The organism is Bacillus sp. Marseille-P3661 (genome assembly GCF_900240995.1).
Taxonomy (GTDB): domain Bacteria; phylum Bacillota; class Bacilli; order Bacillales; family Bacillaceae_J; genus OESV01.
Genome location: NZ_LT965955.1, coordinates 346,030 through 461,372, shown reverse-complemented (window position 1 = coordinate 461,372; position 115,343 = coordinate 346,030). Strand labels below are relative to the sequence as shown.

The 115,343-nt window shown below is 38.2% G+C and carries 72 protein-coding genes (2 of these 72 only partly in view); 8 read left to right on the top strand and 64 right to left on the bottom strand.

The genetic code is table 11. The features are described from left to right. From C1724_RS18885 to spoIIID, 28 genes are all read right to left on the bottom strand, one after another. Positions 1-6,875, bottom strand: partial view of a DUF4347 domain-containing protein gene (locus C1724_RS18885; protein WP_102348305.1) — the 5' portion only. It extends 100 nt beyond the left edge of the window; the window shows 6,875 of its 6,975 coding nt (coding positions 1-6,875); its start codon is at positions 6,873-6,875; its stop codon lies off the left edge, out of view. Positions 6,876-7,579: 704 nt separating this feature from the next. Next, on the bottom strand, positions 7,580-8,389 hold the full coding sequence (locus C1724_RS18880) for a hypothetical protein (protein ID WP_102348304.1): 810 nt from the start codon (positions 8,387-8,389) through the stop codon (positions 7,580-7,582). A gap of 69 nt (positions 8,390-8,458) precedes the next feature. Then, positions 8,459-15,613: an S-layer homology domain-containing protein gene (locus tag C1724_RS18875; RefSeq protein WP_102348303.1), complete on the bottom strand. Its 7,155-nt coding sequence runs from the start codon at positions 15,611-15,613 to the stop codon at positions 8,459-8,461. A gap of 605 nt (positions 15,614-16,218) precedes the next feature. Beyond that, positions 16,219-20,481 (bottom strand): hypothetical protein, encoded by a 4,263-nt coding sequence (locus C1724_RS18870; protein ID WP_102348302.1) that lies wholly within the window; start codon positions 20,479-20,481, stop codon positions 16,219-16,221. A 524-nt stretch (positions 20,482-21,005) separates the two neighbouring features. Continuing rightward, positions 21,006-22,946, bottom strand: coding sequence for an asparagine synthase (glutamine-hydrolyzing) (gene asnB / locus C1724_RS18860; protein ID WP_102348300.1), 1,941 nt, complete (start codon positions 22,944-22,946; stop codon positions 21,006-21,008). A gap of 11 nt (positions 22,947-22,957) precedes the next feature. Then, positions 22,958-24,100: a glycosyltransferase family 4 protein gene (locus C1724_RS18855; protein WP_102348299.1), complete on the bottom strand. Its 1,143-nt coding sequence runs from the start codon at positions 24,098-24,100 to the stop codon at positions 22,958-22,960. A gap of 13 nt (positions 24,101-24,113) precedes the next feature. Continuing rightward, on the bottom strand, positions 24,114-25,190 hold the full coding sequence (locus C1724_RS18850; protein ID WP_102348298.1) for a glycosyltransferase: 1,077 nt from the start codon (positions 25,188-25,190) through the stop codon (positions 24,114-24,116). Between the two features lie 81 nt (positions 25,191-25,271). Continuing rightward, a complete protein-coding gene (locus C1724_RS18845) occupies positions 25,272-26,372 on the bottom strand; it encodes a glycosyltransferase family 4 protein (protein ID WP_102348297.1) in 1,101 nt (366 codons plus the stop codon). 132 nt (positions 26,373-26,504) lie between these two features. Beyond that, complete coding sequence (locus C1724_RS18840) at positions 26,505-27,191, bottom strand: class I SAM-dependent methyltransferase (protein ID WP_102348296.1); 687 nt, start codon at positions 27,189-27,191, stop codon at positions 26,505-26,507. A gap of 127 nt (positions 27,192-27,318) precedes the next feature. Then, positions 27,319-28,701 carry a murein biosynthesis integral membrane protein MurJ gene (murJ, locus tag C1724_RS18835; protein WP_102348295.1) on the bottom strand — a complete coding sequence of 461 codons (1,383 nt, stop codon included), beginning with the start codon at positions 28,699-28,701 and terminating at the stop codon, positions 27,319-27,321. 102 nt (positions 28,702-28,803) lie between these two features. Continuing rightward, positions 28,804-29,781, bottom strand: a complete 978-nt coding sequence (locus C1724_RS18830) for an SDR family oxidoreductase (protein WP_102348294.1) — start codon at positions 29,779-29,781, stop codon at positions 28,804-28,806. Between the two features lies 1 nt (position 29,782). Beyond that, positions 29,783-31,162, bottom strand: a complete 1,380-nt coding sequence (locus tag C1724_RS18825) for a nucleotide sugar dehydrogenase (protein ID WP_102348293.1) — start codon at positions 31,160-31,162, stop codon at positions 29,783-29,785. Positions 31,163-31,250: 88 nt separating this feature from the next. Next, a complete protein-coding gene (locus C1724_RS18820; RefSeq protein WP_102348292.1) occupies positions 31,251-31,811 on the bottom strand; it encodes a transcriptional regulator in 561 nt (186 codons plus the stop codon). 218 nt (positions 31,812-32,029) lie between these two features. Next, the gene (locus C1724_RS18815) at positions 32,030-33,433 is read right to left on the bottom strand and encodes a sugar transferase (RefSeq protein ID WP_102348291.1); all 1,404 of its coding nucleotides are present in this window, start codon (positions 33,431-33,433) and stop codon (positions 32,030-32,032) included. Between the two features lie 137 nt (positions 33,434-33,570). After that, positions 33,571-34,578 carry a UDP-glucose 4-epimerase GalE gene (gene galE, locus C1724_RS18810; protein ID WP_102348290.1) on the bottom strand — a complete coding sequence of 336 codons (1,008 nt, stop codon included), beginning with the start codon at positions 34,576-34,578 and terminating at the stop codon, positions 33,571-33,573. A gap of 60 nt (positions 34,579-34,638) precedes the next feature. Then, entirely contained in the window at positions 34,639-35,760 is a 1,122-nt protein-coding gene (locus C1724_RS18805) for a glycosyltransferase family 4 protein (protein WP_258000458.1), read from the bottom strand. A 151-nt stretch (positions 35,761-35,911) separates the two neighbouring features. After that, positions 35,912-37,513: an O-antigen ligase family protein gene (locus C1724_RS18800; RefSeq protein ID WP_102348289.1), complete on the bottom strand. Its 1,602-nt coding sequence runs from the start codon at positions 37,511-37,513 to the stop codon at positions 35,912-35,914. A gap of 19 nt (positions 37,514-37,532) precedes the next feature. Next, positions 37,533-38,009 (bottom strand): tetratricopeptide repeat protein, encoded by a 477-nt coding sequence (locus C1724_RS18795; protein WP_102348288.1) that lies wholly within the window; start codon positions 38,007-38,009, stop codon positions 37,533-37,535. Positions 38,010-38,196: 187 nt separating this feature from the next. Beyond that, a complete protein-coding gene (locus C1724_RS18790) occupies positions 38,197-40,404 on the bottom strand; it encodes a copper amine oxidase N-terminal domain-containing protein (RefSeq protein WP_102348287.1) in 2,208 nt (735 codons plus the stop codon). 1,007 nt (positions 40,405-41,411) lie between these two features. Then, a complete protein-coding gene (locus tag C1724_RS18785) occupies positions 41,412-42,803 on the bottom strand; it encodes a CFI-box-CTERM domain-containing protein (protein ID WP_102348286.1) in 1,392 nt (463 codons plus the stop codon). Between the two features lie 60 nt (positions 42,804-42,863). Next, positions 42,864-48,317 (bottom strand): Ig-like domain-containing protein, encoded by a 5,454-nt coding sequence (locus tag C1724_RS18780; protein ID WP_102348285.1) that lies wholly within the window; start codon positions 48,315-48,317, stop codon positions 42,864-42,866. An 88-nt stretch (positions 48,318-48,405) separates the two neighbouring features. Beyond that, complete coding sequence (locus C1724_RS18775; RefSeq protein ID WP_180994332.1) at positions 48,406-50,061, bottom strand: S8 family peptidase; 1,656 nt, start codon at positions 50,059-50,061, stop codon at positions 48,406-48,408. A 434-nt stretch (positions 50,062-50,495) separates the two neighbouring features. Beyond that, positions 50,496-50,930, bottom strand: a complete 435-nt coding sequence (fabZ, locus tag C1724_RS18770; RefSeq protein WP_102348283.1) for a 3-hydroxyacyl-ACP dehydratase FabZ — start codon at positions 50,928-50,930, stop codon at positions 50,496-50,498. A 212-nt stretch (positions 50,931-51,142) separates the two neighbouring features. Continuing rightward, the gene (locus C1724_RS18765) at positions 51,143-51,466 is read right to left on the bottom strand and encodes a DNA-directed RNA polymerase subunit beta (RefSeq protein WP_102348282.1); all 324 of its coding nucleotides are present in this window, start codon (positions 51,464-51,466) and stop codon (positions 51,143-51,145) included. A gap of 45 nt (positions 51,467-51,511) precedes the next feature. Further along, complete coding sequence (locus C1724_RS18760; RefSeq protein WP_102348281.1) at positions 51,512-52,348, bottom strand: flagellar hook-basal body protein; 837 nt, start codon at positions 52,346-52,348, stop codon at positions 51,512-51,514. Positions 52,349-52,365: 17 nt separating this feature from the next. Next, positions 52,366-53,211, bottom strand: coding sequence for a flagellar hook-basal body protein (locus C1724_RS18755; protein WP_102348280.1), 846 nt, complete (start codon positions 53,209-53,211; stop codon positions 52,366-52,368). Between the two features lie 426 nt (positions 53,212-53,637). Then, positions 53,638-54,639, bottom strand: a complete 1,002-nt coding sequence (locus C1724_RS18750; protein WP_102348374.1) for a rod shape-determining protein — start codon at positions 54,637-54,639, stop codon at positions 53,638-53,640. Positions 54,640-54,813: 174 nt separating this feature from the next. Then, on the bottom strand, positions 54,814-55,098 hold the full coding sequence (spoIIID, locus tag C1724_RS18745) for a sporulation transcriptional regulator SpoIIID (RefSeq protein WP_102348279.1): 285 nt from the start codon (positions 55,096-55,098) through the stop codon (positions 54,814-54,816). 362 nt (positions 55,099-55,460) lie between these two features. On the opposite strand from spoIIID, the gene C1724_RS18740 reads away from it, so the two are divergent. Beyond that, a complete protein-coding gene (locus C1724_RS18740) occupies positions 55,461-56,057 on the top strand; it encodes a Uma2 family endonuclease (RefSeq protein ID WP_102348278.1) in 597 nt (198 codons plus the stop codon). Positions 56,058-56,155: 98 nt separating this feature from the next. On the opposite strand, the gene C1724_RS18735 is transcribed toward C1724_RS18740, so the two are convergent. After that, positions 56,156-56,707 carry a hypothetical protein gene (locus tag C1724_RS18735; protein ID WP_102348277.1) on the bottom strand — a complete coding sequence of 184 codons (552 nt, stop codon included), beginning with the start codon at positions 56,705-56,707 and terminating at the stop codon, positions 56,156-56,158. Between the two features lie 170 nt (positions 56,708-56,877). On the opposite strand from C1724_RS18735, the gene C1724_RS18730 reads away from it, so the two are divergent. The 4 genes from C1724_RS18730 to C1724_RS18720 all read left to right on the top strand — a co-directional run bounded on the left by C1724_RS18730 (position 56,878) and on the right by C1724_RS18720 (position 58,454). Continuing rightward, complete coding sequence (locus C1724_RS18730; protein ID WP_102348276.1) at positions 56,878-57,060, top strand: hypothetical protein; 183 nt, start codon at positions 56,878-56,880, stop codon at positions 57,058-57,060. Beyond that, positions 57,048-57,341 (top strand): type II toxin-antitoxin system RelE/ParE family toxin, encoded by a 294-nt coding sequence (locus C1724_RS18725; RefSeq protein WP_102348275.1) that lies wholly within the window; start codon positions 57,048-57,050, stop codon positions 57,339-57,341. Before C1724_RS18730 ends, C1724_RS18725 begins: the two co-directional genes overlap by 13 nt. A gap of 237 nt (positions 57,342-57,578) precedes the next feature. Then, positions 57,579-57,737, top strand: a complete 159-nt coding sequence (locus C1724_RS25745; RefSeq protein ID WP_180994331.1) for a hypothetical protein — start codon at positions 57,579-57,581, stop codon at positions 57,735-57,737. Between the two features lie 27 nt (positions 57,738-57,764). Continuing rightward, complete coding sequence (locus C1724_RS18720; protein WP_102348274.1) at positions 57,765-58,454, top strand: lecithin retinol acyltransferase family protein; 690 nt, start codon at positions 57,765-57,767, stop codon at positions 58,452-58,454. Between the two features lie 156 nt (positions 58,455-58,610). Here C1724_RS18720 and C1724_RS18715 read toward each other — a convergent pair whose 3' ends face one another. Then, positions 58,611-73,379, bottom strand: a complete 14,769-nt coding sequence (locus C1724_RS18715) for an immunoglobulin-like domain-containing protein (protein ID WP_102348273.1) — start codon at positions 73,377-73,379, stop codon at positions 58,611-58,613. Between the two features lie 943 nt (positions 73,380-74,322). On the opposite strand from C1724_RS18715, the gene C1724_RS18710 reads away from it, so the two are divergent. Then, complete coding sequence (locus C1724_RS18710) at positions 74,323-74,808, top strand: hypothetical protein (protein WP_102348373.1); 486 nt, start codon at positions 74,323-74,325, stop codon at positions 74,806-74,808. A gap of 371 nt (positions 74,809-75,179) precedes the next feature. Here C1724_RS18710 and C1724_RS18705 read toward each other — a convergent pair whose 3' ends face one another. Further along, a complete protein-coding gene (locus C1724_RS18705) occupies positions 75,180-75,845 on the bottom strand; it encodes a 3'-5' exonuclease (protein ID WP_102348272.1) in 666 nt (221 codons plus the stop codon). Positions 75,846-76,837: 992 nt separating this feature from the next. Between C1724_RS18705 and C1724_RS18700 the strand changes: the two genes are divergently transcribed. Continuing rightward, on the top strand, positions 76,838-78,004 hold the full coding sequence (locus C1724_RS18700) for an IS256 family transposase (protein WP_102348271.1): 1,167 nt from the start codon (positions 76,838-76,840) through the stop codon (positions 78,002-78,004). Positions 78,005-78,546: 542 nt separating this feature from the next. Here C1724_RS18700 and C1724_RS18690 read toward each other — a convergent pair. The 6 genes from C1724_RS18690 to C1724_RS18665 form a co-directional block, all read right to left on the bottom strand. Beyond that, entirely contained in the window at positions 78,547-80,463 is a 1,917-nt protein-coding gene (locus C1724_RS18690; RefSeq protein ID WP_258000457.1) for a DUF294 nucleotidyltransferase-like domain-containing protein, read from the bottom strand. Further along, entirely contained in the window at positions 80,456-82,132 is a 1,677-nt protein-coding gene (locus C1724_RS18685; RefSeq protein ID WP_102348268.1) for a sodium:solute symporter family protein, read from the bottom strand. The genes C1724_RS18690 and C1724_RS18685 overlap by 8 nt, the downstream gene beginning before the upstream one ends. A gap of 66 nt (positions 82,133-82,198) precedes the next feature. Next, a complete protein-coding gene (locus tag C1724_RS18680) occupies positions 82,199-82,501 on the bottom strand; it encodes a DUF4212 domain-containing protein (RefSeq protein WP_102348267.1) in 303 nt (100 codons plus the stop codon). 384 nt (positions 82,502-82,885) lie between these two features. After that, positions 82,886-83,068: a hypothetical protein gene (locus tag C1724_RS18675; RefSeq protein ID WP_102348266.1), complete on the bottom strand. Its 183-nt coding sequence runs from the start codon at positions 83,066-83,068 to the stop codon at positions 82,886-82,888. Between the two features lie 388 nt (positions 83,069-83,456). Then, positions 83,457-83,750, bottom strand: a complete 294-nt coding sequence (locus tag C1724_RS18670) for a hypothetical protein (RefSeq protein WP_102348265.1) — start codon at positions 83,748-83,750, stop codon at positions 83,457-83,459. Between the two features lie 354 nt (positions 83,751-84,104). Then, on the bottom strand, positions 84,105-85,052 hold the full coding sequence (locus C1724_RS18665) for a M23 family metallopeptidase (protein ID WP_102348264.1): 948 nt from the start codon (positions 85,050-85,052) through the stop codon (positions 84,105-84,107). Between the two features lie 559 nt (positions 85,053-85,611). Here C1724_RS18665 and C1724_RS18660 point away from each other — a divergent pair. After that, entirely contained in the window at positions 85,612-86,592 is a 981-nt protein-coding gene (locus C1724_RS18660) for an endonuclease/exonuclease/phosphatase family protein (RefSeq protein WP_258000456.1), read from the top strand. Between the two features lie 452 nt (positions 86,593-87,044). Here C1724_RS18660 and C1724_RS18655 read toward each other — a convergent pair whose 3' ends face one another. From C1724_RS18655 to C1724_RS18525, 27 genes are all read right to left on the bottom strand, one after another. After that, positions 87,045-88,034 carry an NERD domain-containing protein gene (locus C1724_RS18655; RefSeq protein ID WP_102348263.1) on the bottom strand — a complete coding sequence of 330 codons (990 nt, stop codon included), beginning with the start codon at positions 88,032-88,034 and terminating at the stop codon, positions 87,045-87,047. Between the two features lie 1,567 nt (positions 88,035-89,601). After that, positions 89,602-90,639, bottom strand: coding sequence for a stage II sporulation protein D (spoIID, locus tag C1724_RS18650; RefSeq protein ID WP_102348262.1), 1,038 nt, complete (start codon positions 90,637-90,639; stop codon positions 89,602-89,604). Between the two features lie 334 nt (positions 90,640-90,973). Then, positions 90,974-92,284 carry a UDP-N-acetylglucosamine 1-carboxyvinyltransferase gene (murA, locus tag C1724_RS18645; RefSeq protein ID WP_102348261.1) on the bottom strand — a complete coding sequence of 437 codons (1,311 nt, stop codon included), beginning with the start codon at positions 92,282-92,284 and terminating at the stop codon, positions 90,974-90,976. A 31-nt stretch (positions 92,285-92,315) separates the two neighbouring features. Continuing rightward, positions 92,316-93,059 (bottom strand): YwmB family TATA-box binding protein, encoded by a 744-nt coding sequence (locus tag C1724_RS18640; RefSeq protein ID WP_102348260.1) that lies wholly within the window; start codon positions 93,057-93,059, stop codon positions 92,316-92,318. Between the two features lie 913 nt (positions 93,060-93,972). Then, positions 93,973-94,206: a DUF1146 family protein gene (locus C1724_RS18635; RefSeq protein WP_102348259.1), complete on the bottom strand. Its 234-nt coding sequence runs from the start codon at positions 94,204-94,206 to the stop codon at positions 93,973-93,975. A gap of 459 nt (positions 94,207-94,665) precedes the next feature. Continuing rightward, positions 94,666-96,201 carry an NADH-quinone oxidoreductase subunit NuoN gene (nuoN, locus tag C1724_RS18630; RefSeq protein ID WP_102348258.1) on the bottom strand — a complete coding sequence of 512 codons (1,536 nt, stop codon included), beginning with the start codon at positions 96,199-96,201 and terminating at the stop codon, positions 94,666-94,668. 6 nt (positions 96,202-96,207) lie between these two features. Continuing rightward, positions 96,208-97,719, bottom strand: coding sequence for an NADH-quinone oxidoreductase subunit M (locus C1724_RS18625; RefSeq protein ID WP_102348257.1), 1,512 nt, complete (start codon positions 97,717-97,719; stop codon positions 96,208-96,210). Beyond that, the gene (nuoL, locus tag C1724_RS18620) at positions 97,716-99,587 is read right to left on the bottom strand and encodes an NADH-quinone oxidoreductase subunit L (protein ID WP_102348256.1); all 1,872 of its coding nucleotides are present in this window, start codon (positions 99,585-99,587) and stop codon (positions 97,716-97,718) included. The genes C1724_RS18625 and nuoL overlap by 4 nt, the downstream gene beginning before the upstream one ends. A gap of 42 nt (positions 99,588-99,629) precedes the next feature. Beyond that, on the bottom strand, positions 99,630-99,944 hold the full coding sequence (nuoK, locus tag C1724_RS18615; RefSeq protein WP_102348255.1) for an NADH-quinone oxidoreductase subunit NuoK: 315 nt from the start codon (positions 99,942-99,944) through the stop codon (positions 99,630-99,632). Beyond that, positions 99,937-100,452 carry an NADH-quinone oxidoreductase subunit J gene (locus C1724_RS18610; RefSeq protein WP_102348254.1) on the bottom strand — a complete coding sequence of 172 codons (516 nt, stop codon included), beginning with the start codon at positions 100,450-100,452 and terminating at the stop codon, positions 99,937-99,939. The genes nuoK and C1724_RS18610 overlap by 8 nt, the downstream gene beginning before the upstream one ends. Further along, complete coding sequence (gene nuoI / locus C1724_RS18605; protein WP_102348253.1) at positions 100,449-100,868, bottom strand: NADH-quinone oxidoreductase subunit NuoI; 420 nt, start codon at positions 100,866-100,868, stop codon at positions 100,449-100,451. Before nuoI ends, C1724_RS18610 begins: the two co-directional genes overlap by 4 nt. A 91-nt stretch (positions 100,869-100,959) precedes the next feature. Then, positions 100,960-101,964 carry an NADH-quinone oxidoreductase subunit NuoH gene (gene nuoH / locus C1724_RS18600; RefSeq protein ID WP_102348252.1) on the bottom strand — a complete coding sequence of 335 codons (1,005 nt, stop codon included), beginning with the start codon at positions 101,962-101,964 and terminating at the stop codon, positions 100,960-100,962. Then, complete coding sequence (locus C1724_RS18595) at positions 101,964-103,067, bottom strand: NADH-quinone oxidoreductase subunit D (protein WP_102348251.1); 1,104 nt, start codon at positions 103,065-103,067, stop codon at positions 101,964-101,966. Before C1724_RS18595 ends, nuoH begins: the two co-directional genes overlap by 1 nt. A gap of 3 nt (positions 103,068-103,070) precedes the next feature. Further along, positions 103,071-104,375, bottom strand: a complete 1,305-nt coding sequence (locus C1724_RS18590; RefSeq protein WP_102348250.1) for an NADH-quinone oxidoreductase subunit C — start codon at positions 104,373-104,375, stop codon at positions 103,071-103,073. 3 nt (positions 104,376-104,378) lie between these two features. Then, a complete protein-coding gene (locus C1724_RS18585) occupies positions 104,379-104,894 on the bottom strand; it encodes a NuoB/complex I 20 kDa subunit family protein (protein ID WP_102348249.1) in 516 nt (171 codons plus the stop codon). Beyond that, positions 104,885-105,259, bottom strand: a complete 375-nt coding sequence (locus C1724_RS18580) for an NADH-quinone oxidoreductase subunit A (protein WP_102348248.1) — start codon at positions 105,257-105,259, stop codon at positions 104,885-104,887. The genes C1724_RS18585 and C1724_RS18580 overlap by 10 nt, the downstream gene beginning before the upstream one ends. A 781-nt stretch (positions 105,260-106,040) precedes the next feature. Next, positions 106,041-106,445 carry a F0F1 ATP synthase subunit epsilon gene (locus tag C1724_RS18575; protein WP_102348247.1) on the bottom strand — a complete coding sequence of 135 codons (405 nt, stop codon included), beginning with the start codon at positions 106,443-106,445 and terminating at the stop codon, positions 106,041-106,043. Between the two features lie 117 nt (positions 106,446-106,562). Continuing rightward, positions 106,563-107,978 carry a F0F1 ATP synthase subunit beta gene (gene atpD, locus C1724_RS18570; RefSeq protein WP_102348246.1) on the bottom strand — a complete coding sequence of 472 codons (1,416 nt, stop codon included), beginning with the start codon at positions 107,976-107,978 and terminating at the stop codon, positions 106,563-106,565. 43 nt (positions 107,979-108,021) lie between these two features. Next, positions 108,022-108,882, bottom strand: a complete 861-nt coding sequence (locus tag C1724_RS18565; RefSeq protein WP_102348245.1) for a F0F1 ATP synthase subunit gamma — start codon at positions 108,880-108,882, stop codon at positions 108,022-108,024. A 75-nt stretch (positions 108,883-108,957) separates the two neighbouring features. After that, positions 108,958-110,466 (bottom strand): F0F1 ATP synthase subunit alpha, encoded by a 1,509-nt coding sequence (gene atpA / locus C1724_RS18560; protein WP_102348244.1) that lies wholly within the window; start codon positions 110,464-110,466, stop codon positions 108,958-108,960. Positions 110,467-110,484: 18 nt separating this feature from the next. Beyond that, the gene (locus tag C1724_RS18555) at positions 110,485-111,030 is read right to left on the bottom strand and encodes a F0F1 ATP synthase subunit delta (RefSeq protein WP_102348243.1); all 546 of its coding nucleotides are present in this window, start codon (positions 111,028-111,030) and stop codon (positions 110,485-110,487) included. Continuing rightward, positions 111,027-111,557: a F0F1 ATP synthase subunit B gene (gene atpF / locus C1724_RS18550; RefSeq protein ID WP_258000455.1), complete on the bottom strand. Its 531-nt coding sequence runs from the start codon at positions 111,555-111,557 to the stop codon at positions 111,027-111,029. The genes C1724_RS18555 and atpF overlap by 4 nt, the downstream gene beginning before the upstream one ends. A gap of 238 nt (positions 111,558-111,795) precedes the next feature. Continuing rightward, positions 111,796-112,008 (bottom strand): F0F1 ATP synthase subunit C, encoded by a 213-nt coding sequence (atpE, locus tag C1724_RS18545; RefSeq protein ID WP_102348241.1) that lies wholly within the window; start codon positions 112,006-112,008, stop codon positions 111,796-111,798. 50 nt (positions 112,009-112,058) lie between these two features. Further along, complete coding sequence (atpB, locus tag C1724_RS18540) at positions 112,059-112,775, bottom strand: F0F1 ATP synthase subunit A (protein ID WP_102348240.1); 717 nt, start codon at positions 112,773-112,775, stop codon at positions 112,059-112,061. A 1-nt stretch (position 112,776) separates the two neighbouring features. Further along, positions 112,777-113,166, bottom strand: coding sequence for an ATP synthase subunit I (locus C1724_RS18535; RefSeq protein WP_102348239.1), 390 nt, complete (start codon positions 113,164-113,166; stop codon positions 112,777-112,779). Position 113,167: 1 nt separating this feature from the next. Continuing rightward, entirely contained in the window at positions 113,168-113,359 is a 192-nt protein-coding gene (locus tag C1724_RS18530) for an AtpZ/AtpI family protein (RefSeq protein WP_102348371.1), read from the bottom strand. Positions 113,360-113,584: 225 nt separating this feature from the next. Further along, positions 113,585-115,343 carry the 3' portion of a S8 family serine peptidase gene (locus tag C1724_RS18525; RefSeq protein WP_308410512.1) on the bottom strand. It continues 509 nt past the right edge of the window, so the window shows 1,759 of its 2,268 coding nt (coding positions 510-2,268); its start codon lies off the right edge, out of view; the stop codon is at positions 113,585-113,587.

Here is a 115,343-nt window from a genome sequence, read left to right as displayed (position 1 = left end):
TAATATGCTGCAGTATTAACAGAGCCTTCAGCCCAACTTCCAATTTCATTATAATCTTTGAAACTTGCTTTATTTTCTATCATCTCCATTTTTCCTGCATTGACAATAATAGCTGCCATTTGTTCGCGCGTAATCGTTTCATCAGGCCCAAAGCGCGTTTCACTTAATCCATTAACCACTTCGTTTGCTGCCGCAATTTCAATACTATTTTTTGCCCAATGCTTTTGAATATCATCAAACGTCTTAGCATTTCCATTATTCTTTATTTGCAATGCATTCACAACCATCGTAGTAAATTCAGCTCGTGTGACTGAAGTGTTTGGTTTGAATGTCCCATCTGGATAGCCGTTGACTGCTTTCATAGAAACTAATTCACGAATTGGCTTTTCTGCCCAGTGTCCTTCCACATCTGTTAAGGTTATTTCATCCTTAGGTTGAACACTAATAATGGTAAACGTACTAAATTTGTTAATCTCAATTTCAAGTCCTACAGGATTTCCGTTATCATCAAACATAACTTTTCCCTTTTGTACCTTCTTCTCGCCATCACTATGTTCAATATAAATAGCTAGGCTATCCACTAACGCTTTTCTTTCCTTCGGATCACTTGGCAACTTAAGGCCCGTTAGTGGAAAAACAACCTTTGTTGGGTAGTTTTTATAATTCGTTTCAATGATCATAGGCTTTCCATGGACCACGACATTGCTATTTCCAGCAATCTTTTGTACTTCAGCTGCACTTAGAGTTCGTTCTTCTACTTGCTTTTTCTCATTCTCATCTTTAATCGGCACGATGTTAAAATAAAGATCCATCCCCAATTGTTGCAATGATTTTAGGGTTTCTTGTAAAATAGCAACTCTCACATCATTTGTTTGAATTTCAAGAGAAATATTACCCTCCACTAATTGATTAACCGATCCTTTTGGTATGGTCACTTCTACTTCATCAGCAGGATTATTTGGTAGATCATCAATAACAATTCGCGCAAATTCTCGATCTTCTTGTAAAGACTTCTCTACAATGGATTTGGCTTTATCCTCTTGAAAAACAACGACATCAACTTGTTTTCCATCCACTGTTGTACTTCTTGATATCTCAATCTGTTCATTTTGTGAATTCCCATTACCCAAATCAACCGTGGCATTTCTATGATTTCCTCCATTAGTGCCTCCAGAAGGAGTTGATGTAGAATTTCCATCGTCACCATCACTATTTGGAGGTGCTGCACGATTGACTATGATTGTATAAACCTTAGTACCACCATCTTGTGCGGTTACAGTAACCGGGATAGGATTAGAACCCACTTTTAAATCGAATGCTTCCGTCATGGATACTTGGATTGAATCTCCTGTTGTTACATTCGAAATCAAATCTGACGTTATAGTAGGTATACTTTCGCTGGTTGGCGAAACTGTTTTCCCATTTAATGTTAAGGATGCATAAGCATCTTCGACTTGCGCAGATACGGAAATTTGTGTTATTTCATAGGGAACGGCTACCTGGTAAGCATCCACACTAGGTGAAAAAGTCGGTGTTAGGGTGCCTCTGTTAACAGATAATGAGTCTAGATCTGCATTCCCTGATTTCAATCGATTAATGGTTACCATATAATGTTTTGTTGTCATTCCATCTTGTGCGGTAACGACGACCGGTACTGAATTTGACCCAAAGTTTAAAGCAATCGTATCTGATGTTGTTGCATTCCCATTAATCACAACTGTTGCATCACTTTGGTCTGGTAAAGCTGTTAGAGTTACTTCCGATACAGTAGGGTCAACATTTGTTGAATAATTTGTAATGTCCAAATTAAAATCTGGACTTAGCGTGCCTTCACTTAAAATCAAAGTACTTAAATCTGCATTATTCGATAACAATCTTGTAACTGTGATGGTATAGGTTTTTGTCGTTCCATCTTGAGCGGTTACTTCTACAGTGATTGTGTTTGGTCCAAGAGCTAACGGAACATTGGCTGCTGCTCCACTTGCTATCGGCATATCATTGAGCTTCACTGTAGACGTTGCGTCTGACGCAACTGGTGTTACATCTAAGGTTGTTACCTCATAACTAACGGTCGCATTATAGCTTGTTTCATTTGGTGAATAATCTGGATCAACTATTCCATTGCTTAATGTCAAGCTGCTTAAGTTCGCGTTATTGGATAAAGCCATAACCGAACTATCGTCTGTTGTCTCGGTTATTTGCGTTCCACGATTACCTGCTATATCTTCAATATCAATGGTAAATTCAACTGGACCTGGTGAATCACCATTTTGCATCGTGTATTGTGCTAGCCAAGAGACCGGACTACCGTTATTTATAACAGTTATTGGCTTGCCGAACATTGTAATAGTTGGTGCTTTTACATTTTCATTCGCAAATATAGATAGCCTGATGTTGTCTCCAACTTTAGCTTTTGTTGGATCAGCATTGGTAGAGCTAATCGTCACTATTATAGCTGTTGGAATCGTATTATCATAAAAAACGTTTCTCCCAGACGTTACATATGTTACTAACATCCCTGGATTTTGAACGATGTCTTGGAAGTCTAGTGTGAATTCGATTGCTCCTTCTACATCATCACCTTCCATCATATAGCTTGCAGTCCATGTTTTGGCATCACTATCGCCATTATCGCTAATGGTTGCATTCTTGCCTGCAATGGTTACAGTTGGTGATTGAATATCTTCACTTGCCACAATTGTAAGGTTGATTGTATCACCAACTTTAGCGATTGTTGGATCATGTGCATTATTTGAAGTCATCGTAACTGATTGAATAGTAGGGATCGTTTTGTCAAAAATAACCGAACTTCCTGAAGTTACTGTTGTCACCTGTGTTCCTACATTCCCTACCAAATCAATTAAATCCATTGTAAAAGGTATTGGTCCTTCTGGATCACCAGATTGTAACGTATAAGTGGCTTGCCATGTTTTTGCATCCCCACCGTTTGTAACAGTTGCTCCTTTTCCTGCGATTGTTATATTCGGAGTTTGGACCGCCTCACTTGCTACCACCTGCAATGTAATCGTATCGCCCACTTTGGCAATTTCAGGGTTACCATTACTAGAACTCATAGATACCATGATCGGTGTTGGAATCGTTCCATCGAATATAACTGAACTTGCATCCGTTGTTGATGTTACTTCTGTTGATGTATTTCCAGCTAAATCTTTAAAATTCAGACTGAGACCTACATTTCCATCCTGATCTCCATCTAACATGGTATAAGTGGCTTGCCATGTTTTTGCATCACTATCACCAGCATTGGTTACAGTTGCACCTTTTCCTGCTATTGTTACTGCTAGCTGTTGAATATCCTCATCTGTTGTAATATCTAGCGTAATCGTATCACCTATTTTTGCTTTCGTTGCGTCTGTATTATTTGAACGAATTGTAATCATTGCTGCTGTAGGTGCTGTTTTATCAATGGTCACTATTCCACCAGATGCCACGTCCGACACTTGTGTGGCTGCATTTCCATTGATGTCTTGGAAGTCGAGCGTGAACCCAATCAGTCCTTCTGCATCCCCAGCTGTTACCTCATAGGTGGCTGCCCATGTTTTCGCATCAGCATCGCCATTATCACTCACCGTTGCGGGATTACCATTTACCGTAACGATTGGTGTAGCAATCTCTTCATTCGCAACAATATTTAATGTGATGGAATCACCAACTTTTGCTTTTAAAGGATCATGTTCATTATTTGAAGTCATGATTACGTCTGCTGTTGGTGGCGTTTTATCTAACACTTTAATTATAAAATCTTTATCGTAAAACGCTCCATGCTGATCCGTCACACGAATGGTCATGTTATAGAGATTATTCGTGTTGTAATCCAATGCGGTTTTTGTGATTAATCGGTTCTGATCAATTTCAAACGCATCTGTATTTCCTGATTGGATTCCGTAAGAAAGTACTGCATTAGTATCTAGGTCCGTTCCACTTAATGTACCAACCACTGTCCCCGCTGCTACTTTCTCATCAACTAGGTTATTGGATAATGAAATATCGATCGGTGCTCTATTAACCATTACAACCCAGTTTTTTGTTGTTCCATCTTCAGCCGTCACAACATACGTCACCGGACTACTAAAATCATTATTCGTTACTCCACTTGTTTGAACCGTACTTCCAACCTTTATAGATTGAACGAAATCAGATGTAGTAAAGATCGGAACCAAGCTCCTTACATCCTGTGTACCTGCAACTTCTACATAGATCGCTCCATCACTAATCGTCGCAGGCTTAAGCGCTTGAGGCATACTAAAACTTAAAATATTTGCTGCATTACTTTTTTGTATTTCTATAGATGCTGTTTGTGTATGGATTGAATACGGCGTATTTCCACCATTCGTCGTAGTATCCACTTTTGTTCCAGGTGTACCTGATGATTGATCCCATCCACGGAAAGTAAAGCTTGCTGTTTCTGATAAATTGCTAGATTGATAACGTACTTGATCGGTAGCTCGAAGTAATAGTGAGCTGCCTTCTGATACCGGTCCAAACGCTTGCCAAGAGATACCGTTATAATATTCCCATGTTCCATTTCCTAAAGTGCTATAAACCGCTATTCCTACGGCTGCATCATGATCAACATCTGACAAACTAACCATTTCAGCAATGCTAACTCCATTACTTACCAAGTTTTTAGCTGCTGGATTAAAGGTATAAGCCCCCGAGGTTAGGTTGGGTGCATCATTTACACCTGACACCACCAAGCTTGCAGTACCCTCAACAGAAGAGAATGCTGTTGTACCTCCATTGATCGAAACATCTGCTGATCCAAATGAACTTCCAACGGTTTGATCCCATGCACGGAATGAAAGTGTTGCTGTTTCTCCATTCATTGCATCCGGTACATACCGAATTTTATCCGTTTCCGATAATAAAAACGCAATACTGTTACTTACTGTAGGAATTGCTTTCCATGTACTGTTAAAATATTGCCATACACCATTCCCCGTCTTACCTGTGATTGCAATTCCTTTTAAGGCACCGCTATCATGCTCTGTTAGATCTAGGAAACTTGATATTGTAATTTCTGAAGTTGTTGTGTCTTCATTTGTTCCAGTTAGATTTACGCTATTTTGATTTAGTACAGGTGCTTCGTTGACATTTGAAACTACTATTGTAAAATTTTCATCAAAAGTAAGCCCTCCTGAATCCGTTACTCTAACAGTAACGGAATAACTATTCGTCGATTCAAAATCCAACACACCATTTGTTCTCAATTCATTTCCACTAATCGAGAAATTTTCTGTATCACCTGATATAAGAGAGTATGTAAACGTATCGCCAGCGTCCGGATCTGTCGTATTTAAAATACCGATTGTTGTCCCTACAGGTGAATTTTCAGCAACTGAACTTTTTGAAAGTGTAATACCTGTTGGTGCTTCGTTTGGACTTGTAATCGTCACAACATAGTATTGGTCACCTAAAACAAACGTATCTGTTCCCGGGGAGCTTGGTGCAGTATATTTTACCGTATCACCATCATATACTCCCTCTGATAAAGGGTATTCTGCCCCATCAAAAATTATAATAATGGTTCCCTTCTCCGGCGCAACTGTCTCTGCTCCAGTTAAATCATTACCCGTATAAGTAAAACTATAAGATTCACCCGGGGCTAAACTGATATTTGTTGTATTTAGCTCTGTGCAGGTAATTGTAAATGTCTTTTCAAAATACTGATTGGCGCCATCTGTTACTCTGACTACTACTTGAGCACTCTGACCCGCTGGAATTGATTTCCCTTCCTTAAAACGCAATTCCCCTTTTTTTGTATCAACAGTCGTTACTTCAAACAATCCATCCGGATCACTAACGATACTAAAAGTATTACTATCACCGCTGTTGTCATTACTAGTTAGAGTACCAACCCACTCAGCAAAAAAGCCCTCCACTACACTTGTTTTATCAAGAGTAATATTAGTAGGTTGCGGATTTTGCACTGATATCGTAATGGTGAATGCATCCGTATAAGGAGCTACCTTTTGCCCTTGTAAACCCTGACCTGATTCCCATCTTACTTGAAAGGTATATACCCCCGGTGTAGAAGCCCTAAATTTTATATCTCCTCCATCCACAGTACTCTTAGAAAAACTAAAACCTGATTGAATAGAATTACCTACAGATCCTAGTCCAAGTTGGCTTCCATTACCCGGAACCGATTCAAAATAAATATATGGATAATCCTGATATCCTAAATCATTCGCATTTAACGAAACCACTTGTTCGGCATCAACGGTCTTTGAAACATTTGGTAAAACACCATTCCAACCATTGATATTAATAGATTGTGTTTGAATGCTACCTATCTGACTTTCAAGAACAGCATTTCCTTTCTCAGGATTACCGGATGTTAGATCCTCACTTCCCGCTACATCTCTTCCTATCGACTCCGCAAGTTGTTGGATAAATTGTTGTCCAAATTCTCCTTTTGCTACGTCACAACCATAGAAGAGTACATCACCATCAGGATGCAGCGCAGCTCCAATATTGCTTAATTGTTTTTTATAGTTTTCAATATTCTCCTTTGATATCTCTTGTCCGCCTAACACAATCTTTCCAGGAGAACCGTGTGTGACGATATGAATGGCACTTAAGTTCTCGCGATCTGATAAAACCCTTTCAACCTGATCCAACCCATCATTTTCGTTTAAAAATACAACTTCCATTCTATTCCTGACATTATTTACAATAATATGAGCGTCTTGAATTTCTGAATCGATAAATAAAATTTCTTTGGAATTTGCGGATACAGCATCAACTGTTTTCAATGGCAAATTAAAGAATACAAATCCAATAGTTATAAATAATACTAGTATCGGTATAGATTTTCCATTCATCTTTTGAAATAATTTAAAACTTTCCATATATCATCCACCTTTAATTGTAATTACCGATAGTAAATCATTATGTCTGACATTGAGTGTTTTCTTAGTAGTCTTGGAGATTAATTATTTTTTATACGCAGTATCTGTCTTAAAATCTCTATCTCCTTTCCATAAAATGAGTTTTATACATTTCTTACATCTACACTTCCCTTTGTTTGGTCTTAGAATAAATAAATCATTTATCATACTGCCCTTTCATCAACTAGTTACTACCATTTTCCTAATACCTAACTGATTAAATCATACTATTTTTCGACTTATTTTTAAATTAATATCTTCCAAAATTTTCAACATTTTCTAAACTATTGTACTATCAAACAAAAATAGACACATTTCTTACATTCAGAAAACAGTGTAGGCGATTTACATCTCCCTATATTTATTAATAACGCATAGGTTAGTTGCAGAAGTATTTTTGTTTTAGGTATATGTAATGGGGATAAAGGTAAGTTTTTGTTGGGTAAGTGAAAAGCGCACCTCCTTAAATTGATAGGTTTATATTACTGGAGATGCAGTTTTTTATATGCGTTGTTTGAATACGGCATATCGTTTGTTTAAGACATTTCAGAATAGGTTTCTAGTTATAGAGAAAATATAAAAGATCCCAGACTCAATAAAAATAAAAGATAAAAAAGTCCTATTCTTATGAGAATAGGACTCTTTACAATCTTTAAAATACTAAATTACTGAAACACAACCGTATAGGTAGTTGAGTTATTGGCAGCATCAGTTAACGTAACTGTAAATCCAGAGTTATCTATTAAAGTTTGTCCAGATACACCATCACTTGAATCTCCACCAGCTGCATCTAAAAGATTCATAGCTATTTCCATTAAATTACTAGTAGTAGAAATATGGTCACCTACTTTTATACCACTATAAGTCAAGACGTAATCTGCATCCTCAGATAACGAAGCTGTACCAGAAGTATATACCGCAGTTGGTTCAACATTAAAAGTGATTGTGGTACCAGCTGTTGTTTGAGTTATTTCTGGCGATATTGTATTATCAGTTGTTGACATAGAGATGCCAGTTAAGATTGGCGCTTCATCCGCAGGTGGATTTAATGGCTCATAACCAATTACATTATTTGATGCATCAAATTTCAATTTTGAGTAATTTGATGAGTCCGCTTTTGCTACATCAGTAAGTACTCCTTCTAGAGTACCTCCAAGTGTTCTGTATATAGCAAAGTCATCATAATTGAAGTATTCTCCATTTAATTGGATAGCTTTAATTCTTGGAAAGTTCCCGTTCCCTAAACCTTTTAGATGATTATAAATAGATCCCATTCCAAGAGTTGCCTCAATAGCAAAATTCTCATAGTTAACAACAAAATCTAAACTTTGCTGGCTATCCTCAAATACTAAAGAGTTAATTGTTACTTGAACTTCTGCATCCGCTGTAATCGCCGGACTAGCCACTACAACCGAAGATATTGAAGCTGCTATAGCTAATGAAGTCATTGACATTATTTTTAATTTTTTATTCATATGATCCTCCCAAAATTTAATAGACATCCATAAGCAGTCTAAAGACTACTTATGGGTCTAAATATTTTTCTATTGAACTATTACTTTTGCACCTTTCAATTGTGCTGCACTATAGCCTTGAATTTGTGTATTTACAAATGCTTGATATGATGCATTATAAGTTAGTGTTATCGGTGTATCTTCACCAACTTGAATTTTAACTGCTGAGCTTGAAGTTACTCCTAATTGTGCTGTTAAATCAGCTAATTTAAGTAGTACCGTATATACTCCCGTATTCGCAGGGTCATTTACTAGACCACCCAGTTCCTCTACTGTTTTCACAGTTACGGCTTCAGATACTGTAATGATAAAATCATCAGTTACTGTGCTGGTACCATCATTTGCTGTCACTGTAATGGTTGCTGTCCCTGCATCACCAATTGAAATTGATAAAGTGGAGCCTGTTACCACTGCTGATGCAACTGCTTCCGCACTTGAAATAGCAGTAAATGTTAAATTTGGTGTGTCACTATCCTCAAATACTACCAATAAATCAATATTTTCTATTGTTCCACCTACTGTAGCCTCTTGATTTTCAATCGCACTCACTACTATTGGTTTTTGATTTACTGGTGGTGCACTTTCAACAATGACTTTTGCAGCTTTCAATTGTGTTGAACTATAGTTTTGGATTTGTGTATTCACAAATGCTTGATATGATGCATTATAAGTTAATGTAATTGGTGTATCTTCACCAACTTGAATTTTAACTATTGAGCTCGATGTTACACCTAATTGCGCTGTTAAATCTGCTAATTTAAGTAGTACTGTGTATACTCCTGTATTTGCAGGGTCATTTACTAAACCACCTAAATCTTCTACTGTTTTCACAGTTACAGCCTCAGTTACCGTTACAACAAAATCTTCACTCACTGTGTTCGTTCCATCATTTGCTGTAACTGTAATCGTTGCTTCTCCCGCTTCTCCCACTGCGATTACTAAAGTGGAGCCTGTTACCGTTGCTGACGCAACTGATTCTGCACTTGAGCTTGCAGTAAAGGTTAAGTTTGGTGTATCACTATCCGCAAATACTGTATTTAAATCAATACTTGCTAGTGTTCCGCCTACTGTAACTGATTGATTATCAATCGGACTTGTTACTGTCGGCTTTTGGGTTACTGGTGGTGCACTTTCTACAATAACTTTTGCACCTTTCAATTGTGCTGCACTATAGTTTTGGATTTGTGTATTCACAAATGCTTGATATGATGCATTATAAGCCAATGTAATTGGTGTATCTTCACCAACTTGAATTTTCACTGTTGAACCCGATGTTACATCTAATTGTGCTGTTAAATCAGCTAATTTAAGTAGTACTGTGTATACTCCCGTATTTGCAGGGTCATTTACTAAACCACCTAAATCCTCTACTGTTTTCACAGTTACGGCCTCAGTTACCGTTACGACAAAGTCTTCACTCACCGTGTTCGTTCCATCATTTGCTGTAACTGTAATCGTTGCTTCTCCCGCTTCTCCCACTGTGATTACTAAAGTGGAACCTGTTACCGTTGCTGACGCAACTGATTCTGCACTTGAGCTTGCAGTAAAGGTTAAGTTTGGTGTATCGCTATCTGCAAATACTGTATTTAAATCAATGCTTGCTAGTGTTCCACCTACTGTAACTGATTGATTATCAATCGGACTTGTTACTGTCGGCTTTTGGGTTACTGGTGGTGCACTTTCTACAATAACTTTTGCACCTTTCAATTGTGCTGCACTATAGTTTTGGATTTGTGTATTCACAAATGCTTGATATGATGCATTATAAGCCAATGTAATTGGTGTATCTTCACCAACTTGAATTTTCACTGTTGAACCCGATGTTACACCTAATTGTGCTGTTAAATCAGCTAATTTAAGTAGTACTGTGTATACTCCCGTATTTGCAGGGTCATTTACTAAACCACCTAAATCCTCTACTGTTTTCACAGTTACAGCCTCAGTTACCGTTACGACAAAGTCTTCACTCACCGTGTTCGTTCCATCATTTGCTGTAACTGTAATCGTTGCTTCTCCCGCTTCTCCCACTGTGATTACTAAAGTGGAGCCTGTTACCGTTGCTGACGCAACCGATTCTGCACTTGAGCTTGCAGTAAAGATTAAGTTTGGTGTATCGCTATCTGCAAATACTGTATTTAAATCAATGCTTGCTAGTGTTCCACCTACTGTAACTGATTGATTATCAATCGGACTTGTTACTGTCGGCTTTTGGGTTACTGGTGGCACATCATTCACAGCAATATTAAATGAAACTTCTATTTCTTCTGTTCCATCCGACACTCTTACTGTGATCGTTGCTGTTCCGCTTGTTGTTAAGTCAGCTACCGGCGTTACAACTAGTTTATCACCTACAATCGCTGCTGTTGCGACTGTTGTATTGCTTGATTGTGCTGAGCCAGCTACTAATGTTAATGTATCTCCATCTTCATCTGTTGCTAATTGTGCTGCTGTAAATTCTTTGGCTGCTGATCCTTCATCTACCGGATTTAATGTAATTGTTTGACCTACAGGACTGCGGTTCACATGTTTTACAACTACATTAAATGTCACTGTTGTTTCTTCTTTTCCATCTGATACTCTTACCGTGATCGTTGCAGTTCCATCAGCATTTAAATCAGCTGCAGGCGTTACAACTAATTTATCACTGATTATCGCTGCTGTTGCTACAGCTGTATTGCTTGATTGTGCTGAGTCAGCTACTAATGTTAATGTATCTCCATCTGGATCTGTTGCTAATTGTGCCGCTGTATATTCAAGGGCTGCTGATCCTTCATTTACCGGATCTAAAGTAATAGTTTGACTTACAGGCTTTCGGTTTACATGGTTCACAACAACGTTAAATGAAACTTCTATTTCTTCTGTTCCATCCGACACTCTTACTGTGATTGTTGCTGTTCCACTAGTTGTTAAATCCGCTACTGGTGTTACAACTAGTTTGTCACCTACGATTGCTGCTGTTGCTACTGCTGTATCGCTTGATTGGGCTGAGCCAGCCACTAATGTTAATGTATCTCCATCTGGATCTATTGCTAATTGTGCTGCTGTAAATTCTTTGGCCGCTGAGCCTTCATCTACCGGATCTAATGTAATAGTTTGGCCTACAGGACTGCGGTTCACATGTTTTACAACAACATTAAATGTCACTGCTGTTTCTTCTTTTCCATCCGATACTCTTACTGTGATCGTCGCTGTTCCATCAGCATTTAAATCTGCTGCTGGCGTTACAACTAATTTATCACCTACGATTGCTGCTGTTGCTACAGCTGTATTGCTTGATTGTGCTGAGTCAGCAACTAGTGTTACTGTATCTCCATCTGGATCTGTTGCTAATTGTGCCACTGTATATTCAAGGGCTGCTGATCCTTCATTTACGGGACTTACTGTAATTGTTTGACTTACAGGCTTTCGGTTTACATGTTTTACAACAATATTAAAAGATACTTCTGTTACTTCTTTTCCATCCGTAACACTTACTCTAATCGTTGCTGTTGAATCAGTTGTTAAATCAGCTGCAGGCGTTACGACTAACTTATTACCAACGATTGCAGCTGTTGCTACTGTTGGGTCACTAGTATGAGCTGAATCAGCAACTAATGTTAATGTATCTCCATCTTCATCTGTTGCTAAGTCAGAAATTGTAAATTCTTTGGCAGCTGAGCCTTCATTTACCGGATCTACTGTAATTGTTTTAGCTACAGGTGCATGATTAACATCCTTCACTTCTACATTAAACGATACTTCTACTTGTTCTTTACCATCTGTAACTTTTACTTTAATTGTCGTTGTTCCATCTGCTGACACGCTTTGAGCTGGCGTTACAACTAACTTTCCATCCTTAATTTCAGCTTTCGCAACATTTGGATTAGTTGAAGTTGCTGATCCTGCTACTAACGTTAACGTGTCATTTATATCAGCATCTGTCGCTAATTGGTTAGCTGTATATTCTAGCGGTACATGACCCTCATTTAATGGAAGTAATGTAATTGTTTGTCCTACAGGCTTATGGTTAACCTTCACTTTAAACGATGCACTATTTGTTGCACCTAGACTATCAGTCGCTGTCACTGTAATGTTAATCGTACCGGCTGTTGTTGCATTGATAACCAATTCATTGCCAACTATCGTTGCATTCGTACCTGCAGTTATTGCATATGTGACAGGATCATTATCTGGATCTTTAAATACTTTACTAAGATCTATTCTCTTTTCCCCGCCTACTAACAATTCAACATCAGCAATCGGCTTATCAATAACTGGTTTGTTATTTTTCGGTACATATAGTACTCCGGTATTAGTTGAGTCTTTATAACTAGCTGAAATAATAACCGTTTGTTGTGTAGTTCCTCGCTCAATTCTATCAAACGTATACGTTGCTGTTTTGCCAGTATAGTCTTGAAGTACAGGTGTACCAGCCAAACCTTCAAATGTTACATCTGTAAGTGCAAAATCATCTTCAAGTTCTTCACGCGCAATATTAAACATTAATTTTATTTCGCCGTTAGAAACTTGCATGTTTGAAATGGCAAGTAAATCAGATAGCGGCACTTCAGTAACTTGCGCTCCAGGATTTTCCCTAACTGTATCAGATACATTGGTTTGAGTTTCACTTCCAGTTTCATCTGATGCAACAATCTTACTTAAGTCTGTACCCACTAATTTAGTAATTTGAGCTAGTAAGTCTTCTAAGATCTTAATTTGAGCCTTGATTTGTGTAATCGTAGTTGTTGCTTGTTGAATTGCTACTACTGCATTACCAGCAGCTTCTACCTCATTTGAAGGAACATCAACTTCTACAGCACCTGAGTCAGCACTTACTGTGACTTTATCAACCTTCGTACCCGTTAACTTGGCACCACTTGAAATGTTAACTTTTGTTTCTGCAAACTTCTCCCCTGTTAATTCAACTGTATTATCGCCGCCTTCTGGGATGTTTACTTCCAAACTATTAATCTTAGAAGTCACTGGATTTCCTTGTGCATCTTCAGTTGCAGCTGTAACTTTTGCAGCCTTAGTAACCTTTACTTTTGAGTTCCCAAAGTCCCCCGCTAATGTTACAGAGTCATTTGTTGTACTGACATTAGAAGGAGCAATTTCAATTTCTGAAATAATTGGAGCATTTGCACCTACAGCTGCAGGATTCACCTCTAAATTAGCCGTTGTATTAACAGTTGTTTTATTAACTACTGTACCTGCACCAAATTCGATTCGAACATCATCATCGTTTTCAACTTTTAAGTTTCCACTAACACTTGTATTATTTAAAATAACAGAACTCATACTACCTGATCTTACAATAATGTTCTGTGCCGTAACGTTATCTAACGTAACTTCACCATCATCACCTGGATCGATAATTAAATCGCCTAATACTTCCATATTACTCACTACTGCTGTAGCTAAAACATTAACCGGAACAGTAATTGTTTCGTTGTTTCCATCGTAGTTTCCAGTAATATTCATAAATTCATTTGTTACTGTAATATCAAACGATATCGTAGTAGTTGCTTTACCATCTGTTACATCTACAGTTATTGTCGTTACATCATCAGATAGGATATCATCTGCAACATTAACAACTAATTGGCCGTTAACTAGTGACACAGTAGCGGCTGTTCCGTTAGAACTAATAGGAGCACCAGTAAATGATAATGCGCTGCCGTCAGCATCGGTCGCTAAATCCGAAGCATTAAATACTAAATTAGCTGCTCCTTCTGCTACTTCTCTATCTAAACTCGGCTTAGCTACAGGTGGGTGAGTATTACCTGGAGTTGGTGTACTTGGAGAACTACTGCTACCTCCACCACCGCCGCCGCCACTACCAGAGCTATACTCTGAATTTCTCGAATCGTTGACTTCTTTTATGTTTTTTCTAGCAGAACTACTTGTTACTACATCTTTCAGTTCCACACCTTCAGGTAACTCGATGTTATCAACTTTAGTATCATTGCCTAACGAAAGCTTCACGTCTTTTTCAACCTTAATCTTTGTGATTGTGATATCAGACACAATCGTCGCGTCTTTTGAAATTGTAATTTCTTTCACAGTCGTTGAACCTTTTGCTTCGACCCGAACGTCCGCTTTATTTACTTTGACATTTTCAAGCTTTGAATCTTTGAAAACAACTGTATTGTCATCGCCACCGTTTACAACTGTGTCACCTTTTACAGTTAATTTTTCAGAATAGAAATCATTTGCTAACTTTTCAGAAATCGTTAAATCGCCATCAACTGTTACATTTTTCAAAGATATGTAATCACCATTGATAACTACATTGCCAGAAATTGTTGAACCTTTTCCATCTAACACTACATTGCTAGCAAACTCAGTTGTTGCTGATTTACCACTAGCATTAAGCTGTAGTCCTGTTACCTTCGAGATCACACCATTTGTTTCTTCAAACTGCACAGATGCACCTGCTAAAACAGCCGCATTGTGTGAACCTAAAATATTTTTAACGCTATCCGTTACCGTATAGGTAACACCCGAAATTGTAATATCCGTATCTGTAATATTTTCGATTGTAGAGCCTTTAATGACTGGCGTTTCAGTTAGCTTACTAGCGCGATATACAAACGCTGCGATTTCTCCACGAGTCACCACATCATTTGGAGCAAAGCTAGTCGCTGATTTTCCTGAAGTAATATTATTAGCATATAATGCTTCTACAGCTGAAACATACCAACTAGTAGAAGATACATCTGTAAATGGAAGACTAACTTCTTCTTCTACTTTTAAGCCATATGCCTTAACAAGCATACTTGCCATTTCAGCACGAGTGATTGTTTTATTTGGTTGAAACGTTCCATCTTCATAACCGCCAATACCGCCTGCTTGTGATAATGCACTCACAGGTTGATAGAACCAATCACCAGTTTTCACATCACTGAATGTAGAGGTAGCGCTTTGAGAGCTTAGGCCTAAGTCATACGCTAAGATCTTTGCCGCTTCCGCACGTGTTACGTGTTTTGCAGGTTTGAACGTGCCATCTTCATAGCCGCCAAGAACTCCTTTTTGTGCAAGAGCATTCACTGCCTCTTCATAGAAAGCCCCTTTTGAAACATCGCTGAAATTACTAGCTGCATCGATTGCAGGTACTGCTACAGCAGACGCCGCTGAAGCCACAACCGCTGTTGAAATTGTTGTTGCTACAAACTTTTTGTGAGAATTTTTACTCTTCTTCGACACATAATTGCCCCCAATCTAATCATTAATGAGTTAACTTACAAATTCATACATTTCATTAGGTCCTACTACTTATAGGCCTTCCCTCCCATAACAAAAGCATTCCACCCTATCGTCCCCCAACCGTCAACAAGGTTCATCCGATTACAGTAAAATAATAGTTTCTGCTTATAAACGACCCATAATCTTCATTTAATCTATGAAGATAGTCTACTTTTCTAGTAGATTGGATATCTAATATAGTATCCCCATTTTACAATAGTAGGTTTAATATACTATATTTTAACATATTTTAATTTCTGGGAAACCCTTTATTTTCAAAATTTTGTAACTGTATCCTTGGGCGTAATTACCATAATTATAAGCCGTTAGTCTTAACTTAGCAGTTATTGCGTAATATGCCCAAACAACCCATGACTAAGTAACTAATTAAAAATATATGTTCATAGTTACTAAAATATTTACTATTTTTCTAGACATAGATTTACTATATTTACTTCCATCATTACAGAAAAAAAAAGTTCGACAAGTGCCAGTGCACTTGTCGAACTTTTTTCTTTTTTCTACTGTATTTTATTTTATTATCCGTTCTCTTTTGAAACATCGCCCTATTCTTCAACTACATCTCCATGTTCCTGTGTAGGTTCAGCACTCTGCTCTGCAACTACAGCAGCATCTGACTGTTCAGGTATAGATTGCTCTTCTGTCACTTCTGTCTGCTCTGGAGCAGGTTCATTGCTTTGCTCTTCTGTCATATTCGACTGCTTTACCGTAGATTCACTACTTTGCTCCTCTTCTGTTATTTCCGACATCTCTGCTGTAGTTTCACCGCTTTCCTCTTCTGTAACTTCTGATTGCTCTTGGTCAGTAATGCTGTCTGGTTCTTCTTGAACGTCGGTGCTTTGTTCTTCACGCGGTATTCGACGTTCATTTCTATCTTCCAGTCGAGATCTTGGAGAATACGTTTCTATTATGATTGTCTCACCATCATGTTCTTCTATCGTACTCGAAGACTCATATGTCGTATCAGAATTCGTTGGTGAACTTCCTCCACCACTGCCGCTTGAAACTCCTGAAATTGGTGAATAACCAAGCTGTATCGCTTGTAGAACAACATCATAAATATCAACCGTTCCATTGGAATCAATATCTGTAGAAGATGTAGCAGAATTTGATCCATACTCAACTATTACCATTTTCAAATCCGTTGCATCGACTACACCGTCATCATTGTGATCATAATCGCCCTCTAAAGGTGGTGGTTCTACATTCCCTTCAATCGGTTCAACCATCATTTCAATTAATGAATTACCAAGATAAATATCAAAATCATTTATCGTTAATGAATTAATTGGAAAACCATTATAGTCAGTTAACCCTTCAAAACTAAAATTGAAGAAACCTAATTCATCTACCGCAACTTCGTAAGGTTGCCATCCAATGCTGAGGGTCATATCATAATCACCCGGTATAAATCCTGAAATAGTCTTCGTAGTATTATCTATATAGACTGGTAATTCCGTTAGCACTGTAATGGATTCTTCATAGAAATCACCGATATTTACGGTTACGATATCTCCATCATTTAATTCCCATACTTGCAGATAGTTCCCATAATTACTAGGATCAAGTAAATGTTGGTCTACGACAACCGTACCATCTGATTTCGTGATCGTTACCGTACTATCCACACCTTCAGGCAGCCAACCATTTAAATTTCTCCAATATGTGTCAAGCTGTAGCTCAACTGGATAAAACCGTGATGTAAAGGTCACACCTTCCTCGGAAATAGTTGATACAGAATAATCAAATATTGTGTCTTGGTCAGTTGTATCTAGAGCGATTTCAAATGTCCCCGTCTCTGTAGATGTCCCTTTATTAGTAAGCGTGTCGTCAGGCACATAAACCAAAACTTCTACATCTCGATTAGGCTCTGTTTTTCCAACGATAGAATGGTTTTTCACATCATAAATGGCCTGAATATCTTCAATAACGAAAGAATCTGATGAACCATTATCATATTCTAGGACAATGGTATCTCCTGGCAGTGGCTCATTTGTCCAATTATAATGATAAAAATGTCCACCATAATCGATCGTAACAGCATGTGAATCTATTTCTACATTGTCACGAATTACCTTAATGGTTAAATCGTTAATTCCTTCGCTTACATAACCTTCAATACTTTTATCTAATAGATGATAATTAACCCCTGCCAATGCAGGCTTACTTTCTATTAAAATATCATAAGAAGTTTTAATTAAAGGATTGGCTGTAGATTTTGCAACAATTTTGTATTGACCTGGCCTTGGGAATACTAAGTCGATGGAATGCTTATAATAGTAATCCAATGATACAGGACTATCCCATTCCATTGCGATTACATCATCGGCCTTTGAACCATCTTCATTATATACTGCCCATGTAAATACCTCATTTGGAATTTCTGTACCCGTGATATCATAGGCATTACCTATAAAATTCAAACGATCACTCGTATATGGCTTTTGTTCGTCGTCAATGCTAATGGCAGCACTTCTAATCGCTTGTGCTCGATCGATTACATGAATCACCATTTCATCCTGTATTTCTGGATTTTCGGCTGATTTTGCAATGATTTTATAATCGCCAGGCTTTGTCGCATAAAAAAGTGTCGATGCTGTAAATTCGCTATTCACAAACTGAATATTTTCTGTAGGCTTTCCATCTAATGTTTCAGCATATAAATAGGTTGTTCCTTGGTAATTACTATTATAGTCTCCAGGCGGAATCACCTCTCCATTTATATCTTTAACTGTCATTTTTAATGGATAGCTTTGAAGACTTTGTTCAATGAAACCAATTTGGTCATATCTTGTATAAATCGTCGATGCATCAGGTCCATTATCACTTTCGCGCTGAAGCTCAACACTTCCTATATTCTCGTAATTAGGTGAGAATACGGAAAAATAATGCGTTTTCGTTATTTCCGGCTTATCAGTAACCGTTGCCTTCAAGAAATAGCCGTCCCACATTCCATAGATTCTTACACTAACATTGCCATTTGCCTCAATTACGCTATCATACCAATTGCTTCCTTCATACGTGAAATCTACCCCTGGAACTACATCACCATTCTCATCGATTGCTTCTACTTTAAATGATGCATAGTTTTCAACATAGTCAGGGCTTTTTACCTCGGGGTAATCTACCTGAGTAATTCTGATATCCTTTACTTGTTCAAGTGCAGGGTCTTTTACCTCAATATCTACATAGGATTGTAGCCCGCCCCATGTATCCGTAGCGTAATAATTCACTTGTTTAGTTACACGGAAAAAGATCGTATATTTTCCGGGCTTATCGAATTGAATGACACCTTCTGGTCGATCGATATACGTATACGTATCACTAGGTGCTCCCCAATGTGTATAACCAGTGCTGCGATAGCCAATAACCCAGTCATATTGGTACTTGCTGTTATCCAAATCGTAGCCATCATTATATTCTAATGGGAGCTCGTTATAATTCGAGTCATAAATTCCAAAGTCTAAGTCTATACTCTCGCCTACGTTGATGATTGTTTTATCTGTTTCGAGTTTTGCTGCTTGTAAATCTCCTACAACTAATACAGTATATACGGCTGGAGGTAAATCCGGATATTCATCTGATGTTAATGTAATTCGATAATGTCCATCTGCCGAAGCGGTAAACACCCTATCGACTGACATGGTTGCATCAAAGGATGGAATGAATTTATCATGATCTGGATCTCTAGGATCGTCGTAGTACAAATTTTTATCATATTTTTCAATTTCCCAGTGAAAGCCGCCATTGTAAAGTAATCTGTTGGAAAATTCGTCCCGTAAATCTACGTCAAATTCAATCGGTTCACCAACCGAATACGAGTACGTTGAAGCATTATTTACTGGGTAAAAGTAAATCTCCGTTGGTTCTCCAAGTGCGTTAATATATATAAAATTTTCTAGCTTTTGATTATTGTAATCTGACAATATAGCAATCACTTTATAACCACCTGGAGCTGTCGCTGCAAAAGTCCCGCTACTGTCCACGGATGCCCCTGTTGTTGGTTGCCCATCTTCTGATTCAACAGACCATTGTACATTTGTGACGAGTTCGTTTTCATTATTATTGTTAAGAACTCTTACTTTTAGTGGAATAGATTGATTTACAATGTGACGATAGTCATTACCATAAGGTACGTGAATGGCAGCCTCTACATGTTCAGGATGTGATCGTTCAATACTATAAGCAACTTTTATTGTTCCTACGCTATCATCATATTGTATTTTTACGCTTTCATCTGTGCCAAGTCCTGGACGAAGGTTAAATTGGAACTGACCATTCGAATCGGCAACACTTTCACCTGTTAATGCCCAATCGTAATATCCTTCCATCGTATAAATTCCAATTGTTTTATTCGGTGATGTTTCACCATTGATTACCGTAAGTCCTTCATCTTCATTTTTTGTAACAGTCGAAGTTAACTTCGGAACTGTAAACTCATATACAATCGTTGGTGTCTTTGTTACAACAGCATCTGATGTGTTGTGGTTTAATAATACGATTCTGTCACCTGGTAAAAACGGATTGCCATATAGGCCAATACCACTGTAATAATCAAATGGCAGACTATAATTAAATTCTTCTGTCGTTATATAGCCATAGTCCTCACCCAATTCTTTCCTATCAAGTAACTCTCCATTCCGATATACTTCTACTGTCGAAATTACCTTATCTAACTTACCTTGTATAGATCCAGTCTCAATTGAAACCTCAATTCCTTGCCCCGTATCGTCCCACGCAAATACCAGCATTGGAACCATTAGGATCAGTATTAAAGTACTAAAAATACCCGCCGCAAACCGCCTCATCGCTTCGCCTCCCTAAATATAAAATTCACTTATAGTTAATAATATCCATGTAATCATAATATTTTGTCAACTAAATTTTGCCTTTTTGTAGGTCGTTTTAACTAAAATTTTAAACCGCGGGGACGGTTCTCATGGTTCAAAACTATTAATCTACATTTATTCCACACTTTGTAAATTTGGCTTTCAAGCAACTAGGCATTTTTAACTAATACATGCACTATCAAAGTATATGATTTTAAAATCAATTATAGAAATATGTATTAAGGAAGAAACAGAGGGAAAGCATGTACTTGTTTCTTTTAATTTGCTCAATTTTCGGGGCATTCTATGGTGATTTAATCGTAGGTATTCAGACGAATATCGAACTGAGTGATCCATCACAAACTTTCAGAGCAAAAGTACAAGGTGATCGGCCAGACACGAGAACCGTCCCCATGTCCACCTATGTCCAAAAAGGCTGGTCACCTTTTTTAGGTAACCAGCCTCAGATATGTGTACATGGCGAATAGTAGAGTAGGTCAAATTTAAAAATTCTCATCTAACCACGATTGGAACATTAAAATTGGCCATAATTTATATTGCCAATTTCTGCTCCCATTTAAATGTTCGTGCCATGTTTGTCTAACCATACTTGTATTAAAATATCCTTCTTCATTTAAACGTTTTTCGTCTAACAACTCTTCTGCCCACTCTTTTAATGGTCCTCTTAACCATTGATCAATCGGGACACCGAAACCCATTTTTGGTCTATCTATAATACCCTTTGGTACATATTTATAAAGTAATTCTCTTAAAATCCACTTTCCTTTTCCCGCTTTTACTTTCATAGACATAGGTAAACTCCAAGCAAACTCAATGACCCTATGATCAAGAAAAGGTACTCGAGTCTCTAAACTTACGCTCATTGCAGCTCGGTCTACTTTTACAAGAATATCGTCAGGCAGATACGTTAGGGTATCTAAGTACATCATTTTTTCTGTGAAGTTATCAAAATCTGTTAAAGGACGTGAAAAAATAGTCTCAGGTTCAACGGACCCTTGTATAATCGAAGATGGATTGCTCCATAGAGATACTAATCCTCTATACAGCTCCTCTTGATTTTTTACCCCCAACATCTCAGCAAGCTTATGCATCTTGTCACCTGAAACTTGTTGACCGTACTTATTTGGTACTAACGGTTTCGCAATCTTGAACATATTGTTCCAATGTTGTGGGGAAACGGACTTGATTCCTTTTGCTCCAAGAGCTCTTAAACTGTAAGGGAATGTACCAACCTTTCCCCAAATTCCTTCACCCCAAAAATATCGATCATACCCTCCAAATAGCTCATCACCTGCATCACCAGATAACGAGACGGTTACGTCTTTTTTTGCTAATGCAGACACAAGAAATGTCGGAATTTGCGAAGAATCCGCAAAAGGTTCATCATAATATTGTGGTAGTTTTGGAATTACATTCAGAGAATCCTGCGGAGATACATATAGTTCAGTATGCTCTGTTCCTAAATGCTTAGCTACTAATTTAGCATGTTTTGCTTCATTATAATTTTCTTCATTAAATCCAATGGTAAATGTCTTTACAGGCTGTGTATTTTGCTCTTGCATTAATGAAACAACTAAAGAAGAATCTATGCCGCCTGATAAAAATGCCCCTAAAGGAACATCTGCAATCATTTCTTGAGAGATGACATCCTTTAACAATAAATTTAACTTATCTATTGCTTCCTTTTCAGTTCCCTGGAAAGGTATTTTCTTACCTTTCTCAACAGCATCGTGTAAACTCCAATACTTTTCCTCACTTATCTCAAACTCGCTATTTCTTAATTCAACCTTCACTATTGTTCCAGGTACAACCTTTTGTATAGACTCATAAATTGAATAGGGAGCTGGTATATAATTGTGTCTCATAAACAATGCTAAAGCATTTCTATTAATTTTTCTTTCAAAAGAAGGATAGGAGCATATAGTTTTTAGTTCAGAGCCAAATAAAAAAACTCCTTTATTCATACCATAATATAAAGGCTTTTCCCCTACTCGATCTCTCACAAGATATAAAGCATTTTCTTTTCGATCAAATAGTGCAAATGCAAACATTCCTATAAACCGCTGCACGGCACTTTTTATACCCCATTTTTCAATAGCTGCTAACATTACTTCTGTATCTGAATGACCTCTAAACGTAAAATCTTCAGATAGCTCTTTTCTTAATAGATGATGATTATAAATTTCACCATTAAATACTAATGAAAATCGGCCAGAAGGTGATAACATTGGCTGATTTCCCTCTGGTGACAAATCAACAATGGCTAGACGTCGATGACCTAAGGCAAGACCGTTCTCTCGATCAAGCCAAACCCCACCTTCATCCGGACCACGATGCACAATGGTTTCATTCATTTGTTTAATAATGGCTTCCATACTATCTCTATTAACATGGTAATCAATAAACCCTGTTATTCCACACATTTTATACGCTCCTATAAGTTGGCTTTAAGTAGTCTTCTATATAAATCATCATATTGTTCCGCGATAGAATGAATAGAGAAATGATGAACAATGCGTGACCTTGCACGATTTCCTAATTCCCGACGTTCTTCATCTGAAAGATGGAGCAGCTGTTTGATCCCGTCTGCTAGTGCATCCTGATCAAAAGGCGGAACCATGATACCTGTGTCTGCAACTACCCAGCTAGAATCTCCAACATCTGTCGCTACGCATGGGACTGCACATGCCATCGATTCACCAATTACATTAGGAAAACCTTCAGAGTCTGAAGGCAAAACAGAGACATCCAGCCCAGAATGGATTTTAGCAATATCTTTTCTTTCTCCTAATACATGAACCTTTTCTTGGAGGTTAAGAGTTTCGATATCATTTCTTATTTTCTCATTTTTTAAATCAATGTCCCTACCGGCCATAATGAATTGGACATCAGGAAAATCCTTTATAACCTCATGAGCTGCCTTCAAAAAGTTATGATGGTTTTTAATAGGGTCATACCTAGCTATCATCCCAATAAGTTTTGTATTTTGGGATAAGCCTAATTCTTCTCTTATTAATTTTTTGTTCTCTTCAGAAGGCTTAAACACATTCGTGTCAAATCCATTTGGAATAATAATTGTTTTTTTGGGAGAATAGCCTGATGTTTCATGCTGAGACGCACTTATTTTGGCATTATATATAATTTTATGAGGAAATCTTGATAGACTTCCCCCTAGTTTTATTAATAGTTGCGTTAGTTTTTTTTCATTTGCAATGCTATAAATAGATTGTCTAACATTCCAAACTAGAGGCACTTTTTTCTTTTGAAACATATTTGCTATGAATGCAGCAAAGTTACCATGATACATCCAGCCCTGGATCATATCAGGCTTGTTCTCACTAATAATGTTGTTTAACTTTTTTATTGCCTTATGGAATGATACCCCTTTTTTTAAGTCCAATGTATAAACAGGGTACCCTAATTTCTCTATTTCGTCACCCAGCGTGCCTTTATCAATCAAAGATATTACTAGGTGATCAGAGTTACCATCCTTCATTGCAGCAAGCAGTTTGTATAGCATTGTTTCTGCTCCACCTGTTGATAGGCCTGTAATAATATGAACCACTTTATAACTCAAGGACTACACTTCCTTAACTATGATCAAATACCTTTGTATATTCGGCGATAATTTTAGTCACACCAAAATGTTCTGCTAGTCGGTTGACGATATCTTCTTGCGGTTTCGAAAACCACTCTTCTTCCCAGCTTAAATTATTTACAAAACGATTTTCTTGCCCCGTTAATTCGAATATCTCTCTTGTCCCTCCTGGATGGACTAAACTAACGGATGGACATTTACATGCAATTGCTTCTAGGAGGACATTTGGTAAGCCCTCGTAATATGATGAAATAATGAATAAGTCTGCATATTTTAACCAGACATATGGGTTTTCCTGAAAGCCTATAAATTGGACTGATTCTTGTATACCCATACTACGGCATTTTTCTTTTAATTGTTGTTCCTTTGGCCCCATTCCTAAAAAAAACAATTTGCTGTTTGGTTTCTTTTCAAGCAAATTTGGGAACGCTTCAATAATGCGCTCATATCCCTTTTCCTGACTTAACCTGCCGATCGCAATAATATTCACATTTTCTTCTTTCATTGGAGAGGGCCTAGGGTCCTGATTACTTTTTGCCTCTATAACCGTAATATCAACAGGATTATAGATAATGTGCATCTTTTTAGATGGGACATTAAAATTGCTCATTAAATCGTCTCTCATAAATTGAGATTGACAAATAATAAGATCCGCATTTTTATAAAAATATTTATATAATAAAGCCCATATTTTTGGGAATTTATTTGCTAATATATTTCTGGATACAATACTTCCTTCTCTAACGACCAATTTGGACTTTTTAGGAAATAAAAATTTTAGTAGGATTAGAGCAAGGTTTAAGTGACCTAATGTAGAAAAGATTACATCTGGTTTGACCTTCCAAATGGTTGATAATAGTGGATATACAGCACTTCGAACTCGTTGCACATTCAAATTAATAATCTCTATATCGTTTGGTATTTCTTTGAGGTATGTCCCCTCTTTCACTAATAATACCAGCTTCATGTCGAATTTCTCTCTGCTAAGTCTCTTCAATAAAGTCACGATCACTCGCTCTGCTCCACCACCGGACAATGATGGAATAATAAATAAAAGTTTTTTCTTCATAACTATAATAATCCCCTATAATAAATAGAAAAATTAATGATTACGTAACAAAATATCTTTTTAGCCACGGACAATTTTGTTTTATTGCTTTTTAGCTGCTTTACATACGACTTTCTCCCAAGTCTTCATAACCTCATCTAGGTCAAATTTTCTGACTGCTTCCTTTGCATTAGCAGCCAACATTTGTCTTGTTTGCTTATTGCCCATTAATTCTTTGAGTGCATCTGCTAACGAGTCTATATTTTCATTTTCAACTAATATGCCACTTTTTCCATTGTCGATGATATCACTCGGACCACTTAGACAATTCGTTGAAATCGCAGGTAATCCGCAGGCCATGGCTTCTAGTAAAGCATTTGGAAAACCTTCATATCTAGATGCCATCACAAATAAATCTGATTCTAAAAGGTATTGCTCCGGATTATGGACCCGTCCAATAAACCTAACTCTTTTTTCTACTCCTAAGTCTTTCGCAAGTTGCTCCAGGTTCTTTCTCTCAGGTCCTTCACCGACTATATTTAATGTCCAGTCCATAAATGTTTGACTACACTTGGCAAATGCTTTTAATAAGAGATCATACCCTTTTTCCCTTGATAATCTACCAAGAGCAATTAATACTTTTTCACTTTCTGCTGCTTTTTTATTACCTTGGTTAATTATAGAAACAGGGTTTGGTATGGTTGTCACTTTTTCTTGAGAGATAAATTGCTCAGCCCACGTTTTTACACTATTCGTTTGGACAATCACTTGCTTAGCACTAGGGTATAACCATCTGCGCAGCCTATCATAAACTTTTCCGACATCTTGCTTTCGAGGGTCTGATCGCTCGGAAACTATAATAGGAATAGATACCCCTTTCGTTGCCAGCAATACTAAAACATTTGTTTTGTCCATAAAACTAATGACAACGTCTGGCTTACTGCGCATAATAGCCGTACGTACCTTCATAATTCTTTGAAGATTGGTTGAGATGGATTTAACTATATTAGTAGGTTCTTCAGTAATCACACCTAGTGCAATTCTTTTGATTTTATCACTAAGCTTATAAAAATCGCTACTTGTAGTATCTAATGTTATAAATGTTATCTCCCAACCTTTTTCTACCCAATAATTAGCCATCGTTGACATAACCCGTTCTGCCCCGCCAGATGATAAAGATGAAATAACCATTGTGACCCTCATAAATCCTCCATAATTTTAATTAGTATATATAGGATTAATATTTATTATGCATCTAAAACACCTCGTAAGCAGCTATGATACTTATTTTATGAGGAAGGGAACATCCATGCTAAATAAGTTAGTCGTCTTTTACTACGATGTTTTTTTTACGCAAAAATATATATTCTCTCCTGAGCCATGTATACCAAGGTTAGATAGAATACTTTTTATCATTGCTACCGTCTTTCCTTTATAATTTAAGCTTTCCCATGTTATAAAAGATTTTTCAATAATCTTTTCGACTGTAAACGTTTTTGACAAAAGTTTATCCAATGAGACAGGGGTAAATGACTGAACATGACCCCATCTATGGAATTTGTTTGCACAACATGGACATATAACTTCTTGTGCTTTTAAATCCTCCCTAGACGGAACCGTTCCAATAAAATTACCATCTTCTTTTAAAACACGTTTCACCTCTTTTAAAGAGTCACTTATTATCTCATCAGTTAAATGCTCTATCACTTCGGACATTACAACATAGTCAAAAGTATTATCAGGGAAAGGAATTTCTTGACTATACCCCACCTTAGCCTTATTCTCATCTATGTTTAACCTGTCCCTTAAATTAGTTATGGCACTTTTATCAGGATCAAGACTATAAATATCTATACCTTCCTTTATAGCCATTATTTCAAATATTCCCCCGCCAACGCCAATATTCAAAACCTTTGAGTTAGGTTTAATATTTTTTAATAAATAAGAAAGTCTCCCTTTGCTACCTTCAAAACTTTCTATTGCTTCATTTTGATAATATTCCCATATCTTTTCTTGTTCCATTCTTTCCTCCAAATAAATATACCTAATGTTTTTAATAAGGTAGAGTAAGTACACAGAATTTTTTATGCATAGTTTAAATTTAACATTTCATTATTTTTAGAAAATAATTTACCAGTGTAAATAAAAATTATTCATTTAACTTATATTTTTCCTTTTTTATATAATGTACCAACATTATATATAAGAAAATTGACGAGAATATATAAACTATAGAGGTAGAAAGGGCGATACCTGCCACCCCAATTAATTTAATAAATATATAATTGAAAACAATATTGCATACTAGTGATATTAATGTTGACCACATTAATATTCGATTTAATAATAACGCTGACAACAATCTCACAAACAATATTCCTAATAAATAAAAGGGAGTTTGGATTAAATATAGTGCTTGTACCTTTGCAACCTGTATCGTTACTGTTTCAGTAAAGGCACCTCTTTCAAATAAAAGTCTAACAACATCCTCCGAAATAAAAATTAATAATAAAACTAAAGGTACAGTTGTTGCAATAATTAATATTGAATAAAACCTTACTGTATTGTTAATTTCGGACCATTTCTTTTTAGAAACCAAGTTAGAAAAGTAAGGTAATACAGCATTGCCAAGTGCTAAGGAACTTATACTTAATATTAAGGTAGCTACTTTATTTCCATAATTCAACACAGATACGCTACCTGACTTAAGCATAGCTGCCATTGATTGATCGACCAAGAAAGTACCACTCATTAGAAATGATCCTACAACCATCGGTACATATTGCTTTATTACTTGATCCATTCCTGGAACATTTTTGTTCCATTTTATATAAATTTTAATTCCTTTTTTCACTAACACCCAGGCTAATATAAGTAATTCAATTATCATCCCTAAGATAGTACCTATTACTAAGGCGTAAATACTAAGTAATCCTCCATTTGTTAGTAATAAAATAATGATAACAAGCGGTGTAACTACCGGCACTATTGATGTTATTGCAAATCTTTCACTAGAATTTAAAGTGGCAGAAAATATTGTAGTAACACCGCTTAATATTATACTAGGTAATAAAAAATAAAATAACGATTTCGTCAATTCATATTTTTCATAATCAAAGCCTAATGCTAAATATCTTAATGAATAAGGACCAATTGTTACTAATATTAACGATAATAATAACAAAAGAGCTGTGCTAAAAATAACGACATTATTAAATAGCTTGTTTGCAACCTCTTCTCCCTCATTTTCTCTAATTTTTATAAAAGTTGGGATAAACGCTGCATTAAATGAGCCCGCTACTACACTAATAATAAAAGTAGGGAGGAGTGTTGCAATTAAAAAAGCATCCAAATAGTCACTTGCACCCATTTGATGGGCAATTACCAAATCTTTAATTGTAGCAAATAGTTTTACTAATATCGTAAAAATGGCTATTGTCATTCCAGCTGAAAAAATACGACGATTAATTGACCTATCTTTGTTTTTATTCATTTCTAGGTTGTTAATTATCTTATTGTAGTAATTCTTCATTTTTATTTCCTTATACTTCTGATTATTTTGTTAAACATGATAAAACTAAAAAACAATAGCTCCGACATCATATATGGCTAGAACTAATGATACTAATACAAACTACTTAAGGTTCTCCTTGTACCATTCAATCGCAGCTTTTATCCCCCGTTCAAAGCTCCATTCCGGATTATAGCCAAGCAGCTCTTTCGCTTTACTAATGTCAGCGTTGCTGTGTTTAATATCACCTTTACGCTCAGGTCCAAAAATCGGTTGAATATCTTTTCCTAATGCCGAACATAACTCATGATAAATATCGATTAAATATTCTCTACCACCATAGGCAATATTATAAGCTTGTCCTGCGGCTTCCTTAGGTGCTTTACATGCCTTCAAGTTCGCTTCAATTACATTCTCAATGTAGGTAAAGTCTCGGCTTTGCTTTCCATCACCATTAATGGTTGGTGTTTCATCATTAAGCAGTTGTTTAATAAATTTTGGGATGACCGCTGCGTAAACACCGTTAGGATCCTGTCTTCTACCAAAGACATTAAAATAACGTAGCCCATACGTATCAAGGTCATAAAGTTTCGAATAAAGTTTCCCATACTCTTCATTCACCATCTTCGTAAGGGCATAGGGAGAAAGTAGATTTCCTTCTCTTCCTTCTTGCTTAGGTAAGTTAGGTTCATCACCGTATACGGATGAGCTAGATGCATAGACAAATTTCTTCACGTTATTTTGTCTAGCAGCTTCCATCATATTTAATGTACCTTTTATATTAATTTCTTCATATAGCAGTGGCATTTCAATACTTCTCGGTACACTTCCCCATGCAGCTTGATGTGAAACATAATCGATCCCTTCGCAAACACTCATACATGTGTCAAGGTCACGAATATCCCCTTCAAAGAATTCATAATTAGGATGATTCATAAATTGTTCTACATTTAGTTTATGACCTGTAGAAATGTTATCTAATCCTCTCACTTGATAGCCTAATTTAAGAATAGCCTCAACTAAATTAGAACCAATAAATCCTGCTGCACCGGTTACTAAGAACTTAGTACCCTCTTCAAACTTTAAATTCTCATACCCCATTTTATAGCCTCCAATATGCATAGCCCATGTTTTCTGCATCGTTTCGATTAAACAACCCTTTTAAGTCAATCAAAACACTGTCTTTACCAACAAATTCCGCGCCTTGCTCAGATGCTGCTGCCACTTCATTCATTGCTTCAAAATCGAAATGTGTTGATCGATACATTCCTTTTATATCTTCTAAGCTGATCGCTTTAAATTCCTCATGTGGAACAGCGAAGATAACTGCATCCATGTCTTTAATTTCTTCGACATTGCTAGGATTTATTCTATACTCTCGCCATAAATCTTCTTTATCTGCGACAGGATCCACGACTTTCACTTCTACGCCGTATTCCTCTAATTCCTTAATTACATCTACTACTTTTGTATTTCGAACATCCGGACAGTTTTCTTTAAAGGTAACTCCAAAGATCGCCACTCTTGAGCCATTGATTTGCTTATTTGTCTTGATCATTTTCTTAACCGTACTTTCAGCCACATACTTACCCATATCATCATTGATCTTTCTTCCTGACAGAATAATCTGTGAGTGGTAACCCATTTGTTCTGCTTTATATGTTAAATAATATGGATCCACCCCAATACAGTGACCACCTACAAGTCCAGGGAAAAACTTTAGGAAGTTCCATTTTGTTCCCGCCGCTTCTAACACAGCTTTAGTGTCGATCCCCATTTTATTAAAAATGATCGATAGCTCGTTCATAAAAGCAATATTAATGTCACGTTGGGCATTTTCAATAACCTTAGCTGCTTCAGCTACTTTAATGCTTTCAGCTCTATACACTCCGGCATCTACTACTAATTCATACACCTTCGCAATAATATCTAATGTCTCTTCATCCATACCAGAAACTACTTTAATAATCGTTTCTAGCCTATGTTCTTGATCCCCAGGGTTTATTCTTTCAGGAGAATATCCAACCTTAAAATCAATACCACATTTTAAGCCAGATTCTTCTTCCAAAATAGGTACACATATATCTTCCGTCACACCTGGATAAACTGTTGATTCAAAAACAACGATCGAGCCTTTCGTTAAGTTTCGACCTAGCGTACGGCTTGCTGATTCAACCGGTGTTAAATCAGGTGTACGATCTTCCTTTACAGGTGTAGGGACTGCTACTATATGGAATTTCGCTTCCTTCAATCTTGATTCATCTGAAGTAAAGTCAACCGTTGTATTCTTGATTACATCATTACCTACCTCTTTTGTAGGGTCTATACCGCTTTTATATAGATCAATTTTTTCTTTATTTACATCAAATCCAATTACATCCACTTTTTTAGCAAATGCAACAGCGATTGGCATTCCTACATAGCCAAGTCCTACTAGTGATACTTTTTCTTCTTTAGTAACGATCTTTTCAAATAAATTCATTCGTATGATTCCTCCTACAAATAGGGACTATGAATGTCCAGATTTTAAAAAAGCAAGCAGGTGAAACGTTTTAATTATTATTTTATATTTAGGCTCTTTGCGTTCCTTCACTTTCATTTACATGCCATAGTATTATGGCGCGATCATCTTGAAACTGTTCTTCTTTAATTTGCTCAAATTCCTTTTCATCAATAACTAAAGTCTTTATTTTCCGGTGAATCAGTGATTCAGATCTTTCAACTAACGCTTGTAAATACTCATGATCTACTTCACCTACAATGACTAAATCAATCACACCTGAATCAACACCGATCGCATAATCTCCCGTAATTAGGGCAAGCTCTATATTACCCAGTTTTTTTATTACGCCCTCAATTACTTGATCTATACCAAGAAACTTTTTAACGATACTATGAAGTTCTGCATATAAAATATGTTTTTGATTGGCTTGATAAAATTTTATTCTACCATCGGTTTTAGACTCTAAAAGGTCCGCTTTTGCCAAGCGATTTAACTCAACCCGAATGGCATTGGTCGATTCACCAAATTCCTCAGCAAGACCTCGAAGGTAACCTTGGGTATTTGGATTCAGAAAAAACTTTAACAATAATTTTATTCTTGTCTTTGAAGTTATTAAACTATCTAACAAACTAGCCACTCCTTATTATGATGCCTAGAACTTTAGAAATGGGTATTGTTAACTTATTAATCAGACATCTACAAATGACTTTTACGAGTAATATTTTTACTCAATTCATCTAAAATGTCAATATACTGGAATATATTACTCTGCTAATCTAAATAAATAAAAAAATTGGTAATCTTAAAGGTTACCAATTTTTTAAAAAAGATATATCAGTTTCTAATTTATTTTTTTGTACTAGCAATCTCATTAAATCCAAATAGCTGTATTAATTCATCTCTACTAGTATCGTCTTCCTCTACTCCTTTTGCCTGCTCAAGTTGTAGAACAACACGAATGGTTTGCAGTAATATTTTTATGTCTAAAGCAAAAGAGTAGTTGCGAATATACATTAAATCAAATCTCAGTTTATCTTCAACTGTTGTACTATACTTAGCCATTACTTGGGCCAGTCCAGTAATTCCAGGTTTAACTGTCATACGATATTTATAATTAGGCATATCTTCTTCAAATTTTCTAATAAAGTAATCACGTTCAGGTCGTGGACCTACAAGACTCATCTCACCTTTAAGAACATTGATGATTTGTGGTAACTCGTCTAATCTAGTTGCCCGAATAAAATGACCAATCGGGGTGATTCTAGGGTCCTTATCCGTTGCCAACACTGGGCCAGTCTGTTTCTCAGCATCATTTATCATACTACGAAACTTGTAAACATTATAACTAGTACCATTTCTTCCAACACGCTCTTGTTTGAAGATAGCAGGTCCTTTTGAAGTTAATGGTATTAGTATCGTTAACAGTAGCATGATTGGGCTTGTCACTATTAATATTAACAGAGACACTATTAAATCGAACGTTCTTTTTACGAAGCGCTGACCCGCCGATAACATCGGCGGTCTAATCGATAATACAAGCATATCATCAATTTGCTGCGGCTCTGCGTCTAATAAAAACAGCTCGAACAATTCAGGGACAAGAATAACTTCAATACCATAATATGAGCAGTAACTAATGATTTCACCTTTGTCACTTTCTTTTAAATTAGGGCTAATCAGAATAGCATCAATTTCAGCTAATTTATCTTTCATATTTTTACGATCAGCAATGGGTAAAAACCCTTTTACATTAAACCAACCATTCGTATGTTTTAAAAATTTGTTCGCTAGCTTAAGTCCACTATTTAAATCTTCGGCAATGATCAAAATATCTTTACTGCCGTACAATTTCTTGGAAACACTCCAAATAAGTGATCTAGCCATCACAATACCTGCAAGCTGTAGAAGAAATGAAATAAATACAACACTGCGTGCAAAAATAAAGCTAGGATAAAAATATGTTAAAGCCATAGAGAAGATCAAAACAAATAATAATGATAACATAATGGAATAAACTAAATTATGATAGCTTTTGCGCTGCCAATTGGTATATAAATCAAACATATAAAACGTAACAAATGAAAGACCACTAATCCATGGTAACAACTGTGTATATGAATAAATGGAGCTTTCAATACCAGAGAAATATATTCTAATATTAAAGGCAAAATAAAAACCTAAATTTATGATCATTAAATCCATTAAACCAATTATGACCGTTGAAAATTTCGTTCTTGAATTAGTACGCATAATAAGCAGCACTCCTTAACATACTTAAATTCCTTGCCTATTATACCATATTTACTATCGTACAGGGATGTAAAATATTAGTTAAAATAGAACTTTAGACTTATTTTATATGATATGAAAGCTTCGTTTTCACTCTCTTAATACCCATTTGGGTTATAATGCTGCCACCGCCATGCATCCAGGCACATTTCTGTGATCCCTCGCTGTGAAGTCCAGCCTAGTTCGTATTTCGCTTTCGTAACATCCGCATAACAAGTCGCGATATCTCCAGGACGACGTGCAACGATTTTATACGGAACTTTTTTTCCCGAGACTTCTTCAAATGCTTTTACTAATTGTAAAACACTATAGCCGCTACCCGTTCCAAGATTGTACGTAAAAACACCTGTTTCATACAATAGCTTTTCAAGTGACTTTAAATGACCTTCAGACAGGTCGACAACATGAATATAATCTCTTACACCTGTTCCATCCACTGTTGGATAATTATCTCCAAAAACTTTAAGATAGTCTAACTTACCGATCGCAACTTGTGTAATATATGGCATTAAGTTATTCGGTATACCATTTGGATTTTCACCAATTAAGCCACTTTCATGGGCCCCAATTGGGTTAAAATATCGTAATATTGAAATACTCCATTTATTATTGGAAACATAAAGATCACGTAAAATTTCTTCAATCATTAACTTTGAACGACCATATGGATTGGTTGCTCTAATTGGTGATTCTTCTGTAATTGGCACAGATTCAGGTGTACCATAGACTGTTGCCGATGAGCTAAAAACCATTTTACGAACATTGTGCTTTTCCATTACTTCACATAGTACCAATGTACCAGTCATATTATTATGATAATAATGAAGGGGCATTTGCACAGATTCACCTACAGCTTTTAAACCAGCAAAATGAATAACTGCATCTGGTTGATGTTTTGCAAACACGGAATCCAATTCAACCTTATCTAATAAGTTAACCTCGTAGAACTTTACATCTTTCCCAGTAATGCTCTTTATGCGGTCTAAAACCTTTCTATTGCTATTTGATAGATTATCCACAATTACGATATCATAGCCAGCTTCTACTAACTGGACACATGTATGACTGCCTATATAACCCGTACCACCTGTGACAAGGATCTTCATTACAGCACACTCCTTGAAAACTATACTTTACTAACAACTGATGATAGCGTTTGAAAAAATTCAATCCAAAAACTTTCTATAAATGGAATCCACTTCTTGGATCACATCGTCTAAACTATAACGTTTTACTTTTTCTCGAGCATGTTGTCCCATCTTTTCCCTTAACTCTGGATGTTCAATGAGTTGTAGGAGGCATTTTACTAACTGTTCATTATCCCCTATTTCTACGACGAAACCGTTCATACCATGTTCAATTAAATCACGTGAACCACGGACATTTGTTACAACAGCTGGTTTACCTGTGGCCATTGCTTCCATCATACTTTTAGGCAGACCTTCACGCAGTGATAATAATGTGACAATGTCACTGGATTGTAGAATATTCGAAACATCGCTTCTAAAACCTAGAAAGTGTATATTATTTAGTCTATTTTCATGAACAAAGTTTTTTAGGAATTCTTCATCACTACCATTACCAACTAGTATAAAATGTGTATGAGGCTGCTTAGCTAATATAGCTCTCCAGTTGTTTAATAAGAACAAATGATTCTTATTTTTATTTAGCTCCGCTACACATGTGATAATGACATCTGTATCAGGTATAGATAATTCTTGCCTTAGCTGCATTGCAGTTTTACTGGTAAATATTTCTGTATCTACCCCAACACCATGTGTTAGAAAAACGGTCTGACCTTCTTTTAACCCCATTTTTTTAGCTGCGGTTAAATCTTCCTCGTTGATCACGATTAAGCCATTTGTCCATCTAACTGCGATTTTTTCCATGGTGTAATAGATCAGGTTGGTAATAAGCTTTCCTCCTTTATAAAAATGGAACCCGTGTGCTGTATAGAGAATGATTGGCTGCTTATATCGTTTCCCCATAAGCCTAACTAAAAATGCTGCAATGGGAGTATGTACATGAATTAGGTCAAAGTAATGCTGGCTGAAATACTGTTTCATCATACTAATGGACTTTAATATTTGAACAATATTAAAAGGAGACCTAGGAAAAGGAATATCCAAGCAAATAACTCCTAATTCTTCGATCTCTTCTTTTCTTCCGTGATCCGGATTCGCTATAGCATGTATTTTATATCCCTGTTGTTGAAGTAGTTTCATAAATGGTTTATGAAAATTAGCTAAGTGCGTATAGACTGTTGCAGCAAATAAGATTTTTTTCATTTTGTTAACCACACTTTTACATATAATTAAAGTTTTCATTGAAATTCGTTTATATACAATAAATGTAGAGTTATTAGGAAATAACTCTACATTTATTGTACTCATCAAAAAACATTGTAACCAACGTTTACTATTTAATTTTATACTACTTTTAACTATTGTTTTCGGTTTGTTCTTCCATATTTGTTGTTACAGATATCAACACACCCAAAAGTATCCAAATAATCACAGAAATACCAATGACAGAATCATTAAATAACCCTTGAATTAGGTAAGCAACAAGCGCTACCGCTATACTATACACAATACTTATTTGTTTAGTATCCATTGTTTTTCTATGTTTTATGAAAAACTTTATTAGATGTACAAAAAGCACTATTATAAAAGCTAAAAATGCTAGTAATGTCAACAACCCTGAACCATATAATAGACCTATAAAAATATTATGGGGTTTATCCACTATTACTGAATGTGTACTAAGATTTGCTATCTTTTCTGGATCTTCCTGCGGAAAGATAAAAGGTAGTGTATCTAATCCATATCCTAATAAAGGTTTATCTTTTACTAATTCAACGGTTTTTTCCCAGATGTATACACGACCTGTACCTGCTCCCCAAGCTGGTTCAGGTAATTCTTCCAATGCATAACCACTTTCCGATTGAATTTCATCATTTGAAACGATAGATTTTCCTTGTTCAGTATTGCTATCCGTGTGGATCGTATTTTCACTTTCTGCAGGGATAAAAAAACCAAGCGTTTCATTCCAAATTGCAGGATTATAAAAGTACATCCCACAATAAATAATAATCATTCCGACAAAGAAAAATAGTACTTTCACTGGTTTCTTTATACTATTTTTAAATAGGAGTAATGCAAGAATTAATGTAATTGGAAATGTTGCTATTAATGTTAAAAAGCCGCTTGTAGAAAAGCTTGTAATGACTAACACAAACCCTAACAGAGCAAAAATATAATATATAAAGCTAGCCAAGAATCGGCTTTCAAATAAGCCTAGGTAAAAGAATAAAACAGTTATGATTGCTCCAACACCACTGACATAGTTCGGGTTTGATAAGGTCGATAATATTTTTGAATCACTGTTCATGTTTGCACCTTCAATAGATGAAAACAGAAAATCCTGAACCCATTTAAAATCTAAGATATTAACGCCGAAGAAATCAAGTAGAATTAAGGTTGTATTGATCAATATAAATGGAATTAGCATATAAAAGAGCCACTTCATTTTGTCTTTATTAAAGACTATATTTGCAGCAATAAATGCTAAAATAATATAACAAAGATAGGTTATTGCCCCTTCATATCTTGTATACATTCCATGAAGAGCAATCGTTTTATATGGGGAGAATAACAATGATAGTAAAATAAAAACAGCTAATACCCCGAATATGATGTTAAACATTGTGGGTTTCAATTGATTATTAAGAAATAATAATTTATATAGAAAGATTAATACGGTTCCTATCGTGAAGATAACTAATGAAACATACTTATAGAAGTCGAAAAGATTATATTTTTCTCCAGTTTGAAGTGATGCTGCTAAATCAATTTCAGGACTTATAAATAATCGAACACTTGAAAACATGATGATCGGTACTACTAATAATATAATGCCAAACATTATAAAAAGTAATTTATCAACTTTACTAGATTCGAAAGAATCTTCTTTCGTATCTCGATCTAACTTTATGCTATATGATTTGTCGTATGACTTGTATCGTTTCTGATAATACATCCTTTTTAAACCTCCTTCTTTAAATACTATTTAGAACCTTAGTAATTTCATTTGCTTCTTTTTCTTGTCCAAACTCAGTGAATAATTCTCTTGCTTTTAACAAATACGCCTTGCCCTTTTCCTTCTCATTTAGCTGCAAAAGAGTTTTACCATATTCAGAGCAATAATCTGGATCTAGTTGAAAAAAAGGAAACTTTTCAATCGCTTCTTCATACAAACGAGCTGCTTCTTGATAATCATCTAACATAACATACGCTTTAGCCAATGAATAGCTAATAGTATAGTTATCTGGATACTTATCGTATAACTGTGTCAGCATGTTTTTACTTCTTTCATAGTCTTCCTCACTTAATAAATTAAGGGCCGTACTGTAAGTCTTAAAATCATCTAAAAACACTTCGTTTTGGTTTTTAGCTTGTGTATTACTGATTATAATAATGAGGATAATAAAACCGATCATTGCAAAGAAAATATAATTTACTAAACTATTTCTCATACTCCTACTCCTTTAATATTAATTCCAAATAGAGAACAACATTAAATGCACGAACCTCTAAATTTTAATTTATTTATACTATTAAATCAAGTGTTTACATACTAACAGATTGCCAATAATCTCCATAAACGCAGAAAAGAACCTCATATAGAGGTTCTTTTCATTATTATCTAAGTGTTAACTTAAATTATTTTACTGTTACTGTTTGATCAGCTTCGTTCCAGTCAACGTTTGCACCTAAAGCTTGACCTACAAAACGAACAGGAAGAACTGTACGGCCTTCTTTAACTTGTGCAGCAGCATCCATAGAGATTGATGCACCGTTAACTTTTAATGCCTTGCTACCAGCAGTAAGTTGAACTACACGGTCGCCTTTCATAATTGTAGCAGTTTGAGTTGCTTGATCCCAAGTGATGAAATCTGCACCTACAGCTTCAGCTACATAACGGATTGGCATGTAAGAACGTCCACCTTCGATGAATGGAGCAACATCCATAGTCTTTTCAACGCCATTAGCAACATAAGTTGTAGCGCCAACTGTGAATACTACTTCACCAGCAAGACCTTTACCTTCAGCTGGAGTTGCAACGCGAGCGATAACAACTTTAGCAGCTGTGTCATCATTAGCAGTGAAGTCTGCAGTATTGTTTACAAGATCTCCACCTTTGATTGATAACTCGATGTTTCCTTCTGGAACATCACGGTAAACGCGTAGGCTTACGTCTTTAACTGTGATTTTGCTAGCTTTAATAGATTGTGCATCAACATCGAATGTTACTGTGCTCTTATCAGAACCCCAGTTTACATCGTCAAGGTCTAAGTCGCCATCAACTTCAAGAGTAGGAAGTTTTTCGAAGTGTACGCCTTCTGGTAATACTAATTGAACTGTACCAGATGTTGTGTTTAAGAAAGCTTCTTTAACAGACTCTGTGATTTCGATGTCAGCAACTTTTTGTGCTCCAAGACCGATGATAACATCATTAGCCTTTTCAACTGTTGCAGTTACAGCAGGCTTAGCTTCAGCAATCTTAACTTCGCCTTCAACACCTGCAGTACCAGAGATCTTAGCGATAACATCGCCAGTGAATCCAGCTTTTGCAGATACTTTCAATCCTTTGATCTTAAGTTCAGCAGCTTTTGAAGATTGACCACTAACTGTTAAAGTTAACTTGTCTTTAGCTGAAGAAATTGAAGTATTTCCATTTAATGTTACACCGTTATCAGTGATTGTGTTAGTGTCAACATCAGTAAATTTAACGCCGTCTGGTAATTCGATAACTACTGTTCTACCAGCAACTAATGATTCTTTAATTGATTCTTTAATAGTAATATCGTTTACTTTTTGATCAGTTTGACCAGAAACTACAACTTTTTCATCATCTTTAGCTGAGATAGTTGTTCCAAATTGACCGTAAGTTCCAACTTTAATTTCAGATACACCGATATCAAAACCTTCTGCATCGATATCAGCAATGATTTCGCCGTTTTTAGCTAGATCTTGATCATCTACTAAGAAACGTAAGTTTGAGATTTCGAAGTTTGAAGATACAGTTGTATCAGTTGTGAATTCAATTTTTAATACTCGCTCATCACTTTCAGGAGTTACAGTGAATTGACTAGTTGTGAAAGTATCACCATAGACTTTGCTGAAACCAATGCTTGAATTTGATGCTGTAGTCCACTTGTAACCAGCTGGTAATTTAACTTTAACATAGTCGCCAGCCTTGATAGATTTTAAAGAATCTTCTTTGAAACCTAATTTGAATTCAAATGTGCTGTTGTGTGTATCTAATGATCCTGAAGTTACAGTAACTTTATCTTCATCTTCACCAAATACGTTAGCAACAGTTACATCGCCTGTTGGAAGACCACTGTTAGGTGATGCTGATAATTTAACTTTATATTCACCAGATGCTACATCTGTCATATCTAGATTTTTAAGTTCAACATATAATACAGCTTCGCTTGTATAAGCTACATCTGTGTTGAATTGAATTTTAACTTTCTTTTCTTCTGCACTTACAGAAACATCTGTAGATGCTGTGAATGTTGAATCTTCGTTAAGTTGAAGGTCAACAGTTGGTTGTGTAGTTACTCCAGATGGAGATTGAGTAGTACCTACTGTACCTACGTTAGCAGCACCAACTGTACTGAATCCTGCGATCTTAGCGTCACCTAAATCTAAGATTAATGTTTCACCAGATGTTCTAGCTCCACCAGGAACAACGATCTTAACTACACCAGTAGTTTGAGCAGTTGTAGCCTTTACTGTTGGAACTGTTAAAGATGAGATTGATGCTGTGCTAGCTGCTGCGTCAACTGAAGATACTGCTACAGGAGCAACTACACCAGCTAATAATGCTGCAGAAGTAGTGATTTTTAAACCTTTATTCATGTTTCTTTTCCTCCCTATGATTGGTTAAAATTTTTATATTTTCACTAAACCAAATTGGCAAATTCATCACGTGCGATATATACTATTAAAATAATAGAATTGCCGCACTTGGGTTAGTAAAATCCAAGATTATAAGTTACATTGTGTAGTATATTACCGAATACTGTAATTGTCAACCAAATCTTCTATTGTTATTATAGAAGTTTTATAGATTCCTTACAATTTATTACCGGTCACTCACTCAATAACTTATCGTGTACCTCGTTGGTACATTCATATTATAGGCTGAATGGACCACAGGAAGCAACAAATTTCTGCACTGTTACACAATTGTAATAATGAAAGAAAACTTTTCTTATGTTACCAAAATGGTTTTTTGGTATTTTAATATCTATTACATTCGATACTATGTATCTCTTATTCAGTTGTTCATCTGGAAATCTGCTGGTAGATTCACTTCTATGAGTTATGAAATAATAGTAGTTCACTCACAATATCTATATATAGTTACGACTGATTTAATTTATGCACTTAAATTCACTACATTTAATTACAATTATGTTACATAAAAAAGGGAGATCTACAAATACAAAAGGTATCTATTTTATATTTACTTCGCTTTAACAATAATTTTTTTGCATTAATTAACGTATTTTATTATTAATGCAATAGTATTCAAAGGGTTTTAGTATGAGTATTCCCCTAATTCCTGAAAACGTCGTTCTATATTAAAGAAACAATCTTCTTCATTAAAATAGTTTTTTATTCCACGCATTAAAAATCCTCTCTGTATAATTAGGACTTAAATGGATAACCATAATCATGAATTTATTCATTAAATGTTATCACCACAAAATTCATCTGCACAACCTATTTTCCTGCTTCAACTCTAACATTATTCATACTTGATTCCTTTTTAAAAAATATATGTTTCTTCTATAATAATGTAGAGGTGAACAATATACTCATTAAAACAGACTCCCCTTAGGGAGCCCGCTTTTCATTTATTATGCTTGAATATTACTTCTACGATTACGTCTTACCATCCATAGAGCAGCAAAAGCCACTACCAATAACACAATCCATACAGGATTATATGTTAAGTATACTGCTGCAATTACTGGAGTAAGAGCAACTCGCGTAACAGTCTTTAAGGTGTCACTATCCGCTATTACATTTGCGACCTTTGGTGAATGGCTATAATAGAATTTAACAAACGTTTCCCCTGCAGTCGATTGTAATAGTACATCATCACGGAAATTACGCAGCAATGTAACCGATGGTTCAAATTTTGAACCAAAAGATGCTGTTGCAATGAAACATTCATCCACTAATACCTCAAATGAATTTTCAGCTAACTTTTCCTTAGCTGCATTAAGAAGCTCTACCTTGTACGCTCCGGCAACAAGATTGCTTGATACAGGTATTTCAAATGATCCATCTTGATTAACATTTCCATTTCCTAACGAGCTATTCCCTTGCTTTAGCTGAACTGATAATCCTGTAGGTAACGCAGCCAATCCTTCAACCTGAATAAGCCCTGAAACTTTAGAATCCGTTGCAACTACTGGAACAACTGTAATAGTATATGTCACTTCCGGTGTTGCATCTGACACTACAATCATTGTCGGTTGACTTGCGTTGTTAGCAGCATCCGTTGCGGTTACAGCTAATTCTGTGCCTGCGTTTTGAGCTGGAATAGATACCGAATATGATTGAGCTGATGTAGCTGCACCTGTCCCAATTATTGTTCCATTCACACTAACTTTTACAGTTGAACCCGCTTCTGCGGTTCCAGTTACGACCGTATCATCGCTATCCACTGGATTTACAGTTGGTGGTGATGGTGGTGTTGTATCTCCTCCACTTGCAGATGGACCTGGAAAATTGACTACATAATTATCCTGATCATTTATGTTAACCGGCGCGGCATTCGATAGTGACCTTTGATTAACAATGAGTGATTTAAATTCAATTGCCACATCACCAGGTTCAGACATCTGAAAACGAATCGTGCCAATTTCGCCTGATTTGCCCCCTGGATATGGTGTTTTCGTTAACCGAGATCCACTTATTATTACTTGATAAACTGTATCCACTATTTGGCTACTTTGGATATCTCCACTCTCAAGATTCGCACCAATCGTAAAGGTACCATCCATATTCATCTTTGAATTTGAATTCACTTCTATTTGTGCTGCCGTAAATTCTCCAGCTAAATTATTGTATTTGAAGTTAAGTTCTAAAGTTTCTCCATCATTTTTACCGGTTATTGTTAGAATGTCGTTAATTGTCTTCTCTGTTACGACAATATCGTTCGCTGCACTTGCAGTGTGTACGATTGGACTACATATAAAAAACGCTAAAATAATGGCAAGGTACATTCTAATTGGTTTCATTTTTTTCCTCCCATTACAATTTGACAGAGAGCTTAAGCAACACTTAAGCTCTCTTATCCATTAGTTTACATTTGGGATCCCATCAAAGTGTGGTCTTTGAGTTTGGATATCCATTTCATTTGTGAGCCAGAACAGTACCGTCGTGTAATCTGTAACGTTTATATCGCCATCAAGATTTACGTCATAGAAATAGCGCAATTCATCTAACTCACCATAATCTATACTTCTGTCGATTACAGTAATACTTGGTATTTGATTTTGGATATCCATTTCATTTGTAAGCCAATAAAGAATCATTGACCCATCTGTAATATCGATATTTCCATCTCTATTCACATCATATACATAGTGGTTTTCAGGTATTGGAATAAGAGATTTAACCACCATACTTACATTCGAAACAGCAATCTGCGGCGTTTCAAGAGACTTTAAGGTAAATATCAATTTATTGAACCTTAAATCTATATTCTCAGTAGAAGCTGTATCGAATGTAATCGTACCAATCTTACCTGAAGTAGGTAATGGATTCGCCACTAATTCACTACCACCTACTAACAACGTATAAACATTATTGGAAACTTGATTTATTTGGATATCATCTTCAGTTAGACCTATGGCCTCGTTTAATATAATATCCGGATTGCTAAGCCCTGCATTTTGCGGTACAGGAATATCAATTTGAATACCAGATACATTGGCAGGTAATTCATTATACGTTATATCAAGTTTAACTTTACCACTCACATTTCTTCCATCAACAATAATCTTTCCGTTTGCAAATTCACCATTATTGCCAGTTTCTATTTCAGCTATCTTAACGGTAATAAATACTGGCTCACTTTCATTTTCGGCTGCGTCTGTTGCTGTTACTTCTAAGACTGTATCAGCATTTTGTGGTGTAATTGCTACTGAGAAGGCCCCATATTCATTTGCTGTTCCCGTTGCGATCACACTACCCGAAACGGTTACTTTTATTGTAGATTCAGCTTCTGCCATTCCCGTTACAACCGTATCATCGCTATCTACCGGATTGACTGTTGGTGCTGCTGGTGGTGTCGTATCCACCGGTGGATTTGCTTCTGTTACAGTTATCTTTGCTGGTTCACTTTCATTTCCTGTTGCATCTTTTGCAGTCACAGTGATCTCAGTTCCTGCAGCTTGTGGCATAATCGCAGCTGAATATGCGCCTGTTTCATCAGCAAAAGTAAATCCAATTACAAGACTATTAACCGTTACAACTAAAGTAGATTCAGGTTCTGATGTTCCGGTTACGACCGTATCATCGCTATCCACCGGATTAATCACTGGTACAGCTGGCGGTGTTGTATCTTCTGGCGGATTTACAATTGCTTCCGATACAGTTACGAATGCTGACTCACTTTCATTTCCTGCTGCATCTGTGGCCGTAATGATTAACTCTGTACCTGCAGCTTGCGGGTTAATTGCAACTGAAAACGCTCCTGTTACATCTGCGAAGTCATAGCCTATTTCATAACCCATAATACTTATTTTTATTGCTGCATTTGGTTCAGCTGTTCCCGTTACGACCGTATCATCGCTATCCACTGCATTTACCGTTGGCACTGCCGGCGGTGTATCATCTACAGGGTTTGTAGTCGATTCTGTAACTATTATCGTTGCAGGTTCACTTTCATTTCCCGCTGCATCTGTAGCCGTTATGGTTAGCTCTGTACCTGTAGCTTGCGCCGCTATCGCTGCTGAATAGACTCCAGTTCCATCGGTGATGTCATAGCCAATTTCATAGCCGTTTACAGTTATTTTTACTGCTGAACCTGGTTCTGCTGTTCCTGTTACAACCGTATCATCACTATCTACTGGATTGACTGTTGGTACTGCTGGCGGTGTTGTATCTGTAGGCATTCCACTCACCAACGAGATAACTAAATTCCCGCTCTTACTTGAATCTGTTATCGATGTAGCCATAAGTTCAAATGAACCTATACTCGCTGTATTAAGAACAGTCACTAAACCAGATGTATTATTCACGCTTACACCTTGAACAGGGTATGCAAGTGACCACTCTACTTGTTCACCTGACATAACGTTTCCATCTTGATCATAAACCGTTGCATTGTATTGTACTGCGTTACTTAATTGTGGCACGGTAATACTTATTGGACCATCCACAACTATGCTATTAACAATTGGTGAAGTAACTTGTTCTTTAATCGTAACTGTCTTAGTTGCATAAATCATTGGATGTGTGATTGATGTAGCTTTAATTGTTACGATGGAATTCGCTGCCGCCGTATTTTGAACTGTTAATGTTCCTGTCACTGAGTCAATTGAAATACCTTCAACCGTTTCCTCAATTGACCAGGTCACATCTTCATTCGTCATTTCATGTCCATATTGATCTAAGACACTTCCAATGAATTCATGGCTTGCTGAATCAGCTAAAGGCTTTAACACTTCATCCGGTCCATCAATATGAACGGAGTGTACAAATGGCCCAGTAGCTGCGCCGACATTCAATGTTATTGTAATTGGATTCGATAATGCTGTATTGCTAATTACTAAATAATATTGACCCTCCAATAGTGCAGGAATAATGATATTTAGCTTTTCATGGCCAAAATCATCAACTGTCACATTGGTTACTGGGACTACGTCAGGTACAACACTTCCAGTACTTGCATCTGTTAATGTTAATTCCCAGTTTCCTTGATCAAGGTTTACACCATTTAAATAAAAGCTATTTTCGATACTTGCCGGGTAACTTAGGGAGTATGGATAACCAAATACATTTAATGTTTCCGTAACATTCATGTAAAGCTCCGTCACTCCTTCCCCAGCAGAATCATAGATCCGCAGGAAATAACCTCCTGACAATATTGGTGAATCAGCTGTCATCTTAAACTGTAACAACTTTTCATTTCCATAGTTGCCATCTACTATAGCTGATTCTTGACTTGTTGCTATAATTTCATTAGAAAAATTAACTAATTCTGCATTAAAATCAGTTGAATTCATATTATAACCTTTTACCCATGCATAAAATGACGTGACATTCGCTTTATATGCAGGAGGTGTTACATGCTGTAAGATTGGACTATAGGTTCCTTTTAGTTTATATGGTAGGCTCTTTTCACCGTTTACATTCATAACAAGCTCATAATCGCCTTCTGGTAAACCTGTAGGAAAACTTGAGAAATTATAACGAATTTGAGTTAAATACGAATCAGAATACACGACGTTCCCTACTGCAGTAAATGTCGGTGTAGTGCTGCCCCTTTGATAAAGTTCTAAGGATACAGTGTCAGAACCACTTAAATTCTTAGCTCCTAAATAAAAACTAAACTCAGTTTCCCCCAATGGAAATTTATATAGATCTACCCATTCTATAAATGGTTCTCCAACCATTACTAAAGGAAGTGGGATTGTCGCTAATGTTTCGGCACCTGATAGGACTCTTATTTCAGGTTCGTACGTCCCTTTTGACAAATCAGTAGGGAAATTAAACGTAAAATACGATTGACCTGGATCACCGATACCACTAGTTACTCCATCGACAACGATCTCATCAGTTCCTGTAGCAGCATTTACAAAAGCAACCTCAAAGGTTGGTGAAGCTGTTGGAAGATTGTAAACATGAAACTCTGCTGGATAATAATCAGTGTCATATGAATCATAATTTAGCGGTAAAACATATGGATAGTTGCCAGCGTTAATAAGCTCTTCCACATAAATTCCCGCAGGACGGTAACGTAAATGATCATTCTGAAGCGTTAAATGTTGACCATCTAAATAAACCTCTACGAAATAATCGCCATGTTTCGCACCTTCAACACCTGTTACGGAAATAGACGTATCGGTAATTTCACCAATTGTTGCTGCATATCTACCCTGATCGTCATAACCGCTGCTTGTTCTTAAAGAAGGATTTTTCATCGGTACTGTTGAAGTGACTCCATCTTCTTCTTTTACTAACTCGATAACCTCTTGATCTTCGGAACTACTGCTTGAGTACTGGTTGTAGCTTGAATAATCACGGTATAACCAAACTTCAACATCTTGAGCAGTTGAGAACCCTTGACCGTAAATATCAAATGCAATCGTATCTCCATTTATGCTATTGGTAGAAAGAGCAGCATCTTGTGGTTGTGGCCCTTCACCATCTGGTAATTGAATATCGCCTAAACTATCAAATGTAAATTGAACAGCACTCCATGTACTACCTTGCGCTGCACCATCATAAGTATATTCTTCAAGAATTACACCATTATAATCATTAACGGTAACTTTAACATTAGCGTCTTCTACTGCTGAAAATTCTCCATAGTAGTTTACAGCAGTAACTTCATATAAGTAATCTGTTGGACTATGAACCGCAACAATTTCATGTCCGCTTGGTCCATGTGTATCTTGAAGATGTGTTAGATATGGAGATAAATATGTTGCACCAGAATTGTTCCAACTAATCTCGTCTATAAATGCACCAGTTGAACGGTCAAGCACTTTTACACGTAAATCAAGCTCTAAGTCCTCTGTAACCGTCGAACTTCCCCAAGTTAGATTAATCGTATATAATCCTTTTGGAGTAAGGTAAATATGTTCCTCATGCACCGTTGATGTATCTGTTAACTCTAGGTCAAAGAAATACGGCTCATAATTTTGTCCTATTACTTCTATATAATATGTTCCTGCTGTAATGGATGGATTACTAAAATAGAAGTTTCCATTGTCATCAGCTGAAGTTGTATCAACAAATTCAGATGAACTATTATATAAATTCACGGATACATCTTTTGCTATATTAAAATTACTCGTCGTTTCCTCATAAACTGTTCCAGCTATAATCGCGTCTGTAATATTTACTTCGGAGTATTCTGCATTTCCATCATAATAAATTGAAGCTGCATTAGAATCAGAAAGTTGGATGAGCGTATTATATTCCCCTGAGTCAAACGCTGTACGTGAGTCTGTAAGTGTTGCTAGAAATTGCCCTGTTGAAATAGCTGCATTAGCTTGGAAATCTATTTTAACGAAAAGCCCCCCATCATTTATTGAAGGTTCATTACCCGTTAAAAAGCTTAAAAAGGTTAGCTCACCTGTTTCATTATCCGTTTTGCTATAAAAATAACCCCGATCAAATGTTGTAGAATCATCTGGAAGACTATCAACAGACGTTAATTCACCAAATATCTCACCTGGAGTTACGTTTAAAGCTGTTACCTCATTAGGATTAAACTTCATATCAAGTGAAGCCCCAAATAAATCATATACATTCTGTACACCTACATATACAGAAAATGTATCTCCTGCCTTAACAAACTTTTTAGAGCTCTCAACCCACACCAATGTACCAGAGCTATTGGCACTATAGTTTTGGGTTCGCTCACTTTTACTTCTCTCTTTTGCAGAAGGTTTTTCGGAAGAGTGTCTTCCATTGCCTGTGGACGAAGACTCTCCGACTGCAAAAGCACCACTAGGCACAATTACACCTAGGTTTAACATAAAAACCATTAGTAATAAAACAATCTTTTTTGCCATTCGTAGACCTCCTTTTTTCTAAATTATTTAGTTGAATTTTTGATAATTATTTTAAACCATCGCCTCCACTCCACATTTTTTAGAAACATTACTTTGGGTATATATAACCATAATGGGAAATCACATTTTTTATGTCATTCGTTGAGTTTATTTCTGTGTCAGAATCTAATTTTTTCGAAGCTAAAATAATGTCTTTTATATCAATCTCTTGATCTAAGTTAAAGTCAATTGTATTCTTGCTTAATTGCAATGAATAGTTTTCTTTGGACCAATGTCCATACCTTTCTTTCAGCCTAATAGTATATGTACCTTTCTTTAAAGGAAGACTTATTAAACTTTTATCAGAGGTAGTAATCTGATTAACGATTTCTCCGCTAGAGTTTACAATTGCTAGATCAGTTTGAAGATTGTCCTCTGGCATCGATACCTGTAGTTTCAATGATTCTCCCGAGTTTATATCAAACCTATACCAATCTTCATCATTAGGTTGTTGTAAACTAAAATTATAGATTTGTTCATATTCTAGAGGAAAAGCGGTACCTATAGATTCATTTGGCTCCTCTATGCTATTAGGTTTTGACTGATCTATAGTTGCTGTTAATAGATTTAGCCCACCATATCCATACTCGTTATCCCTGTTTGCTATTCCTAGGTCAGTTGAGCCTTTTTCAAGAACCCACATTATTTCGGACGGAGAAATCTCCCCACGCTGTCCCTTAATAATCGCTGCTGCTGCAGCTATATATGGAGATGAAAAAGATGTCCCACTTCCAAATTTATAGCCACTAAACCTTGCTGTTGTCATCACATTTGCCCCAGGTGCTACTAGATCAAGTGCAGGACCAAAGTTTGAAAATGTCGATCTATATCCATTTGAGCTTAAACTGCCAACCGCCATTACTTCTGGGTAGCCTGCAGGATAGTCCACGCTGGATCTGCCTTTGTTACCAGATGCAGCAACAACAGTCACTCCGTGATTGTAGGCATATTTAACTGCATCCCATAGAGCTTCTGAAAACTCGGGACCACCTAAGCTTAAGTTAATGATGTCAGCTCCATAATCTGCTGCATAGTGAATAGCTTGAATAATCGTTGCATCATCGCCATTTCCGTATTTATCCAATACCTTTAATGGCATGATACTTGCATTTTGTGCACTCCCAACTATTCCTGTATTATTATTTGAAACCGCAGAAATGATTCCAGCAACCATCGTTCCATGACTTGCTGCAGAATCATCACTTGGGTCCGTATCTAAATTTACAAAATCATATCCAGCTACACACCTATTAATAAGATCTTCATGTGAACAATCCACCCCTGTATCCAAGACAGCCACAACTATATCATTCTTTAAGTCTATTGTTTGTATATCATCTAAGTTAATAGCTGGAATAGCCCATTGATCCTTGTATAGTGGGTCATTATATGTTTGCGTTGTTCTTATGTAGTTAGGAACAACATACTCAACAGTTGGGTCATTAAGTAGATCTTCAAGTTTCTGTTTTTCTTCATCTTTCGAAGTAAATGATATGTTCTTAAATTGACCTCTGCTCGACAATGACATTCTCGAATATTTCGGTGCTTTATACTTCACAATATAGCCTTTTGCGTTCCCCTTGCTAACTGTCGATTCTTCCTGGTCTATATGTACGACTTTTCCCTTACCGCTTATTTCAACCGGATAAAGGAATTGGCAAAATAGAAAAAAGAGTAAGACAATTAGAGAACTGGAAATTCTCAATTTCAATTCCTCCAATAAAACCATTTCCATTGCCAAAGTAATGGGAAAATAGTATTTATTTGTAATTTATCAATATTATAACATGATGTTATTATTATAAATATAAAAATTTCCTGTTCCTTGTACCTAAAATTCAGGATATATTATCCAGTGTTCTTTTTAATATGGGTATTTATTGTAAAATCTCTATACTTAAGATATGTGTAAGAAGGCCTAAAAATTGATTCGTTTTAAATTAATACAAAAAAAATGTTATATTACGCTTTCCAATATCGGGAGGGAGTTATTAAATACTAAGGTGAGGGTGTTTTCTTTTTATTATGAAGAGGATCTAATCATTAATAATATCATCAAACAAAAAAGGCATGCTCCAGTGGATGCATGCCCTTTATTACTATTAAGTTCTTTTAAGAGATGATTAGTAGTATAAAAAATTAAGATTGCTTATCACCTAACGCAAACATAATTTCCGTTTCACATGCTATTTCACCATCAACAGTAGCAACAGCCTTTCCTTTACCAATCTTACCTTTTACACGCGTCATTTCCACTTCTAAGCGCAATTGATCGCCAGGTACAACTTGTCTTTTAAAGCGGCAATTATCGATACCTGCAAAGAAAGCAAGACGTCCTTGGTTGTCAGGCAGCTTTAACATCGCCACTGCACCAACTTGTGCAAGGGCTTCAACAATTAATACCCCAGGCATAACAGGATAATCAGGAAAATGTCCATTAAAGAACTCTTCATTAGCCGTCACGTTCTTATAACCCACTGCACGCTTACCATCTTCCACTTCCAAAATACGATCCACCAACAAAAACGGATAACGATGCGGAATAATCTTTTTTATTTCATTAATATCTAACAATAATATCGACTCCTTTTAAATCGACAGGTGCCTGTCACTTGTCGAATTCGAATTGTTGAATTTTCGAATTTGTCCATTTTGAATTTTTATGTATTTACAAATTATAGCATATTTTATTGGGTATCTGTAACTTGTATATAGTTTTAGAATTCCCTAATATGCAACAAAACCACCTTCAATATAATAAGAAGGTGGTTTTGGCTATTTTAAATTTATTTATCAGAGACATCTTTCAGCACAAGATCAACTAGATGTTGCCATGTTGAGACCTTCAAAGCATCGGCCGCTTTTCCGTCGCCGATTACGCCGTAGCCGACCATTAAGCCCGCAAGGATACTAAGACATACTAGAACCGTAATAATTAACAAGCGAAGCCAGATGGGAATCAGACGAATTTGGCCACGTCGCTTACGAACGGATTCCTTTTTTTGAGTAGCGTCTTTAATTCTTTCAGTACGCTCCAGCTCTTTTTGTTGGCGACGTTCTTGACGTGTATTCGGTTTTGATTCAATCATATCTTGTAATTCACCTGCCATGTTTACAGCTCCTTTTAAACAATTTCACTATGCTTGTCCTTCAAGTTATGATCGCAACGACGTAACTAGGCCGGACATTTGATCTGCAATCGAAATAGACTTCGCATTAATTTGATATGAGCGTTGTGCTGTTAACAGCTCTGTCATTTCAGTTCCCACGTCAACATTGGACATTTCAAGCGCACCTTGTTGAACGGACTCTACATTACCTGGAACATATTCAAAAACTTCTTCATCAACTAAGTTTAGCTCTTCAAGGTCCGGCAGCGCATATTGGTTGTCACCCACTGCTAGTAAAAGCTGAGGTCTAAGCATGCCAACTAATTGCAGCTGTCCGACTGACATTTCTTCACCGTCTGTTGTTGTAACAATAATTTCCCCAGTTCGAGTTACTTTTATTTCCTTTTGGTTTTCAGGAATATAGATTGGTTCGTCATTGCCATCCAGGACATAATGTCCATCGCCCGTTACAAGCGCTAAATCACCCATTTCATCTGGTGATAAGTAAAACGCTCCATCTCTTGTATAACGCAGAGAGCCTTGTCCATTTTCTTCAACATATATTTGAAAAAAATGATTAGGATTCGTAAGCGCAAGATCTAAAGGTCGGTTTGTCACTTCAACACTGCCTTGTTCCAACCTAATATTTGTTTCAGAAAGTTTTGCACCTGAGCCTACACGAATACCATTTGGAGTAACGCGACCGACTTCCTGATTTTCAACAGGCTGGTTATTCATTTGCTGTGTGAGCAAATCGCTAAAGCTTGTCTCTCTTTTTTTATAACCTACCGTATTAGAATTGGCAAGGTTGTGACCAATTGTATCCATCTTCTTCTGAAGTTGTCCCATCGTTACAGATGCAGTTAACATTGCACGGTTCATGGTTTTATCCCCCTACCTTATCTTATACGGCCAATTTCATTCACTGCTTTTTCCATACTTTGATCGTACGCTTTAAGTATGCGTTGATTGGCTTCGAACGTTCGATAAGCCATCATCATTCCCGTCATACTTTGTTCTATATTAACATTTGAAGATTCAACAAAGTTTTGTTTCATCGAGTATGCAATATCAGGGTTGTCCAACGCAGTTGGCAGACCTTCGTTTTCACCATCAAGTCGGTATAACCCGCTACCTTCTTTAATTAGGTCTGCTGGATTATCTGCATACGCGACATTGATTTGTTGGCCTGTGTCTTCGTCGCCTTCAAAAATTCGACCATCATTCGTCACGGTAAATTCGTTACCAAAGATTATAATAGGTTGTCCAGCTGTATCGGTTACGTATAACCCTTCATTTGTTGTGAGGTAGCCTTCACCATCAAGTGTAAAGTTGCCGTTCCGCGTATAGCGTGGTTCACCATTTTCGTTTAATACTTCAAAGAAAAGTGCGCCCTGTTGATTTGTTTCTTCATTAATAGGAAGATTCACGTCAACTAAAGCAAGATCCGTTTGATTTCCCGTTTCGCGAATATCACCTTGCTTAAACTTCGGAAGAGCCTCTTGCAAATACACGCCGGTATTAATCGGACCAACTGTATATGCGCCTTTTGTTTGAAATTTTTTATTTACAGGAAGAGTTTCCGTATTCATGCTTGTGATCAGCATTTCCGGGAATGCTCTTAGTGATGCTTGGTCCTCTTTAAAACCTGGCGTATTCGCATTGGCTAAGTTATTCGTTAACATTTCCTGACGACGCTGCTGCGCAATCATCCCCGCTGCTGCTGAATAAAACCCACGAAGCATAAAAACTCCCCTTTCATTTAATGTGTTTATTTATAAAGTGCCCGTTCTTCTTTATAAGGTGCCTGTCACTTGTCGACAGTTGTCGAACATGCAAAAAGATAGTAATCTTTTAATTTATTATATCATCTGCATTCGACAAGTGACAGGCACCTGCCGATCGATCGAATTAAACAATCAATCATAGGAAGTGATCTTTTACGATCCATCTTTATATCGGCAGGTTTAATAATAAACTTTATTGGAAATACAATCCAAGCGATTTAAGGCAAACCTTACGCTCGTCCATGTTTTAAACAAAGCGTTTGTTTATACCGTTTCGACACACATCGACAAGTGACAGGCACCATGAAAAGTGCCAGGCACCGCTAAATGGACAGGCATTGTAAAGTGTAGAGTCATCTTAGGCTCACACATTGCTTGTCCTTTTTATCCCCAGCGTTTGTTTGGGATTTTGTCCATATTGTCTAACATGATTCCTGTTCCGATCGCTACGCAGTCCATTGGATTTTCTGCGATTAGAACTGGTACTTTAAGCTCTTCAGCTAGAAGTGTATCGATGCCGTGTAATAACGCGCCGCCGCCAGTTAAGATTACACCGCGGTCAATGATGTCCGCTGATAGCTCTGGTGGTGTACGTTCAAGTACGCTTTTAGAGGCTTGTACAATCATAGCCACAGACTCACGTAATGCTTTCTCAATTTCTTCAGAGTGTATTGTAATCGTACGTGGCAAACCGGAAACCATATCACGTCCACGAATATCAATGGATTCGTTTCGTGCACCTGGAAATACTGTCGCTACACTTAGTTTAATATCTTCAGCTGTACGTTCACCGATCAGCAATTTGTACTGTTTCTTTACATACTGAAGGATTTCGTTATCAAACTTGTCCCCTGCCATCTTAATAGAAGAGGCGGTGACAATATCGCCCATTGAAAGCACGGCAACATCCGTCGTTCCACCGCCAATATCTACAACCATGTTTCCACTAGGCTGGAAGATATCCATCCCTGCCCCAATGGCAGCAACTTTCGGTTCTTCTTCAAGATATACTTTTTTACCGCCACTTTTTTCAGCTGCCTCTTTAATTGCTTTTCTTTCAACAGATGTTATGTTCGTTGGGCAGCAAATTAAGATCCGCGGCTTTGATAAAAAGCCTTTTACATTTATTTTTTCGATAAAATATTTTAGCATTGATTCAGTAACATCAAAATCAGCAATAACTCCATCCTTCAGCGGGCGGATCGCCACAATATTTCCAGGTGTACGACCAACCATTCGTCTAGCTTCTTCACCAACCGCTAGTGCTCGACCTGTATTTCGATCAATCGCTACAACAGAAGGCTCATTCAGAACGATACCTTTGCCTTTAACATGAATCAAAACATTGGCAGTTCCTAAGTCAATTCCGATATCCCTAGCAATCATCAACTTGTTATCCTCCTTAAAATCGTTCCATATCTGTACGAGTACAAATTTATCTAATTATATATATTAACATATGTTGTAGGGATAAGTCATTTTTTGTTGAAAAGTTTTTTGACTACCATTTCATGTCATTTTCATTACGATTTTTCGAATTTTTGTAATATAAAATTCTTATTATTTAACAAGCTCACCTTTCGTTGTTGAATCACTTGTATCTGACTTATATTTCATTTTAGTCGCTTCACCGCCGCGTAAATGACGTATAGATTTATGATAATCGAGTATTTCCTTTACTTCGTTTGCTAGTTCGGGATTAATGTCTGGTAAACGCTCCGTCAGATCCTTATGGACAGTACTTTTGGAAACGCCAAATTCTTTCGCGATTACGCGAACTGTTTTCTTTGTCTCCACGATATACTTGCCAATCTTGATAGTACGCTCTTTGATGTAATCGTGCACACCACTCGCCTCCCCAAATTGGATGTGAGAAGTGTGAAATGAGACTAGTGAACACTACGAAGAGGACGCCAGGCCATTGTTTTATCTGTGAAAAAAGCACCTAATGTTGACAAGGGCCTTGCCCCAACTCACAGAACCTAACCTGATTGCTCTTAAAACCTCCGAAGTCAACTCACGTATTACGCTCACTCCAAACACTCTCTTAACATGGTTTGTATATGTTTATTAGCGAACAAGAGTTATTATGCTAAAAAGTCAAGAGGGACAAGGGATTTGTTTGAATTTTTTTATAATTTTGAGGAGAACACGCTATAATATGGGTAATTGAAGGTGAAAATAGACATAATTCTAAGTAATAAAACATGGGCTATAGTCTTATTTTCATATTAAGGGGGGCATTAGCCATACCTAGTTTTAGCTATTATGATTATTGTAAATGGGATGAATCAGTACGTGTTGAACTCATTGATGGGGAAGTTTATGATATGACACCCTCCCCATCTAGAAGGCATCAAGAAATCCTTGGCGAATTGTTTACTGAATTTAATACCTTCTTACGTGATAAAAAATGCAAAGTATTTATTGCTCCCTTTGATGTAAGGTTGTTAAGTGAAAGTAAAAAGGATGATAAAGTCTTCAATGTTGTCCAATCCGACTTAACTATTGTATGCGACCCATCCAAATTAGATGATCGTGGTTGCAACGGTAGTCCGAATTTTATCCTTGAGGTCTTGTCACCATCCACTACAAAACATGATCGCTGGCGAAAATATAAATTGTATGAAAAATCTGGAGTTCGAGAGTACTGGATTGTAGATGTTCATAACGAGACAGTCGAAATTTTTTTATTAAATGATGGTGGGGTCTATCAGTTAAGCGGTGTATATTCTAAAGAGGATTATGTCGAGGTAATTACAGTTGAAGGATTAAAGATTGAGCTAGATAAGATTTTTATTTAATTACAGCATAAAACATAGCTTTATAATGTACAACAGCCGTTCCAATTGGAGCGGCTGTTGTACATTGGATTAAGTTTTTTAAGTCAGGAGGTTATACCTTATTGAGCCCCTTCTTCACCCTTCATTTCAGCTTGAATTGTATGAATTTTAAAAGAACCTTCTTCTACTTCCTCAATTGCCATTTTAACCGTTTCATTAAAAGTCTCCACTTTGTCTGTTTCTTTATTATGTCCAGAAACAGTTACGTCCCCTTGATAATAGAAGCTTTTTTCATCAATACCCATTACTTTCTCATTATCCGTTTCCAATTTTATGTCATCGAACAGACCCGCAATACCATTATCAAAAAACGCCTCTATCCCCGTTACGTAAGGTGCTGGATCCTTAAAAATATCATATACAGGCTCAAGCTCCTCACGTGTTGCAGCACCTAACCGCTCTACATACCAAACATTTAAAATATCATGGCTTACAGTCATCATTTGCTCTTCCGAATACGCAGTTGGTGGCGTCTCCGGTATTGTCTCCTCTTGAGATTTTTCAGGATTTTCAGCAACAGGTTCTTGATTTTCCTCTGCTCGATTGCAGCCAAACACTGCAATTGATAAAGCCAACAAAAGCACGACTAATTTTAGTAATAGTTTATTCATTATTATTCTCCTTCATTAAAGTAATACTAATTTCACAAGCTGATACAAACTCTAACATATAGTTTTTCCAAAATATAGTGGACTTAAAATATAAAAACAATAAACGTTAGCACTTGAGGTTAACTATGATTTATAATATATAATGAGAAATCATAAAGGAGGCTTATTGTATGAGTACAAAAGAGGAAGTTATCAAAATGATAAAAAATTTACCTGATGACGCTACAATTGAAGATATTATGGAGGAGCTTTATGTCCATGCAAAAATCGATAAAGGGATTAAAGAATTAAACAGTGGAACATTTATTACTCACGATGATGTAAAGGAAAAGTTAAAGAAATGGCTCATTTAATATGGTCTCCCTCTGCAGTTAAAGATTTAGAAGAAATATGTAACTACATTTCTAAAGATTCTGAAGAGGATGCAAGACAATTTGCAAAAAAGATTATTGATACTATTGATGGTTTATACGACTTCCCATACGCAGGTAGAATAGTTCCGGAGATAAAAAAGAAAACAATTAGAGAAAAACTAATTAATCATTATCGCATTATATACCGACTAAAGGTTGATACAATAGAAATAGTAAGGATTATGCATAGCGCAAGAGTACTAAACAATTTAAACCAATAACGTATTATTAATGGTTACCCCTAATAGCTCCCATAAAACAGTCAAGATTCTTCAAAAAATTCACTTCAATTTATTTTACCTATTTTATGTTAGTTTCTTATTACTTCCGCAAAATTTATAAATCTTTAAAATGAATGCTATCTTAACAAACTACTTTCGTAACAGGAAATCAGATTTCTATTGTTGAATAGTAATATATAGTTAGTTTTATAAAACAAATATAAGGAGACGACCATCGTGAGTTTTTTTAGAAAATTAAGAGACAAAGGTGCCTTTGATTTCATTGCAGATTGGGCCGATTCGCAAAATGAAAAATTAGATAAGCTTGATAAAAAAGTAAATCACAAGCTTGATACAGTGAAACTCCATCAGTGGTGGTTTTCCACTGATGGTTAGTTGAACTAATCGGGTTTTTACGGGCAGTTGATTCCCAATTTCGATATACTTTCAATTGAAATTCGGAAAGGGAATCATTACTGCCCGTTAATACGGGATAAGCTCGGAGATACGCTTGAGGATATCGGCGATAAAGCTGATGCAGCACTAGGAACTGGAGACTATAAATACGCAACTGCTGAACAACGTAAAAAAGCACTCACTTCTTCAATGAAGAAAACCACAAACAGGTCCAAAACAAAAGTCGAGTACGGTGATGTGATCGGCATTTCAAGAATGGGTGGGCTTTATGAGCATTATGGTGTGTATGTTGGCAACAATCGCGTCATTCATTTTACATCGATGGATTCTGATACATCGAACGATAACGAAATCATGGAAACGGATATGGCCCACTTCTTAAAAGATCAAACATCGTTTTTTATCTTAGATTTTGAAGAAATGATTTACGGTGATGATGATCAGCCAACTAAAGTCCCTGTTTCTTCTGAATTTGCTCCACCAACTCCTAAAATCCCAGATAAATATCTTATGAAGCTATACTCGCCTTCTGAAACAGTACAGCGAGCAAAAAGTAAAATAGGCTGTAATGGATATAACCTTGCTTTCAATAACTGCGAGCATTTTGCAATTTGGTGCAAAACAGGACTACATAAGAGTTATCAAGTAGAAGGTGCGGTCAGTGGCAGTAAGGGGCATAAAATTGTGGTGAGGTAAAATTTTCCAAGAAAATAATATGAAGTATTTTCGCCAATAAATACTCTGTATATCCAGGATTATCCCAGTAATATCAATACCTACTTAGATATAATAAAAACAGCCGATTTTAACCCTTATGGGGAAAAATCGGCTTAGTTTGTTTATTTTAAACTTTTATTCTTCTATAAAACGAATCCATGCTTCATTTCCATCAGGACGATAGTACCCTTCGTGACTAGTTGAAGCTTCTTCAATATCATGATAGGACCATTGACTAGGTTTAACATCAGGCCATGTTGGTGTAAACTCACCATACAACCCACCTCTGTTTAATACCCTATTAATAATCACAACCGCTTCTTCTCTCGTTAAATTCTTTGATGGGTAAAATAATCCGTCTGGATAGCCTTTCATAATACCTTTTTCTTGTAATTTTTCGATATCATTTCTTGCCCAATGTGACGTTATATCCTTGAAGGAGTATTCAGAATATCCTTGATTAGTATCCTTCATATATCTAAGAATCGTAGCTGCCATTTCACCTCTTGTGATTGGCTTATTCGGATAGAAATTTCCATCCTCATAGCCGACCATCAATTTGGCATTATTCATAATCTTGATCGCATCTGATCCCCAGAATGATTTAGGAACATCTGGATATGAAACATCCGTCATTGGCGCGTCTTCTACCTCTAGAATACGCGAAAGTATAGCTGCCATCTCGGCTCTTGTAATGTTGTTTAAAGGCTTAAATTGTCCATCAGGATAACCATTAACATATCTTAGATGTTCGAAATGCAGCGCAAATTTTATACCATTACTTTTAACAGAATCACCATCTGAATCTTTTACAGTTGCATAAATATCATGAACTCCTTCCTTTAACAAGGAAATATCTATGGAGTAAGTAAATTCTCCTTGAGAATCAGCTTTTACAGTACCAATAGATTTTTCGTCAAGATAAATCGTAACTTCTTTATTCGGAACTGTTTCTCCATTGATTTTAAGCTCGTTTTCCGATATTTCATGGTCTGTTATGGTGACTTTAAGTTCATTTGTGCTACTTGATGATGAACCTCCGCCACCTCCGCTTGGTGGTTGTGGTGGTACAACTTTAAAGAACGTAAAGGTACTAAATTTGCTAATACTAAAAGTTAAACCAATCGGACGCCCATTACCATCAACTACAATCGTACCATTTTGATTTGGCGTAATAATTTCAATGGTTCCATCTGTATGTTCTATGAGTAGGCGCAATCGACTCACTTCATTAGCTGTTATATTTACATTGTCTAGTGGTAAAGTGATCTCTGTTGAATAGCCGGTATAATTCGTTTCTATTTCCCTAGGAATATCTAAAACTTCTAACGAATTATTCCCCGCTTCATTCTGCATTTCATTTCTAGTTCGTTGAATCACTTCATTCCTTTTTTCCTGAGACCGAATCGGAACGATATGGAAGAACAAGTCGATTCCAGCATTCTTCATTCCAGTCAACGAAGCCGCAGGAATGTTAATTGATGCTTCTGGTGTATTTACCTTCAGTGTATTATTGATTTGACCTAATGCACCTGCCAAGATTTCAACACCGATTTCATCTGCTCTTACATTCGACCCATTTGGCTTATCATCAAATGAGATTTCCACATCGTCTTGAGCAGCTGGTAAAGCATCCCCTTTAACTAGAAGTTTATCCACTAACTGTCCACTTACAGCATTATCATTACTTGTAAGGGATGTTCGAGTGACTTCTATACCAGCATTACTGATATTTCCACTTTCAACTTGAACATCATTTGTACTCGGTTTTGTCTCTTTTTCTGTTTTATACAATGTACCTTTTACAATCAGTAAAAATGTTCGTTCGTACTCGTTGCCATTCTTCGTACCTTTTGCAGTCAAAATGACACTCGTATCATTCGGCTGGCGGTGTACAGTAGCAGTGTATTCCGGGAAGATTCTTCCTTCTTCTATTATAAATCCTGTTCCAACCTCAACTACATTTGGTTTATCAGATGTCCATGTAATAGTAGTATCGGATTGATCTTTAACAAGAAATACGGGTTTAGTAACACTTTCCCAAATATCACCTTCAGAATAACGAACGGCTACTTTAGGGTAAACATTAACTTTATTAGAAGGATCTCCTTCGTTACCAGCCACTGTTTCTGTTACATAATAGTCAATTCCTTCAGGAACGTCTGTAAACTGAAGGATCCCCTCTTCATTTGGAGTTCCAGTCTTGATGATCACGTCTTTATTATTATAAAGACTTACAGTTGATCCTGGTGTCGCTCCATGAACTGTAACAGTTTTGACTCCATCTTCACTTCCTATAGCCTTTAGGACATTCACATTATTCGATTTCCCACTTGTTTGCCCATTGATTGATTGAGTAACCGTATAATTAATGCCTGCCGGAACATCGTTAAAGGTTGCACTTCCATTCTGATCTGCAGTAATCTTGCCAACTTCATTACCATCTTTGTCGTATAAAATGACCTCTGCTCCCGGAATGGAACCATGAACAGTAACTGAACCAGAGCCGTCAGTGGTAGCTGTAATTGCCGGAGCACTTGGTATAATTGTCAAGCTCCGCGTTACTTCTTGCGCGGCATTGCCGGCTGCATCACTGACATTGTAGCGGATTGTGTAGACGCCTGGTGTTGCTGTGTCCGCCGGTATTCCGGTGGTGACGATATCGTTGCTTATGTCGCCATCGGTTTCGTCTGTTGCGGTGGCTCCTGCATCAGTGTAAGTAGTTCCCGCTATGATTTGTACAGATGGTTCGCCAACTAGCGTGATTACTGGAACAGTATTATCCACATGGATTGGACCTGTGACATCACTTTCAATATCATTAACAGTTTGCTTAACTGTGTAATCCCCTTCCGGAAGATCTGTAAATGTGATCGTTCCATCGTTATCTGCTGTTCCCGTTTTTACCCCATTACCTTCTTCATCATACAACGTTACTGTTTCGTTTGGCGTTGCACCTGTTACTTCCACTTTACCTGAGCTGCCTGTTGCAGTTGGAGTGGTTGGTGCGATTGTTAACGTTCGGGTTACCTCTTGAGCTTGATTCCCAGCTGTATCACTAACATTGTAGCGAATTGTGTAAGTGCCTGGTGTTGCAGTATCTGCTGGTATTCCTGTGATGACGATATTATTGCTGATGTCGCCATCGGTTTCATCTGTCGCATTTGCTCCTGCATCCGTGTAAGTTGCTCCTGCTATGATCCGTACGGCTGGATCACCAACTAGCGAGATCACTGGGCCTGTAGTATCTACATGGATTGGGTCAGTGGCGTCACCTTCGACATCGTTAACGGTTTGCTTAACTGTGTAGGTTCCTTCTGGAACATCTGTAAAAGTTATTGTTCCATCGTTATCTGCTGTTCCCGTTTTTACAACATTACCTTCTTCATCGTACAACGTTACGGTTGCGTTTGGCGTTGCACCTGTTACATCCACTTTACCAGAGCTTCCAGTTCCGGTTGGTGTGGTTGGTGCGATTGTTAACGTTCGGGTTACCTCTTGAGCTTGATTCCCAGCTGTATCGCTAACGTTGTAGCGAATTGTGTAAGTGCCTGGTGTTGCTGTGTCTGCTGGTATTCCTGCGATGACGATATTGTTGCTTATGTCGCCATCGGTTTCGTCTGTTGCAGTTGCTCCTGCATCGGTGTAAGCAGTTCCAGCTATGATCCGTACGGCTGGATCACCAACTAGCGTGATCACTGGGCCTGTAGTATCTACATAGATTGGGCCTGTAGCATCACCTTCGACATCGTTAACGGTTTGCTTAACTGTGTAGGTTCCTTCTGGAACATCTGTAAAAGTTATTGTTCCATCGTTATCTGCTGTTCCCGTTTTTACAACATTACCTTCTTCATCGTACAACGTTACGGTTGCGTTTGGCGTTGCACCTGTTACATCCACTTTACCAGAGCTGCCTGTTCCGGTTGGTGTGGTTGGTGCGATTGTTAACGTTCGGGTTACCTCTTGAGCTTGATTCCCAGCTGTATCGCTAACGTTGTAGCGAATTGTGTAAGTGCCTGGTGTTGCTGTGTCTGCTGGTATTCCTGCGATGACGATATTGTTGCTTATGTCGCCATCGGTTTCGTCTGTTGCAGTTGCTCCTGCATCGGTGTAAGCAGTTCCAGCTATGATCCGTACGGCTGGATCACCAACTAGCGTGATCACTGGGCCTGTAGTATCTACATAGATTGGGCCTGTAGCATCACCTTCGACATCGTTAACGGTTTGCTTAACTGTGTAGGTTCCTTCTGGAACATCTGTAAAAGTTATTGTTCCATCGTTATCTGCTGTTCCCGTTTTTACAACATTACCTTCTTCATCGTACAACGTTACGGTTGCGTTTGGCGTTGCACCTGTTACATCCACTTTACCAGAGCTTCCAGTTCCGGTTGGTGTGGTTGGTGCGATTGTTAACGTTCGGGTTACCTCTTGAGCTTGATTCCCAGCTGTATCGCTAACGTTGTAGCGAATTGTGTAAGTGCCTGGTGTTGCTGTGTCTGCTGGTATTCCTGCGATGACGATATTGTTGCTTATGTCGCCATCGGTTTCGTCTGTTGCAGTTGCTCCTGCATCGGTGTAAGCAGTTCCAGCTATGATCCGTACGGCTGGATCACCAACTAGCGAGATCACTGGTTTTGTTGAATCGACTTGTATTAGGTTTGAAGTATCGCTTTCAATACCATTTACAGTTTGCTTAACCGTATAATTACCACTTGTAAGGTCTGTAAATGTTATACTTCCGTCGTTATCCGCTGTTCCTGTTGTTACCTCATTACCAACTGCATCGTATAGTGTTACCGTTGCGTTTGGCGTTGCACCCGTTACCTCCACTTTACCAGAGCTGCCTGTTCCAGTTGGTGCTGCTGGCGCTATGGTCAACGTACGGGTTACCTCTTGCGCTTGATTCCCAGCTGTATCGCTAACGTTGTAGCGAATTGTGTAAGTGCCTGGTGTTGCTGTGTCTGCTGGTATTTCTGCGATGACGATATTGTTGCTTATGTCGCCATCGGTTTCGTCGGTTGCAGATGCTCCGGCATCGGTGTAAGTAGCTCCAGCTATAATTCGCACGGCTGGATCACCAACTAGTGTGATCACTGGCTTTGTTGAATCTACATATATCTGGTTGGATAGATCACTTTCGACGCTATTTACAGTTTGCTTTACTGTATAGTTCCCACTAGTAAGATCTGTAAATGTTATCCTTCCGCTATCATCTGCTGTTCCTGTTGTTACCTCATTACCATTTGCATCGTATAGTGTTACCGTTGCGTTTGGCGTTGCACCTTTTACTTCCACTTTACCTGAACTTCCAGTTCCGGTTGGTGCTACTGGCGCAATTGTCAGCGTACGAGTTACTTCTTGCGCTTGATTCCCAGCTGTATCGCTAACGTTGTAGTTAATTGTGTAAGTGCCTGGTGTTGTGGTGTTTGCTGGTATTCCTGTGATGACGATATTGTTGCTTATGTCGCCATCGGTTTCGTCTGTTGCGTTAGCTCCTGAATCCGTGTAAGTTGCTCCTGCTACGATTCGTACGGCCGGGTCACCAACTAGCGCGATCACTGGTTTAGTTGAATCCACATATATCTGGCTCGATGCATCACTCTCAACATCATTTACAGTTTGCTTAACTGTATAATTACCAGTTGTAAGGTCTGTAAATGTTATCGTTCCGTCGTTGTCAGCTGTTCCTGTTGTTACCTCATTACCATTTGCATCGTACAACGTTACCGTTGCGTTTGGTGTTGCACCCGTTACATCTACTTTGCCAGAACTTCCTGTTCCAGTTGGTGCTGCTGGCGCTATGGTCAACGTACGGGTTACCTCCTGCGCTTGATTTCCAGCTGCATCGCTAACATTGAAGCGAATTGTGTAAGTGCCTGGTGTTGTTGTGTCTGCTGGTATTCCTGTGATGACGATATTGTTGCTTATGTCGCCATCGGTTTCGTCTGTTGCGTTAGCTCCTGAATCCGTGTAAGTTGCTCCTGCTACGATTCGTACGGCCGGGTCACCAACTAGCGCGATCACTGGTTTAGTTGAATCCACATATATCTGGCTCGATGCATCACTCTCAACATCATTTACAGTTTGCTTAACTGTATAATTACCAGTTGTAAGGTCTGTAAATGTTATCGTTCCGTCGTTGTCAGCTGTTCCTGTTGTTACCTCATTACCATTTGCATCGTACAACGTTACCGTTGCGTTTGGTGTTGCACCCGTTACATCTACTTTGCCAGAACTTCCTGTTCCAGTTGGTGCTGCTGGCGCTATGGTCAACGTACGGGTTACCTCCTGCGCTTGATTTCCAGCTGCATCGCTAACATTGAAGCGAATTGTGTAAGTGCCTGGTGTTGTTGTGTCTGCTGGTATTCCTGCGATGACGATATTGTTGCTTATGTCGCCATCGGTTTCGTCTGTTGCAGATGCTCCGGCATCGGTGTAAGTAGCTCCAGCTATAATTCGCACGGCTGGATCACCAACTAGTGTGATCACTGGGCCTGTAGTATCTACAAAGATTGGGCCAGTGGCGTCACCTTCGACACCGTTAACAGTTTGCTTAACTGTATAGGTACCTTCTGGAAGATCTGTAAAAGTTATCGTTCCATCGTTATCTGCTGTTCCCGTTTTAACGGCATTGCCATCCTCATCATATAACGTTACCGTTGCGTTTGGCGTTGCACCTGTTACTTCCACTTTACCTGAGCTGCCTGTTCCGGTTGGAGTCGTTGGTGCAATTGTTAACGTTCGGGTTACTTCTTGCGCTTGGTTTCCAGCTGTATCGCTAACGTTGTAGCGAATTGTGTAAATGCCTGGTGTTGCTGTATCTGCTGGTATTCCTGTGATGACGATATTGTTGCTTATGTCGCCATCGGTTTCGTCTGTTGCGTTAGCTCCTGAATCCGTGTAAGTTGCTCCTGCTACGATTCGTACGGCCGGGTCACCAACTAGCGCGATCACTGGTTTAGTTGAATCCACATATATCTGGCTCGATGCATCACTCTCAACATCATTTACAGTTTGCTTAACTGTATAATTACCAGTTGTAAGGTCTGTAAATGTTATCGTTCCGTCGTTGTCAGCTGTTCCTGTTGTTACCTCATTACCATTTGCATCGTACAACGTTACCGTTGCGTTTGGTGTTGCACCCGTTACATCTACTTTGCCAGAACTTCCTGTTCCAGTTGGTGCTGCTGGCGCTATGGTCAACGTACGGGTTACCTCCTGCGCTTGATTTCCAGCTGCATCGCTAACATTGAAGCGAATTGTGTAAGTGCCTGGTGTTGTTGTGTCTGCTGGTATTCCTGCGATGACGATATTGTTGCTTATGTCGCCATCGGTTTCGTCTGTTGCAGATGCTCCGGCATCGGTGTAAGTAGCTCCAGCTATAATTCGCACGGCTGGATCACCAACTAGTGTGATCACTGGGCCTGTAGTATCTACAAAGATTGGGCCAGTGGCGTCACCTTCGACACCGTTAACAGTTTGCTTAACTGTATAGGTACCTTCTGGAAGATCTGTAAAAGTTATCGTTCCATCGTTATCTGCTGTTCCCGTTTTAACGGCATTGCCATCCTCATCATATAACGTTACCGTTGCGTTTGGCGTTGCACCTGTTACTTCCACTTTACCTGAGCTGCCTGTTCCGGTTGGAGTCGTTGGTGCAATTGTTAACGTTCGGGTTACTTCTTGCGCTTGGTTTCCAGCTGTATCGCTAACGTTGTAGCGAATTGTGTAAATGCCTGGTGTTGCTGTATCTGCTGGTATTCCATTTACGCTAAGTTTATTTGTTAGATCTCCATCTTTTTCGTCTATTGCAGTTGCTCCTGCATCAGTATAAGTAGCTCCCGCAATGATTCGGACTGCAGGATCACCAACCAGCGTGATCACCGGTTTTGTTGAATCTACATATATCTGGTTGGATTCATCACTATCCACTCCATTTACAGTTTGCTTAACAGTATAATTTCCACTTGTAAGATCTGTAAATGTTATATTTCCTTCACCATCTGCTGTTCCTGTTGTTACCTCATTACCATTTGCATCGTATAGTGTTACCGTTGCGTTTGGCGTTGCACCCGTTACATCCACTTTACCTGAACTTCCAGTTCCGGTTGGTGCTGCTGGCGCTATTGTTAACGTCCGCGTTACTTCCTGCGCAGCATTGCCGGCTGCATCGCTGACGTTGTAAAGAATTGTGTATGTGCCTGGTGTATTAATGTTTTCTGGTATTCCTGTTACGTTAATATTATTTGTTAAGTCTCCATCCGTTTCATCTGTCGCGTTAGCTCCTGCATCAGTGTAAGTTGCTCCCGCAATGATTCGGACAGCTGGATCACCAACTAGCGTGATCACCGGTTTTGTTGAATCTACATATATCTGGTTGGATTCATCACTATCCACTCCATTTACAGTTTGCTTAACAGTATAATTTCCACTTGTAAGATCTGTAAATGTTATACTTCCTTCACCATCTGCTGTTCCTGTTGTTACCTCATTACCATTTGCATCGTACAACGTTACTGTTGCATCTGGCATGGCTCCCGTTACATCAACTTTTCCTGAACTTCCAGTTCCGATTGGTGCAGCTGGGGCTATGGTTAGCGTACGCGTTACTTCCTGAGCTTGATTCCCAGCCATATCGCTAACGTTGTAATGAATTGTGTAAGTGCCTGGTGTATTAATGTTATCAGGTAATCCTGTTACGTTAATATTATTTGTTAAGTCTCCATCCGTTTCATCTGTCGCGTTAGCTCCTGCATCAGTGTAAGTTGCTCCCGCAATGATTCGGACAGCTGGATCACCAACTAGCGTGATCACCGGTTTTGTTGAATCTACATATATCTGGCTCGATGCATCACTTTCAACACCATTTACAGTTTGCTTAACAGTATAGTTTCCGCTTGTAAGATCTGTAAATGTTATCGTTCCGTCGTTGTCAGCTGTTCCTGTTGTTACCTCATCACCATTTGCATCGTACAACGTTACCGTTTCATTTGGTGTTGCACCCGTTACATCCACTTTACCTGAACTTCCAGTTCCGATTGGTGCAGCTGGCGCTATAGTTAACGTTCGCGTTACTTCTTGCGCTGCGTTGCCCGCTGTATCGGTGACGTTGTAACGAATTGTGTAAGTGCCTGGTGTATTAATGTTTTCTGGTATTCCTGTTACGTTAATATTATTTGTTAAGTCTCCATCCGTTTCATCTGTCGCGTTAGCTCCTGCATCAGTGTAAGTTGCTCCCGCAATGATTCGGACAGCTGGATCACCAACTAGCGTGATCACCGGTTTTGTTGAATCTACATTTATCTGGTTGGATTCATCACTATCCACTCCATTTACAGTTTGCTTAACTGTATAATTACCACTTGTAAGATCTGTAAATGTTAGATGGCCTTCGCCATTTGCAGTTCCTGTTGTTACAACATCACCATTGGTATCGTATAGTGTTACAGTCGCATTTGGCATTGCTCCAGTGACATTCACTTCCCCTGAACTTCCTATTCCGGTAGGTGTCGCTGGCGCTATTGTCAGCGTACGGGTTACTTCTTGCGCTGCATTGCCTGCTGTATCACTGACATTGTAACCAATTGTGTAAATCCCTGGTGCTGTTGTGGTATCTGGCACTCCTGTGATAGTAATTTTATTTGTTAAGTCTCCATCCGTTTCATCTATCGCGTTAGCACCTGCATCAGTGTAAGTTGCTCCTGCTATGATTCGAACAGCTGGATCACCAACTAGCGTGATCACTGGTTTTGTTGAATCTACATATATCTGGTTGGATTCATCACTATCCACTCCATTTACAGTTTGCTTAACCGTATAATTTCCACTTGTAAGATCTGTAAATGTTATACTTCCTTCACCATCTGCTGTTCCTGTTGTTACCTCATTACCACTTGCATCGTACAACGTTACTGTTGCATCTGGCATGGCTCCCGTTACATCAACTTTTCCTGAACTTCCAGTTCCGATTGGTGCAGCTGGGGCTATGGTTAGCGTACGCGTTACTTCCTGAGCTTGATTCCCAGCCATATCGCTAACGTTGTAATGAATTGTGTAAGTGCCTGGTGTATTAATGTTATCAGGTAATCCTGTTACGTTAATATTATTTGTTAAGTCTCCATCCGTTTCATCTGTCGCGTTAGCTCCTGCATCAGTGTAAGTTGCTCCCGCTATGATTCGGACAGCTGGATCACCAACTAGCGTGATCACCGGTTTTGTTGAATCTACATATATTTGGCTCGATGCATCACTTTCAACACCATTTACAGTTTGCTTAACAGTATAGTTTCCGCTTGTAAGATCTGTAAATGTTATCGTTCCGTCGTTGTCAGCTGTTCCTGTTGTTACCTCATCACCATTTGCATCGTACAACGTTACCGTTTCATTTGGTGTTGCACCCGTTACATCCACTTTACCTGAACTTCCAGTTCCGATTGGTGCAGCTGGCGCTATAGTTAACGTTCGCGTTACTTCTTGCGCTGCGTTGCCCGCTGTATCGGTGACGTTGTAACGAATTGTGTAAGTGCCTGGTGTATTAATGTTTTCTGGTATTCCTGTTACGTTAATATTATTTGTTAAGTCTCCATCCGTTTCATCTGTCGCGTTAGCTCCTGCATCAGTGTAAGTTGCTCCCGCAATGATTCGGACAGCTGGATCACCAACCAGCGTAATCACTGGTACTGTTGAATCTACTTGTATTGGGTTTGAAGTATCACTATCAATACCATTTACAGTTTGCTTAACCGTATAGGTACCACTTGTAAGGTCTGTAAATGTTATCCTTCCGTTGTCATCCGCTGTTCCTGTTGTTACCTCATCACCATTTACATCGTACAACGTTACCATTTCATTTGGTGTTGCACCCGTGACATCCACTTTACCTGAACTTCCAGTTCCGGTTGGTGCGGCTGGCGCTATTGTTAGCTTACGCGTTACTTCCTGAGCTTGATTCCCAGCCATATCGCTAACGTTGTAATGAATTGTATAAGTGCCTGGTGTATTAATGTTATCAGGTAATCCTGTTACGTTAATATTATTTGTTAAGTCTCCATCCGTTTCATCTGTCGCGTTAGCTCCTGCATCAGTATAAGTAGCTCCCGCAATGATTCGGACTGCAGTATCACCAACCAGCGTGATCACCGGTTTTGTTGAATCTACATATATCTGGCCAGATTTATCGCTATCAATGCCATTTACAGTTTGCTTAACCGTATAATTTCCACTTGAAAGGTCTGTAAATGTTATCCTTCCTTCACCATCTGCTAGTCCTGTTGTTACCTCATTAACATTTGCATCGTATAGTGTTACTGTTGCATCTGGCATCGCCCCCGTTACATCTACTTTACCTGAGCTTCCCATTCCGCTTGGTGCGGCTGGCGCTATTGTTAGCGTACGGGTTACTTCTTGCGCCGTATTCCCGGCTGCATCGCTGACGTTGTAACGAATTGTGTATGTCCCTGGTGCCGTTGTATCCGTTGGTACCCCTGCGACGTTAATTTTATTAGTTAAGTCACCATCTTTTTCGTCCGTCGCAGTTGCTCCTGCATCCGTATAAATTGCCCCTACAATGATTCGGACGGATGAATCACCAACTAGCGTGATCACTGGCGAATATGAGTCTATTGTTACTACATTTACCTGATTCCCATCACTCTCAATGCTATTAACAGTTTGCTTTACTGTATAAGTCCCATCTGATACTCCGGTAAATGTTATCGTCCCATCATCATTTGCTAGTCCTGTTTTTACGATATTATTCTCTGCATCATATAACGTTACCGTCTCATTTGGCATTGCACCAGTTACATTCACGGTTCCTGAACTTCCTGTTCCGCTCGGTGCAGGTGGCGCTATGGTCAACGTACGGGTTACTTCCTGCGCAGTATTACCACCTTCATCGCTGACGTTGTAACGAATTGTGTAAGTGCCTGGTGTATTAATGTTATCAGGTAATCCTGAAACGGTAATATTATTTGTTAAGTCGCCATCCGTTTCGTCTGTTGCAGTTGCCCCTGCATCAGTATAAGTAGTTCCTGCTATGATTCTTACGGCTGGATCACCAACTAGCGTAATCACCGGTTTTGTTGAATCTACATTTATCTGGCTTGATTCATCACTATCAACACCATTTACAGTTTGCTTAACCGTATAATTACCACTTGTAAGGTCTGTAAATGTTATTCTTCCGTTGTCATCCGCTGTTCCTGTCGTTACGACATTACCATTTGCATCGTACAACGTTACCGTTTCATTTGGTGTTGCACCAGTTACATCCACTTTACCTGAACTTCCGGTTCCAGTTGGTGCTGCTGGTGCTATTATCAACGTACGGGTTACTTCTTGCGCTGGATTTCCTGCTGTATCGCTTACATTATAACGGATTGTGTAGGTCCCTGGTGCTGTTGTGTTAGTTGGTTCTCCTGTAACGGTAATTTTATTAGTTAAATCTCCATCTTTTTCGTCTAATGCGGTAGCTCCTGCATCAGAATATTTCGCACCTGCTATTATCCTTATTGAGTTATCACCTTTTAACGTGATAACTGGTGCGTCTACATCTGCTGTTACAACCGTTATCGTATTAGATTCATCACTTTCTACCCCATTAACAGTTTGTTTCACCGTATAAGTTCCGTCCGCTACGTCTGTAAATGTAAACGTTCCATTGCCATCAGCTGTTCCTGTTTGTTCAACCTCACCATCTGCATTGTAAAGTTTCACCGGAGCATTTGGCATTGCCCCAGTTACATTCACCGTTCCGGAACTTCCGGTTCCAGTCGGCGCAGCTGGTGCTATGGTCAACGTACGGGTTACTTCTGGTGCTGCATTGCCTGTTGTATCGCTGACATTGTAACGGATTGTATAAGTTCCCGGAACAGAAGTATCTACTGGTAGCCCTGTAACTTTGATTTTATTAGTAAGGTCACCATCCTTTATATCTGATGCTGTTGCTCCTGCATCTATATATGCTGCTCCCGCTACAATCCTTATCGAGCTATTACCATTTAAAGTAATGACTGGTGCATCTGTATCAGTGGTATCTACTGTAATCGTATTAGATGCATCACTTTCAATACCATTAACAGTTTGCTTGACCGTATAAGTACCGTCCGCAACTCCGGTAAATGTTGTCGTTCCATCTCCATTTGCCGTGCCTGTTTTTACGACTTCTCCATCTGAATCGTATAAAGTTACTATGGCATCTGCAGTTGCCCCAGTTACATTCACTGTCCCTGAACTTCCGGTTCCAGTCGGAGCAGCTGGTGCTATCGTAAACGTCCGTGTTACTTCTGGTGCTGCATTGCCCGCTGAATCACTCACATTGTAGCGAATTGTATATGTTCCAGGTACAGAAGTGTCTGCTGGTAACCCTGTAACTTTGATTTTATTAGTAAGGTCACCATCCTTTATATCTGATGCAGTTGCTCCTGCATCTGTATATGCTGCCCCTGCTATAATCCTTACCGAGCTATTACCATTTAAAGTAATAATAGGTGCATCTGAATCTGCAGTTTCTACTGTAACCGTATTAGATGCATCACTTTCGATATCAATAACAGTTTGCTTGACCGTATAGTTCCCGCCCGCTACACCTGTAAATGTAAACGTTCCATCGCTATCCGCAGTTCCTGTTTGAACTGCATTTCCATCTGCATTGTATAATTTTAACGTTGCATTAGGATTCGCTCCACTTGCAATTACAGTGCCTGCACCACTCGTAGCATTAGGAGCTTTAGGTGCTATTGTTAAGGTCCGAGTTACTTCTTGCGCTGCATTTCCTGCTGAGTCACTCACATTGTACCGAATAGTATAAGTACCTATAGTATTTGTATCAGCTGGTAACCCGGTTACATCAATATTACCGCTAATATCACCATCTGTTTCGTCTTGAGCTGTAGCGCCTGCATCGTTATAGGTCGCTCCCTCGATAATCCTTATTGAGCTATCACCGTTTAGCGTTATGATAGGTGCATCTAAATCACCTGACACGACCGTTACTGGACTAGATTTTGCACTTTCTACCATATTAACTGTTTGCGTTACTGTATAAGTCCCGTCCGCAACGTCTATAAATGTATAATTGCCATTTCCATCTGCCGTTCCTGTTTGAACGATAGTCCCATCTGAATCATATAACTTTATAATCGCATTCGGTTGCCCACTTACAATCACTGTACCAGACCCTGCTGTTGCAGTCGGCGGACTTGGTGCTGTTGCGCCCGAACCTATCAGGTCTGCGGTACCATTTAGGGCATCATACTTAAAATAGCCTGAATCAGGAATTCTATCTTTATCTCTGGCTGTCGGTTGTTGACTGGCATTTGTTTGGGCCCATAACGGAAATGTTGCGTCCGCATTGAAATTAGCCCCAAATCCTAAATCTTGAAATAAAGAAAAGTCAACCCTTGCAACTACACTTACTAGTGACTCTTTAGTTCCTTCACCAAACCGAGTTATATCTGATTGATCTATGGAAACACTACCTGACCCAGTTAGGTTTACAACTGAAGAACTAAGTGTACTTTTAGAATCAAATAACAGCCATACCATCGCATTGGCTGTTGCCCCACTCTCGCTGGTTGATAACGCAGCCCCTAGATTGGTTGAAGCTAATTCAGCAGTTTTGTTGTCAAGCTGAACATCCCATCTAAAATAGATTGCATTAGCATCGTTCGCCACATAAAATTTTGTGAGTTCATATCCCCCACCCCCAGCATCGCTAGTTGAGTCAGGATAAAATACACTCACATTATTCCATGAACTTAGATCATTAATATCAATAGTTGTACGTGCCGCTTGAACACTTGATAAGGGTTGAAGAAAGTTGATAAACAACAAACTTACAAGCAGCATATTGATGAGTCGCCGTTTCTTCCGTATTAATTTTTTATAAGGCCTACCAGTCATTTTTTTCCCCCTTATTTACTTTTTTAAATAATTTTAATTTACTGATTACTTATTGCGTAGTGACTTTTAGTCATGAATATTTTAGAAAAACTCACTTTTCAAATTTTGAAATGACTCAATAAAATAAATGCACTAATTCTATATCCCTCATTACTTCAAACCCTTTTCTTTATTATCTATCCTTTTATCCCTATGAAACTGAGTCTACATATCTAATAGTTTTAGTATTATTCTATTGCAAATAAATTTTTATTATCTAAAAAAAGCTGCTATTTCACCATTATGTATGAAAACCCACTGAATCCTGAATACATGCCTAGAAAGGCTCGTTCAGGCAATATCAAGTTAAGTGTAAAGCTCAACTCTATTAATACTAATGCTAGTAAGGAGAGATAATGTGGAGTTTTATAGCCATTCATTTTGTTTTTACCTTTTTTTGCGGAGGTAGTAGTTGTAAACATTTCAATAAAATCTAGTTTTGAGGTTTAACGATTTTTTTAAAAGAATACTTTTTTTACTCACTTTAGATTCCCATGGTACCAACTCCTATCTTCCATACTTTTAAACACTGCATCCCTTTTGCACTAATCAAATCTAGTGCAATTGACACTCAAAAATTAACAACCTATCATTTTTCCAAATAAATTATAGTTCTATTGCCCTAAAAACTATTATATACAACACCCATATAGTTGAATACTATATTTATTCGACACATATCCCAGAACGGAAATTTTTTCGAAGATTATAATGGGATCGTGTCATTTTCTATATTAATTTGTATTTTCTAGCGCTAATCAAAAGCTATTAATTACTATTTTGGGGACATAGGTAACGATAGAACAATACCGTGATATGTAAGAGGTATTATTTTTAGTTGTTTAATTTTTTGAAGATTGGTAAAACTGTAGACATATTATATGGAATTTTATGGGAGAGAGATATGATCGGTTTATTAACTGCTATTTTAATTTTTAATCTATTAGCTTTTAAAACAAATACCACTCTATCGAGGACTCAAATTGCGCATATTTGGGCATTTACACTTGCTTTTCAAAATCTTTTTGACATCTTTGTTGATATTAAGTACACGGGATATTGGTATTTTACAAAGGATATTGATTGGGGTGGTCTACTAGCACATACTGTTTTGCTACCTCCGGTAAATATGATGTTTATCAACTGGTATCCGTTTAAAAGCTCTTACTGGAAACAAGCAGGCTATATTGCGATTTGGGTCATTATCATTTTAATTTACGAAACAATAGCATTGCTACCTGAACCATGGGGCTATTTTCATTATGGATGGTGGACTATTTGGCACTCGGTTATACTTAATCCGATATTATTTTTTATTCTGGTGACCTATTACAAAAGGTTTATACGAGGAAAGAGGATGGAGAGTCGAAATTCAGCAGTTCGGGCGTAATAGGGATGATATGTGATTTACATATTTTAATACAATAATGGCCCTTCATTAACTTACATGCTGCTTCTAAGCGGAATTTCTAGATTTATAGTCCATTTCAGGCCATTTATAATCCAAATTTTTGATTTCTAAGCGGATTTTAGAATTTGCAAGCGGTTTGGTTGGAGCTGCTCCATTAAGGATCTATCCTCAGCTCTAACCTGCGTCCCTTTTTAGTGAATTTTAAAGGCCGGTTTTAGGGTAATGCGGTACGCCCATGTGTGTGGTAATTTTCCTCATATTTAGTGACAAAAATACACGCACTATTTACAACTAGCTCATCCTCATAATAAAAAAAAGAGAAGAACAAGTAAACCGCTCCTCCCTTTCAGCTAAAACGAAAGCATCCTCGTTTCAGCACCACTATATTGAATTAATTCTCCCCATGTTTTATAACCGCGATCGATGAACTGCTGCAGCAGCTCACTATACAAAAATGCTGTCGTTAGTGCATCGCCTAAAGCAGAATGGCGCTCATAAATTCGCGTTCCGAAGGCGATCGCATATTGCTCTAAATCGCGCATATCTTTTGCTGTTGGACTTAAAAAACCAATCATATCTAATGTATCAATTGTTTTCGCTTTTTTTAAAACTTGTTTGGCACGGCGGAGCTCTTGTTTTAACACCAGCATATCAAATGCCACATAATGTCCGACCAGTGCCACGCTGTTGTTGCTTTTAATAAAATCAAGAAAGTTACCAATCGCATCGAGCGATTCAGGTGCGCTTTTCACCTTGTGATCGTTAATGCCTGTTAGTTCAGTTATTTCCGGAGGAATAGCACGCTTTGGCTTGACGTATGTTTGGTATGTATGATGTCCAAGCACTTCATATCCTCTCATATGTACCGCTCCAATTTCGATTAATCGGTCAGTAGTTGCCATTTGAAAGCCGGTTGTTTCTGTATCGTAAACTGTAAACGGAGTATCCCGAATAGGCGTAGACAATGGAAGTGTATCATCCAGTGGAATTGTTATTGAATTTCGCAGCCAAAACAAATGAACACCTCCTTTAGATCCATCCCCGTACTATACAAGTTTGGTACATTTGCTAATTGTGAACAGCCGTCCGATTTTTTAGCGGACATATAGTTCGTTATTCTTATAAAAATGCCTGTTTTTTAGAGTTTACCGGACATTTGATCCCTTATTTCAAAGAAATCGGCCCAAATATTGATGATTAACCTTAAATAAGAGCTTCAATGTCCGGAAAAGTTGTAAAATGGGCCTTTTTTATGCAAATAAGGGATTATATGTCCGGATAATTTCGCTTGAGATCACCAAGCACCTAATCAGCCTGTTCCATTCGACAAATTCCGGGAAGTGCCTGTCACTTGGCACTTTACAGTTTGATACATTTGCTATTTGTAATCAGCAGTCCTTTTTTTAGCGGACATATAGTTCGTTATTCTTATAAAATTGCCTGTTTTTTAGAGTTTACCGGACATTTGATCCCTTATTTCAAAGAAATTGGCCCAAATATTGATGATTAACCTTAAATAAGAGCTTCAATGTCCGGAAAAGTCGTAAAATGTGCCTTTTTTAAGCAAATAAGGGATTATATGTCCGGATAATTTCGCTTGAGATCACCAGCACCTAATCGGCTTGTTCCATTCGACAAATTCCGGGAAGTGCCTGTCACTTGGCACTTTACAGTTTGGTACATTTGCTATTTTTGTGATCAGCCGTCCGATTTTTTGCCGGACATATAGTTCGTTATTCTTATAAAATTGCCTGCTTTTTAGAGTTTACGATTAAGTCCGTATAATTGTGTAAAAAGAAAATGAGTCATTTTATTCCTTCTTGTCTACAATGTTTAACAACCACGAAAAACAAGGAAGAGAGGAATAGAGATGACTCAGTTACAGTTTAACCTAGATATGGAAGTTNGATTAAGTCCGTATAATTGTGTAAAAAGAAAATGAGTCATTTTATTCCTTCTTGTCTACAATGTTTAACAACCACGAAAAACAAGGAAGAGAGGAATAGAGATGACTCAGTTACAGTTTAACCTAGATATGGAAGTTTTAAAAGATTCTGTAATAAATTCTAATATTGATACTGTCGTGAAATCAGCTGTTGTATTGATCTTAAATGAATTCATGGAAAAAGAAAGAGATGACTACTTACAAACATATCCTTACGAGCGCACTGATGATCGTCGTGATTACCGCAATGGTTACTATGAACGAGAATTAACAATGAGTATTGGGAAGATCAAACTCAAGGTGCCTAGAACTCGTAATGGAGAGTTTTCACCTTCGGTTTTTGAAAAATATGCACGCTGTGATCAAGCTTTAGTCCTATCCATGTTAGAGATGGTCATTAATGGTGTTTCTACAAGAAAAGTAACACATATTGTTGAGCAACTCTGTGGTGAGAATATGTCCAAATCGTTTGTATCTTCACTCACGCAAAAACTAGATCCGATTGTAAATGATTGGGCAAAACGGCCTCTAAATACTATCTATTATCCTTATATTTTTGTAGATGCCACTTATATAAAAGTACGTGAACACCATCGTGTTGTTTCTAAAGCTGTTTATATTGCCACTGCCCTTACTGAAAAGAACCAACGAGAAATACTGGGTTTAAGTGTAGATCATACTGAAAGTTTTGAGAGCTGGAGTCAATTTTTAAAGCATCTCAAATCCCGTGGTTTACAATCACCTAAACTTGTTATTTCTGATGCACATCAAGGTTTACAGAAAGCTATACAACGTGAATTTATTGGGACTAGCTGGCAGAGATGTAATGTACATTTTAAGCGTAATCTTATTGAGAAATTACCTAAAAAGGACTCGAATGAAATCCGCACGATGATCAAACGCGTGTTTGAGGCGGTTACCATCGCTGATATGAGGATGTTTAAGGATGAACTTATGAGTGAATTTGGAGATAATCCTAAATACGTAAAGGCATTGGAAATACTAGATGAAGGTTTCGAAGATACCATCCAATACATGAATCATCCAGTGGCTCTTCGCCCTCATATACGAAGTACTAACTCACTTGAACGCTTAAACCAAGAAGTTAAGCGAAGAGAAAAAGTGATTCGAATCTTTCCTAATACACAATCTGCTTTCCGCCTGGTAGGAGCTGTATTAATGCATTATCAACAGACTGTATACTCAAAGAAAAAATCTCTAACAAAGTAGGCTATTTTTTCAAACTTCCATCAGGGGATTATCCCACAATCAATAAAGGCCATCAAAGGGAAAAGCGCCTTTGACAGCCTTTATTGATTGTGGAGTTGTAGAACCATGGAAGTTTCGCAAAAAAAATATATAGGGGACAGCATCTCCTTGACACTTAACTAGTTGGTAAACATTGTAAAGGAATTTACACAAGACTATGGACTTGACTGAGTTTACCGGACATTTGATCCCTTGTTTCAAAGAAATTGGCCCATATATTGATGATTTTCCTTAAATAAGAGCTTTAATGTCCGGAAAAGTTGTCAAATGGGCCTTTTTTATGCAAATAAGGGCATATATGTCCGGGTAATTTCGCTTGAGATCAAAGAGCACCTAATTGACTTGGTGCATTCGACAAATTCCGGGAAGTGCCTGTCACTTGGAGATTTTGCACTTGGCACTTTGGCGATTTTGCACTTGGCTCTTGGCGCTTTGGCGCTTGGCACTTCTGCTCTTGGCAGAGGACTGTCTCCTGGCACGGTAGCACGAGAACCGTCCCCATGCTACACCCTATACTCCGCCAGCATCTGGCTTTGCAGCTCGCGGAATGTTTTTAGTGTTAGGATTAGCTCTTCTTTTTCGCGAGTGGTGAGGTGTGTGAATGTTAGGATTGATGATGTTGGGACACCTCGTTTGGTTTGGTTCCATTTTTGTTTGACGTACATGCTCATTACATCGCTGAAGGCTGTTTTTAAATCGGCTGCGAAGTTTTCGGTCAAGACGTTCTTCGCAACTAAAAATTCCACGCGTTCCTTTGGTGTACCCGCTATGATTCCATGTGACAGTGTTAAAATTTGCAGACTATGGTGAAACGGGAATAGTATTTCTTTTTTGATATCAATACTTTTCCGCTCTAGACGAAATAGCGAGCGAATCGGATGATCCAGAGTTGGGATGCTATGCTCTTTTTCTACCTGTGCCATTCTATATAAAAAGATTTTGGAGCGTTCCATGCTCTTGGTAACTTGGGGTTGGAATTTCTCATTTAATTTTAAAGCTCCATATAAATATCGGAAGGAAAAGAAGTTTTGGGCAAGTAGAATGTTATCGTTTGTTGCCTTCAGCATCCACGAACGCAGACGATTGTTCCAGGAGTTCAAGGAACCGCGCCACACAGCGTTATTGCTCATCATTTTACCGATACAACGCACATAACCTGCTCGCTCCAAAAAGCTCACGATTTCTTCACCTAGCACCTCAAAATAAAGCTCCGTTCGTTCGCGCTGCCCTTCTTCAACATCATCATAGACGAGAAAATGATCTTGATCGGTCATCATGAATTGCTCACCTCGACCCGCACTGCCCATTACATACCAGCAAAAATCAGCTGGGGGTGTCAGGCCATGTCTCGTTCGTAATGAATCCACCGCTAGCTGCACACACCGAACAGCTAGCCGATCGTATAAGGCGGTGATCACTTCAAGTGTATGCAGGACGGGCACATTATCTTGTATTAATTTTTCAAGAACTTGATAGATGGCTTGCTTTACAGCTGCTAGGTTTTCTTCATCAATTTGTTCAATTTGTTTAATGGTTTTCGCGGTATTTTCATTTTTTTTACGTAAAAGTGCGCCAAGAGACACTACACCCATCACTTGGCCAGTTTCTTCGTGCAGCACCGGCAAATGCTGAAAGCCTTGCAAAATCATCGCGGTTAAAGCCGCATAGTAATACTCTAAACGCAAGATGGTGCTTGGATTTTTCGTCATCACATCTTCAACATGCAGATCGTATGGCTTTGATTTGGCTAGGACTCGATTGACGAGATCTGTTTTTGTAATAATGCCAACAAGCTTTCCGCCATCCGTGATCAACACAGCATCGGTTTTGTTTTGTGACATTTTTACAGCCACATCTTGAACAGTTGTTTGCGATGTTGCCATAACAGCTGGCCCCATTACATCCTGGACGCGAACAATAAAATGATTGCTTTCACTAATTTGCCGGGAAATTTTCACTTGTTCAGCCAGCGACGTATAAATATCCTTTAACCGCATCGCGCTTTGCCGCAACAAATAATCGCGCACACCTTCATCATTCCATCTCTGCTGAATAACAGCAAACGGAATTAATAGTCCAACTGAAGGTTCAAGCGCTTTGACCCGAACCATTTCTTCATACAAATTCGATTTGGATACACCTAGGAAATCTGCTAAACTCGGAAATCCGATGAGCTCTCCTTTTTGAATAACCTCCAACGATTCGGTATGGTCGTCTTTTTCCAAAGAAATATGAACCTCAGCCGCTCCTTCTACTAGTAAAATAAGACCAACCCGCTCCTGATTGGCTTGATAAATGAGCTCTGACGGTGCATATTCCTTCAGCACACATTGATTTACTAGCTTTTTCATTTCATAGAAAGGCACCCCTCGAAAAAAGGGGTGTATTTTCACTGCCTCATAGATTTGTTCTTTAACCAACCTGATTTGTCCCTCCATCATCATCCATCCATACCTCGCCATTTTTGTAGGTCATTTGTTCTGGATAGCGCAAGTCTAACACTTCTTCTTGAAGTTTTTGCGATGGCGCTGGAGTTGCAAGTGACACGATGATATTAGCTAAAAAGCCTGCGGCTGCTCCAAACACACCAGCTCCAGTATCGATGATGCCAGCAATGGTAAACCCACCATATTTTGCGGCAAATATATACGCTAACGTTACTGCAAGTCCAATTGTTATACCGGCAATTACACCTTGTGCATTGGAACGTTTCCACCATACACCTAAAATAAGTGCCGGGAAGAATGAACCCGATGCTAACGCGAATGCCCATGCAACGATTTGCGTAATCGCACCTGGAGGGTTAAGCGCAACTAAACCAGCAACAAGTGTTGCGATTAAAATCGACCAGCGACCCACTGCAAGACGCTTTTTCTCACTTGCATTTGGATTGATCGTACGGAAATAAATATCATGTGCAAGTGCCGAAGAAATCGAGATCATTAAACCGCCTGCAGTTGAAAGCGCAGCTGCCATCGCTCCTGCCGCTACTAAACCGATGACGAATACACCTAGATTAGCAATTTCAGGTGTTGCCATAACGACGATATCGTTGGCGATCACTAATTCGGACCATTGAAGAATACCGTCACCGCTTGTATCCGCAACTTTCAGCTTACCCGTTTCAACCCATGATGCTGTCCAAGCTGGTAAATTTGTAATTTGTTGTCCAGCTACTTGTGTCATTAAAATAAAACGTGAAAACGCAGCGTATGCTGGTGCAGATAAGTATAATAAACCGATGAATAATAATGCCCAAGCTCCACTCCAACGTGCAGCTTTCATTGTAGGAACTGTATAAAAACGAACGATAACATGCGGAAGACCAGCCGTACCGGCCATTAATGTAAACATAAGTGCAAGAAACTGTGCATGTGAACCATTTGTAAAGGGTACAAAGTATTCAGAAATGCCGAGATCTTTATCGAGCTGCTCAAAGCTAGAAACAACCTCACCATATGATAACCAAGGAATTGGATTTCCTGTTAGTTGTAACGACATAAAGATAACTGGAACTAAGTAAGCAACAATTAATACGATATACTGCGCAACTTGTGTCCACGTAATCCCTTTCATACCACCCATTGATGCGTAAAATGCAATCAGCACTACCCCTATTAATGTACCGATTTTGGCATCTACTTCCAATAAGCGGCCAATCACAACCCCTGAACCGGAAAGCTGTCCAATTGAATAGGTAAAACAAATAATAATCGTTGCAACCGCACCTAATAAGCGTGCTTTACTGCTGCCATAGCGGTCACCAAGAAACTCAGGAACTGTATAACGGCCGTACTTACGAAGCTGTGGAGCAAGCAAAAATGTTAATAATAAATAGCCGCCTGTCCAACCCATAATGTAGGCTAAGCCATCGTAGCCTAGTAACATAATTGTACCCGCCATACCAATAAATGACGCAGCACTCATCCAGTCGGCGCCAATCGCCATTCCGTTCCAAACCGGCGAAACACCGCGACCTGATACATAGAAATCTGAAGTTGATTTCGCTTGATTATAAATAGCAATACCAATATAAAGTGCAAAAGACGCTAAAATAAAGGCCAATGAAACTATTAATTGCTGATCCATCATACTCCCCCTTGTTATCTTTTTATTTTTATATTTTTACCCCTGTTGAGTGAATATGTCTTATTTTTAGTGATCAATCGTTTTACCTGCACTTAGCGTTTCGTTACGCTTTTCATCAATTCCAAACTTGCGATCAATTCTATCGCTCACGATTGCATTCACGAATAATAAAATGATGAACGTTACTACTGCTCCTTGTGCTGCCATGAAGTAATGAAATGGCATCCCATTAAATTTGAACCCTTGGAAAGCACCGATCCCAATCACAACCCCGAATGAAACTAGAAACCCAATTGCTAAGTAGATGATAATGCTCCGTGTGCGCGCTTTAAAGTACGCATCTGCTACACTCTTATCAATTTTTTTCATCGAACAGTTTCCTCCTCTTCAATTGTTTGTCCTAAACTTTCCCCCAATGATGATCTTTAATGTTCCCCGGCCCCTCACCTCCTTAAAGTTCTGTAGAGGATTTTTTATTTTTCTGCAATATTTTGACGAGTTTCTACTATTAATATAGTAGAAATAGGTGATCAAGCTTTTATCTTTTCACATTCTCTTATTGAGTGAACACTCAGTCAATATTGTCAGCACTTAGTATAGTGTGCAGTTGCTGCATACTTATGAGATATGTTTTTTAGGCATCTCTTTCACTGAGTGAGCATTCAGTCAATTTTGTGCATATTTAGTAAATTATGCTTTAGGTAATTTTAAGTTCTATTCCTTTAAAAATAATAGTTGTTGCACTGCATCTAACTATCTTAGCCCCATAATAAACCGAACTGTATCTATGAATGGCAACGGTACCATAATGATTTTGATAAGCATATAAATAGCTATAGAAGCAAACGGTACTCCAAGTAAAATTGCTTTTTGTTTTCTTAATGCAAATACAATGCTAATAATTGTAATAAGTGAAAATGCAATGACTAAAAACATGACTAGATGTACCCCCTTTAATTGCACTACTATTAAATTTTAAAATATGTAAAACTACGTTCTGCTTTTCTTAGAAGAGTATACTTGCTGATCGTGGCAAACTATTTGGTTGTCATGAACTCTAGCGTCACAACTGCTGAGCCACTTTCATAAAACGACATTTTTTGTAAGCGCATTCAATAAAATCGACATGGAGCACAGTTACTTTAATCACTGAGTATTTCCATCTTTTTAACGCTGTCTTATAACAATTATTAGAAAATTTCTAATAAAGTTATTATTCCAGAAATAACCACCTATCGTCAAGCTATTTTTTTACAATTATTCTATAATTTCTTGCACAAATTCTTTTAATAAAATAAAAATGGTAGATGCCAAACGCTGCCCATTACTTTGTTTTTCTTTTATTAAAATAATAAATAGTTATAGAAATTGCACTAATAGCTAGAATAATAATTAACAGTGAAAGGACGGATATATGAGAGTTTTGCATAGAGATGTCTTGGATATTCGTCTGTAGTTCAGAGGGTAATGTGTTGCTAGAATTGTGGTTTAAGGAGTCTTTGGATGTAAAAATAGAATCAAGCCAGCCCAATTGATTTACCTTATAGAAAAATGCAGCCCATACTGAATTGGCAACTACTAATAGTGTTACTAAAATAGTAATATGTACGACCTTCATCCCTATTACCCCTTTCCTATAGCTTACTTAATATATAACAATTTTTTCCTTTTTAAAAAAGGGTACATGGTATGATTTTTAGAAATAAATCTACATGAACGTTTGCTCACCAACGATTTAACGCGCTAATATAATAGTTAAATTCTATTAAAGAAGGATTGAGTGAAGCAGATGTAGTACAGATTTGAATTAGGTGTATTAGAGGGGCGATGGAGATTTATAAGCACAAAAAAAACCTTGAAGATTATCTCCAAGGTTAACATCGTGTATGTTATCCATTTTATTGTGCACGTTTGGGTATCAATTTTTTACTTCAACAAAGTGTAATGCTTGTTTCAACAAACTAAATACTAATTAAGCACCTTGTTCTACGTTTGTACTTTCTTCGCCTTCAGCAGGCTTTTCACTGTCTTTTTCTGAATCATCAGCAGGTTGGTCTGAAGACTCGTCAGCTGGCTGTTTTGAAGATTCCTCAGCTGCTTTATCTTCTTTTGGTTGTTCGGTTGATTGTTCAGGAGCTTTTTCTGATTCTTCTGCTGGTTGTTCTGCAGATTCCTCAGTTGCCTTTTCTGTTTCTTCAGTAGCTTTTTCTGTTTCTTCAGTTTCAGCTGCTTCTTTTATTGAAGACAGTGGTTTATTAAAGAATTCAATCGGATTTACAGGTTCGTTGTTTTGACGAATTTCAAAGTGAACATGTGTACCAGCATCTTTATTATAAACGCTGCTACCAGCTGTACCAATGACTTCCCCTTGATCTACAAATGCACCAGCTTCAACATGTACTTCACCTAAGCTTTGATAGAATGTGGCGATTCCATCTTCATGCTCGATTTCTACTACATTACCTAGTAAAGAGTCATTTTCTGCTCTTACTACAGTTCCGCTTAAAGATGCAACAACATCAAAGCTTTCTCCACTCTCCATTGCAATATCGATACCAGTACTTGGATAATACGTATTATTATAGAAAACTAGAGCAGCTTCTTGTTCTTCACTTGATGCATCATTATCATAGAATTGTTTTTTAATGGTTACTGCGTTTTCATCGACAACAGGCATTTTGAAATTTTCCTCTTGTGCGTTAACTGGTACAGCATCTTCATACTGTGCGTATTCTGCACTGTCTGTTACATTTTCTTGATTTTCATCTGCTACATCATTGTTTGTAGCTGCTTGGAACCAAAGAACACCAGTTAATAGAATTGCAGCACTTCCAATATAAACTGCTGGTAATACCCAACGCTTTCTTAATACTTTACGCCACTTAGAACCTTGAGAAGTTAATTTTTCTTCCTCTCTCATTTATCATCACCTCAGCAATCATTCTGAACAAATGCAGCGGAATCTATACATTTTTAAAAAACTTTTTTTCGATTATTTTTCGACAAAATACTTAAAATTATACGCGATTATTAAAAATATTTTTTTGGGGTGTGCTTCGTTCCCGGTATGACTGGGTTTTTCAATATCAGACTCTTTCCTATCTTCAATACTTTTTATCTTTGAAGGCTATCTAATTAACTTCCTATATATGTTTATTTTCAAGAGTACGTGGTTTTAATTGCGAGTTTCTGTTATTCATTTTCGAGTTTCGACCGAGTTGCGGCCTGTTATTTGCGGCTTTCTGTCATTCATTTGCGAGTTGTGGCCTGTTATTTGAGACTTTCTGTCATTCATTTGCGAGGTGAGGACCGTTATTTGCGACTTTATGCATTCATTTGCGAGTTGTGGCCCGTATTTGCGGCTTTCTCTATTACATTTCTAGTTGCACTTTTTTCACCTCTAGTTAGCTGCCGTTCCAAAAAGGACAACTTTTTAATATATATGTATTAAAATTGAACAGAAAGGAGTTGAATCCAAGGTGGAAAATAGGGTCACTAAAGACTTCCTTTCATTTATGTCATGGAATGTTTATTTAGGTGCAGATTTTACATCTATTTTAACCACCACACCAACTAAGCTCCCTCAAGTCGTAACGGACGTATTTCGTCAATTCCTCGCAACAAGCCTTCCCGCCCGTGTTAAAGAAATTGCACGACAAATTTTATTCAAAACTCCAGATATTATTGGCTTACAAGAAGTTGTTCAATGGCAGCTAGTTGCCCCACATTCACAACCCGTAACCTACGATTTTATTGAATTGCTGTTGAATGAATTGAAGAAAAGAGGATTAAATTATGAAGTCGCTGCGGTCAACAGTAATTTTTCGATAGAATTACCGACTAGCCATGGAAATTTAGTACGATTTATGGACCGAGATGCGATCCTCGTACGAAAACGACTGAGTTTCACTATTATGCAACGAAAGGAAACAAATTTTAGAAACAATCTTGTTTTAAAAATTGGCGGACAGCCTGTGGAAGTTATTCGTGGATGGTCATTCATCGATATTAAGGTCAATGAACGTACCTTACGGGTCATTAACACCCATCTCGAGCCCGTTTCTTCATTAATCCAAGTCGCTCAAGGTAACGAATTATTGAAAGGTCCAGCCCAAACATTGTTGCCGGTGATTATTCTAGGAGACTTCAACTCAAAAGCCGATGGTTCTGGTACACTGACATACAGAAATTTCATTCATGCTGGCTTTCACGATGTATGGGCAGAAGTTGGTAATGGTCCAGGGTATACATGTTGCCAAGATCCTGATTTATTGAATGCGACGTCCTCTTTAAATAAAAGGATTGATTATATATTTTACAAAAACGGCTGGAAACCGAATGTTTCTATATTGGTTGGTGAAGAACAAGATGACAGAACGCCAACAGCTCTCTGGCCTTCTGATCATGCAGGTGTATATGCCATCTTATTTTTTAAAGAAATGCCAAATGACGAGGGTTAGTGCTAAAGCTCTCCGCATATTACTTAAAAAAATGGCCTGTCCTCCAATGCGCTATCTTGCTGCGTACTGGAGGACAGGCTCTTATTTTACATAGAATGCACGGGGACGGTTCTCCCGCTTAAAATGTTTCGTTCTAATAGTAATCTTGTGCTGTTTATTAGTGATATATATCTATTATCTTCAGCTTTATATGGCTTACACTCTGAAAATTTTGCCCCACACTAGATTTATACAATGGCAGTTCATTCAATAAATTGGTTGCAAGCGTAGTTTCATGTTTCTAATCCAAATACTGCAATTTATAATCCGAATTTTTGATTTGTAAGCGGAATTGTAGCATTTATAAGCCGAATTTGAGATTTCTAAGCGAAAGGCAAATCGCCTGAGGTTTGTGTATGCTCCAGAGTTTTAATTATAAGACGTTGTCTACAAAAAAAGTGCTCTGTTGGAGTTTATTTAGTTTCATCCCATTCATGTGGTTTCGGAAGGATATAGGTGCGATTTTTCCGCCCTCCAGATTGCTTAAATTTTAATGAAACTAGCATTTTACTAGCAACAGATTTCGAAGATAGATGTAAAATACTACGTAACTTTTCATTGTTAATTTTATCATCTATAAGCATTGAATAATCCTTAATCGCTTGTAAATGAGCATTCTTGTATCCTTTCTTACAACTTGAACAATACCATGTTCCACGCTGCCGTTGGAGGGGTAATTTATTACAAGTAGGACATTGGACACCCATTAAGATCTCGGATCGATTAATATTGAATTTTTTTATCATATTAGGATCTTCAGGCACATGCTGACTTATTAATAAGCGAGTTATCTTTTTTAAATCTGTTGCATTCATACACTCTTTCTTATGTGTGTTTGCAATGCTTTCTATTTTAAAAGGGAATTTTGGAATACGAATGACATGTTGGAGAAATTTTTGATATTGAGGATCAATTTTAAGTATTGCCGAAGAATTGCTGTTCACAACTAGTGGTTCAATCGGAATAAAAGGCAGTTTATTTTTCTGTAACCAGTATTTAAATTGGAGCCGCTGACGGTCTACCTGCAGAACAGGATCTTCAAATCCTTCCACTTTTTCATTTAATGTTCGAACAAGTTGATGGTGTGCATAATCATAATAGAGTTCACCTAGCATGTTTTTGACTTCTGCGATGACTATAAAACTGGAACATACTATTACCGTATCCATTTGAAAATAATAATTGTCTTTAAAATGAAGTCTAACATCATGAAGAATGAGGTACTTTTGCTCGTCCAGAAAACTTATATAATAATCTAATGATTGTTGACCACGGTAACCCGCTAAAGACATTGCTAATTCATCTTCAATTCTTTGCCTGTTTGGATAATTAAATGTTAGTCGCCTTAGTAGTGATTCAAGTTTAACGGCCTTGATCGGTATTTTTCTGTGTTTTTTTATCATGATCTCAACTCCTATCGCGTTTACGATTAAAATTCTGCGGCATGCCTGTCAATTCCTGCTGTCTTTAAGTACAGCTAGTGAATTATTTTCTGAGCGGATTTGCGCAGGTTCTTGTCCGAATTCGGCAGTTTATAATCCAAATTTTTGTTTTGTAAGCTGAATTGGAGAAGTTGTAATCCAAAATCGCGATTTCTAATCGAAACGGATAATCGCTCCTATTGAGGGCGCATTTTGACTAGGGAAAAAGCTCCTACCTAGCAGAGCGGGGCCTCTGCACTTTAACCTTCTGCTTTTTTATTGAATGAAAAGCCGGCTTTTATCATCCAAACTTTGCTTTGTTTTTCGCTTTCTGTCGTGTTTCAATCTTGCGCATCCTATCTACTTTTGCATGAATCCGCACACGAACGGCGTATCACCCATCTTTATACGATGGCCCTTCATTCACTATTTAGTTTCTAAGCGGATTTTGATAGTTTCTAGTCCAAATTCGGCAGTTTATAATCCAAATTTCTGATTTGTAAGCGGAATTAGCGAACTTATAATCCAAAAGCGCGATTTCTAAGCGAAACGTATAAATCGCTCCTAATGTGGGAGCATTCTGACTAGGGAAAGCTCCTACCTAGCAGACCAGGCTCTCTGTGCTTTAGTTGCTGCTCTGCCGAGGTTACTTTTTATTGAATGAAAAGCCGGTTTTTATCATACAAACTAGACTTTGTTTTGGATTTCTGTCATGTTTTGATCGTACTAATCTTGCGCATTCTATCTATTTTTGCATGAATCCGCATACGAGCAGCGTTTCTCACAATTTTATACGATGGCCGTTCATTCACTATTTAGCTTCTAAGCGGATTTTAATAGGTTCTTGTCCAAATTCGGCACTTTATAATCCAAATTTCTGATTTGTAAGCGGAATTGACGAACTTATAATCCAAAATTGCGATTTCTAAGCGAAACGGAAAATCGCTCCTAATGTGGGAGCATTTTGACTACGGAAAGCTCTTACCTAGCAGAGCAGGCCCCCAGTGCTTTAACTTCTGCTATTTTATTGAATGAAAAGGCCGGTTTTTATCATACAAACTATGCTTTGTTTTTGCTTTCTGTCATGTTTCGATCGTTTCAATCTTGCGCAGCCTATCTACTTTTGCATTAATCCGCATACGAGCACTGTTTCTCACAATTTTATACAATGGCCGTTCATTCACTATTTAGCTTCTAAGCGGATTTTAATTGTTTCTAGTCCAAATTCGGCACTTTATAATCCGAATTTCTGATTTGTAATCGGAATTGGAGAGCTTGTAATCCAAAATTGCGATTTCTAAGCGAAACATATTATCATGCGAAGCGCATTATCATGCCAAACGCAATATCAAGCCAAGCATATAATCAAGGCAAACTACTATTACTAAGCTCCAACCTAATCCAAGCATGCCATCTCATTTATACCTCCAACACGCTGCACATACTGCTTGCCCTTTACATATTACAGAAAGAGCCTGTTCTCCTACAAACTGGAGAACAGGCTCTTATCATGGCTAACCGCATATACCCTCACTGCACAACAGCTAGTTTACTTCTTCGCTACAATCACATCTTGCAAATAAGGCTCAACGCTTGAAATTTTTGTTCCTTTATAATAATGAGCAATTATATCAGTGAATGATTTGCCTTCTGTTGCCATACCATTGGCGCCATATTGGCTCATGCCAACGCCGTGACCGTAGCCTTTTGTTGTGATCACAATGTTGTCGCCTTGGCGTTTCCAAGTGAAGTCGCTTGATTTTAAGTCTAGTTTTTCACGAACTTCGCGGCCTTCAAATGACTTTCCATTGATATCCACCTTAGAAACTCGGTTTCCGGCCGTACGCTCGACGATTTTACCGACTGAAGGTGATTCTACCTTTACACCTAATTTCTTCTCAAATTGAGCCACAGGCATCACCACTCGATCGGAAAATTTTGGGGACTCAGTGTCCCACGGGCTTTCAACACTGCGTAAGTATGGAAATGGATTTTTCCAGTAGTCCTCTGAGTTTTCGGTATAGCCATTGCTTGTTGAAAAAAATGATGCCGTAATTGGCTCTCCTTCATAGGTGATGATTTGGCCTTTAGTAGCATTCACAGCTTCCGTAATGCGCGCCATTTTCCATTCATAATTAGCAGCACCCCATAGCGCTTTTAGCTCCTCGGGACTTTTATAAACTTGATGCGTGACTGTATCGGTTACATCAGAGCCTTCTGGTGTGCCGATTTTTTCAGCATTTAATAATTGTTTAACTATATATGTTCGCGCCGTTAATGACTGGGCCTTTAATGCTTCAATTGCAAATTCAGCAGGCATTTCAGATGCAACAACGCCTTTTACATATTCCTCTAACGGAATATTGTCAATTTGCTTTGTATGACTTCTGTATACAGCCACTTCTAATGCAGGCTGCTGCGGAGAAGCTGTAGTCTCTATCGCTTGTGAATTTTGCGATTGATTGCCATTATTCACTTCTAATGTATTTTTTTCTTTTGAAAAGGGTAAGACTAGTAAAGTTGGTATTAAGATAATGATAGCAAATAGTGAGGTTAGCATAATAAATAGCGGCTTCATACGTTTCATGAACTCATCCTCCATCAAAAATAGTGACTATACTTAAATTTATGGGGATGGACAAGGTATTAGAACATTATTTTTACAGATTTTGACGTTGTGCTGGGACATGGTAATCCTACAGTTTTATAACAAAATGGGTACTTAGTAGCAATCCATTAGGCATGTTCATTGAAACTACTGAATATACTTCAATAAAACGCACTATTATGGCACTGCTTTAATGCGGCAATCTATAGGAATTTACCATATGTATAAAAAACCATGCCCTACTCCATTAAAAAACATATAAGTTGCACAGTAAATTAAAAAGGAACCTTATGCGAAGGCTCCTTTTAGATAACTATGCAAGATTTGATTTAAAGTTCACTTTAATTACGTTGTTATTGACGCTTTCTTCATTAATACGTTCAATATCAGCACCAAGGCTTGCTAATTTTTCAGCAAAGTTAACATAGCCGCGATCTAAATGTTTAAGTTCAACAACACGTGTATAGCCATCGGCTACTAAGCCGGCTAAAATAAGGGCTGCTGCAGCGCGAAGATCTGTTGCTGATACTTCTGCACCTTGAAGATTGACAGGACCGTTAATAATAGCAGAACGTCCTTCGATTTTAATATCACCGTTCATACGGCGGAATTCTTCAACATGCATAAAACGATTTTCGAAAACTGTTTCGGTAATAACACCTGATCCTTCAGCACGTAATAATAATGTCATCATTTGTGCTTGCATATCAGTTGGAAAACCAGGATACGGCATCGTTTTTAAATCTACAGCCTTTAATTTTTCAGGCCCGATTACACGAATACCATCTTTTACTTCCTCAAAACGGACACCCATCTCTTCCATTTTTGCAATTAATGCAGTTAAATGTTCAGGGACAGCGCCTTTAACAATGATATCACCTTTTGTAATGGCAGCTGCAATCATAAATGTTCCCGCTTCAACTCGGTCTGGAATGATCGTGTGACGAGTTCCATGAAGCTTGTCGACACCTTCAATGCGAATCGTGCCCGTTCCTGCACCGCGAACCTTAGCTCCCATTGAGTTTAAGAAGTTTGCTAAGTCAACGATTTCAGGCTCTTTGGCAACATTTTCGATTACGGTTGTTCCTTTTGCAAGGGTTGCAGCCATCATAATATTTTCAGTTGCACCTACGCTTGGGAAGTCTAAATAAACTTTTGCACCGCGTAAACGGCCGTTGGCTTTCGCTTCTATATAGCCATTACCCACGGTTACCTTAGCTCCCATTGCTTCGAAACCTTTCAAATGCTGGTCAATCGGGCGAGACCCAATCGCACATCCTCCAGGCAATGCAACGCGTGCGTGACCTACACGAGCTAGCAATGAACCCATTACTAAAACGGAGGCCCGCATCTTTCGAACATATTCAAAAGGTGCTTCTGTTTTTAAAGGCTTAGAAGCATCTACGTGAATGGAGTTATTTTCAAAAACAACTTCGGCATTCAAACAACGTAATACTTCGTTTATTGTGTAAACATCTGCAAGAGAAGGCACGTCTTCAATGACACTTTTTCCTTCACTAGCGAGTAAACTTGCTGCGATGACAGGCAGTACAGCATTTTTTGCCCCTTCTACTTTGACAGTACCTGACAACTGCCTACCACCACGGACGATGATTTTATCCAAGGTATTCCCCTCCGCGTCCAATTTCTATATATTAATATTCAGACGTTATGATTGGTGTGCCAATTACAACCGTTGTTGTACCGCCCAATCCTTCCCGTAACGCTATTTGTATATTCATTTCCTCATTTTTCTCAGGGATGTTGTTCTTCCAATTTTCAGTATATGCAGATACCGAGATAAATGTCTCTTCACTTAATGCTTCAATTGGTTCTGCAGCAAAATCACTTAAATACGTAAGGGCTTGATTATACAAAACACTTTCCATAATATCACTTGTTTGTCCTTTTACACAAGAGAATATTATTGGATATTTCTCGAACATTTTTCCTATTTTTTCATTAAAAACTGGGAGGTATTTCCCCCATAGGTCCGCACTCCATTTTTCTCCATTTAGCTCATATATAAGATACGCATTTAGATTATCTTTATGGGGGTAGGCGACAAATTTAATTTTTTCTGTAAAATTGTATTTTGCATTTGCAAATATTCCAATTGTTTCAGTCATCCCGTCTTTAGTAGATGTTTCCCATACAAAATTCGGGGAACTATTCTTTAGTTCATTTAACTTAGTTTCATACTCTTCAACCGAATTTACGCTCTTCATATCTTCACGGGCGTAAACATTCCAATTATTAATTTCAATGTTGTGACTCTCCATAACCTCAGCTATTTCAAATAAGGGCTCGATTGTGCTTGTACCTTCTGTTTTACCATAATTATTTATTTGAAAAACAAAAGCTATGATTAGTGCCAAAATTAATAATTTTTTACTCACTTTTACTCTCTCCCTCTTCTTTTAGGCGGTAATTTCTCTATTTTTAATACCAGCCATGATATCTCTGTCTTTGTATGTTTTATGTCTGTCACCTACGATGTTTCTTTACTAACATTTTTTCCAAAGAAACACTCAACATACATGGAAGAACTCGTCAGATATCGACAAGAGGGCTTTCTGAAATATAATCATCCAACATTTTCATTTGTATTTAGAGAGAAAGTGAGTATTTTAAAAGGATGAACGATATGCAGTTTTCAAAGATCAGTCGTCATAGATGATTTTGTTAATTTTTGAAAGAAAGATAAAAATGATTGCGTTTGCATTTGATGTATTTTCATTCATAATGGTTTTACTAAGGGTGAGCATGATTTGTTGTGTAGAGAACGATTGCTGCGTTTTAGATGTGTGTTGGAAATCAAGGTAGAGTATTACTGATTTTAAAAAATGCAAATCATGGAATCTTACTTAGAAAAATTGAATGAAAAAATAAATCCGTCAGCGGGGGGCAGTAGGACCCGCTGATAGGTAAAATAATAACTATAACTTTGTAAATACCATTTTGAAACCTATTTCTAAACAGGTTTTTTTGTCGTATTAAGGGAAGTTTCGTCTTACTCTTTTTTGCTTGGGCAAAAAATACTTGGATTAACGACGCTTGTATCCTTCACCAACGTTTCGCTTACAAATCTTAATTTTGGATTACATTTCTGAATTTCGGATTACAAATTTGAATTTCCGCTTATAAATCATAAAAAACGGATTGCAAATATAGAAATCCGCTTAGAACTATATCTAGTTAATAAAAAGATCATTCTATAGAACGCAGTCTTGCACATATTAACCTTGTCTATCCACTACTCCACACAAGAAAACACCAAACCCATTTTGAATTTGGCGCTTTAGTATTTATTTAGAAGAAGAATCTAAGCTGCTGCGACCATAAGAAGTAATCTAAGAAGAAATTGCTTACTGCTGAACCGATCGCAATTGTTAATAATATGAGTAGAACTTTGGCATGACCCGTTTTCCCTGATTTTATTAGCAAATCAATACGAATTCCTTGCAGCGTCCACCAAGTTATTAAAAAAAACATTAAATGGACAACGATGCTGACCATTGCTTGTTGACTAAAGTTTTCTATCATTATACAGCTTCCTTTCCCTTCTTCTATCAATTGTATTAGTATGTAAATGTAAATATAGTTCAGTGTTAAGTTGATTAATTCTGTTGGGAAATTTACCCTTAGTTATTTCCCGGAAAATACAATTTACGACAATGAAACTAATTTGATATGTACTTACTCCTATACAAGGTAATCCTACAGGGCATTATAGCATTTTTGACGCGATTATTCTAAAAATAGTATCTAAAATAAGCCAACAGGTCTTCCAAACAAGAGCTCCGAAAGCATCTATTATAAAAAGACCCATACTCGAGTTAATTCAAAACCACTATATATGTGGTCAACGTACCTGTCCCTCTGGCCTCTCCCCAAAAAAAGAAGAGACTCGCGCCCGAGTCTCCCCTTAAGAAATACTTAACCATTTTGTATCACGAGAACCGTCCCCGTGATTCCCTGGCCAAGGGACCTGTCCCCGTGGACCTACATTCCGAATAATGTGTAGAAGAAGTCGAATGCTAGGCTTGGGAAGATTCCGAATGCAATTGTTCCGATTACACATAATGCAACTACGATGGTGATGCCTAGTGGTAATTGGAATTTCGCACTTGTTTCGGATTCTTCGGCAACAGCTGCTGCTCCACCTACAAACATTGTTTTCATAACTCTAAAGTAGTAGAAGTAAGAGATAACGGTTGTGGCCATCATAATACTAACTAGCACTAAATGTCCTGGGTATGGGCCCATTGTTGTAACAGGTCCTAGCGCTCCAACGAAAATGTTAAGCTTTCCGATGAATCCAGCTGTACCTGGGATACCTGCTAATGATAGTAAGAAGATTGCCATCGCAACAGCCGCAAGCGGTGCACGACGGTAAAGGCCGGCAAAGCTTGAGATTTCTTCGCTGTCCGCTTTCGTTGTGACAACTTGTAAAATTGCAAATGCACCTAAGTTCATTAATAAATAAGCCACTAAGTAGAACCAAATGCCTTCAAACCATAGCGGTGATAATGAAAGAAATGGCACTAATAGATAACCTGCATGCGCGATACTAGAGTATGCGAACATACGCTTAATATTTGTTTGACGAAGTGCAATGGTGTTACCGACAATCATGGTGATCGCTGCTAATACGACGATCAGTGGCTTCATTGACCATAGTAGATTGAAATCATCTTCAGCTAATCCTGGTGCGCTATTAAACGCAGTCAGTAATAAACGAAGAATGATAACAAACCCTGCTGTTTTTGAAACGACACTTAAAAATGCAGTAACAGGTGTTGGTGAACCTTGATATACATCCGGTGCCCACATTTGAAACGGAACCGTTGCAATTTTGAATGATAGTCCAACAAATGTAATGATAAAGGCTAGACCTGCTAAAAAGCCTAGTTCACCATCTGCAATGCTGCCCATGGCTGCACCGATTTCGTATAGATTGGTTGATCCTGATAAACCATAGATATAGCTTAATCCAAATAGCGTGATCGCAGTTGCGATACTACCATTGATAATATACTTCATCGCCGCTTCATTTGAATGAAGGTTCTTCTTATTAATACCTGCGAGAATATAAGATGAAATTGATAATGTTTCAAGTCCGATGAATAACGTGATAATATCAGCACTTGAAGCCATCATCATCGCTCCAAGTAGAGCTGTTAAAATTAAATAATATAATTCACCACGATATTGGCCGATGCCTTCTTTTGGTTCGTAGTTTAATCCTATTAATAGAACAAACGCCGTACCCACTAAGAAGATAAACTTAAAGGCCAATGCAAATGGATCAAATTGATAGGTTCCAAATAAAATATCAGCTGGTTCATGGCCGATTTGCGTTATTAAGAAAATCAAAGCAATGATAATCCCTGTAATACCTACCCATGCTAACGGCTTTCTGCTTTTTTTATCACCCATAAACAAATCTAGCAGTGATAAAAGGGTAGCTGTGCCGAGAATCACAAACTCTGGAGCCATTAGTCCCCATTGATAACTTAACAATGTTTCTAAATCCATTTCAGCTTACCCCCCTATCCCTAGTAGTATTGTTTCAAGTGTTGTTGCTAAAGCCTGCGTTAGAACAGTAGGGTAAACACCGATCAAAATGATAAATCCTAATAATACAATAACAGGAACGGCTTCAACTGAGCTTATATCTTTAAGCCCTGTTAAGCGGGTCGCTGTTTCCCCAAACGTTACATTTAAGATCGCTCGTAATAAATACGCTGCTGTCATGATAATCCCTATACAACCAACCGCTGCAAGCACTGGTTGCACACTGAATAATCCTAAGAAAGCCATGAATTCACTCACGAATCCTGACATCCCTGGCAAGCCTAATGATGCCATCGCACCAGCTAAGAACATGCCAGCTGTAATTGGCATCACCTTCGCCAATCCGCCAAGTGAATCGATATGTGTTGTGCCCGTACGTTCGTACATTACACTGATTAAGAAGAATAGCAGCGCTGAAATTAAACCATGTGATACAGCTTGGAAAACTGCACCTTGAATTCCTTCTGCATTCATTGCTCCTAAACCAATTAACACAATACCCATATGTGAAATACTTGAATAAGCTAGCACTAATTTTAAATCCTTTTGGATAAACGCTAAAAATGCACCATATAAAAGGTTAATCACACCTAGTGCTGCAATTAAAACTGCTAATTGGTCAAACTGTGCTGGAAAAATTTCTAAACCAAAACGAATTAAACCGAATGCACCAATTTTTAATAGCACCCCTGAGTGCAGCATAACAATGGATGGTGGTGCTTGCACGTGAACGCGCAACATCCAGCTATGAAGTGGGAAAATTGGCAGCTTTACACCGAAAGCAATCAGTAAGGCAATTAATGCACCCATCTTAAAGTTTTCAGTAATGCCTAGGAACGTTAAAATTTCCTGTGATTCACCCATAATCATTTTTAATTGTTCTATATTAGATGTTCCTGTTTTAGCAAATAGTAATGCAAATACGATTAAAAGAATGGCCGAGCCAAGACCGTTATAAATTAAATAACTGTAAGCTGCTTTTTCGCGCTCTGCATAACCCCATTTGCTAATTAAGAAGAACATTGGAATTAATGTGATTTCAAAGAAAATGAACCATAGAACTAAGTTTTGTGCTGTAAATACGCCAAGCATACCGATCTCAAGTAGTAAAAACAGCATGAAGTAGCCTTTCCATTCTTTTTTAATATGAATGGATGCAATCCCTGCTAATGCTGCTACAACTGTTGTTAAAAGCACTAGCACTAATGAAAGTCCGTTGATGCCTAGTTCATAGTCAACGACGAATGGAATTTCACTGCCAAGGTTAAAGGCAATCCATTTGCGCTGTTCTACAAATTGCAGTGCTTTTTCCTGAAAGTCAAAGCCAGCAAATGCCATGAACGATAGAATTAATGGCAATAACGTTGTTAAAAAGCCGATTAATTTAATCGATTTTTCATTTGTTTTTGACATAAATGCCAAAATAATGATCCCTAACAGTGGGGAGAACACTAGTAATGATAATAAGCTATTACTCATCCGAAATACCCCCCTGTTAACGCTAAAATCACAACTAATACTGCAAGACCGACAAATGCAACCGCACCATATGTTTGAATCTGTCCATCTTGAAGCTTAGCACCAAAGCGCCCAACACCTTGCGTAATCGCAATGACTGCACTTACAAGGCCTTCAACGATTACTTTATCGATGAATTTCAAGATGTAGCTGATTCCACGTGCGCCAGCCACGACTGTACTGTTATAAATTTCATCAAGATAATACTTGTTATATAAAAGCTTATATCCGGCAGGAAATGGCTTTGCCAGCCAATCGCGGGAAATCGCCTTTTTACTATAAATAAGCCAAGCTAGTAAAATTCCAAGTAATGATACCCCTGTTGCAACAAACATAATCCAAGCAGGCCCTTCAATATGACCATGTCCATAACTATGTGAACCTGCTACCAACCAATCCCCTAAGAACGTGCCGAACCAAGGTGTATTTACATAACCTGAGACAACCGCTAACACTCCTAAGACGATCATTGGGAATGTCATGACACCTGGTGATTCATGTACAGATGATTCTTTATATCCTCGTGCTTCCCCCGTAAACACAAGGAAAAATAACCTGAACATATAGAAAGCTGTAAAGAATGCTGCAATCACTGCTAGCCAGAATAAACCATAGCGGCCATCCGCCCACGCTGCGATTAAAATTTCATCTTTACTAAAGAAACCTGATAAAAGTGGAAATCCACTGATCGCAAGTGTTCCAATTAGGAACAATGGCGCTGTGATTTTCATCTTTTTCCATAAGCCGCCCATTTCCTCAATATCTTGAGTGTGTGCAGCATGGATGACACTACCAGCAGCTAAGAATAGCAATGCTTTAAAGAATGCATGTGTCATTAAGTGGAACACACCAGCTACATAGCCAGCTGCACCTAATGCAAGCATCATATAACCAAGCTGACTGACTGTTGAATACGCTAAGACGCGCTTAATATCACGCTGTACTAAACCGATTGATGCCGCAAAAATTGCGGTAATTCCCCCAACAACAGCTACAGTTGTCATTGCTGTTTCACTCGCTGAAAATAGTGGGAATAATGATGCAACTAAATAAACACCGGCTGCAACCATTGTTGCGGCGTGGATTAATGCTGAAACAGGTGTTGGACCTTCCATCGCATCTGGTAACCATGTGTGCAATGGGAACTGACCTGATTTACCAACTGCCCCGATAAATATTAAAATTGCAGAACATGTAATCATTCCTGGTGATACTGCTCCAGCTTCAACAGCATGGAAAATTTCATCATATTCAAAGCTTCCAACTTGCCAGAATAATAATATCATCCCGATAAAAAAGCCAACGTCTCCGATACGAGTTACAATAAAGGCCTTTTTTGCAGCTGCTTTTGCTTCTTCCTTAAAAAAGTAAAAACCAATTAGTAGGAATGATCCTAAACCAACAAGCTCCCAGAAGAAGTACACTTGTAAAAGGTTTGGCGAAATTACAAGTGAAAGCATTGCGAATGTAAATAATCCTAAATAACTATAAAACACTGGTAAGCGCTCATCGCCATGCATGTATCCTTTTGAATACATATGTACTAGAAAACTTACAAGTGAAACGATAAATAACATTAAAGCATTTAACTGGTTTACCTCGAAACCAAACGTTAAATCTGCGTTTCCTATTGAAAGCCATGTTCCCTCAATCTTGACATTTTCCCCCTGCAGGCGCTCTAGGAGCACCATGATCGAAAGAGCGAGTGACCCTAATGTAGCAACCATCCCTACATAGGCACCGTTTTCCTTTAGTTTTCGACCAAAGAGAAGAAGAAGTACGAAAGACAGAAGCGGAAACAGCGGTATTAGCCATGCATTTTCCATCATCTAATCACAATCCCCTTCTTGACTCAGTAATGTTTGAGTCCTTTATTTTTTCATTAAGTCCATTTCATCAATATTCACTGTTTTACGATTGCGATTTAAAGCAATCAAGATTGCTAAACCTACCGCTACCTCAGCTGCTGCTACTGTAATGGTAAATAATGAAAAAATTTGTCCTGTGATACTTGGATTTACTCCATATTTACTAAATGCAACTAAATTTAAGTTAACTGCATTTAACATTAATTCGATTGAAATCAGTACGATGATTGTACTTCTTTTTGTTAAGGCTCCATATAAGCCAATACAGAAAAGAACAAGGGCAAGCACTAAATATACGGATATCGGAACACTAGTCATGCGTCTCGCCCTCCTCATCGTCTTTCTTCGAAATAATAATCGCACCGATTAATGCTACAAGTAATAACACTGACGTTAATTCAAACGGGATTACGTATTTGGAATACAATGTTTCCCCGATTTGAGATGTATTCTCGACATGTAAGTTTGTAGCTTGCTCTCCAAGAGTTAAATCGTTAATCGCAAAGTAAACCGTTAAAAAGAATCCAATTACACCTAAGCCAACAATCAAGTTGCGGATTGGATTCACTTTTTTGACATCTTTATCATCATGCTTTGTTAACATAATTCCGAACAAGATGATGATTGTTATTGCCCCTGAATAAATTAATATTTGGACAGCTGCAACAAATTCTGCAGATAATAAAACATAAAGTCCAGCAAACGCTATGAAGGTGAACACTAATGATACAACCATGTGGACCACCTTTGTTACGTTTAGCATAATGACCCCGCCCGAAATTGCAATTAAGGCGAGAATGAAAAACGCTAAAAGCTCACCACTCACGGTTTGTTCACCTCTCTAATGTTCTCATCATTTTCATCTAACCACGTGAGGTCTTTATATAATTCATCGCGACTGTACGTTGACAGCTCGAAATTGTTTGTCATAATAATGGCTTCCGTCGGACAAACTTCTGTACATAAGTCACAAAGTATACAGATTTCGAAGTTAATCGTATACGTATCGATAATTTTACCCTTTTTCGATGGATCCGGGTGCTTTTTACCTGTCAGCTTAATACAGTCTGTAGGACAAATATTGGCACACTGATTACACACGATACATTTTTCAGGATAAAATTTTTGAATCCCGCGAAAACGATCCGGAAGTGCTAGTGCATCATTCGGATAATCGTAAGTTACCGGTTTTTTTGTTAATTCCTGCAGGGTATACTTTAAGCCTTTTGCTAAGCCTTTCATGCGTTCCACCCCTTTTCCTTATCTAATATGACATCTTCTTACTGTCCAGATGTCGTGGATGTGCCAAGGGACCTGTCCCTCTGGCTCTCTTTTAGAAAAATAATTCTTTAACAATGGCTGAAAGAAATAGGTTTGCTAATGCAACTGGTAATAATATTTTCCAAGCAAATTCCATAAGCGTATCGGCTTTGAAACGCGGGAATGTTGCACGGAACCAGATAAAGATATATACGATTAAGCTAAATTTAAGCGCGAACCATACAGCGCCAGGGATAAAGCCTAGTCCTGGAATTGGGTTCCAGCCGCCTAAGAACAATACAGTCATGAGCGCTGACATTGCGAATAAATATACATACTCTGACAACATGAAAAATGCCATACGGAATCCTGAGTACTCTGTATGATAGCCTGCAACAAGCTCTGATTCTGATTCTGGTAAGTCGAATGGAATCCGGCTTAATTCAGCGTTTGATGCAATGAAAAATACTAAAAATCCAATTGGCTGTAGGAAGATATACGCGATATTTTCCTGTGCAGCGACTACTTCATTTAAGTTTAAGCTTCCTGTGAACAGGATGACACCTAGTACGGACATAACAAGCGGGATTTCGTATGAAATCATTTGTGCGCCTGCACGCATCCCGCCGAGCAATGAGTATTTATTGTTCGATGCCCATGAACCCATTACCATTCCTACAATTGACATCCCTGAGAGAGCAATATAGTAAAGTAGGCCTATGCCAAGGTCAGCAAATTGATACGCATCTGTAAATGGTATGGTTGCAATAACCATAAATGATGGAACAAACGCGACGATTGGTGCCAGGATAAAGATCGGCTTATCGGCAGCTTTAGGGATAATATCTTCTTTCATTAACAGCTTCAAAACGTCGGCAACGGTTTGTAATAAACCAAATCTACCACCATAAGTGTTCGGACCTACACGAGATTGCATGAATGCCAATACTTTTCTTTCGGCTAAAATTCCATAAGCAACGAATGCCAGGATCACTATGAACAATAACATTGCTGCAAGGCCGAAGTAGATCAGAAAGTTTAACAAGCTAGGAGGTGAATTTAATAGCGACTGCATCATTACCCATCAACCTCCCCTAGTACAATGTCAATACTTCCAAGGATTGCAACCATGTCTGAGATGTTTTGTCCTTCGATAAGCTTTTTGAAGATTTGTAGATTATAAAAGCTTGGGCGGCGGAACTTTAAGCGATAGGGCTCCTTTTTGCCATCGCTAGCAATATAACAGCCGATTTCACCGCGGGCGCCTTCGATACGAACGAATGCCTCACCCTTAGGAGCTTTAATAATTCTTGGTACCTTCGCTAAGATTTCGCCTTCTTTAGGGAATTGCTCAACGGCTTGCTCTACTATTTTCAGAGATTCCGCCATTTCAGCCATACGAACATCGTAGCGTGCCTTTGCATCCCCACCATCTGCAGTTGGAACATCAAAGTCAAAACGATCATAAATTGAATATGGTTCATCTTTACGAAGATCCCATTTAACACCTGTACAGCGTAAACATGGACCGCTTAATGAATAATTAAGCGCATCTTCTTTTGTATATTTACCAATTCCTTTTACACGTGTTAAAAAGATTTCGTTACCCGTTACAAGCTCGTGGTAACTTTCAAGTTTTTCGCGCATGTAAGGAACAAAGTCTCTCACTTTTTCGATCCAGCCATCTGGAGCATCCCATTTTACACCGCCAACGCGCATGTAGTTAAAGGTTAAACGAGCTCCTGATAGTTCATTTAAAAGATTTAGAATGATTTCTCGTTCTCTCATCGCATACATAAATGGACTTGTTGCACCCATATCCATTAGGAAGGTTCCCCATCCTACAAGATGGCTGGCGATTCTTCCAAGTTCCATTGCAAGCACGCGTAGATACTCTGCTTTTTCAGGAATTTCTAATCCCATCATCGTCTCAACTGCATGGACGATCACATAGTTATTTGTCATCGCTGATAAGTAATCCATACGGTCTGTGTAAGGGACGATTTGTGTATATTGTAGATCTTCTGCTAGTTTTTCGGTACCACGATGTAAATAGCCAATGACTGGTGTAGCTTCTTTAATAATCTCACCATCTAATTTTAAAACAACTCGGAATACACCATGTGTACTTGGATGCTGAGGACCTACGTTGAGTAGCAATTCTTCTGTTTTAATCGCCATTTGCTACACCTCCACATCATACTGCTCGTAGTCTTTGCGAAGTGGGTGACCCACCCAATCGTCTGCAAGCATGATTCTAGTTAAGTTAGGGTGATTCTTATATTTGATTCCGAGCAGATCGTATGATTCTCTTTCAGGCCAATCAGCGCCTGCCCACAGTGGTGTAAGAGACTCAATTTCTGATTTTTCTCGGTCAATCTTTACTTTTAACGCAACAGATTGCTTGTTTTTATAAGAATAAAAATGATTGTAAACTTCTAAATGTGTTTCGAAGTCTGAACCATGATGTTCTGATAAATAATCAAAGCCTAGCTGCTCATTGTATTTCAAGAACTCAGCAATTTTATAATAAGACTCTGGTTTTGCAACAATGGTTGGCACGTCTTTTGAAAGTTTATTGATATAAGCATCTTCAATGACATCCTTGCCAAGATGATCTTCAATGACCTTGATATATTTATCTAGATATGGTTGATTTGGTGACTTTTCTTCCTCTGCTGCCGGTGCATCGGCAGTTGCGCCTGCGCCTGCAGACTTAGCTTTTGCAAGTGCAGCGGCTTTTGCTTTCGCTGCTGCGATTGCTTTCGCTTTCTCGTCATCACTTGCTGCACCACCGCCAGCTTTAGCTTTCGCTGCGGCTGCAGCCTTTGCTTTTGCGGCTGCTGCTGCTTTTGCCTTTGCAGCGGCTTTGGCTTTTTCATCATCACCGACATCGCCTTCACCTGACTCGGCTGCTAGTGCTTTTGCTTTTGCAGCAGCTGCGGCCTTTGCTTTGGCAGCTGCTGCTGCTTTTGCCTTTGCGGCAGCTTTGGCTTTTTCGTCGTCAGTAGCTGCGCCAGTATCGCCTGCGCCTGATTCAGCAGCTTTAGCTTTCGCTAATGCCGCTGCCTTTGCTTTTGCGGCTGCTGCTGCTTTCTTTTTCGCTAAGTCGGCATCATCGCTTGATGCTGAATCGGCTGAGTCAGCAGTTGCTGCACCTTCTGCTTGTTCGGCTGCTTTTTGCTTTGCTAATGCCGCTGCTTTTGCTTTCGCGGCTGCTGCTGCTTTCTTTTTCGCTAAGTCAGCGTCGTCGCTTGGTGCTGAATCGGCTGAGTCAGCAGTTGCTGCACCTTCTGCTTGTTCGGCTGCTTTTTGCTTTGCTAATGCAGCCGCTTTTGCTTTCGCGGCTGCTGCAGCTTTCTTTTTCGCTAAGTCGGCATCATCAGTTGAAGCTGCACCAGCATTTTGTTCTGCTAACTTTTTCATAGCAGCTTCCTTTGCTTTTTGGGCAGCTTCTCGTTTTTGTTGTTCGAGGTCTTTTTCGCTCATTTATTAAAGCACCCGCTTTCCAGTCTTTGCTTCATAGCGGATTTTTTCTTCTAATTTATGCAATCCGTAAATTAATGCTGCCGGGTTTGGCGGGCAGCCAGGTATATATACGTCAACCGGAACAATTTGGTCTACACCTTTTACAACTGCGTACGATTTTACATATGGTCCACCAGCTGTTGCGCATGAACCCATAGCAATGACCCATTTTGGTTCAGGCATTTGATCATATAGCCTTCTCAAAATAGGTGCCATTTTCTTCGTTACAGTACCGGCAACAATCATGCAATCTGCATGACGTGGGGAGGCACGGAAAATTTCCTTACCAAAGCGGGAGATATCAAAATGCGATCCACCTGCTGCCATCATTTCGATTGCACAGCAAGCTAAGCCGAAGGTCATTGGCCAGATCGATGCACCACGTGCCCATGCTTTGATTTGTTCGACAGTTGTTAAAAAGACGTTGCGATTTAACTCTTCTTGTTCCTCTGGTGTAATATCTTGTAGCATTAAATCCATTTTAACACCTTCTTCTTCCAAGCGTAGATTAAGCCAATAATTAGCATAACAACGAAAATTAACATTTCAATTAGTGCAAAGACTCCCAATTTTTCATAAGCTACTGCCCATGGATATAAAAACACAGTCTCTACATCGAAAATAACAAACATTAATGCAAAAATATAATAACGCACATTAAATTGAACCCGTGAATCCTGAAACGGCTCGACACCGCTTTCATAAGTTGATTGTTTTTCAACACTTGGTTTGTTAGGTCGCAAAAATCTACCAAACGTTAACGCCCCAACAGGTAGTATTATTCCCAGCAAGAGAAAGACAACTACAATTAAATAATTGTTTTGGTACAGAGTTAGATGTTCCATACCATCCCCCCCAAAATCTATGATTTAAAAATATTTTGTAACCGAGTCCTATTATAGCAAATGGAAATTTGTGTGTCGACAAACGTTCACAAATATCGTAAAAAAGTTTTCATATACTATTACCATGATAATACGATGATATTCAAATGCGCAGTGAATATTATCACAATTACATTAGTTGTCGCTATTTTCAGATTTTACTCACAAATCAAAACAAGTTAATTGTTATACTAATATAAAAATTTTACGTCTATAAATATCGATTTATCTATTGTTAAGGCAGTTCATCTTAACCATACTTGCGCAATATAGTATACTTGCACAATCATTCAGATAGTACCCAGTTCCTAAAGATTATAAACGCTATATTGTAAAATAACGGTTTTAAAAATTAAAAGCTATTTTAGTATTATCGTTCATACAGTGGGTAAGAACTGAACTGATTGCTTTTAGTGATCATTTAGGAGTTTTATATTATTAAACTGCGTTTTAAATTGCTTGTTCTTGTCTTCAATGAGTATTGACTTGGTTACAGGCTTTGAAGTATTGCCACTAATACTACTATATCTCTTAATATCAAACAATCTTTCTCGCAATCTTTTTCCTACCAATTTCGCCATCTTTTAGAGAATCTTAATAAAGACTCCTATTTGGATAACTTTATAAGTTGGAGTAATTCAGATCCATCGCCCATGTGCTAAATAACTGCTTGCTTGTTCTCATGAAAATAATTACAAAAAATAAACCTAAAGAAAGACGGAAATGTCTTTCTTTAGGTTTATTAAGAACGGCTACCTACATCTAAACGATTAATTGCACGTTTTAATGCCATTTCAGCGCGTTTAAAATCAATATCATCTGCTTTAGCTTGTTGTAGACGTCTTTCAGCACGATCCTTCGCTGCACGTGCACGATCTACGTCGATATCTGAAGCTAACTCAGCTGCTTGAGCTAAAATTGTAACTTTATCAGGTCTTACTTCCAGGAAGCCACCACTAACAGCCACTTTTTCAGAATCCGCACCATTTTTTAGACGAACAGCGCTAATCGTTAGCGGAGCAACTAATGGAATGTGACCAGGTAAAATACCTAATTCACCACTAATTGCCTTAGCACTAACCATTTCTACGTCTGACTCATATACAGGGCCATCAGGAGTAACTACACTGACTCTCATTGTCTTCATTTAATTAACCTCCCATACTAGAGGTGAGATATAAGATGTGAGAAATGAGATGTTAGCCTTTGCGATGAATAGCAGATGCGCTCATCCCCATTTCTCATTCCTCACTTCTCTAGAACCTTAAGCCTGCATAGCTTTTGCTTTTTCAACTACTTCTTCGATGCGTCCTACAAGACGGAATGCGTCTTCTGGAAGATCGTCGTATTTACCTTCAAGGATTTCCTTGAAGCCACGAACTGTTTCTTTTACAGGTACATATGAACCCGGTTGACCAGTAAACTGTTCAGCAACGTGGAAGTTTTGAGATAGGAAGAACTGAATGCGACGAGCACGTGCTACAACTAGCTTGTCTTCATCAGAAAGTTCATCCATACCTAAGATTGCAATAATATCTTGTAATTCACGGTAACGTTGTAATGTTTGCTGTACTTGACGAGCAATATTGTAATGCTCTTCACCAACGATTTCAGGTGAAAGGGCACGTGAAGTTGACGCTAATGGATCCACCGCTGGGTAAATACCCATCTCAGAAAGCTTACGCTCAAGGTTCGTTGTTGCATCTAAGTGAGCGAAAGTTGTTGCTGGAGCTGGATCCGTATAGTCATCGGCAGGAACATAAATCGCTTGGATCGATGTTACAGAACCTACGTTAGTTGATGTAATACGTTCTTGTAATTGACCCATTTCAGTTGCAAGTGTTGGTTGGTAACCAACGGCAGATGGCATACGTCCTAATAGGGCCGATACCTCTGAACCTGCTTGCGTGAAACGGAAGATGTTATCGATAAAGAATAACACGTCTTGTCCTTGCTCATCACGGAAATATTCAGCCATTGTTAAACCTGTTAAGGCAACACGTTGACGTGCACCAGGTGGCTCGTTCATCTGACCGAATACCATTGCTGTTTTCTTGATAACGCCTGAATCGCTCATTTCATGATAAAGGTCGTTACCTTCACGTGTACGCTCACCTACGCCGGCGAATACCGAAATACCACCATGCTCTTGAGCGATGTTATTGATTAATTCCTGAATTAATACCGTTTTACCTACACCGGCACCACCAAATAGACCGATCTTACCACCCTTGATATAAGGAGCAAGTAAGTCAACTACTTTAATACCAGTTTCTAAAATTTCAACTTGCGTTGAAAGATTTTCAAATGTAGGTGCTTGACGATGGATTGGATCTCTACGTGCTTCCGTAGGAACTGGATCAGCAAGGTCAATCGCTTCTCCTAATACGTTAAATACACGACCAAGTGTTACGTCACCAACTGGAACTGAAATTGGTGCACCTGTATCTAATACTTCAATGCCACGAACTACACCATCAGTAGAATCCATCGCAACTGTACGTACTGTATCATCACCAAGATGTAGAGCAACTTCTAGAGTTAAGTTGATATCAACATCATTCTCAGTACGCGCTTTATGTTCGATTCTAAGGGCGTTGTAAAGTTCAGGCAGCTGTCCGCTTTCGAATTTTACGTCAACAACCGGACCTAAAACTGCGGTTACGCGTCCTTTATTCATCGCGCTTTTCCCTCCTAACAAACATAGTTCAAACTAATCCGTTCTATTCTAATGCTGCTGCACCGCCGACGATCTCTGTAATCTCTTGGGTAATCGCAGCTTGGCGAGCACGGTTATAAGAAAGTGTAAGTGAATCGATAAGTTCGCCTGCATTATCAGTCGCACTTTTCATCGCTGTCATACGTGCAGCATGTTCACTTGCCTTTCCATCGAGTAGCGCACCATATACTAAGCTTTCAGCATATTGAGGTAATAACACCTCTAAAATTTCTTCTTGAGACGGTTCATACTCATATGAGCTTATTTTTGTATTTTCACCCGCAAGGTCTGTTAACGGCAGTAATTTCTTTTCGGTAAAATCCTGCTGAATCGCACTTACGAAATGATTGTAATACATATAAAGTTCATCATATGCTCCATCGGCAAACATTTGTACAGTTTGGCTGGCTATATCTTTAATATCAGCAAATTCCGGTTGATCTGAAAGACCGACGATGTCTTTGATCAATGGCATATTGCGTTTCTTAAAGAAGTCACGGCCAACGCGACCTAGTGCAATCACTACATATTCATCTGTTGATTTATGACGCTCGTTAATAATACGATTCACGTTACGTAAAACGTTACTATTATAAGCACCTGCTAATCCACGGTCAGATGTAATAACTAAATAGGCTGTTTTCTTTACCGGACGCGATTGTAGCATCGGATGGCTCACACCACTGCTACCAGCCGCAATACTTGCAACAACTTCCTGTATTTTTTCCATGTAAGGAACAAATGATTTAGCGTTCATTTCAGCACGATTTAGCTTAGCTGCTGATACCATCTGCATCGCTTTCGTGATTTGCATTGTTTTCTTTGTCGATGTAATACGATTTTTTATATCGCGTAATGAAGCCACTCGTTTTCACCACCTTTTTTCGAGGACATTGTGGTTCAACCAACATTTATTTAGTACTTATATGTGAATATGTCCTTACTCCGATACGTTGAAAGACTTCTTGAAATCGTTAAGAGCAGAAGCCATATCTTCGTCACTAGGTAATCCCTTCGTTGTACGGATCGTTTCTAAAATTTCATTACGGTTATGCTCTAACCAAGTCATTAATTCGCTCTCAAAACGAGTAATATCAACAACTGGGATATCATCTAAGAATCCCTTTGTTAACGCATAAAGGATCGTAACTTGTTTTTCAACAGCAAGCGGCTTATTTAAGCCTTGCTTTAATACTTCAACTGTACGAACACCACGGTTTAACTTCGCTTGTGTTGCTTTATCAAGGTCAGAACCGAACTGAGCAAATGCTTCTAGCTCACGGAAGGATGCAAGGTCAAGACGTAATGTACCTGCTACCTTTTTCATCGCTTTAATTTGCGCAGATCCACCAACACGTGATACTGATAAACCGGCGTTGATCGCTGGACGTACACCAGAGAAGAACAAGTCTGATTGTAAGAAGATTTGTCCATCTGTGATCGAGATAACGTTCGTTGGAATGTACGCAGAAACGTCACCAGCTTGTGTTTCGATGAATGGTAATGCAGTCATTGAACCGCCACCTAAATCATCGCTAAGCTTTGCAGCACGCTCTAATAAGCGACTGTGTAAGTAAAATACATCCCCTGGATATGCTTCACGGCCTGGAGGACGACGTAATAATAATGATAATTCACGGTATGCAGCAGCTTGTTTTGTTAAATCATCATAGATAACAAGAACATGCTTACCATTAAACATGAATTCTTCACCCATTGTTACACCAGCATAAGGAGCTAAGTATAATAATGGAGCTGGTTGTGATGCAGATGCAGTTACAACGATTGTGTAATCTAATGCACCGTTTTTACGTAAAGTTTCAACAACACCACGTACTGTTGATTCTTTTTGACCAATTGCAACGTAGATACAAATCATATCTTCGTTCTTTTGGTTTAAGATTGTATCGATCGCAACAGATGTTTTACCTGTTTGGCGGTCACCGATGATTAATTCACGTTGTCCACGTCCGATTGGTACTAGAGCGTCGATCGCTTTAATACCTGTTTGTAATGGCTCATGAACTGATTTACGCGCCATTACACCTGGAGCTTTTGATTCAATTGGACGAGTTTTTGAAGTTTCGATCGGTCCTAAACCGTCAACTGGTTGTCCTAATGGGTTTACAACACGACCTAAAAGTGCTTCACCAACAGGTACTTCCATAATACGGCCTGTACGACGAACCTCGTCTCCTTCACGAATATCACTAAATGGTCCTAGAATAACGATACCAACGTTGTTTTCTTCAAGGTTTTGGGCAAGACCCATTACGCCATTTGAGAATTCAACAAGTTCTCCCGCCATAACGTTATCAAGACCATGAGCACGTGCGATACCATCACCAACTTGGATTACAGTACCTACATCATTTACTTCGATTTCAGACTGATAATTTTCGATTTGCTTTTTTATCAGCGCACTAATTTCTTCTGCTTTGATGCTCATGAATTTCACCCCTATCTTCTAACTTTTTGCAGATAGTAATTGACGTTCCATACGGTCTAACTTACCTTTTACACTGCCATCAAAAATTGTATTTCCAATGCGTAGTTTAAGCCCACCAATCAGGCTGTTATCTACAATATTTGTAATTCGTAATTCAGATTTACCAACCTTCTTAGCAAATACATCTGAAAGAGCTTTTTCTTCATCTTGCGTTAACGGGCGGACAGAATACACTTTTGCATCTGCGATACCGCGCGCATTATTCGCTAATACGAAGTACTCTTCCACGATTTCACTTAGAAGATCTTCACGCTTGCGATCGATAAGAAGTAGGATTGTGTTCAATACAGTTGTTGATACACCGCCAAACACTTCTTTGATCATTGTTTTTTTAGATTCATTCGAGATTTTTGGTTGCTTTAAAAGAGTTAGGAATTGAGGATTTTCGGCTAAAACCTTTTCAACAACACGAAGTTCAGCTTCTACTGTTTCCAGTTGATTCTGTTCTTTTGCTAGTTCGAAAAGGGCTACTGCATAGCGATTCGCTACTGCTGTTGAACTCATCGCTGCTCGCCTACCTCTTTGATATATTCATTAATAAGTTTTTCTTGATCTTTTTCACTTAACTCTTTTTCAATCACTTTAGATGCGATTAATACAGATAATGAAGCAACTTGTTCACGTAATGCTGCAACTGCTTGTTCTTTTTCTTGTTGGATCTCTTTAATTGCAGATTCCTTCAAGCGAACTGCTTCAGTACGCGCCGCTTCGATAATATCTTTTTCTTGTTGCTCGCCAATTTTCTTAGCGTTTTCGATTAATTGTTGTGCTTCAACACGAGCTTGCTTTAAAGCTTCAGCTTGGTCTGCAGCAATTCTCTCTGCTTCTTTACGACTCTTTTCAGCTGCCGCTATTTCATTTCCTATATGTTCTTCACGTTGCTTCATGATGCCCATTAATGGACCGAAAGCAAATTTGCGAAGTAATAATAACAAAATTAAAAACATCACTAACTGGAAGACGATATCGCCTGTATTGATTCCAAGTCCGCCGCCAGCTGCTCCCAATACTAATACATTAATTGGTGACACTGTATTCACTCCTTTCCAATACGTGCCCTGCTCGGTATATGATCGTACACTTAATAGTTTACATAAGTTGAAACTAATCGGTTTTACAGGCTGTTTAACCCCTGCCTATCCTTTTATGGCAGGCGGTTGCAGCATGTTAAACCATGATAAAGCAATGGCGAAGGATCTTCAAATGATCTTCGCCATTTAGATCTAAGTCATGATCCTGTTATCAATTGTATTATTTATGCACTTAAAATTATTGTCCCATTACGATAAATGCAACTACTACCGCGATGATTGGAATCGCCTCTACTAACGCAACCCCGATGAACATTGTAGTTTGAAGAGGTCCTTTTAGCTCTGGTTGACGAGCGATCCCTTCAACTGTTCTACTTACGATAAGACCGTTACCAATACCTGCACCTAGTGCAGCTAAACCTATTGCAATTGCTGCTGCTAATAAACCCATTATAAAGTCCTCCTTAGAATTATAATTCTTTATTTGAAATTATTTTTATTTTAATGGTCATGACTCACTTTGTGTGCCATATATACCATCGTTAACATTGTAAAGATAAACGCTTGAATCGCGCCTACGAAAATACTAAATGCTTGCCAAACCATCATCGGTATTGCAGCACCTAAAGCACCTGCAATCCCGCTCGTTGCTAAACCTGCTAGCAATCCCAATAGGATTTCACCAGCAAAAATGTTACCGTATAAACGCAAACCAAGAGTTAATGTGTTAGCAAATTCCTCAATGATTTTTAGCGGAAACATAAAAGACATTGGTTCAAAGAAACCTTTTGTATATGTTTTCACACCATTCATTTTCACACCATAATAGTGTGTTAAACCAACAATCATAACAGCTAGTGTCATTGTGATCGTCGGATCTGCGGTTGGTGATTTCCACCATAAATGATGTTCTTCCCCAACTACAATTGCAAATGGAAGACCTAGCATGTTTGATACAAATATATACATGAGTAGTGTCATTCCTAGTGATAAAAAGCGACCGCCTGTTTGCCAGTCCATTGTGTTTCCAATAATGCCTTTTACAAAGTCCATCACCCATTCCAAAAAGTTTTGAGCACCTGTTGGGCGTAACTGTAATGAACGAGTACATAAGACTGCGATTAAAAATACGATGGCTGATGCAACAGTGACCATTAATACGTTTGATAAATTAAATGTAAGACCAAGAAATTCCACTATAGGAGCACCATGTTCCAACTTATTCACCTCTCTTCCCGAATGAATTACGTTTGGATTGAATAATAAAATCTATCATAATGACGATATAATATGTCATTAAGCCAATAATCACACTTACTAAGTGAAACGTTTCAGGGTATCGCATTGCGATTAGCACTGCTAATACGGAAGATGCCATACGTTGCAGCATACCAAGTGAGCCCATGCGCCTGTTTTCCACAACCGCTTGTCCAAACTTGTTCACCTTTCGATACAGTAGCCACATATTATAGGTACTAGCAACAGCACCTAGTATCAGGCCATTAAAAATAGTCGTATAAGGAGTAAATCCCCATCCTAATACGAATAACACTAAAATGTTGATGATAATTTTCAGGTACCGAGTCAGCATCCCTTTATTTTCAAGCATGTTATTTTCCTTCTCCTAAATAGCGTTGGACAATCTGAATTGTCGCATAAACACCAGCTGCAAGTCCACTAATAAGACCAAGTATTAGGAACAGTGGAAATGTACCCGCTAGTTTATCTAGCCATTTCCCTAGAAAGATACCTACCAGTATCGATCCTACTAGACTACTTGAAATTGCTGACATGATAGCCATTGCCTGTAAGGGTTTTTTTTGCTGATTATCTCCTCGCAAATAAAGCGCTCCTTAGTACTTTATCTCTTATTAATTTTCTGAAAAATATGTACTAAAAGTACCCTCGTTTTACATCCTTTGTAAGCATACAATAGGGTACTTTTAATGTCAATCAATTTTAGGTGAAAATGTTCACAGATACGACATATAACAAAAATTTATAAGTCTCTATCAAGAATTTAAACATTAACTCTCTATTACAATTTCAGTCTCCTGCGATGTTTCTAACCCATTTTGTCTAGCATAAACGATCGCTCGGTAAACACCATCTGGAAATGGAATTTTTTCTCGGTCAATAGTTTGTTCAATATGACCGCGTTTCACATTATGCTGTTGTGTTAACAATCCCTTAAACTGAAGTGTTATCGGGTCAAATAATGCAATTCCGAATTCATCTGCGCCTTCCGGTAAGTAGAACTCATATTTGTAGCGTTCATCATCCTTACGACTGAAACTACTATGCTCGTCGACATCATTCTCTTCTTTTTCAAATGAAAACCCCATTACTCTTGGATGCTTTGGATCACCAATCACAAATAAAAATGGCAGTGCAATGTTGTTATCTTCTGAAATTAGTTCTAAACCTCCATAATATATCCCATTTTTCATAACTGTTGAATCTACCTCTATCCCCACTTTAATTTTCTTTTTTTCCTTCGGTTCTAGATATTGTGAAAAAGGTAGATTCCACTTCAGCCCTTTTTCGAGCTTTGGAATTTCAAACGAAATTTTTTGTGGAGTATCTGATGTATTTTCAACAATTAACGCGATACTTTTATTTACTTTATGCTTGGATGGCTTAATCGAACCAAAAGCTAAGGCACCTGGATAGGCAAGCAGCTTAGTTGAAACCGCGTCGTCTACTTGGATACGACCTGCGCCTTGTTCAAACGGAGAATATTGTTTCCCTTCTTCATTGTACATTTGCTTGGCGGTATTCATTAGTGCAGCTTTAACTTGTTCGGGTGTCCAATCAGGATGCGCTTGTTTAACGAGCGCCGCTGCTCCTGCAACATGTGGCGCAGCCATACTTGTTCCCTGTAAAGCTAAATAGCCGTCCGGCACTGTACTATCAATTTTCACCCCCGGAGCAACTACGTCAGGTTTTATATTCCATGTATGGGTGACTGGCCCGCGTGAGCTAAAGGCCGCTAAACGATCGGTTATTTTGCGCATCTTCGTTGCAAACCATTGGTCGCCTTTTTTTAGATGCTTTACTAACAGCTCACCGTCTTTTTTTGTTAGTGCAACTGCCGGTATGTCGATGTTCTCTTCCAATCCGCCAGGAAAGATACCATCTTCGTTATTGTAAATTAAGACAGCAACCGCACCCTTTTCGTATGCATTTTTCACTTTTTCTGTAAAAGTAATCTCGCCACGCTGAATGACTACAATTTTTCCTCTAGCATCTTTTATCTCGTCCGGATAACCTAGACCTCCGTTCACTAATTGATAGTCTTTCGTTAAATTCCATGGAACAGAACCCTGGAGCGGCTGCAACACAAAAGTATGATCAGGCGCTGCATGGATTGTTCCAAATGGGATTTCAATTGGCGGCGTCGATGCTCCAACAGAGATTGCTTTTTCCGAAGCACCCGGTGAGCCAACCGTCCAAATACCAGGACCTGAGTTCCCATTAGAAGTTACAGCAATCACACCCTTTTCCACAGCCTTATCGAGCGCAATGCTTGTTGGATAATCAGGTCCGTTCACTGAACTACCTAATGATAAATTGATCACATCCATGCCATCTTCTACTGCTTTTTCGATCGCCGCAATAACTTGATCTGAAGTACCAACACCACCTGGGCCTAGTGTACGATACGCATATACTTCTGCATCCGGCGCCACACCTTTTACTTTTCCGTTTGCAGCGATAATCCCGGCAACATGTGTACCATGCAGCGTCGGCTCACCCTGGCTTTTGATTGTTTCCATTGGATCT

Bases quoted from the DNA above. Each gene is read 5' to 3' on its own strand.
- C1724_RS18805 (WP_258000458.1), bottom strand. From the start codon at position 35,760: ATGAAAAAAATCTTATTTGCTGCAACAGTCTATACGCACTTAGCTAAT.
- galE (WP_102348290.1), bottom strand. From the start codon at position 34,578: ATGAAGATCCTTGTCACAGGTGGTACGGGTTATATAGGCAGTCATACA.
- asnB (WP_102348300.1), bottom strand. From the start codon at position 22,946: ATGTGTGGAATAACAGGGTTTATTGATTACCATGTTAATAGAGATAGT.
- C1724_RS18880 (WP_102348304.1), bottom strand. From the start codon at position 8,389: ATGAATAAAAAATTAAAAATAATGTCAATGACTTCATTAGCTATAGCA.
- C1724_RS18725 (WP_102348275.1), top strand. From the start codon at position 57,048: ATGGCTCATTTAATATGGTCTCCCTCTGCAGTTAAAGATTTAGAAGAA.
- C1724_RS18830 (WP_102348294.1), bottom strand. From the start codon at position 29,781: ATGGGGTATGAGAATTTAAAGTTTGAAGAGGGTACTAAGTTCTTAGTA.
- C1724_RS18655 (WP_102348263.1), bottom strand. From the start codon at position 88,034: ATGATAAAAAAACACAGAAAAATACCGATCAAGGCCGTTAAACTTGAA.
- C1724_RS18845 (WP_102348297.1), bottom strand. From the start codon at position 26,372: ATGAGGGTCACAATGGTTATTTCATCTTTATCATCTGGCGGGGCAGAA.
- murJ (WP_102348295.1), bottom strand. From the start codon at position 28,701: ATGAAGAATTACTACAATAAGATAATTAACAACCTAGAAATGAATAAA.
- C1724_RS18625 (WP_102348257.1), bottom strand. From the start codon at position 97,719: ATGAGTAATAGCTTATTATCATTACTAGTGTTCTCCCCACTGTTAGGG.
- C1724_RS18715 (WP_102348273.1), bottom strand. From the start codon at position 73,379: ATGACTGGTAGGCCTTATAAAAAATTAATACGGAAGAAACGGCGACTC.
- C1724_RS18800 (WP_102348289.1), bottom strand. From the start codon at position 37,513: ATGTATTATCAGAAACGATACAAGTCATACGACAAATCATATAGCATA.
- C1724_RS18765 (WP_102348282.1), bottom strand. From the start codon at position 51,466: ATGGCAGGTGAATTACAAGATATGATTGAATCAAAACCGAATACACGT.
- atpD (WP_102348246.1), bottom strand. From the start codon at position 107,978: ATGAATAAAGGACGCGTAACCGCAGTTTTAGGTCCGGTTGTTGACGTA.
- C1724_RS18730 (WP_102348276.1), top strand. From the start codon at position 56,878: ATGAGTACAAAAGAGGAAGTTATCAAAATGATAAAAAATTTACCTGAT.
- C1724_RS18755 (WP_102348280.1), bottom strand. From the start codon at position 53,211: ATGCTTCGTGGGTTTTATTCAGCAGCAGCGGGGATGATTGCGCAGCAG.
- C1724_RS18825 (WP_102348293.1), bottom strand. From the start codon at position 31,162: ATGAATTTATTTGAAAAGATCGTTACTAAAGAAGAAAAAGTATCACTA.
- C1724_RS18850 (WP_102348298.1), bottom strand. From the start codon at position 25,190: ATGAAGAAAAAACTTTTATTTATTATTCCATCATTGTCCGGTGGTGGA.
- nuoH (WP_102348252.1), bottom strand. From the start codon at position 101,964: ATGATGCAGTCGCTATTAAATTCACCTCCTAGCTTGTTAAACTTTCTG.
- C1724_RS18555 (WP_102348243.1), bottom strand. From the start codon at position 111,030: ATGAGTTCAACAGCAGTAGCGAATCGCTATGCAGTAGCCCTTTTCGAA.
- C1724_RS18590 (WP_102348250.1), bottom strand. From the start codon at position 104,375: ATGAGCGAAAAAGACCTCGAACAACAAAAACGAGAAGCTGCCCAAAAA.
- nuoK (WP_102348255.1), bottom strand. From the start codon at position 99,944: ATGACTAGTGTTCCGATATCCGTATATTTAGTGCTTGCCCTTGTTCTT.
- spoIID (WP_102348262.1), bottom strand. From the start codon at position 90,639: ATGAAACGTATGAAGCCGCTATTTATTATGCTAACCTCACTATTTGCT.
- C1724_RS18740 (WP_102348278.1), top strand. From the start codon at position 55,461: ATGGGCTATAGTCTTATTTTCATATTAAGGGGGGCATTAGCCATACCT.
- C1724_RS18585 (WP_102348249.1), bottom strand. From the start codon at position 104,894: ATGGATTTAATGCTACAAGATATTACACCAGAGGAACAAGAAGAGTTA.
- C1724_RS18535 (WP_102348239.1), bottom strand. From the start codon at position 113,166: ATGCTTGAAAATAAAGGGATGCTGACTCGGTACCTGAAAATTATCATC.
- C1724_RS18670 (WP_102348265.1), bottom strand. From the start codon at position 83,750: ATGAAGGTCGTACATATTACTATTTTAGTAACACTATTAGTAGTTGCC.
- atpE (WP_102348241.1), bottom strand. From the start codon at position 112,008: ATGGGTTTATTAGCAGCAGCAATTGCAATAGGTTTAGCTGCACTAGGT.
- C1724_RS18575 (WP_102348247.1), bottom strand. From the start codon at position 106,445: ATGAAGACAATGAGAGTCAGTGTAGTTACTCCTGATGGCCCTGTATAT.
- C1724_RS18595 (WP_102348251.1), bottom strand. From the start codon at position 103,067: ATGGCGATTAAAACAGAAGAATTGCTACTCAACGTAGGTCCTCAGCAT.
- C1724_RS18870 (WP_102348302.1), bottom strand. From the start codon at position 20,481: ATGAGGCGGTTTGCGGCGGGTATTTTTAGTACTTTAATACTGATCCTA.
- C1724_RS18580 (WP_102348248.1), bottom strand. From the start codon at position 105,259: ATGGAACATCTAACTCTGTACCAAAACAATTATTTAATTGTAGTTGTC.
- C1724_RS18750 (WP_102348374.1), bottom strand. From the start codon at position 54,639: ATGATTGCTAGGGATATCGGAATTGACTTAGGAACTGCCAATGTTTTG.
- C1724_RS18840 (WP_102348296.1), bottom strand. From the start codon at position 27,191: ATGGAACAAGAAAAGATATGGGAATATTATCAAAATGAAGCAATAGAA.
- C1724_RS18675 (WP_102348266.1), bottom strand. From the start codon at position 83,068: ATGTTTTTAGTCATTGCATTTTCACTTATTACAATTATTAGCATTGTA.
- C1724_RS18700 (WP_102348271.1), top strand. From the start codon at position 76,838: ATGACTCAGTTACAGTTTAACCTAGATATGGAAGTTTTAAAAGATTCT.
- nuoI (WP_102348253.1), bottom strand. From the start codon at position 100,868: ATGAAAGGCTTAGCAAAAGGCTTAAAGTATACCCTGCAGGAATTAACA.
- C1724_RS18710 (WP_102348373.1), top strand. From the start codon at position 74,323: ATGATCGGTTTATTAACTGCTATTTTAATTTTTAATCTATTAGCTTTT.
- nuoN (WP_102348258.1), bottom strand. From the start codon at position 96,201: ATGGATTTAGAAACATTGTTAAGTTATCAATGGGGACTAATGGCTCCA.
- C1724_RS18790 (WP_102348287.1), bottom strand. From the start codon at position 40,404: ATGAATAAAGGTTTAAAAATCACTACTTCTGCAGCATTATTAGCTGGT.
- C1724_RS18530 (WP_102348371.1), bottom strand. From the start codon at position 113,359: ATGGCTATCATGTCAGCAATTTCAAGTAGTCTAGTAGGATCGATACTG.
- C1724_RS18780 (WP_102348285.1), bottom strand. From the start codon at position 48,317: ATGGCAAAAAAGATTGTTTTATTACTAATGGTTTTTATGTTAAACCTA.
- C1724_RS18735 (WP_102348277.1), bottom strand. From the start codon at position 56,707: ATGAATAAACTATTACTAAAATTAGTCGTGCTTTTGTTGGCTTTATCA.
- C1724_RS18685 (WP_102348268.1), bottom strand. From the start codon at position 82,132: ATGGATCAGCAATTAATAGTTTCATTGGCCTTTATTTTAGCGTCTTTT.
- nuoL (WP_102348256.1), bottom strand. From the start codon at position 99,587: ATGATGGAAAATGCATGGCTAATACCGCTGTTTCCGCTTCTGTCTTTC.
- C1724_RS18815 (WP_102348291.1), bottom strand. From the start codon at position 33,433: ATGCGTACTAATTCAAGAACGAAATTTTCAACGGTCATAATTGGTTTA.
- C1724_RS18760 (WP_102348281.1), bottom strand. From the start codon at position 52,348: ATGAACCGTGCAATGTTAACTGCATCTGTAACGATGGGACAACTTCAG.
- atpA (WP_102348244.1), bottom strand. From the start codon at position 110,466: ATGAGCATCAAAGCAGAAGAAATTAGTGCGCTGATAAAAAAGCAAATC.
- C1724_RS18635 (WP_102348259.1), bottom strand. From the start codon at position 94,206: ATGATAGAAAACTTTAGTCAACAAGCAATGGTCAGCATCGTTGTCCAT.
- C1724_RS18785 (WP_102348286.1), bottom strand. From the start codon at position 42,803: ATGAAACCAATTAGAATGTACCTTGCCATTATTTTAGCGTTTTTTATA.
- C1724_RS18795 (WP_102348288.1), bottom strand. From the start codon at position 38,009: ATGAGAAATAGTTTAGTAAATTATATTTTCTTTGCAATGATCGGTTTT.
- C1724_RS18665 (WP_102348264.1), bottom strand. From the start codon at position 85,052: ATGAGAGAGGAAGAAAAATTAACTTCTCAAGGTTCTAAGTGGCGTAAA.
- C1724_RS18680 (WP_102348267.1), bottom strand. From the start codon at position 82,501: ATGAAAAAAATTGATAAGAGTGTAGCAGATGCGTACTTTAAAGCGCGC.